General features: G+C 39.8%; 80 protein-coding genes and 3 tRNA genes. 45 read left to right on the forward strand and 38 right to left on the reverse strand.

All coding sequences use genetic code 11. The annotated features are described in order from the left end of the window. Positions 1-345 precede the first annotated feature (345 nt). Positions 346-1,239, reverse strand: coding sequence for a 4-hydroxy-tetrahydrodipicolinate synthase (dapA, locus tag DXB58_RS20500; RefSeq protein ID WP_004303039.1), 894 nt, complete (start codon positions 1,237-1,239; stop codon positions 346-348). Between the two features lie 59 nt (positions 1,240-1,298). Next, the gene (gene ligA / locus DXB58_RS20505) at positions 1,299-3,299 is read right to left on the reverse strand and encodes an NAD-dependent DNA ligase LigA (protein ID WP_004310411.1); all 2,001 of its coding nucleotides are present in this window, start codon (positions 3,297-3,299) and stop codon (positions 1,299-1,301) included. 75 nt (positions 3,300-3,374) lie between these two features. Here ligA and trmD point away from each other — a divergent pair, with 75 nt between their 5' ends. Next, entirely contained in the window at positions 3,375-4,052 is a 678-nt protein-coding gene (gene trmD / locus DXB58_RS20510; protein WP_004295953.1) for a tRNA (guanosine(37)-N1)-methyltransferase TrmD, read from the forward strand. A 216-nt stretch (positions 4,053-4,268) separates the two neighbouring features. On the opposite strand, the gene DXB58_RS20515 is transcribed toward trmD, so the two are convergent. The 5 genes from DXB58_RS20515 to DXB58_RS20535 all read right to left on the reverse strand — a co-directional run bounded on the left by DXB58_RS20515 (position 4,269) and on the right by DXB58_RS20535 (position 9,520). Next, positions 4,269-5,180: a dihydroorotate dehydrogenase gene (locus DXB58_RS20515; RefSeq protein WP_004318239.1), complete on the reverse strand. Its 912-nt coding sequence runs from the start codon at positions 5,178-5,180 to the stop codon at positions 4,269-4,271. Further along, a complete protein-coding gene (locus DXB58_RS20520; protein ID WP_004295951.1) occupies positions 5,168-5,944 on the reverse strand; it encodes a dihydroorotate dehydrogenase electron transfer subunit in 777 nt (258 codons plus the stop codon). Before DXB58_RS20520 ends, DXB58_RS20515 begins: the two co-directional genes overlap by 13 nt. 76 nt (positions 5,945-6,020) lie before the next feature. Continuing rightward, positions 6,021-6,491 carry a helix-turn-helix domain-containing protein gene (locus DXB58_RS20525; RefSeq protein WP_004295950.1) on the reverse strand — a complete coding sequence of 157 codons (471 nt, stop codon included), beginning with the start codon at positions 6,489-6,491 and terminating at the stop codon, positions 6,021-6,023. Between the two features lie 1,209 nt (positions 6,492-7,700). After that, positions 7,701-8,720 carry a DNA polymerase III subunit delta gene (holA, locus tag DXB58_RS20530; RefSeq protein ID WP_122138106.1) on the reverse strand — a complete coding sequence of 340 codons (1,020 nt, stop codon included), beginning with the start codon at positions 8,718-8,720 and terminating at the stop codon, positions 7,701-7,703. Positions 8,721-8,743: 23 nt separating this feature from the next. Beyond that, positions 8,744-9,520: an AMP nucleosidase gene (locus DXB58_RS20535; protein WP_004318231.1), complete on the reverse strand. Its 777-nt coding sequence runs from the start codon at positions 9,518-9,520 to the stop codon at positions 8,744-8,746. Between the two features lie 63 nt (positions 9,521-9,583). Between DXB58_RS20535 and DXB58_RS20540 the strand changes: the two genes are divergently transcribed. Then, positions 9,584-10,033: a type I restriction enzyme HsdR N-terminal domain-containing protein gene (locus DXB58_RS20540; RefSeq protein WP_008647554.1), complete on the forward strand. Its 450-nt coding sequence runs from the start codon at positions 9,584-9,586 to the stop codon at positions 10,031-10,033. Between the two features lie 172 nt (positions 10,034-10,205). Here the strand turns inward: DXB58_RS20540 and DXB58_RS20545 are convergent, their stop codons facing one another. From DXB58_RS20545 to DXB58_RS20565, 5 genes are all read right to left on the reverse strand, one after another. After that, complete coding sequence (locus DXB58_RS20545) at positions 10,206-13,355, reverse strand: efflux RND transporter permease subunit (protein WP_122138107.1); 3,150 nt, start codon at positions 13,353-13,355, stop codon at positions 10,206-10,208. Between the two features lie 54 nt (positions 13,356-13,409). Further along, positions 13,410-14,543 (reverse strand): efflux RND transporter periplasmic adaptor subunit, encoded by a 1,134-nt coding sequence (locus DXB58_RS20550; RefSeq protein WP_074558530.1) that lies wholly within the window; start codon positions 14,541-14,543, stop codon positions 13,410-13,412. A gap of 36 nt (positions 14,544-14,579) precedes the next feature. Further along, positions 14,580-15,977 (reverse strand): efflux transporter outer membrane subunit, encoded by a 1,398-nt coding sequence (locus tag DXB58_RS20555; protein WP_004295943.1) that lies wholly within the window; start codon positions 15,975-15,977, stop codon positions 14,580-14,582. 161 nt (positions 15,978-16,138) lie between these two features. Then, positions 16,139-16,969: a zinc ribbon domain-containing protein gene (locus DXB58_RS20560; protein ID WP_004295942.1), complete on the reverse strand. Its 831-nt coding sequence runs from the start codon at positions 16,967-16,969 to the stop codon at positions 16,139-16,141. 5 nt (positions 16,970-16,974) lie between these two features. Beyond that, complete coding sequence (locus tag DXB58_RS20565; protein WP_074558531.1) at positions 16,975-18,069, reverse strand: Nif3-like dinuclear metal center hexameric protein; 1,095 nt, start codon at positions 18,067-18,069, stop codon at positions 16,975-16,977. 278 nt (positions 18,070-18,347) lie between these two features. On the opposite strand from DXB58_RS20565, the gene DXB58_RS20570 reads away from it, so the two are divergent. Beyond that, a complete protein-coding gene (locus DXB58_RS20570) occupies positions 18,348-18,851 on the forward strand; it encodes an RNA polymerase sigma factor (RefSeq protein WP_004303051.1) in 504 nt (167 codons plus the stop codon). Positions 18,852-19,083: 232 nt separating this feature from the next. Continuing rightward, positions 19,084-19,497 carry a DUF4891 domain-containing protein gene (locus tag DXB58_RS20575; RefSeq protein ID WP_122138108.1) on the forward strand — a complete coding sequence of 138 codons (414 nt, stop codon included), beginning with the start codon at positions 19,084-19,086 and terminating at the stop codon, positions 19,495-19,497. 19 nt (positions 19,498-19,516) lie between these two features. Here the strand turns inward: DXB58_RS20575 and DXB58_RS20580 are convergent, their stop codons facing one another. The 13 genes from DXB58_RS20580 to DXB58_RS20640 form a co-directional block, all read right to left on the reverse strand. Continuing rightward, positions 19,517-19,813 (reverse strand): hypothetical protein, encoded by a 297-nt coding sequence (locus DXB58_RS20580; RefSeq protein ID WP_004325917.1) that lies wholly within the window; start codon positions 19,811-19,813, stop codon positions 19,517-19,519. Then, complete coding sequence (locus tag DXB58_RS20585) at positions 19,810-20,604, reverse strand: ABC transporter permease (RefSeq protein ID WP_004308919.1); 795 nt, start codon at positions 20,602-20,604, stop codon at positions 19,810-19,812. The genes DXB58_RS20580 and DXB58_RS20585 overlap by 4 nt, the downstream gene beginning before the upstream one ends. A 47-nt stretch (positions 20,605-20,651) precedes the next feature. Then, positions 20,652-21,272 carry an ATP-binding cassette domain-containing protein gene (locus tag DXB58_RS20590; RefSeq protein ID WP_004308918.1) on the reverse strand — a complete coding sequence of 207 codons (621 nt, stop codon included), beginning with the start codon at positions 21,270-21,272 and terminating at the stop codon, positions 20,652-20,654. 36 nt (positions 21,273-21,308) lie between these two features. Continuing rightward, a complete protein-coding gene (locus DXB58_RS20595; protein WP_122138109.1) occupies positions 21,309-22,865 on the reverse strand; it encodes an ATP-binding protein in 1,557 nt (518 codons plus the stop codon). Between the two features lie 144 nt (positions 22,866-23,009). Beyond that, positions 23,010-24,524 carry an exodeoxyribonuclease VII large subunit gene (locus tag DXB58_RS20600; protein WP_122138110.1) on the reverse strand — a complete coding sequence of 505 codons (1,515 nt, stop codon included), beginning with the start codon at positions 24,522-24,524 and terminating at the stop codon, positions 23,010-23,012. Between the two features lie 43 nt (positions 24,525-24,567). After that, on the reverse strand, positions 24,568-25,350 hold the full coding sequence (locus DXB58_RS20605; RefSeq protein WP_122138111.1) for a hypothetical protein: 783 nt from the start codon (positions 25,348-25,350) through the stop codon (positions 24,568-24,570). 10 nt (positions 25,351-25,360) lie between these two features. Further along, positions 25,361-26,044 (reverse strand): hypothetical protein, encoded by a 684-nt coding sequence (locus DXB58_RS20610; protein ID WP_122138112.1) that lies wholly within the window; start codon positions 26,042-26,044, stop codon positions 25,361-25,363. Positions 26,045-26,073: 29 nt separating this feature from the next. Next, positions 26,074-26,490 carry a hypothetical protein gene (locus DXB58_RS20615; RefSeq protein ID WP_122138113.1) on the reverse strand — a complete coding sequence of 139 codons (417 nt, stop codon included), beginning with the start codon at positions 26,488-26,490 and terminating at the stop codon, positions 26,074-26,076. A 5-nt stretch (positions 26,491-26,495) separates the two neighbouring features. Then, positions 26,496-27,107, reverse strand: a complete 612-nt coding sequence (locus DXB58_RS20620) for a hypothetical protein (protein WP_147338743.1) — start codon at positions 27,105-27,107, stop codon at positions 26,496-26,498. 14 nt (positions 27,108-27,121) lie between these two features. After that, positions 27,122-27,880 (reverse strand): hypothetical protein, encoded by a 759-nt coding sequence (locus DXB58_RS20625; RefSeq protein WP_122138115.1) that lies wholly within the window; start codon positions 27,878-27,880, stop codon positions 27,122-27,124. A 32-nt stretch (positions 27,881-27,912) separates the two neighbouring features. After that, positions 27,913-28,449 carry a hypothetical protein gene (locus tag DXB58_RS20630; RefSeq protein WP_122138116.1) on the reverse strand — a complete coding sequence of 179 codons (537 nt, stop codon included), beginning with the start codon at positions 28,447-28,449 and terminating at the stop codon, positions 27,913-27,915. A gap of 662 nt (positions 28,450-29,111) precedes the next feature. Further along, positions 29,112-29,600 carry an HU family DNA-binding protein gene (locus DXB58_RS20635; protein WP_122138117.1) on the reverse strand — a complete coding sequence of 163 codons (489 nt, stop codon included), beginning with the start codon at positions 29,598-29,600 and terminating at the stop codon, positions 29,112-29,114. Between the two features lie 251 nt (positions 29,601-29,851). Continuing rightward, complete coding sequence (locus DXB58_RS20640; RefSeq protein ID WP_008998627.1) at positions 29,852-30,037, reverse strand: hypothetical protein; 186 nt, start codon at positions 30,035-30,037, stop codon at positions 29,852-29,854. Between the two features lie 34 nt (positions 30,038-30,071). On the opposite strand from DXB58_RS20640, the gene DXB58_RS20645 reads away from it, so the two are divergent. From DXB58_RS20645 to DXB58_RS20655, 3 genes are all read left to right on the forward strand, one after another. Beyond that, complete coding sequence (locus DXB58_RS20645; protein WP_004303057.1) at positions 30,072-30,614, forward strand: ferredoxin domain-containing protein; 543 nt, start codon at positions 30,072-30,074, stop codon at positions 30,612-30,614. Between the two features lie 83 nt (positions 30,615-30,697). Beyond that, positions 30,698-31,819 carry an agmatine deiminase family protein gene (locus tag DXB58_RS20650; RefSeq protein ID WP_008998629.1) on the forward strand — a complete coding sequence of 374 codons (1,122 nt, stop codon included), beginning with the start codon at positions 30,698-30,700 and terminating at the stop codon, positions 31,817-31,819. Positions 31,820-31,886: 67 nt separating this feature from the next. Then, positions 31,887-32,771: a carbon-nitrogen hydrolase gene (locus tag DXB58_RS20655; protein ID WP_008647565.1), complete on the forward strand. Its 885-nt coding sequence runs from the start codon at positions 31,887-31,889 to the stop codon at positions 32,769-32,771. A 121-nt stretch (positions 32,772-32,892) separates the two neighbouring features. Here the strand turns inward: DXB58_RS20655 and DXB58_RS20660 are convergent, their stop codons facing one another. From DXB58_RS20660 to DXB58_RS20670, 3 genes are all read right to left on the reverse strand, one after another. Further along, positions 32,893-33,282 carry a GtrA family protein gene (locus DXB58_RS20660; RefSeq protein WP_122138118.1) on the reverse strand — a complete coding sequence of 130 codons (390 nt, stop codon included), beginning with the start codon at positions 33,280-33,282 and terminating at the stop codon, positions 32,893-32,895. Further along, positions 33,279-35,042, reverse strand: a complete 1,764-nt coding sequence (aspS, locus tag DXB58_RS20665; RefSeq protein WP_122138119.1) for an aspartate--tRNA ligase — start codon at positions 35,040-35,042, stop codon at positions 33,279-33,281. Before aspS ends, DXB58_RS20660 begins: the two co-directional genes overlap by 4 nt. A gap of 108 nt (positions 35,043-35,150) precedes the next feature. After that, positions 35,151-36,176 carry a diacylglycerol kinase family protein gene (locus tag DXB58_RS20670; RefSeq protein ID WP_004303062.1) on the reverse strand — a complete coding sequence of 342 codons (1,026 nt, stop codon included), beginning with the start codon at positions 36,174-36,176 and terminating at the stop codon, positions 35,151-35,153. A 220-nt stretch (positions 36,177-36,396) separates the two neighbouring features. Between DXB58_RS20670 and DXB58_RS20675 the strand changes: the two genes are divergently transcribed. Together DXB58_RS20675 and DXB58_RS20680 are read left to right on the forward strand one after the other, a co-directional pair. Further along, on the forward strand, positions 36,397-37,581 hold the full coding sequence (locus DXB58_RS20675) for an aminotransferase class I/II-fold pyridoxal phosphate-dependent enzyme (protein WP_122138120.1): 1,185 nt from the start codon (positions 36,397-36,399) through the stop codon (positions 37,579-37,581). Positions 37,582-37,670: 89 nt separating this feature from the next. Then, the gene (locus DXB58_RS20680; protein WP_122138138.1) at positions 37,671-38,246 is read left to right on the forward strand and encodes a DNA-3-methyladenine glycosylase I; all 576 of its coding nucleotides are present in this window, start codon (positions 37,671-37,673) and stop codon (positions 38,244-38,246) included. Between the two features lie 299 nt (positions 38,247-38,545). On the opposite strand, the gene DXB58_RS20690 is transcribed toward DXB58_RS20680, so the two are convergent. From DXB58_RS20690 to DXB58_RS20720, 7 genes are all read right to left on the reverse strand, one after another. Beyond that, on the reverse strand, positions 38,546-40,867 hold the full coding sequence (locus DXB58_RS20690) for an ABC transporter permease (RefSeq protein ID WP_122138121.1): 2,322 nt from the start codon (positions 40,865-40,867) through the stop codon (positions 38,546-38,548). Between the two features lie 29 nt (positions 40,868-40,896). Beyond that, positions 40,897-41,571, reverse strand: a complete 675-nt coding sequence (locus tag DXB58_RS20695; RefSeq protein WP_122138122.1) for an ABC transporter ATP-binding protein — start codon at positions 41,569-41,571, stop codon at positions 40,897-40,899. A gap of 27 nt (positions 41,572-41,598) precedes the next feature. After that, entirely contained in the window at positions 41,599-43,995 is a 2,397-nt protein-coding gene (locus DXB58_RS20700) for an ABC transporter permease (protein ID WP_122138123.1), read from the reverse strand. Between the two features lie 16 nt (positions 43,996-44,011). Further along, entirely contained in the window at positions 44,012-44,137 is a 126-nt protein-coding gene (locus tag DXB58_RS28380; protein ID WP_255421184.1) for a hypothetical protein, read from the reverse strand. Between the two features lie 20 nt (positions 44,138-44,157). Further along, positions 44,158-46,452, reverse strand: coding sequence for an ABC transporter permease (locus DXB58_RS20710; RefSeq protein ID WP_122138124.1), 2,295 nt, complete (start codon positions 46,450-46,452; stop codon positions 44,158-44,160). Between the two features lie 12 nt (positions 46,453-46,464). After that, a complete protein-coding gene (locus tag DXB58_RS20715) occupies positions 46,465-47,715 on the reverse strand; it encodes an efflux RND transporter periplasmic adaptor subunit (RefSeq protein ID WP_122138125.1) in 1,251 nt (416 codons plus the stop codon). Between the two features lie 116 nt (positions 47,716-47,831). Then, a complete protein-coding gene (locus tag DXB58_RS20720) occupies positions 47,832-49,304 on the reverse strand; it encodes a TolC family protein (protein WP_122138126.1) in 1,473 nt (490 codons plus the stop codon). A gap of 191 nt (positions 49,305-49,495) precedes the next feature. Here DXB58_RS20720 and DXB58_RS20725 point away from each other — a divergent pair, with 191 nt between their 5' ends. Both DXB58_RS20725 and DXB58_RS20730 read left to right on the forward strand, forming a co-directional pair. Further along, a complete protein-coding gene (locus tag DXB58_RS20725) occupies positions 49,496-50,872 on the forward strand; it encodes a sigma-54 dependent transcriptional regulator (RefSeq protein WP_122138127.1) in 1,377 nt (458 codons plus the stop codon). Beyond that, positions 50,869-52,140, forward strand: coding sequence for a PAS domain-containing sensor histidine kinase (locus DXB58_RS20730; protein WP_122138128.1), 1,272 nt, complete (start codon positions 50,869-50,871; stop codon positions 52,138-52,140). The genes DXB58_RS20725 and DXB58_RS20730 overlap by 4 nt, the downstream gene beginning before the upstream one ends. A gap of 63 nt (positions 52,141-52,203) precedes the next feature. Here DXB58_RS20730 and DXB58_RS20735 read toward each other — a convergent pair whose 3' ends face one another. After that, the gene (locus DXB58_RS20735; RefSeq protein WP_074638884.1) at positions 52,204-52,398 is read right to left on the reverse strand and encodes a hypothetical protein; all 195 of its coding nucleotides are present in this window, start codon (positions 52,396-52,398) and stop codon (positions 52,204-52,206) included. 150 nt (positions 52,399-52,548) lie between these two features. Here DXB58_RS20735 and DXB58_RS20740 point away from each other — a divergent pair, with 150 nt between their 5' ends. From DXB58_RS20740 to DXB58_RS20840, 20 genes are all read left to right on the forward strand, one after another. After that, positions 52,549-53,298: a bifunctional 2-polyprenyl-6-hydroxyphenol methylase/3-demethylubiquinol 3-O-methyltransferase UbiG gene (locus DXB58_RS20740; protein WP_122138129.1), complete on the forward strand. Its 750-nt coding sequence runs from the start codon at positions 52,549-52,551 to the stop codon at positions 53,296-53,298. A 113-nt stretch (positions 53,299-53,411) separates the two neighbouring features. Then, a tRNA-Pro gene (locus tag DXB58_RS20745) sits at positions 53,412-53,486 on the forward strand. A 35-nt stretch (positions 53,487-53,521) separates the two neighbouring features. Further along, positions 53,522-53,596, forward strand: a tRNA-Pro gene (locus DXB58_RS20750). Between the two features lie 252 nt (positions 53,597-53,848). Next, a complete protein-coding gene (locus tag DXB58_RS20755; RefSeq protein ID WP_049702804.1) occupies positions 53,849-55,105 on the forward strand; it encodes a phage integrase SAM-like domain-containing protein in 1,257 nt (418 codons plus the stop codon). Positions 55,106-55,269: 164 nt separating this feature from the next. Then, positions 55,270-56,385 carry a DNA polymerase III subunit beta gene (gene dnaN, locus DXB58_RS20760; RefSeq protein WP_122138130.1) on the forward strand — a complete coding sequence of 372 codons (1,116 nt, stop codon included), beginning with the start codon at positions 55,270-55,272 and terminating at the stop codon, positions 56,383-56,385. Positions 56,386-56,389: 4 nt separating this feature from the next. After that, entirely contained in the window at positions 56,390-56,791 is a 402-nt protein-coding gene (locus tag DXB58_RS20765) for a PcfK-like family protein (RefSeq protein WP_122138131.1), read from the forward strand. Continuing rightward, entirely contained in the window at positions 56,788-58,071 is a 1,284-nt protein-coding gene (locus DXB58_RS20770; protein ID WP_122138132.1) for a PcfJ domain-containing protein, read from the forward strand. Before DXB58_RS20765 ends, DXB58_RS20770 begins: the two co-directional genes overlap by 4 nt. A gap of 13 nt (positions 58,072-58,084) precedes the next feature. Then, a complete protein-coding gene (locus DXB58_RS20775) occupies positions 58,085-58,978 on the forward strand; it encodes a DUF4373 domain-containing protein (RefSeq protein ID WP_118029616.1) in 894 nt (297 codons plus the stop codon). Between the two features lie 76 nt (positions 58,979-59,054). Then, positions 59,055-59,675, forward strand: a complete 621-nt coding sequence (locus DXB58_RS20780) for a DUF6633 family protein (RefSeq protein WP_233527334.1) — start codon at positions 59,055-59,057, stop codon at positions 59,673-59,675. After that, complete coding sequence (locus DXB58_RS20785; RefSeq protein WP_117979995.1) at positions 59,665-60,066, forward strand: ASCH domain-containing protein; 402 nt, start codon at positions 59,665-59,667, stop codon at positions 60,064-60,066. The genes DXB58_RS20780 and DXB58_RS20785 overlap by 11 nt, the downstream gene beginning before the upstream one ends. Before the next feature lie 252 nt (positions 60,067-60,318). Next, the gene (locus DXB58_RS20790) at positions 60,319-60,882 is read left to right on the forward strand and encodes a hypothetical protein (protein WP_008998646.1); all 564 of its coding nucleotides are present in this window, start codon (positions 60,319-60,321) and stop codon (positions 60,880-60,882) included. Between the two features lie 16 nt (positions 60,883-60,898). After that, the gene (locus DXB58_RS20795; protein WP_008998647.1) at positions 60,899-61,411 is read left to right on the forward strand and encodes a hypothetical protein; all 513 of its coding nucleotides are present in this window, start codon (positions 60,899-60,901) and stop codon (positions 61,409-61,411) included. Positions 61,412-61,680: 269 nt separating this feature from the next. After that, positions 61,681-62,619, forward strand: a complete 939-nt coding sequence (locus DXB58_RS20805; protein WP_147338744.1) for a hypothetical protein — start codon at positions 61,681-61,683, stop codon at positions 62,617-62,619. Positions 62,620-62,623: 4 nt separating this feature from the next. After that, complete coding sequence (locus tag DXB58_RS20810; protein WP_122138135.1) at positions 62,624-62,956, forward strand: 6-carboxytetrahydropterin synthase; 333 nt, start codon at positions 62,624-62,626, stop codon at positions 62,954-62,956. Next, complete coding sequence (locus DXB58_RS20815; RefSeq protein ID WP_122138136.1) at positions 62,943-63,488, forward strand: 7-carboxy-7-deazaguanine synthase QueE; 546 nt, start codon at positions 62,943-62,945, stop codon at positions 63,486-63,488. The genes DXB58_RS20810 and DXB58_RS20815 overlap by 14 nt, the downstream gene beginning before the upstream one ends. After that, positions 63,443-64,036, forward strand: a complete 594-nt coding sequence (folE, locus tag DXB58_RS20820) for a GTP cyclohydrolase I (RefSeq protein WP_117980001.1) — start codon at positions 63,443-63,445, stop codon at positions 64,034-64,036. The genes DXB58_RS20815 and folE overlap by 46 nt, the downstream gene beginning before the upstream one ends. Positions 64,037-64,039: 3 nt before the next feature. Next, entirely contained in the window at positions 64,040-64,534 is a 495-nt protein-coding gene (locus tag DXB58_RS20825; protein WP_117980002.1) for a helix-turn-helix domain-containing protein, read from the forward strand. Beyond that, positions 64,515-65,960: a phage terminase large subunit gene (gene terL / locus DXB58_RS20830; protein WP_181982077.1), complete on the forward strand. Its 1,446-nt coding sequence runs from the start codon at positions 64,515-64,517 to the stop codon at positions 65,958-65,960. Before DXB58_RS20825 ends, terL begins: the two co-directional genes overlap by 20 nt. Before the next feature lie 34 nt (positions 65,961-65,994). Then, a complete protein-coding gene (locus DXB58_RS20835) occupies positions 65,995-67,443 on the forward strand; it encodes a phage portal protein (protein ID WP_122138137.1) in 1,449 nt (482 codons plus the stop codon). Positions 67,444-67,446: 3 nt separating this feature from the next. Further along, on the forward strand, positions 67,447-69,201 hold the full coding sequence (locus DXB58_RS20840; protein WP_117980005.1) for a toxin glutamine deamidase domain-containing protein: 1,755 nt from the start codon (positions 67,447-67,449) through the stop codon (positions 69,199-69,201). Here the strand turns inward: DXB58_RS20840 and DXB58_RS20845 are convergent. After that, the gene (locus tag DXB58_RS20845) at positions 69,196-69,459 is read right to left on the reverse strand and encodes a hypothetical protein (RefSeq protein WP_008998658.1); all 264 of its coding nucleotides are present in this window, start codon (positions 69,457-69,459) and stop codon (positions 69,196-69,198) included. The genes DXB58_RS20840 and DXB58_RS20845 overlap by 6 nt on opposite strands. A gap of 83 nt (positions 69,460-69,542) precedes the next feature. Between DXB58_RS20845 and DXB58_RS20850 the strand changes: the two genes are divergently transcribed. From DXB58_RS20850 to DXB58_RS20900, 11 genes are all read left to right on the forward strand, one after another. Continuing rightward, positions 69,543-70,247, forward strand: a complete 705-nt coding sequence (locus DXB58_RS20850) for a hypothetical protein (protein WP_117980006.1) — start codon at positions 69,543-69,545, stop codon at positions 70,245-70,247. Positions 70,248-70,266: 19 nt separating this feature from the next. Beyond that, a complete protein-coding gene (locus DXB58_RS20855; protein ID WP_117980007.1) occupies positions 70,267-70,851 on the forward strand; it encodes a hypothetical protein in 585 nt (194 codons plus the stop codon). Between the two features lie 21 nt (positions 70,852-70,872). Further along, a complete protein-coding gene (locus DXB58_RS20860; RefSeq protein WP_008998661.1) occupies positions 70,873-71,994 on the forward strand; it encodes a major capsid protein in 1,122 nt (373 codons plus the stop codon). A 5-nt stretch (positions 71,995-71,999) separates the two neighbouring features. Then, complete coding sequence (locus DXB58_RS20865) at positions 72,000-72,332, forward strand: hypothetical protein (protein WP_117980008.1); 333 nt, start codon at positions 72,000-72,002, stop codon at positions 72,330-72,332. Beyond that, positions 72,326-72,637 (forward strand): hypothetical protein, encoded by a 312-nt coding sequence (locus tag DXB58_RS20870; protein WP_117980009.1) that lies wholly within the window; start codon positions 72,326-72,328, stop codon positions 72,635-72,637. The genes DXB58_RS20865 and DXB58_RS20870 overlap by 7 nt, the downstream gene beginning before the upstream one ends. Then, positions 72,634-73,089: an HK97 gp10 family phage protein gene (locus DXB58_RS20875; RefSeq protein ID WP_117980010.1), complete on the forward strand. Its 456-nt coding sequence runs from the start codon at positions 72,634-72,636 to the stop codon at positions 73,087-73,089. Before DXB58_RS20870 ends, DXB58_RS20875 begins: the two co-directional genes overlap by 4 nt. A 2-nt stretch (positions 73,090-73,091) precedes the next feature. After that, complete coding sequence (locus DXB58_RS20880; RefSeq protein WP_117980011.1) at positions 73,092-73,472, forward strand: hypothetical protein; 381 nt, start codon at positions 73,092-73,094, stop codon at positions 73,470-73,472. Between the two features lie 2 nt (positions 73,473-73,474). Continuing rightward, a complete protein-coding gene (locus DXB58_RS20885) occupies positions 73,475-74,074 on the forward strand; it encodes a hypothetical protein (protein ID WP_117980012.1) in 600 nt (199 codons plus the stop codon). A 9-nt stretch (positions 74,075-74,083) separates the two neighbouring features. Further along, positions 74,084-74,152 (forward strand) — tRNA-OTHER (locus tag DXB58_RS20890). Between the two features lie 101 nt (positions 74,153-74,253). Further along, entirely contained in the window at positions 74,254-74,781 is a 528-nt protein-coding gene (locus DXB58_RS20895) for a hypothetical protein (RefSeq protein ID WP_008998667.1), read from the forward strand. Positions 74,782-74,804: 23 nt separating this feature from the next. Further along, positions 74,805-75,023, forward strand: a complete 219-nt coding sequence (locus DXB58_RS20900) for a hypothetical protein (protein ID WP_229030923.1) — start codon at positions 74,805-74,807, stop codon at positions 75,021-75,023. 99 nt (positions 75,024-75,122) lie between these two features. On the opposite strand, the gene DXB58_RS20905 is transcribed toward DXB58_RS20900, so the two are convergent. Further along, a complete protein-coding gene (locus DXB58_RS20905) occupies positions 75,123-75,317 on the reverse strand; it encodes a hypothetical protein (RefSeq protein ID WP_008998668.1) in 195 nt (64 codons plus the stop codon). Between the two features lie 262 nt (positions 75,318-75,579). Here DXB58_RS20905 and DXB58_RS20910 point away from each other — a divergent pair, with 262 nt between their 5' ends. The 3 genes from DXB58_RS20910 to DXB58_RS20920 form a co-directional block, all read left to right on the forward strand. After that, a complete protein-coding gene (locus DXB58_RS20910) occupies positions 75,580-80,214 on the forward strand; it encodes a phage tail tape measure protein (protein WP_117980013.1) in 4,635 nt (1,544 codons plus the stop codon). Further along, positions 80,211-81,176 (forward strand): hypothetical protein, encoded by a 966-nt coding sequence (locus tag DXB58_RS20915; RefSeq protein ID WP_117980014.1) that lies wholly within the window; start codon positions 80,211-80,213, stop codon positions 81,174-81,176. Before DXB58_RS20910 ends, DXB58_RS20915 begins: the two co-directional genes overlap by 4 nt. Further along, positions 81,166-83,375, forward strand: a 2,210-nt coding sequence (locus DXB58_RS20920; RefSeq protein WP_233527335.1) for a hypothetical protein, incomplete at its 3' end; no start/stop codon positions are given. The genes DXB58_RS20915 and DXB58_RS20920, both read left to right, overlap by 11 nt.

Raw genomic sequence — 83,375 nt, forward strand, 5'->3', positions numbered from 1 at the left:
TAAGAATGAAAAAAGGGCGACAAGATAGAATCGCGGAGACGCTTACTTGGAAATGAAATATGTCAATAGCTAATAGAATTTCTTATCAAGCCCTCAAATAGCTATGCTTTAGATAGGCTAAAGCGTAGCTTTCCGTTTCCTAAAGCTATGCTTTAGAAAAGTGAAAAACCTGTATCGAAAAACGTAATTAATAAGAAATATACCCCTTTCATAATAGACAGCGGCCGTTTAAAAATAAATCATAGGCTGATTTAAAATAAATATCCCAATGATTGAATTCAATCATTGGGATATTTATTTTAAACACTTAGATGTTTTATTATGAATTCCTCGCTGAAGAAGGCATCAACATTTAATATTCAACTCATTCAAAACCTTGCGTATTGCCTCAAATGTGGTAATGCGAGTAGGAACTAGTGGCAACCGAAGTTTATTCTCGATCATACCCATGGCATTCAACATTGATTTTACTCCTGCCGGATTTCCATCAACAAACAATAAATTGAATAATTCCGTGAATCGATGATGGATGGTTAATGCATTGGCAAAGTCTCCTTGAAGCGCCAGGCGCGTCATACGGCTAAATTCACGAGGAAAAGCATTACCGATTACTGAAATCACACCAACGGCTCCCAATGTAATAAGCGGAAAGGTTATACCATCATCTCCGGAGATTACATTGAAATTTTCCGGTTTATTTTTAATAATATCATCCATTTGCGTAATATTGCCGGATGCTTCTTTGATAGCAACTACATTCTTAAAATCACGGGCAATCCGCAAAGTAGTTTCAGCAGTCATATTTACCCCCGTACGTCCCGGAACATTATACAATACGATGGGGAGCTCCGTAGCTTCCGCAATCGCTTTATAATGCTGATAAATACCTTCTTGAGAAGGTTTATTATAATACGGCACAACAGACAATATGGCATCAACTCCTGTGAAATCATCATTTTTCAATGTTTCTACAATAGCACGAGTATTATTACCACCTACACCCAACAGAATAGGAATTCTTCCGTTAACGCGGTCAATTACCATCTTTTTTATAGTTTTCTTTTCTTCCTCGGTCAGAGTCGGTGTTTCAGCTGTAGTCCCCAGCACACACAAGAAATCCGCATTATTCTGTAATAGATAGTCCACCATACGCATCAACGCGTCATAGTCAACGCTCTCATCCTCTTTGAAAGGAGTAATCAGTGCTACCCCCATTCCTTTCAATTTAGTCTGTATCATGAGTTTTAATTATAATCTCTAATTTATTTAGCCGCAAAAGTACGAATATTTTTCTTATCTTACGATATAAGTTTCAGAAATTCGTCTTCGCTTAATATGGTTATTCCAAGTTTTTTTGCTTTTTCAAGCTTTGCAGGTCCCATATTGTCTCCAGCCAGTATAAAACTTGTTTTCGCAGAAATGCTTCCTACATTTTTCCCTCCGTTTTTCTCGATAAGCTCTTTATATTCGTCACGTGAATGATGAACAAACACACCGCTGATAACGATAGACTGTCCCGCTAACTTATCCGTATATCCGCTTAAATCTTCTTCGGTGCGATAAAGCTGCAGTCCGGCCTCTTTTAGCTTGGCAACTAACTCACGATTAGACTCATTCGCAAAATATGCAAGTATACTCTGGGCTATTTTTTCTCCGATTTCATCGATACTTACCAATTTTTCAAGATCTGCCTGTTGCAGATCATCTATATTCTCAAACGATTTTGCTATCTTTTTGGCCACAGTCTCACCAACAAAGCGAATTCCCAAAGCAAAAATAACACGTTCGAAAGGAACGGTTTTGCTTTGTGCAATCCCCGTTATAATGTTCTCTGCCGATTTTTCTCCCATACGATCCAAACCTTTGATATCATCAGCTGTGAGTTTATATAAGTCGGCCGTATTTTTAATTAATCCCAAACGATAGAACATATCCACGGTTTCCGGTCCCAATCCATCAATATTCATAGCCTTTCGACTAATAAAATGCTCGATTTTGCCTTTGATTTGAGGAGGACACGCTGTTTCATTGGGGCAATAATGAGCGGCTTCCCCTTCATACCTGACTAATTTACTACCACATTCGGGACAATTGACGATGAATCGAACCTTCTCCCCAAGCATAAAACTACGTGCATCTTTATCTACCCCCGTAATCTTAGGAATAATTTCACCACCTTTTTCCACATAAACCATGTCTCCGATATGCAAATCAAGTCCTTCGATGATATCCGCATTATGTAAGGATGCACGTTTTACGACAGTTCCCGAAAGCTGTACAGGGTCCAGATTAGCTACTGGAGTGACTGCTCCGGTTCTTCCTACCTGATAGGTCACCTTATTCAATCGGGTCAATGCACGTTCTGCCTGGAATTTATAGGCAATAGCCCATCGAGGAGACTTAGCCGTAAAACCCAAATTTTTCTGTTGTCTCAAACTGTTCACCTTTAAAACAATCCCGTCTGTGGCAACCGGTAGATTTTTACGTTCTACATCCCAATAGTTGATAAATTCAAAGACCTCCTCCAATGTCTGGCACTTACGCGTCAAATCAGAGATTTTAAAGCCCCATTTTGCCGCTTCCTGAAGATTTTCATAATGTCCGTCACAAGGCAGATTATCTCCCAATAAATAATATAAATAAGCATCCAGCTTGCGAGAAGCTACAATAGAAGAATTTTGCAACTTCAATGTACCGGACGCCGCATTTCTCGGATTGGCAAAAAGCGGTTCTTCACGTGCCTCTTTTTCCCGGTTCAACTCTTCAAACACTTCCCATGGCATAAGAATTTCCCCACGTATCTCAAAAGAAGCGGGATAATTATCACCATGTAATACAAGCGGGATAGAACGGATTGTTTTCACATTATCCGTCACATCATCGCCTTTTTCTCCATCTCCACGGGTGACGGCACGAACCAACTTCCCATTTTCATAGGTCAACGAAATAGAAGTACCGTCATATTTCATTTCACAACAAATCTCGAAATCCTCATTTAGCGCTTTACGGACACGATCGTAGAAGTCCGTCACTTCCGCTTCCGAATATGTATTTGCCAATGACAGCATAGGATATTTATGGGCCACTTGCGTAAAATTCTTGTTCAAGTCGCTCCCCACGCGCATAGTGGGTGAATTTTCATCTTTATATTCCGGATGTGCTTGTTCCAGATCCTGAAGTTCACGCATCTTATCGTCAAACTCTTTATCCGAGATTTCAGGAGCATTCAACACATAATAATTATAATTATGCCGATGAAGTTCGGCACGCAATTCCTCTATTTTTTCTTTTATATCCATATTTCTTCGATTGTTTAAGGCAAAAATACATGTTTATCTTTGAATATTTGTACTTTTGCGAAAAATTAAAAGATTATGCGCATTGATATTATAACAGTTTTACCCGAAATGATTGAAGGTTTCTTCAATTGTTCTATCATGAAACGAGCTCAAGATAAAGGACTTGCAGAAATACACATTCACAATTTACGTGATTACACCGAAGATAAATATCGTCGTGTCGATGATTATCCTTTTGGAGGATTTGCCGGAATGGTGATGAAAATAGAACCTATCGAACGCTGCATCAATGCTCTAAAGGCAGAACGTGACTACGATGAAGTTATCTTCACGACCCCTGACGGAGAACAATTCAATCAACCGATGGCCAACACTCTCTCTCTGGCACAGAATCTCATTATTCTTTGCGGACACTTTAAAGGCATCGATTACCGTATTCGCGAACATCTGATTACTAAAGAAATCAGTATCGGCGATTATGTATTAACAGGAGGAGAACTAGCGGCAGCAGTGATGGCAGATGCTATCGTACGTATCATTCCCGGAGTCATCTCCGATGAACAATCCGCACTTTCCGATTCTTTCCAGGATAATTTGCTGGCAGCACCTGTATATACACGACCTGCTGATTATAAAGGCTGGAAAGTTCCCGATATTCTATTATCCGGGCATGAAGCAAAGATCAAAGAATGGGAACTGCAACAGTCCCTGGAACGCACCAGAAAACTTCGTCCCGACCTATTAGGGGAGTAAAATAAAGTGTAAATAAAAACGACGATGAAGATTACGTAAATCCTCATCGTCGTTTTTATTTTATCTTCAATCTAAAGATTCTGTCCGTAGACAATTCCTCTAAACACGAACTTCTTTTTCATCTGCCACTACCTGCCTGTTTATCCTTTCTTTATTTAAAAGAGAAATAGCATTTTTCTTGCAGACTTAATGCGAAGGGTTATTGTATGTTTTCAATTATACCTCAAGCGCACCAATTATTTCCTTTACAGACTTACATCCGTGTCTTTCCAGGTAATTATTTATACCATCTTCCACTTTAATAGTCACAGCAGGATCTATGAAATTTGCCGTACCAATTTGGATGGCCGTCGCACCTGCCAGCATGAATTCAACAGCATCTTTCCAGTCCATAATACCTCCCAATCCAATGACAGGAATATTTACCACCTTGGCAACTTGCCATACCATACGTAATGCGATAGGTTTTACGGCTGCTCCCGACATTCCGCCTGTTATAGTTGACAAAATAGGGCGTTTACGTTCCGCATCAATCGCCATACCCAGCAATGTATTGATTAATGACACACTATCCGCACCACTTTCTTCTGCTGCACGAGCTATTTCAGTGATGTCCGTAACGTTCGGGGAGAGTTTTACGATAAGTGTCTTTTTGTAAGCTGAACGCACTGCTTTTACTACTTCTGACGCCCCTTTTGCTGACACACCAAAAGCCATACCACCTTGCTTTACATTAGGGCAAGAGATGTTTAGCTCTATAGCAGGAATTTTGTCAAGTTCATTAATGATTTCAGCTGTTTTTACATAATCTTCGATGGCAGATCCCGAAACGTTTACAATCATATTCGTTTGGATGTCTTTTATACGGGGATATATATGCTCCACAAAGTAATCAACACCCTTATTTTGCAGTCCTACAGCGTTTAACATCCCAGAAGGAGTCTCTGCCATACGCGGATAAGGGTTTCCTTCACGTTTGTGAAGAGTAGTTCCTTTTACAATAATACCACCTATTCGCGCTATATCAATGAAGTCGGAGAACTCTTCACCATATCCAAATGTACCAGATGCTGTCATCACCGGGTTTTTCATTTGTAATTCACCAATGTTTACACTTAAATCTGCCATAGTAGTTTATTTATATTAAAAACAGGACCTTCTTTACATACACACAAATGACCTTCTGTCGTATTTTCCACACAACATAAGCATGCTCCGATACCACAAGCCATTGTATTTTCCAAAGATACTTCACATTCTATCTGATTACTTTTGGCATATTTTGCCACAGCCACCATCATCGGTTTGGGACCACAAGTGTAAATCTGCTCAAATCGTACCTTATTTAATATAGAATGTTGGGTAACATATCCTTTTTCTCCATGGCTACCATCTTCCGTAGTGGTATATACCTCTCCATATTTGGCAAACTCTTCCAGCTGCAACAGATCTTTGTCGCTACGGGCACCTAACAGGAACGTAGGTTTATGGCCTTTTTTAGCCAACTGCTCACCCAAATAAAGCATAGGGGCTGTTCCGACACCTCCACCAACTAATAAGAGCTTATCAGAAGCCTCCAGAGGCATTGTATATGCATTTCCCAGTGGAAGCACTACATTTATTGTCTCACCGGGATTAACCTCTGCCAAACGTCTTGTTCCATCACCAACCAGCTGGATCAGAAACCAGACCTCATTTCGCTGTTTATCTACAAAATTAATAGAAATGGGACGCCGTAAGAATGTAGTAGGCGAACCGTCCACCCGGAGTTCGGCAAACTGCCCAGGTAACATTTCGGGCAGTAATGACTGAGAGGTCAATTTTAGCAATACATAGTTTGCATTCAATCTGATATTCTCGGTCACTGTCAGATCTAAAATAAATTTCTTCATGTATGGATATAAAAGTATAAATTCGTATTCCGGGTGCAAAGATACAGGAAATTGCTCAAACCACCGATTTTACTCTTCATTTTTCAGGTCGAAACGTCTCATAGGTATTATCATCGAAAAATATTCTTATTTCCGTGATTTTCCTGGCAGGCTTTTCTATATACCTAATCTCTTGTTTTACAATCTCTTTGGGGGCATTTTCGGCGTTTCTTAACGGCGTTTCCTTGCGATTTTCCGGAAGAGTCGGTTCTTTGGACGGATTTACGGGATTCTCGTCGAATAAAGAAGGCAGATAATCGTGATTAGAAGAAGAAAAGGAAGTTCCTTCTTCAGACACCATCATTTCGCCCTTACCATAAAGCAACCATTCAAGATTTACATAGTCATACTTTTGATGAACCTTCATAACGACCTCTAAGCTGGGTTTATTCCGATCGTTTAAAATATGAGAGAGAGTAGATTGTTGCACTCCAATTGTTTCAGCAAAAACTCTAGGAGGAACTTTTTCTCTTTCCATTATCATTCTGATTCTGTCTTTTATTTCCATACTACCTTCTTTTTATTACAATTGTATGTGTTATGTACCTATTTCACAAAAATACGCACTATCTCATTGATTATACAAAGGTAAATATTTAGATTCACAAAAGCAAATTACAAATATAAAAATATCAATATTACAAAAGTATATCGCGTTATACAAATCGAATATTACGCTTGTATATAGAATAAAACGAGTTATTATAAGCATATAGCTTTAGTTTAATCATATAACATAAAACACATATATATAACTACATATATGACACAAATGAAACTCAAATAGAGACATTCACAAATATACATACCACATAGAGAAGGCTTTTATAGTACAAATTGATATAATAAACTATATAACGTTGATTTCTAATAAGATAATAGATATAAAAGTATTTGTTAATGCCTGAATAGCTACATTTGTATATAAGGTATTATTTTTGTAAATGCATAAATATATTATTGTAAACACCATCTTTTGATTACATTTGGAATTCGTTCACATAAGTATACGACACATTTATAACCATATAAATACACAAAAGTAAATATTGATAGTTGCAAAAGCAATAAAAGGAAGGGATCAACTCATACTTTACCAATGTATATTGCTATTTTTTTCTAATCATCCTTTACAATCTTCTCTAAAAAGAAAATCCTTGCAATATTTCCGTACCGATCTCCACTTATTTATTTTTTTTCGATTCTAGGAAGCTCATTTATTACATAAACAAATGAAATACAAAGACTTACCCCTATAATTCTGATTCTATTTTTCTATTAAACTAGAAAAAATAGGCTTATAGTAATCAAATATACTCTGGATTATCAAAATGACACTAATGGATGATTTTAGAGAAAAGAAAAAATCTCCATTCTCACTATAAAACGATCCCTCTAAAATCCAAAATGCTTTTTTGATAAACTCAAGAATAAGTAAACTTTTCTCGTTTAAAAATTAAAGCTCCTATTTAAAAGAAAAAATTTCCTTGAAGGCAGATCAATACAAAATTCTAAAAATATACTTTGTGTAGTTCGTTAAATGGGTAACTCTATAAAACTACAAAAGGAGTAAATCTATTTGTAAAATAATCACTGGCATTGTGAAAGTCTTTTTTATAATGGAAGTAATTGCGAGAATACAAAAAAGACATATACTTCCCGTTTCTATCTACGGTAAAAGTATATGTCTGATTATATAGGTAATTCTTAATCCTACTTAATGCAAAATTTTGAACACTAATTCACGAAGAATATCTCCATCTGTCATAGAACTATTTTGGACTCCTTTGGATTTTGCATCAGCATATCGTATTTCTCCAACAATTTGCATGGTCTTTACTCCGCTATATTTTCGCATTGCTGCCATATAATCCCGAGCCTGCCAGGGAGTTCTTAACCCTAGCATATTTGCAATCCCTTGCTCTGATTTATCCGGTGCATAATAAGTCAACATTAGGTTGGAGTAAAAGCTGAATAATAAAGACAGCGTCATTTGGATCGGATTAGTTTTCGGATTTTCCTCAAAATATTTTATTATCTTATTTGCTTTCAATATATCCTTTTCCACTAAAGCACTACGCAATTCAAAGTTATTATAATCTTTGCTTATGCCTATGTTTTTTTCTATCTGTTCAGGAGTTACACGTTTTTGCCCGGCAGGTAAAGTGATAATCAACTTTTCAAGTTCTCCGGTCAAACGACTCAAATCTGAACCTACAAAATCAGCAAGCATAGCAGTTGCTTTAGGTTCCATATCAACTCCTTTCCGTTTCATATAGGAGGCTATAAAACCGGGGAGTTGTGCATCCTTTATTTTTTTAGATTCAAACAGCACACCAACTTTGTCCACCTCGGCAGCCAGCTTCTTTCTACGATCCAACGTTCCATGCTTATGGCATATCACTAAAATGGTGGAAAGCAAAGGCTTTTGAAGATAATACGACAACTCTTCCATATTACGTACCGCCTGCGCTTCCTTAACTACTACTACTTGGTGTTCCGACATCATGGGATAACGCTTTGCGGCATTTATAATCGTTGCCACATCCACATCGGCCCCATACACAACAGTCAGGTTGAATTCTTTTTCCGTCTCACTCAACACATTATCCGTTATGTAATCTGCAATCAAATCGATATAATACGACTCTTCTCCCATCAGGTAATAGATAGGGTGATACTGCTTTGCTCTCAATTCCTTGAGGATGTCATCACAGGTCAGTTCTTGTTTTGCCATATATAATTTTCAGAAAGACTGGATTACCAGTCGAATTTCAAGTGTTTAACAGTTTTCTTTTCATCAATAATCATACGCAAAGAAGCAATACCAATTTCAACATGCTCTTCTACATAATTTCTGGTAACCAAACTATCACTTCTATCTGTTTTTACTCCGTCGGGAGTCATTGGCTGATCGGACACTAATAATAATGCGCCGGTAGGAATATGATTGGCAAAGCCACAACTGAACAAAGTTGCAGTTTCCATATCAACTGCCATAGCCCGGGTCTTTTTCAGATATTCTTTGAATGCATCATCATGTTCCCAGATACGGCGGTTGGTGGTATATACGGTACCGGTCCAATAGTCACGACCTTTGTCACGGATGGATGAAGAAACGGCACGCTGCAACATAAATGCAGGTAATGCAGGAACTTCGGGAGGAAAATAATCGTTAGAAGTTCCCTCTCCACGGATAGCTGCAATGGGGAGAATCAAGTCGCCAAGCTGGTTTTTCTTGTCGATACCACCACATTTTCCCAGAAACAAACAAGCTTTGGGTTGAATAGCTCCCAGCAAGTCCATGATGATGGCAGCGTTGGGACTTCCCATGCCAAAGTTAATCATAGTGATACCTTCGGCAGAAGCAGAAATCATATTTGCATCCCTTCCTAAGATGGGAACATTAAACTGATTTGCGAAAATCTCGACGTACTTGTTGAAGTTAGTCAACAGAATATACTCTCCAAAATCCTCCAGGTTACGTTTTGTGTAACGGGGCAGCCAATTAGCTACGATTTCTTCTTTTGTTTTCATAATTATCTATTAAATTTGTGCTCCCAATAATGGGAACCATTATTTAACTTACAAAAATAATAAATGTTATCGTTAAACCTACCAGTATTCGACACTAAAATAAACGTACGAAACGGAAAAAATGTAATTTTCGACGTAATTCGTAAACGATATGTCGCCCTTACCCCTGAAGAATGGGTACGGCAACACTTTGTTCACTTTCTTATTGCACACAAAGGATATCCGACTGCCCTTCTGGCCAATGAAGTAATGGTAAAGTTGAACGGTACTACCAAACGATGCGACACCGTACTTTATCGGAGGGATTTATCAGCCCGGATGATTGTGGAATATAAAGCACCACATATCGAAATCACACAGGCTGTTTTCGATCAGATCACCCGGTATAATATGGTATTGAAAGTAGATTATCTGATTGTCAGCAACGGAATGCAACATTATTGTTGCCAGATGGATTATGAGAATCAGAGTTATACGTTCCTTCAGGATATTCCAGATTACAAATCTTTATAAAAATGATCCGCTTCATTCGCCTTAAAAAACAGACTTACCTGCAAGAATAAAATAGCGTCACTATCCGTTCAAGATAGTGACGCTATTTGCTTACTATGGTGACACCATCCCAAACAGATGGCGTCACTATACCAACTCCCCTTTCAGGTAGTCTTCAAACAGCCTTTTACTTCTATACGGCAACATCTTTCCCACTATCCTCATTTCCTTTCTTTTTGCTGAATCGCTCTTGCAATTTCTGCATGAATTCGTAGAAATTAGGAATATAAATGGTAGCCAATAAAGTGTTCATGGCCATACCAAATACCACAGCGGCACCCAATGCTATACGACTTTGTGCACCTGCACCGGTGGCGAATAACAAGGGCATCACTCCTAATACAAAAGCAAAAGAAGTCATCAGGATCGGACGCAAGCGGACATGCCCCGCTTCAAAGGCAGCTTCCCTAATTGAATTACCCTCGGCACGGAAATCACGGGCAAATTCCACAATCAAAATTCCGTTCTTTGCAGAAAGTGCAACCAACAGGATTATACCGATTTGCGTATAAATACTGACTGGAGTTCCCATAATCAGACAGCCAATCATGGCACCTAATAAGGCTACCGGCAATCCGATGACGGCTGCTACCGGGCTGGTCCAACTTTCATACTGTGCAGCAAGTACCAGGAAAGCAACAATTAACGCCATAATCAGAACAATGGTAGTCGTATTCCCAGCCTGGGTTTCCTGATAGGCAACGGAAGTCCATTCATACCCAAACTCATCTCCCAGCTGTTCCTTAAACAATGCTTCCACTTCTTGAATAGCCTGCCCGGTACTACTTCCCGGAGCAACATTGCAAGTCAGAGAAGCAGTCGAGTACATATTATAGCGGTTAATCTGGTCTTGGCCTAACTGTTCCTCCACTTTGGTGAAAGAAGAAAAAGGCACCATCTCTCCTGCCGAATTCGGCACGCTTAGCTTCAAGACATCATCAATTACCCGCTGTGCTTGATCGCGCGCCTCGATTTTCACCTGGTAAATACGGCCGAATTCAACAAAATCATTCACATAAGCCGCTCCCATATAATAGCCCAATGTAGAGAAAACATCGTTCAAGGCAATTCCCATAAACTGGACTTTGTCACGGTCGATATTCAAGAAATATTGCGGAACATTTGCCTGATACTGGCTGGATACAGATGCTAAAGCCGGTTTTGAATGATAAGTAGCAAGCAAGGCATTGATGGCCTGCTGCATTTCCGTCGGTCCCAGATTACGCCGGTCTTCCAACTGAAGCTGTAAACCACCGGATGCACCCAACCCCGGAATAGCCGGAGGAACCATGGCAAATACTTCCGCAGCCTGAATAGTCATATACGCTTCACCATTAAAACGGTTGACTATGGCAGCAGCCGTATGCTCCTTCCCTTTCCTCTCACTCCAGTTTTTCAGCACCACAAAATAAGTTGCAGAGTTACTCTGTTCGCCACCACCCATGATAGAAAAGCCGGAAATACCAATATAATTCTTTACTTCCGGATAAGAATCCAGAATACCGTTTATCTTTTCTCCCACTGCTTGCGTACGCTCAAGGCTGGCGGCAGGCGGAAGTTGAACAACAGCAATAAAATATCCGTCATCCTCGTCCGGGATAAAAGTCGACGGCCAATGCATAAAAAGCAATAGAGCAATAACAGTCAAAGCGCCATAAGAAGCGAGAGCCATTCCCGGACGTTGAAGCAACCATTTGACAATTTTGTCATATACCCCTTGTGTCTTGTCATAAGCCTTATTGAAACCTTTGTATATAAGGAAGTTAGAAGGTTTACTCTTTTCAAGAAACAGTGCGCAAAGTGCAGGAGTCAATGTCAACGAATTGAAACCGCTCAATACGGTAGAAGCGGCAATAGTCAGTGCAAACTGCTTATACAGTTGACCTGAAATTCCACTAATCATCATTGTTGGAATAAACACGGCGAGCAATACGAGAACCACCCCGACAATCGGACCCGTGATCTCTCCCATCGCTTTTGTCACCGCTTCACGAGGTGAGTACTGCCCGGTTTCCAACAACCTCGAAGCGTTCTCCACCACCACTATCGCATCATCCACCACAATAGCAACTGCCAAAATCAGTCCGAACAATGTTAATGTGTTGATAGAGAAACCAAATGCCGCCATTACGGCAAATGTACCGATCAACGATACCGGGATAGTGATACAAGGAATAATCACTGCCCGCCAATTCTGCAGGAACAAGAAAATAACGAGTATCACCAGCAAAGTTGTTTCAAAAAAGGTGACCATCACTTCATCAATGGAAGCATGGATGACATCAGTCGTATCCAAAGTGACATTATAGGCCACTCCTGACGGGAAACTTTCTGCCAGTTCTTCCATCTTAGCTTTCACTCCTTTTGAAACATCCAGCGAATTGGAACCCGGTTGCTGGTAAATAGCAATAGCAGCCGTAGGTTTTCCATTCAATCGCGACACTACACTGTATGAAGCAGACCCCAAATCAATGCGTGCAATATCTTTCAGACGAAGCATCGCTCCATCCTGCTCACGGCGAATAATAATATCTCCGAACTGTTCAGGAGAATTCAATCGTCCCTGAACATTCAAAGTATATTGAAAAGCATTATTATTATCCTGTCCGATAGGCTGACCGATATATCCGGCAGATACTTCCACATTCTGCGACTGGATCGATTGATAGACTTGCTGCGGTGAAATATTCCGTATACGCATAGCCTCCGGATCGAGCCAGATGCGCATCGAATAGTCCCCTGCTCCCATCACATTCACAGCACCCACTCCAGGCACACGTGTCAGCTGGTCCACTAAATTCAATTTGGCATAATTAGTCAGATACAGGCTGTTGTACACAGAGTCCTGCGAAGTCATTGTCAAAAACATCACAATGTTTGAAGATTGTTTCTGCACAGTGACCCCTTGCACCACCACCGGTTCCGGCAGCGATGATTGTGCGATACTTACCCTGTTTTGTACCTGCACAGTTGCCATATCGATGTCCGTACCAACAGCGAATGTAATAGTCAGAGAATATGCTCCCGAAGATGAAGAATTGGAAGACATATAAAGCATGCCGTCCACACCATTCACCTGCTGTTCGATAGGAATACCCACTGTTTGAGCAACAGTTTCAGCATTTGCCCCGGGATAAACGGCAGAGACCTGCACCGTTGGCGGTGTGATCTCCGGAAATTGCGCCACAGGCAATATATTGAGTGTGACCAGACCGGCTACTACAATAAGCAGGGCAAGGACAGTAGCAAATATCGGTCGGTTGATAAAAAACTTAGAAAACATAATGTATAGGTTTAAAAGATTTCATTTGTTAATCAATCAGTTATCCAAAAGACCTTATTTCCCTCTTTTAGGGAGGGAATCAGGAAGTGGCTTTACTTTCATTCCGTCTCTGACTTTCATCAAAGCCTCCGTGACATACTGTTCCTGCGGGGAAAGTCCACCCAATACCTGCCGTAAAGTGCCGTCGACCAACTGCCCTATTTCAATATGCCGGTAATGAACTATATTCGAATCATTTACAACATATAAGTACTTGCCTAACTGGTCGGTTCCGATAGAGCCCTCTTTCACCAGCATGGCATTTTTAGCTTCTCCATAAGGTAAAGTTATGCTTACATATAATCCGCTCTTCAATATCCCTTTCGGGTTATCAAAATTGGCACGAACCATCAGTGTTCCTGTATTCACATCTACATTTGGTGAAAGATAATCGAGCGTAGCCGGATAACTTTCAGTTCCCCCCTTTCCCAGTTGAACCATTATTTTTTTAGGAAGATCAGTCGGTAACTGCTGGGTATCCATCGTCATTGCCAACCATTGATTATCAGCAACATTAAAGTAAGCATACATCTGATTATCTTTATAAATAGTAGCCAATGTGACTGGTTGCAACGAACCGCCTACATAACTTCCTATATCTACAGTCGCCTTACTGATGGTGCCGTCAAACGGTGCACGGACATAACAATATCCCAGATTTGTACGGGCGGTGCTCAAAGCTGCTTCCGCGTTGCTGACAGCTGCAACACCTTCTTTCACAGAAGATTCAGCCTGAAGTACCTGTATCTGGCTGACCGCATCACTCTTTACAGCCTCTTTCATACGGCTATAATTATTACGAGCATATTCCAATTGCGCTTGGGCAGTTTTCAGTTCTGCTTCTGCTTGCTCCACCTGATCTTTATATAAGGTTGGTTCGATGACAAACAACAGTTGCCCCTGTTTCACCCGTCCACCTGCGACATAAGAGGTAGACTGCAAGGTTCCGTTCACCCTGGCTACAAGATTCACCGTCTTTTCTGTTGTCAGATAACCCGGATAATCTTTCGTCAAAGTAATATCCTCCACTATGGGTTTGGTCACGCTAATTTCCGGAGTTGGCATACCTCCCATCGCTCCTGTACTTTTCTTCTCCTTGCAACCCGTCAATATAGGCAGTGCAAGAAAGATATACATCAGTTTTTTCATATCTGTTAGGTTATATAATATTTTATAGATTGATTTTTATTCTCTCCAACCACCCCCTAAAGCCTTGTAGAGGGCTATCAGTTGCAAAAGCGAACTACCTTGTGCCTGTACCAGCTGATTCTCATAAGATAACAGAGAACGTTGCGCATCAAGTACGTTTTGGAAAGGCGAAAGTCCCTGTTTATAAAGTTCCAGTGAAAGTTTCAATGTCTCAATTCCTTGATTGCGTACTTCCCGCAGGGCTACAATCTGTTTGATTGAATTCCGGTAGGAATTCATAGCATTGTCCGTTTCCTGTACGGCAGTTAAAACCGTCTGATTAAACTGGTTGATCGCTTCATCCAGTTGCGCTTTTGCCAGCCGGGTTGCATTCACCAGCTGTCCTCCATTGAAAATAGTCCAGTTCAATGACGGAGCAATTTCATAAGTCATACTTTTACTTTTGGTGAGATCCTTCAGGTCACGGGCGGCATATCCAAATGAACCTTTCAAGAAAACTTTCGGCAACCAATCCGCTTTCGAAGCTCCGAGCAATGCTGCCTGCGCATTTACGCTCAATTCCGCACTTCGTACATCAGGCCGTCGCAGTAATAAATCGACAGGCATTCCCACTCCTATAGGTTCCATATAATCGGGCAATGTGCCACTGGATTCAAGAACAGGACGAATGTCCTGGGGATACATTCCCAATAAGACAGCCAATGTTGTGATATACTGATTGATACCCGCTTCCAACTGGGGAATGGAGGCTTTTGTGCTATATAATACAGACTTGGCCTGTGCCACATCGAGTTTGGCAACCAGCCCGGTGTTATAGCGTACTTCCGTGATTTTCAGGACTTCTTCCTGCGAAGCACTGTTTTTCTTCACCACTTCAAGCTCTTGTTGCAACTCCCTTAGATTGATATAAGCCGAGGCTACTTCTGCAGCTAATGAGACCATGACTCCTGTGTATTCTTCCTTGCTGGCGGCGAAATTCTCTTTCTGCGCTTTTACCCGTTTACGGATACTGCCGAAAATATCAAGCTCCCAGCTCATGCTTAGCGAAGCATCATAATAATGATCGGTTGTTTGGGGCAGTGAACTTGTATTTCCACTGGTTTCCTGACGGGTCCATCCTGCATTCAATCCGATGGAAGGAAAGAAGTTACTGCGTTCTATCCAAAGATTGGCACGAGCGGCAGCTATACGGTTGATTGCCATGGCAACGGAGTAATTACGATCTACTGCCAGAGCTATCAAAGAGTCCAGTTTGGTGTCTTGGAATGACTTCCACCAATGGTCATCCACTGGAAGTATCTGTTGAAACACTTCCCCGCTCTCTTCCCAATCTTGAGGAAGCGGAGCTTTCAAATAACGGTTTGCGGTCTGTCCAACCGCGGTCACAGTTGAAAGAAACATAAGGAGCGATGTGCCCCACACTCGTATATTCATATCAGTTCAGGTTTTTATGAAATGAAAAGATAACAACTAAAGGGTAAGTTTGTTTATCGATTCTTTTTTATACGAGCACTTGCTAAAACAAAAAAAGCCCCGCATTGCTGCAGGGCTTATTATATATCAAAAAAGTAACTTTACTTACTTCACTACTCTTCTTATTCAGCAGTTTTTCTTCTGATAGCTCTTTTGGTAGTAGCTACCGGAGCTTCTTCCACCTTGTGTTCGATTTGTACGCCAGCCAATTCCGGGTCAATCATAATACGTCCGCAATATTCGCAAACGATTACTTTCTTACGAGAACGGATATCCAGTTGTCTCTGGGGCGGAATCTTGTTAAAGCAACCACCACAAGCGTCACGCTGTACGTATACAATACCCAATCCGTTGCGAGAGTTCTTACGGATACGTTTGAACGACTGCAACAGACGCGGTTCAATCTTAGTTTCCAAATCTTTAGCTTTGTCTCTCAATTTCTCTTCTTCCTGTTTGGTTTCAGAGATAATTTCGTCCAGTTCGCTCTTCTTCTGCTCAAGGTCTTTCAGTCTTTCGTTAAGAATCTGATCGTTCTTCGTTACTTCAGCCTCTTTTTCTTCTTTATCAGCAGAATATTCCTTAATTCTCTTTTCGCAAAGTTCGATTTCCAATGTCTGGAATTCGATTTCTTTCGTCAAGAAGTCATATTCACGGTTATTGCGAACATTGTCTTGTTGTGACTTATATTTTTCTACTGAAGCCTTTGCTGTTTCGATTTCTACTCTCTTGCCGGCAATAGCAGATTTCAGTTCATCCACTTCAGCTTTGATCTTGTCGATACGGGTACTCAAACCAGCAATTTCATCTTCAAGGTCTTGCACTTCCAACGGAAGTTCACCTCTCAATGTCTTGATTTCATCAATCTTAGACAACATCGTTTGCAGTTGGAACAGTGTCTTCAGTTTCTGTTCTACCGTCAACTCATTCGGATCTTTTTTTGCTTCTCTAGCCATTTTACTTATAAATATTTTATGGGATTCGTATTTATTTTACTCAATTGGAGTGCAAAATTAGGAAATAAATCCCGGATTATGGAATAAAAAATTTCTTTTGTATATTGTTCGCTTTCGTAATGACCAATCTCTGCCATCAGAATATCACCCTCATGGCCGAAATAATCATGATATTTGATTTCTCCCGTAATAAAGACATCCGCCCCCGTCCGAATTGCCTGTGGAAGCAGGAAAGCTCCGGCACCACCACATAAGGCAACCTTCTGTATTTCTCTCCCCGTCAGTTTGTTATGACGTACACAACCCACTTCAAAGATTTTCTTGATGCGTTTCAGAAACTCGAGTTCCGTTTCCGATTCATCCAATTCACCTACAATTCCCGAACCTGCCTGCAACCAGTCATTCTGCAACGGATACAAGTCGAATGCCGGTTCCTCATAAGGATGTACAGACAATAAAGCCTTTATAACTTCCGCTTTCTTATATATAGGAAGAATGGTTTCAATCCTTACTTCATTTTCATGATGCAGTTCACCGATTGTTCCACAGAAAGGATGCGTTCCCTCTTTTGCCCGGAAAGTTCCCTCTCCTTTCAGATTGTAACTGCATGAATCATAGTTACCTATATTTCCGCATCCGGCTGCAAACAATGCTTCACGCACACTATCGGCTTGTGCATCCGGCACGAAAGTCACCAGCTTAATCAGACTGTTCTCTTTCGGTTCGAGCACTTTCAGATTCTTCAACCCTATTTTCTCTGCTATCTTATAATTGACTCCACCTTGTGCATTATCAAGATTAGTATGTGCTGAATAGATCACAATATCATTCTTTATTGCTTTCAGTATGCAGCGTTCCACGTAATCTTTGCCCGTGATAGATTTATAGCCCTTGAAAATGAGCGGATGGTGCGATATAACGAGATTGTACCCCAGCGCGATAGCTTCATCCAACACAGCTTCGGTAACGTCAAGACACAACAAAGCCCCTGTTGCTTCCGCTTCTGTCAATCCGATTTGCAGGCCGGCATTATCAAATCCGTCTTGCAATGGCAGAGGCGCGAATCGTTCAAGGGCGCTTACTATTTCCTTAATTTTCATTATTGGTAGAAAATTTGGTTGCAAAGATAATAAATAAAATAGGAATTAACATACTAAGTGATCGTTTTTTAGAGAATTTATCGTTATCCATTTTTTGAGATCCCCGTAAAAGATATAAAATACCACCCAGAAACTATCAAAAAGGACCTAAAAACTATCTGTTGATAGAAATTCCCCTAAATTACGTCTGATTCTCCCCTACCAAGGTTGACAAAATATCTTAAACTTGCATCATCAAAATTTTTACAACGAATACTCACATTTTAAAAACAACACATATGAAAAGTTTAAGCTTCAGAAAAGATTTGGTAGGAGTTCAGGAAGAATTACTACGTTTCGCATACAAACTGACAACAGACCGCGAAGAAGCAAACGATTTGCTGCAGGAAACCTCATTGAAAGCATTAGATAATGAAGATAAATATACACCCGATACAAATTTCAAAGGATGGATGTACACCATCATGCGCAATATCTTTATCAATAATTATCGTAAGGTAGTTCGCGACCAGACATTTGTCGACAAGACCGATAACCTTTATCATCTTAATTTGCCGCAAGATGCAGGGTTTGAAAGTACTGAAAGAACATACGACCTGAAAGAGATGCACCGTGTAGTCAATGCTCTTCCGAAAGAATACAGGGTTCCGTTCGCCATGCACGTTTCCGGATTCAAATACCGTGAAATTGCAGAAAAACTGAATCTTCCGTTAGGTACCGTAAAAAGTCGGATCTTCTTTACCCGTCAGAAATTACAGGAAGAACTGAAAGACTTCCGCTAAACCATGACTATACCCATATAAATTTTAGATTAAACAGTTAATTTCATTTTTCAGTTTTATCAATAGGCAAAAGGCAAAAAGAGTTTATATTCTTTTTGCCTTTTGCCTGTTTTCATCGGATAAATTCGGATAAAAACCGGTTCCGGAATAAAAACTAATTATAAATTTTCGCCTAAAGCTTCCGTTATTTATTGAAATTCTGTACTTTTACTTCATCTAAATAATGAATACGATGAAAACAAATTTGACTTTACTGTTCCTGTTAGTTATGATGATTTCTTGCCAGCCCAAGAAAAGTGATAGTATCGAAATGTCCGTAGCCGAGGCTGCAAAGATTGACAATATCGAAGATTGTGCGGCAGATACGGTCAAAGCTACCGCTATCTTCTGGATTGATAAAGTAGAAACCAAACACTGCAAAGAGTACGGTTTTCGCACAATCAAAGCTAAGGTGCTCATTCGCGAAGACGGGAAGGTTGATTTGCTGTCATTCGTCAAGAAACAATCGCCTGATGTAGAGAAGTATATACGCCATCACCTCTCTAAATTTCAAGTAACGGAAAAGATGTTTGAAGGCGGTTATGTGCAACCCGGAGAACAATTCGTGCAGCTTCGCTGCTTATGGGGAATGTTGAAAGGCAAATAATAAACACGCTAATAACCGGTTAGCTTTTGCTTTTCATTTGCACCTTATTTATCATTTGTACCTTGTTTTTCAGTGCATACCGTTCGTCTACGACTCTGTCCGTAGGGAAGAAAGTGAAAATAAGCCGCCACTCTCCTTCCTTATAGATAAATTTACGTCCACTGGCTCCACGAAGAATTACTTCGTATTTTTCCTGCAGGAAAGCCTCGATATGTTCCGGCATTTCTGTGCCGGATGCTGAAAACTCCACTGTTATAAAGAAGTGTGGAATAGCTATTTCAGCTACTTTATGGAATATCTGGTCAATAACAGTCATTTCCTGGGTTCTTTTGTTACCTCCAGCAGTTTTCCGTATGCATCAAAAGATCGACGCGAAGCCAATGAAATAGTAATCATTAGCGATAGCATAGATGCTGTGAAAGTAATCACCATAATCATCATCTGATACTTGATAGCGACATTCGGGCTGCTTCCTCCCAGAATTTGTCCGATCATCGTGCCCGGAAGAGCCACCAATCCCATCACGGCAATGTTTGCAATCAGGGGACTAAACGATTTAATGATGGCCTGCCGGATAAATGGAGCCTGTGCTTCCTGCCTTGTTGCCCCATTTCCCAATAAATACCGATATAGTTGCTGTTCACGTTTCAATCCACTATAATAAGTATTCAAAGCTATTACATTGCTCGACAGCATATTACCCATCAGAATTCCGAATATTGGAATAAAGTATTGGGCGCTAAATATATTATCCAGTTGGAGAACAATACCGATAAAATAGATGCCTACCAATACAACACTACAAAGAAATCCTACCGTAATAGGGATTAATAAAACACTACGTTTCAACTGGGTACGTACCAATGCGGTCTGCCCGGCCACGAATACCATAATTATCACCCAAAGAAAATTAATCCAGGGATTGTTCCATAAAAAGAGATATTTCAGATACATGCCGATAAAGAACAGCTGGATAATCATCCGTAATGTACCAATCACGGCAGGTTTCAGCAATCCCGTTTTAAATTTCCAAAGGTAAAAAAACGGAATGGCAAGCAATAGCAGCCCTATAAAGAGATTATAATATGATATATCAATCGTTCCCACAATATATTCTTAACAATTCTATCCGATTTGCGTTACAGTTCAATTAATTACAGTTCTATTAAATAATGACAGCCCGAAGCAAAGTCCTTATCATGTGATACGGCTAACACAGCCGTTCCCCTTTCCGCCTGTCGCCGGAAAAAAGACAGGACTTTACCGGTCGATCCGGCATCCAAAGCAGAAGTCGGTTCATCTATGATAATGAGAGGTTTGTTGAGCATTGCAGCCACAGCCAGCATAATACGTTGGCGTTGACCACCCGATACTTCATTCACCCTCTTTGTATATAATTCGTGTTCCAGCCCCAATTCATCGAAACAAGTGAAAAGTCTTTCTTCCGAAAAAGGAACAGAACGATTCACTTTCAATCCGAACGGGAGAGCCACCATCTCTTTGACCCATTCAAAAGGTAGCGCCAATTCTTGAGGAATCCATGCAATCTGTCTGCGGACACTATCAATAGTCGATATATCAAGCAATGTTTCCCCTACCTGTATAGATCCTTCTTTCAAAGGCACAAACCCCATTACCGCATTCAGCAACGAAGTCTTTCCACAACCGGATTGACCGACAATGCAAGCCGTTTCTCCCCTTTCCAACTTCATACTGAAACCGGAGAAAAGCACTTCCGTACCAAAAGCAATACAGGCATTATTAATATGTAACATCTATTTGTTCTCTTGAAAATCCTGCCAAAATTATATTTATTGAAGTTCCGCCACCCACTTCTCAATGTTTCGTGTTTCAGCACTAAAATTCACTCCAATCTTAAAAAGTGTTCGCCCATCACTTTCGAAAGGTTTAGCATAATGCTTTTCATTGATCTGCTGCAAGGCTTCTTCAGCCGTACCCTCCAGCTTGAATTCCATGACATAGATAAATTTATCAGTCTGCAAAACAAGATCGATACGGCCCTGGCTCGTGTGATATTCCGCTTTTACATAAAAACCGACTAATTTGAACACGATAAAGAGGACATTCTGATAATGCAATTCCAAATCGCGAACCAATTCATAAGGAGTATCTGCAAAGAAACTCTGAAGACGACGGAAAAAAGAATCATAATCTCCCGAACGGACTTCGCGGACAAACTTCTGAATCTCAAAAGATGATTCTACGGCATTTATATTGGCATAAAAAGGCATGAGATATTTCACAAAACCTTCCTCCACTTCACGATTGGGAAATCCCAGGCGATAAGTTTCAAATTCACGATCGTAGCCTTTTATGGTAAGATAACCGCTCTGATAAATCACAGGGATAGGATTGTCGGAAGTTGAATCAATACTATTCAGTACGTCGGCACTAGTTTCTTCATGAGCCATCCGGTGAAGATCGTAATGATGTTTTTTTAGTAATTCGACCAGATAAGTAGGTGTGCCCGTTTCAAACCAGTAGTTGCCAAACACATTGTATTTAAGAGTATTAAGTACACTGAACGGATTATACATACCTATAGAATCATGAGTGAAATGATAACCATCATATCTTTCACGCATTTCTGTGCAAATTTCATCATACGTCAAACCTTGCGCATCGGCAAATTCATGCAATTCAGTTTCAAAGTTCTCATGCAACTCACGATCACTGATTCCGCAGATTTCTATATACTGCTGACGCATAGAAATATCCTCCAGATTATTCAGATCGCTGAATACACTTACCTTTCCGAATTTTGTAACTCCCGTAAGCATACCAAATTTAATGCAGCCATCCTTGCTTTTTAAAGCTCCATAGAAAGCCTTCAATGTATCACGAAAACTCTTCTGGAGTTCATCATTACCAATCGCCTGTAACATAGGCTTATCGTATTCATCCACAAGAATAACGACACTCTGGCCCTCTTTCTCACAAGCACGCTGAATAATACCTTGAAAGCGGGAAGCGAATGTTTTCTCATAATCCTGTGCACCATAGAGAGCTTCCCACCCCCGTAAAGCACTCTCTAAAACCTGGTCGAGTGCTTCAGGAGTCGTATATTTCTCTGCATTCAGATCTAAATGCAGAATGGGATATTTGATCCAATCTTTTTCCAGTTTCTCTATTGCCAATCCTTCGAAAAGTTCTTTCTTCCCCTGAAAATAGGCTTCCAATGTAGATAGTAACAAACTTTTCCCAAAACGACGTGGACGACTAAGAAAATAATAACTGCCAGTTTTCACCATTTGATATATCCAAGCAGTCTTATCTATATAGCAATAACCTCCTTTGCGGATTTTCTCGAAGTTCTGTATGCCGATAGGATAAATTTTATTACTCATATACTCATAACTTTATAAGTTGACAGATACAAAGATAGCTTTTCCGCCCAATAACACAAAGTCCGATACGAAAGTTTTTTCATATCAGACTTAAACGTTAGCAGACAAATCAACTGTTTTTTAGAGAATGTAATTTAAACTGTATTAGCAAATAAAATAGTATAAATACATAATTCCACAAAAAAGTCCAATAATAACAACTATAGCGATTAATAATCCAAAATATCCAGGCTTCTTTTTACTGCTTGCTAGCTGCTGTTCTAAGTACTTTGCATACACTTTGGCTTCTGTTAAATCTTTTGCTGCTTGAGTATTTTCTGCATTTAGCTTATCCAACGATTTTTGTAATTCATAATTCGTCAACTGCATTTTAGATATATTCTCATTAAAATCTTTTGTTTGATTTTCATTGCTATCTCTTAAATCTTTTAATTCCTTTTGCATCAAAATAAGCTGCTTCTGCAAAATATCAGTCTGATTTTTGTGACTATTTTGGCTATTTTCTGCATTCTTAGTTAGGATGGACAATTGATCTTGTAAACTTTTATTTTGTTTCTCTGCAATTTTAATTTGTTCAGCATACATTTTTTGAGTAGTTTCATTATTCTTCGTCAGTACTGTAATTTTTTCTTGTAAATCTTTATTCTGTTTTTCTGTATTTCTAATTTGTTCAGCATGCATTTTCTGACTAACTTCATTGTTCTTTGTCAATACTGTGATTTTCTCCTGTAGATCTTTATTTTGTTTATTTGCAGTCTCTATTTGCTCCTTAAACTGTGTTTTTACCTGTTCCACAAGAATAGCTCTAGACCTGTTTTTCTTCTGAATGACATTCTCAACCATCTCACTAAAATAACTTCCCAATCCATTAGGAGTTGATGCAACTTTATCAGCGATATTCTTAATAAATAACTTCTCATCTACATGACCAACAGCGCAAATAAGAGATGTTTGCAGATTCACAATTGTCTCAAGGACCAATAAATCGTCAAGGCTTTCAATACCACCTCCACCACCACGAATAAGCGCAATTGCATCATAATGTTCCAAGTCCAATTTTTGCAAATAGGTGGATAATTCGATTGCATTACCGAAAGACACTCTATGTTCTGTAAAGTCTATATGCGAAGAGGCTGCATTTTTCCCAGCATTAAAATCAGACATTGTAATAGAAGTTGAAGCAAACAGTAAAGCTATCATTGGTTTCTCACCCGAAAATAATCTGTTTTCAAGCAAAGAATCCACATTTTTAAATCCCTTCAGACTTTTTAAATTTCGAAGCTCCATCATTTTTAACTCTGTATCTGTCATTACTTGATCTTTAACAACTTCAACACGAGTGACACCGAGAACTAACTGAATAAAACCATTTTGCTTTATTTGCCTGCCAATGATACCACCAATCACTACAAGATTACCATCTTTCAAATTTTCTCGTTGCTTAGGTGTTATCTTGACAGTTATTTCTTCTTGTGTATCTTCATCTCTGACAACATCATAACAAAATGCCCATTGAGTACTGTTTTTCGCACTTTTAAGATACACTCCTTTCAAAAAGATGACCTTTGCACTTGTATTTTGCTTAGCCAAATAACTTTGGAACATACCAAGTATTTCGGATGGTTTGTAGACATCGATATGTTCCAACAATTCGGTCATCTCTATTCTAAAGTATTCTAATTATTATCTTTAAATTCTTCTATTATTTTTTATGGTATGAAACCATATCTCCTTTATCATTACGATACATATCTATTTCTAAAAGATTCTCAGAGACAATTTTTTCTTTGTATTTAAAAATAAAAGTACGCTTACCATCATTGGACTGACACTTAATTGAAGTGTCTGTTTTAGAAATGATTATTCCATGTACTAAAGGATTAAAGGGAGGAATCATTAATTCAAATTTATCTGCATTCATCTTATAATAAATATCTCTTTGAGTTGGACTATCAATCGATTTGACACCATCCTCCCATAAACAATTTCTAGGAGAAGAAAACAAAAGATAATCTTCTCCCGAATTTATCTTATGAACATGAATAAAATACTTTTTAATATAGGAGCTATAATTAGAAGCCAATTGAATATTCATTTTATAACCTTGCATTCCATACTCTTTCTCACTTATTCCATAAAAGGATGGATAATGTCGATTCATATAAAAAAAGACTTTATCTGCTACTTGATAGTTTTTACTGGGTATACTATCTAATAAGCCTTCAGAAAAATAGTCAATATCAAAATCAATCTCATGATCATTTTTCATATACAGAAATGCAGCTAAATAAATAGCTTCCGCTTCTAATACTTTTGTCTCTATTAAGCCTCCTTTCTTCTTTAAATCAGAAACACTTTCTAAAACATACTGTTCTACAGGGTCTGAATATTCTAGCAGCTTTTCAGACTGTCCACTTTGAAGTTGAGTTTTATCGATTTTGTCCTCACTTTCTTTATTTCCAAATAAATAATCAAATATATTCATGATTTTATTATTAATGTTGAGATGAATAATCCTTAAGCACAGTATCTTCTATTTCATCGAATAATTGTTGAGAAAAAGTAACTCCTATACTTTGTTTTTCAATAGGTAACATTTTATATTCTGATATTACTTTTTCTAAAACTTCATCCATTACTATTCCTTTTTCTTTAAATTGTAATTGTTGACTATTAGGATTATAGAACAGAGTTATAAAATATGATTTCATAAATGCAATGAATTGTATTGTATTATCAATAATCGATTTGTCATTATACGGATTCATAAAGCCAAAACCAGGTTTAAAATTACGAACACCATGGCTCGAATAATTCTCAATATATACCTCTATCATTTTATCTTGTAAAGTTTCGGGAGAATATTGTAGAATTGTCCAAATATAATAAGCAGAAACAGCTTTGATTTCTCCCTCATTCTCTTTGCAAGTCTCATAGAGGAAAAAGAAAGCATTTTCGGCTGCTACACTTAACAAATCTTTATCTTGCACGTTAGCCATAATTGCAAATAAAGCAAAAGCTTTGCCAACTTTAAATTTATCTTCCACTTGAATCAATGCCATGCTACCAGCACGCGCTGTTACATTATACAAATTCCCCAATACTCCCATGCAGTGATATAAATCACGATTCTCATAATATCTAACAGCTTCTATAGCTATTTCTGAAATTTTATCCATAAATCATTTAAATATATAACATAAATTTACTAATCAATATTCCAATACGCATTTGTATCACCATCAAATATAGTATCAATCTCATCGTCACTATAACCCAATTCATCTTGAGCATAAGATCCACCATATCGATCATAAGTACTGGATTCCTTTAAAGATTCATTATCATATCCCATTTCATTTTCATCAGTATCAGAACTATAATCAAACAACATACGCTGCTCTCTTGTATCCTCGATACATTTAATTACTGGAAAATAGGTATAAATAGCTTTCAATTCTTTCATAGCTTCATCAGATATAATAAACTCACAATATTGATTATTACAAATATTCAGCATACACCAAATAATATATTCAGAATTGATATCCATTACGTCACTCAATGACAGACCTTTATATTTTCCAAAGTCAAATTCATCGTCTATGTGTTTAAAATATGCCATATTTTTTATTTAGATAAGGGAAACAAATCTTCAGGGGGATATATAGTATACGAGATTCCTCCGGTCACTGAATTTATGAAACGGCATACAACTAAAAAACTGGGAGCTACTGCAGATACACAGTCTATTGAATAGGACATTTTTTTATACATTAAAATTTCATTAGGACTTGTTATATAATAAACCTGATTCATATCTTTGTCTACTGATACTTGAGAACAAGATGCTTTTAATTGACTTAGAACAGGATTTCTATCATTCCTTAATCTTTTATAATTGTCATTGTTAAGTAAAGAATAAACATATGTTTTCTTTAATAATAATTTATGTACATCAGAACTATATCTAATTTTTCTATAAATAGGGACTATTATATGCTTTTCAGCAGATTCAAATTGGTTTTTCACAATAGGGAAAGCTATACGATCTGCAGCAATTATAGCAGAAATCATACTCAATGGGAAATAAGAATTTGAATCTATATCGGCATTATCGATATCGTTGTAAGGAATAAAACCATAAATTTCAAATTTTCCTATCAATGTTGATCCAACTAACGTACCAGACTTAAGCTCTTTATTCTCGTGAAATATTTCTAATAAATTTCTAGGCATCATAATATTATAGTTAATCATATACTAGCATAAGGAAACACATTATATAAATCTATATTTTCCATATACAATGTACCATTTTGATATTCTTGTAATAATCTATTTGATAGTTTCTTATGCAAAGCTAATCCTCTTTCTATAGCTTCCATAGCCATTAATGGTGATAATGATATTAAATACTTACCATCTTGAAGTAACTGATTTGCTTCTTGCATATCTCCTGCCTTTTTATAAGCTTGCTGAGCTAATGCTTTATCAGCAACTCTCATACATAAGCAATCTAAATCAGAGAATCCATGAAGAAAAGAATTATTCATATTATACCTTAATTCCTGAGCTTTATTTATTAAAATGGATCGAGTGCGGAATGAATCTGGCGAGTCTAATTTACCACTCAATATTATTGATTTAGATAATAAAGTATAAGCTATTGCACTAAGCTTATTTGCAGAGATATTCATTATTGGGGAACAATAACAAAAAGGTTTACCTAAACATTGAGCTACAGCTTCAACATAAATATTTTCAAAATATTTAGATGTGGTTATTGAATACTCTGACTGACAACCTTTTTCTACAAATTCAATAATGTCCTCGTTGTGCCCTGTATTAATACAACAATCAATCATTGCCATATTTACAAGGGGATGAAGAGTCAAACAAGTAGTCGGTATATGCATTTTCACTAATGACGGGATAAACTTACCATTACTAGCGACATGGTAAATAGATTGTACTAACCCTAACAGTTCATAATCATTGATAGCTTCTTCCATATTTCTTTATTTATCAGAAAGTGACCTGTTTATTATTTATCTACTCCAAAGCAAGAAACAATCAACATCTTTTCGTCAACCGTATTAGGATTATTTATGGTTATACCATATTCCCCTTCTTCTATATTACTAATCGTAAGTAAGTATGAACTTATTCCATACTTTTTGCCAGAGAAAGGAACATATTTAAAATGATTTTCGGATACATTTCCCGTTATTTCATTCTGTTTTGCCACAGTAGCTTTTCTTGTCTTTTCAACAGAAAACTTAAATACTCGAACAATAGACATCGGATCAGTATTATTATCTACAGCACGAACTATTAATTGAATTTTTCCTTTAGCTAATCTTATTGGCGATTTTTTTCCTTGAACATAAATTTTCTTCTCAAACCCCATTAGCTGGTCCTTCACTTTAACTTGAGCGCTTACTTTCTCCAATGTAACTCCCTCTCCATCTGCAGAAATAGCCATGACCTCACCTATAAAATCTGGTTCTGATAAAGACGTTTGTGCGTTACTGTTTAAATAAAAACAAAAACTGATTAGCAATAAAAAACTCAATTTCATAATTATAAGTTTTTTGCCCGCAGATTCCCGAATCGAACGATTCATTTTTAGAAAAGTATTTATTATAAAAAGAAAAAGCGCGGGAATCTGTACCTGTTACTCGTCCCGCTTATCAAGGCCTTCGAACTGCCCGCAGTAGTCTGAACGAGCAACGCAGAAGCCCACGCCGATATGTATAAACTAACATACCTTTTATACAAAAGGTACATTAAATAGATATAAACATATCCCGTAGACACCTACTGTTGCTTTGTTTTTGACTGCTGCTCAAAGTGTTCGAAGTTTTGATAAGCCAAAGACAAAACGTCAAGTAAACGTCTTTCTTTAATATAATAATTCCCCCACCCCATCCACCTTATGAAAAGGCATCGGCGTGGAAAACGATGCAAATATAATGAAAAAAGTATAAACCAATCTAGTTATTAATTATATTTTTGCCACATCTAAAAAACAATGATGGTTTATAAAATATTTATGTAGGCAATTATCTTCAACACCCATTGATTATAAAATAATTTCCCATTAGGCAACGGCGAAATCGTCATTGCCTAATGGAAAATTGTTCGTCAGCCAACGGCAATTTTGCATATTCTATGCAAAATTGCAAAAAAAACAGGGAAAGTTTATTGACTTTCCCTGTTTCATAAAGATTAGAATAAAAACTACGCTGCCGGATCGGGTGCTTCGCCACCAGAACCTCCACCTCCATCTGGTTTTTCGCCTCCGGTTTCATCTTCGTCACCAGCACTTGCACTTACTTCTCTATCTGAGAACAATTCAATGCTTGCATTACCAAGCATTGTTTTGAATTTAGTTCCAGGAGTAAATACAATCTTTCTTCGAATAATAGTAGCAGCATTTACATCCTCCTCTTTATCCTTGCTCGCAGCATTAATAGCAGGGCGAAATGAACCGAACTCACCAAACCTCACAGAGAAACCTTCTTCCAAGAAAGTAATCATGGTATCTTCTGCACCTTTTAGTATGACATCTACCATGGCACGATGTATACCAGTTCTCTGGTTTACTTCATTACATAGTTTTTCATAACTAATACTACCAATAAGAACATTAGCAGCAACGTACTTCTCTTGCTTGTTCTCCTTATCAAAGTTCAGCACGATTTTTTTCTTTCTATAGCGTATAGCCATAATAATAAATATTTAAATTAATAGTTATATCAAAAAGCCACTCAATTGACTTCTTGACAAAAATAGCACTATATATGTCAATTCAAAATGATAGTGCAATATTTATTTTAACACGCTATATACCAGTACATTACAACTTATTTTAAGCATAAACAATTACAAAAATAAGAAAATACGGCAGAATTCTAAATTCTATCAACAACACCACTATTAACTCCATCATTATTATCAACATCAGTACTTACATCTATCTATACAACAAGTCCTTTAATTCGTATTATAGCAGAAACAGATTCACGACTAACAACAGTCCCAAATTCACCACTAATAATAACTGTACCAAGTTCATCAATAACAACACCACTAAGTCCATCACTAATAACATCGCCAATACTCCTATTTATTTCATCATCTAGTGTAATTTTGCCAATTTTCATTTATCTTTGCCTTACTAATTAATTCAAGAAAGTTATGATACTGAACGAAAGAGACGCTCGTCACGAGCATATATTGCAGGTAGCACGTCAGATGATGACGGCTGCACGCACTGCTCCGAAAGGAAAAGGAATCGATATTATTGAAGTGGCCCTAATCACTGATGAAGAGATTAAACAATTATCGGACACTATGATAGCTATGGTAGAAGAACACGGAATGAAATTCTTCCTTCGTGATGCCGACAACATCCTAAGTGCCGAATGTGTTGTACTGATAGGAACACGCGAGCAGACACAGGGCTTGAACTGCGGCCATTGCGGATTTGCCACCTGTGCCGGACGTACTGATGGAGTTCCCTGCGCATTGAACAGCATAGATGTAGGTATCGCAATAGGTTCCGCGTGCGCCACGGCAGCCGATTTACGCGTAGACACACGCGTCATGTTCTCCGCCGGATTGGCAGCGCAACGCCTGAACTGGCTGAAAGACTGCAAGATGGTAATGGCAATCCCCGTAAGCGCATCCTCCAAGAATCCGTTCTTTGACCGGAAACCGAAGCAGGAAAACAATGCATAACAGTCACATCGATGCAGAAAACAAACTGACTTTAGATGCAGACAATAAACTGATTTTATAAATAACTAAATATATATAGTCTAATGGGAATCATGGTTGGACTCCCCAGCCCAAGCGGCTCGGAGAAAGATTTGCAGTTGAACTTCGGCAAAAACATGACCGTACAGGTAGAAATGAGAGCACCTCATTTGCCTGCCGAATGGCACATGCAGAGCGGTATACAGTTAACATGGCCACATGCCGGTACAGATTGGGCCTACATGCTGGCGGAAGTGCAAGAGTGTTTTATCAATATTGCCAGAGAAATAGCGAAGCGTGAATTATTATTGATCGTCACTCCCGAACCGGAAGAAGTGAAAAAGCAGATAGCTGCTACTGTCAATATGAATAACGTCCGCTTTCTGGAATGTGCCACCAATGACACATGGGCCCGCGACCACGGAGCCATAACAATGATAGATACCGGCACCCCTTCCCTGCTCGACTTCACCTTCAACGGCTGGGGACTGAAATTTGCTTCCGAACTGGATAATCAAATTACTAAACATGCCGTAGAAGCCGGAGCCTTGAAAGGCCAGTATATAGACCACCTCGACTTCGTACTCGAAGGAGGTTCTATCGAAAGCGACGGAATGGGTACATTACTCACCACTTCCGAATGTCTGCTTTCTCCCCAACGAAACGGACGACTGAACCAGGTAGAGATAGAAGAATACCTGAAATCAACCTTCCACCTGCAAAAGGTGCTTTGGTTAGATCACGGCTATCTGGCCGGTGATGATACCGACAGCCATATCGACACTTTGGCACGCTTCTGTTCTACCGACACCATCGCTTACGTGAAATGCGAAAACAAAGAAGACGAACATTACGAAGCACTGCTCGCAATGGAAGAACAGCTGAAAACATTCCGCACCTTAGCAGGAGAACCCTATCGCCTATTGGCCTTACCCATGGCAGACAAGATAGAAGAAGACGGCGAACGCCTGCCTGCAACTTACGCCAATTTCCTGATTATGAACGACGTTATTCTCTACCCGACATACAATCAGCCAGCGAATGACAAAAAAGCAGGAGAAGTATTGCAGCAAGCCTTTCCAAGCCATCAAATAATTGGAATAGACTGCCGTGCCCTGATTAAACAGCACGGTTCCCTACACTGTGTCACCATGCAATATCCGCTAGGTGTTATAAAGGAGTCATAAAAGAATTACAAAGGAGCTATAAAGGAATTATAAAATAATGAATGAATCAACCCACTAATTATTCATCATGAGAAAGATAAAAGTCGGAATCATCCAACAATCCAATACCGCAGATATAAAAGCCAATCTGATGAACCTCGCAAAGAGTATCGAGGCTTGTGCCGCTCACGGCGCACAACTGATTGTGCTCCAGGAGTTGCACAATTCACTTTATTTCTGCCAGACAGAAAACACTAACCTGTTTGATCTTGCCGAACCAATTCCCGGGCCTTCCACAGGCTTTTATTCCGAGTTGGCAGCAGCTAATAAAGTAGTCCTTGTCACCTCTCTTTTTGAGAAACGTGCTCCCGGACTTTATCATAACACCGCTGTCGTATTCGACCGCGACGGAAGCATTGCAGGAAAATACCGGAAAATGCATATTCCCGATGATCCGGCTTACTACGAAAAGTTCTATTTCACTCCGGGAGACATTGGTTTTGAACCGATTCAAACATCTTTAGGAAAACTGGGCGTATTAGTATGCTGGGATCAATGGTATCCGGAAGCTGCCCGCCTGATGGCACTAAAAGGTGCGGAACTTTTGATTTATCCTACCGCCATTGGCTGGGAAAGCAGCGACACGGACGATGAAAAAGCCCGTCAACTCAATGCCTGGATTATTTCACAGCGCGCTCATGCCGTTGCCAATGGACTTCCTGTTATCTCCGTCAACCGTGTAGGACACGAACCCGATCCTTCCGGACAGACAAATGGTATCTTATTCTGGGGAAACAGTTTTGTAGCAGGACCACAAGGGGAATTTCTGGCACAAGCCGGAAACGATCACCCGGAGAACATAGTAGTGGAAATAGATATGGAACGTTCGGAAAACGTTCGCCGTTGGTGGCCTTTCCTTCGTGATCGTCGGATTGACGAATATGATGGACTTACCAAACGCTTTCTGGATTAAAGGCTTACCCACATACCTTCATTGCTGGAGGTTTATCTAATAAAGAAAAAAGAAGGGCACAGAGTTCAAACCTAAATTTAGAACTCTGTGCCCTTTCAATATATCATCATAAATAACTATCTCATTGAAACGTTATTTTTTTGTTGGCTAGGAAATTAGCCCCTCCATAAATAAACAATCCCAGGAATTGAGCCAGATATTCATTCACGTCCAATCCTTCTACCAATAAGACAAGAAATAAGAACTGTGCAGTGTAAGCCACGGCAAAAGCAGAACAAAAGAGCAGTATCTGTTTCCAGATACTATTCTTTTTATTTTCTACGGGGAATATCCAGTATTTGCACCAGATAAAGTTATGGATTTGAGCTATCAGATACGCTGTTATATTAGCCACTATATAGTCACCGTCGAATGACATTTCTTTCATCATTAACCATACAACCAACGCCATAATTAAGGCGTTCATTGTACCGATGACTATAAAACGGAATATGCGTACAGATTCTTTCACTCGCCCTCTTTCAGATCAACGATCAAATTCAGTTCATCAAGTTGAGTCTGGTCGATTGCAGACGGTGCATCCAGCATCACATCACGTCCGGAATTGTTTTTCGGGAACGCAATACAGTCGCGGATAGAATCCAAACCAGCGAACAAAGATACCCAACGGTCAAGTCCGTATGCCAAACCACCGTGAGGAGGTGCACCATACTTAAAGGCATTCATCAGGAAGCCAAACTGCGCCTGTGCCTTTTCCGGAGTGAATCCAAGAATCTCGAACATCTTTGCCTGTAATTTCGCATCGTGGATACGGATAGATCCGCCACCAACTTCCACACCGTTCACTACCATATCATAAGCATCTGCACGTACAACTGCCGGAGCAGTATCCAACATTGGAATATCTTCCTCCTTCGGATGAGTAAACGGATGATGCATAGCCATCAGACGACCTTCCTCCTCGCTCCATTCGAACATCGGGAAGTCGATCACCCAAAGGCAAACAAACTTATTCTTATCACGCAATCCCAGTTGAGCGCCCATTTCCAGACGAAGCTCACAAAGTTGTTTACGTGTTTTCATCACATCGTCGCCGGACAAGATCAGAATCAAGTCACCCGGTTTAGCACCGAATGCCTCTTTCATTTGCTGCAGCACTTCCTGCGTATAGAATTTATCCACGCTCGATTTTACAGTTCCGTCCGCTTCTACACGGGCATACACCATACCTTTTGCACCAATCTGCGGTTTCTTTACGAAGTCCGTCAGTGCATCCAGTTGTTTACGAGTATAAGTTGCAGCACCTTCGGCACAGATACCACCCACATAAGCAGCATTATCGAACACAGAGAATCCATGACCTTTCATGATATCCATCAGTTCCACGAATTTCATGCCGAAACGCAAGTCCGGTTTGTCACTACCATAATATTTCATGGCATCCGCCCAAGACATACGCTGGAACGGTTCAGCCAGTTCCACGCCACGCAGTGTTTTGAACAAATGTTTAGCCATTCCTTCGAAAGTAGTGATAATATCTTCCTGCTCAACGAAGCTCATTTCGCAGTCAATCTGCGTAAATTCCGGCTGACGATCGGCACGCAAGTCCTCATCGCGGAAACATTTTGCAATCTGGAAGTAACGGTCGAAACCGGAAACCATCAACAACTGCTTCAATGTCTGCGGAGATTGCGGAAGTGCGTAGAACTGTCCCGGATTCATACGTGACGGCACTACGAAGTCGCGTGCACCTTCAGGAGTAGAACCGATCAAAACGGGCGTTTCCACTTCGATGAAGCCCAAGCTATCCAGATATTTGCGAACTTCAATCGTCATTCTGTGACGCAGTTCCAGATTAGAGCGGACAGCGTTACGACGCAAATCCAGGTAACGATATTTCATGCGGATATCATCACCACCATCCGTATTATCCTCAATGGTGAACGGAGGAGTCATAGCCGTATTTAGTACGTTCAGTTCGGAAACGATGATTTCAATGTCTCCGGTAGGAATGTTTGCATTCTTGCTGAAACGTTCATTAACCGTTCCTGTCACTTGAATGACGAACTCACGTCCCAGTTTATTAGCACGTTCACAGAGTTCAGCATTAATTTCTTCGTTAAAGACCAACTGGGTAATTCCGTAACGGTCGCGGAGGTCGATAAAAGTCATTCCTCCCATTTTACGGCTGCGCTGTACCCATCCAGACAGCGTAACTTGCTTGTTTACATCAGAGATTCTTAGTTCTCCACATGTGTGCGTTCTGAACATATATTTTTTATTTAAACGATTATCACTCGCGTTTCTATTTTGATTGAACCAAAACTGCGCAAAAGTACGCAATAATTTGTAATTCGTTGTCAGTAATCCGTTATTTTATCAGACTTTCTTTGTCAGCTTTTTCAATATTTTCTTGTTTCTGTCTGTTATATTGTCGACGATGGCTTCATTCATCAATTTGATGCCATTCATATATTCCTGCGCTCTTTGGAGCACATTGGCAGCATCCTTTTCCGACGCTTGCGGCACCACTACGCGCAATCCCCTTTGAATCAACTCAATGTTCACATTGGCGTCCGTTTCCATGGGGTCGCCGTCAAAGTGCACTACTCCCGGAGTAGTGCGACGGATGCACAACTGCTTGCAACGGAAAGTCTTGATACGGCTATTCTGATCGATTGTCTTATTGAATAACTGGAAAGCCAATGAAGGGACATCCAATACGGTGAACGGTTCGAGAATGGTTACATCCAGCAAGCCATCCGTCAGCGTAGCTTGCGGGGCGATATAAGCATTGTTTCCATATTGCGACGCGTTTCCGCAGGCAATCAGGAAAGCCTTATACTTGGAAACTCCGTTTTCCGTTTCCAGTTCATACGTTTCCGGTTCATATTTAAGACTCTCTTGCAGGGTTTTTTCCAGATAAGTCAACACCCCGCGTTTACCGGCATGCGCAAACTTCAGACTAACAAAAGCATCGAATCCCACTCCGCAAGTGCAGAAAAAATCCGTCCCGTTAATCTTACCATAATCTATTACGTCCATGCAGCCTTCGTTCAGCACTTCCAGCGCTCTCTTCGGTTCCATCGGTATATGCAGATGCCTCGCCAGTCCATTACCCGATCCGCAGGGAATAATTCCCAGTGCGGTATCAGTATGCACCAACGAACGAGCTATTTCATTGATTGTCCCGTCCCCACCGATAGCCACTACTATATCAGTCTTCTCTTCGGCAGCTTTAGCAGCTATTTCTACTGCATGACCGGCTCTCTCCGTATTCACTACTTCCCAAGAGTATCTCGCCTTGTCTATTTTTTCGTCCAGCAAGTTAAGAATCAATTCTTTACTTTGTGTTCCCGAAATAGGATTGACGACGAATTTTATTTTTTTCATTCTTTCGTTCATGCTATTCTTGTCGATTGTAGACGACAAAAGTAATATAAATATCTTAAATTTTAATCTATTAGAGGTTTCTAATCACATGAGGGCAACTTTTTTCTCTTAAAAAGAACAGATAAAAGCAAATTTTGTTATCTTTGCCCCCTGTTTTTAAACACTTGTTAAGATAAAAGGATGTAAGATCGTCAGCGAACGATCTGAGTATGAGTATAATAAATTATAATTCATGGGATTATTACAAGAGAAGTTAGCTAAGTACGACCTGCCACAAAAGTTTATGGCACAGGGCGTTTACCCATATTTCCGTGAGATAGAAGGAAAGCAGGGTACAGAGGTAGAAATGGGCGGACACGAAGTGTTGATGTTCGGTTCCAATGCATACACTGGCCTTACGGGAGATGAAAGAGTGATTGAAGCAGGTATTAAAGCCATGCATAAATATGGTTCCGGATGCGCAGGCTCGCGCTTCTTGAATGGTACACTTGACCTGCACGTTCAGTTGGAAAAAGAACTGGCTGCCTTTGTAGGCAAAGATGAAGCACTCTGCTTCTCAACCGGTTTTACGGTGAATTCGGGAGTTATTCCTGCTTTGACAGATCGCAATGATTATATCATCTGCGACGACCGCGACCACGCATCTATCGTAGATGGCCGTCGCCTCTCCTTCTCTCAACAACTGAAATATAAGCATAACGATATGGCGGATCTGGAAAAGCAACTTCAAAAGTGCAACCCGGATTCAGTGAAGCTCATCATAGTAGACGGTGTGTTCTCTATGGAAGGCGACCTGGCAAACTTGCCCGAAATCGTACGCTTGAAACATAAATACAACGCTACTATCATGGTAGACGAAGCTCATGGCTTGGGTGTATTTGGAAAACAAGGACGTGGTGTTTGCGACCATTTCGGCCTGACTCACGAAGTTGACTTGATTATGGGTACTTTCAGCAAATCACTGGCTTCTATCGGTGGATTCATTGCTGCTGATTCTTCTATCATCAACTGGTTACGCCACAACGCACGTACTTATATATTTAGTGCGTCCAACACTCCGGCTGCTACTGCATCTGCTCTTGAAGCTCTCCACATCATCCAGGATGAACCGGAAAGACTTGAAGCGCTGTGGGAAGCTACCAACTATGCATTGAAGCGTTTCCGTGAAGCTGGTTTTGAAATCGGTGCAACAGAATCACCTATCATCCCTCTTTATGTACGTGACACGGAAAAAACATTCATGGTCACTAAATTGGCTTTCGATGAGGGTGTATTTATCAATCCGGTTATTCCTCCGGCATGTGCACCGCAAGACACTTTGGTACGTGTGGCATTGATGGCTACTCATACAAAAGATCAAATTGACCGCGCTGTAGAAAAGCTGGTTAAGGCATTTAAAACATTGGATATTTTATAATCCGATTATATAAATCATCTAAAAAGTCTGGTACAGTAATGTATCAGACTTTTTTTATTATCTTTACCCCTATAACAATATGTGTGATTATGCAAGATATAGTAAACGGACGCTGCGGTTGGTGCGGAACTGACGAACTGTATGTGAAATACCACGATCAGGAGTGGGGAAAGTTAGTGACCAACGACAAGATGCTGTTCGAGTTTCTTGTGTTGGAAAGTGCTCAAGCAGGATTGAGTTGGATAACCATCCTTAAAAAGCGTGAGGGATATCGCAAAGCCTTTTGCGATTTCAACCCTGAACGGGTGGCACAAATGAACGATGAAGATATTGAACGATTGATGCAATTTGATGGCATTGTGAAAAACCGTCTGAAAATCAAAGCAACAATAACAAATGCAAGACAGTTCCTCGCCATACAAAAGGAGTTCGGTAGTTTTTACGACTATACGCTGTCGTTCTTTCCCGATAGTAAACCGATCATCAATGCCTTTCAGTCATTGAGTGAGATTCCTGTATCATCTCCCGAATCTGATGCCATGAGCAAGGATATGAAGAAACGAGGATTTAAATTCTTTGGAGCTACGATTTGTTATGCTCACTTACAGGCTGCAGGGTTTATTAACGACCATCTGGCAGACTGTATTTGCCGAAAAAACAAATAATAATATAACTTCATGCTATAAAAAGCCCACCGGGACTTTTCGGGTTCCGGTGGGCATTCCTATCGGCATTGTCCATGATTGTAATACCGCCATCACTTCACTGAACGGTGAGTAAATACAGGCGATCTAAATCTTTGCAGAAATGGTCGACCGTTAATTCCTGATGGATATAGCGCACTATTATTATCGTTGCCGCTACGCTCACTGCAAGCCTTACGATATTGATTATCGTGTAAGTCTTGAAGCGGAACAACGTTCTGATAATAGATAATTGAGTTTTCATATTTCACACATTTATTTTATTCGCTCTTGATAACTTCCGCTGGATTCTGTCGGGCAGCTTTCCATACGCGCCAGATGATGCTTAGGAAAATGACAAGTCCCATTCCTATGAATATGACTGCATAGAGCCATCCTTCTATCGGAGTCTGTTTCACATACTCTTCAAGCCAGCGTCTCATCAGAAGATACCCCAGCGGAAAGGCCAGAATGGAGGCGACAGCAAGCAGAATCAAGTACTCTTTAAAGAACAGGTTCAGGATCACTCTCACATTCGCACCGTTCACCTTGCGGATGGCAATTTCTTTCCGGCGCTGTTCGCACGACAGTGTCACCAATGAGAATATGCCGAACACGGCAATCGCTATACATATAAAGGAGACTATGCTCAATAATTGGCACAATGTTCTCTCTGATTTCATATAAGTGTCATAAACCTCTTCCATATTAGATAACATCAACTCTGCATTTGAATTAACTTTATTTACTTCCGCTTTTATCTTTTCAGAAACAAAGTTCCAAGTTCCCTCTTTCACCTTGAAAATAAGGCCTCCTCTGCTTATACTATCCGGCAAAAAAAACATAGCAGGGGCTACCGGGTGTATTGGGGCATTATATGAAATATTCTTAATAACCCCTTTCACTATATAGTGCCGTCCTAATTTATCAATTTTCTTTCCAACAGGTTGTGCCCACCCGAAAGCTTTCACAGCAGCCTCATTTATAATAACCATATTTTTTCCATCCTTTTCATCCAGCATGCTTCCATCCAGCACCTCAACTCCAAAGAAATCGGCATATTCTTGATTGATCGTCTCATCTTCCATATCTATATATTGCTCACTACCAGTAGTCTTTCCCTCCCACTCCTTTATCCTGAATGTTGAAAAATACATTTTGGGAATAGGTGTATGAAATCCACTCAAGCACTTTGTAACATCGGGCATCTGTTTCAAGATTTCTTTAAAAGGGACATTTTCAGAGCAATAAACAACTGCCCCCACATTATGTCGTTCTATTCCAAGTTCTTTGGTATTCAATAAGAAGTTAAGCTGCTTCATCATCACCAGAGTACAAAAAACAAAGGTTATACTGATAAACAGCTGGAATAAAATGCTACTCTTATAAAACCAGCTGGAAAGATGAAGATTAGATTTTTTGCTGATATTATTCAGCAAGGTTCGTTTACTAATATATCGTATAAGCAGAGATGCAAAACCAACTGTTATCACAATCAATGATAATATATAAACCAATACTTCGATATAGAAAAAGGAAATACTCTCATCAATTTGGGATAAATGTTTGAAAGTGGGCAAGATGAGTTCCATTATCATTAAACCTACCCCTAGAGATATAATCAGTAATAATATAAGCTCTGTAAGAAGTAAGGACAATAATCCTTTATTTGATGCTCCATTGACTTTCCGCAACGCCAACTCACGTCTACGCATTCGAATACGAGTCACAAGCATTGTTAAATAATTGCATATCCCACAAATGATAACTAAAGCACTGATATACGCAAAAAGACGAACATGGTTCAACTTCACATTCACATCTTCTCGGGGATGAGTACTTCGCAATGTTGGCAGCAGAGCAATAGGTGTAGAATTTGCGTATTTGTAGCCATCCTGTTGCACGTCATATTTTGACAATTTTTGTTCCAACGCTTTTATATCGCAATTGGGATAAACACGAAAAATAGTCTGACATCGTTGCGATCCCCAATGAGGAGCGGGGTCACTAAAAGGCAATAATATATCAAAAGCAAACAAAGAATGCCCCTCCCATGACTTTACAATCGCAGCAACTGTCTTTTCTTCATTACTTCCTTCTAAAATCAAGCGTTTACCCATTGGAGATTCTCTACCAAAAATTCGCTTTGCCGCATCTTCAGTTATAGCTATTTCATCCTTCTTTAATTGTAAATGGTTATCCCCATCCAATACTTCGATATGAAACATTGAAGCGAAACTAGAATCAACTTCCATCTGCCGCATTGAAAATTTGATATTTTCATATTTTATTGCTTGTTCATTCCAATCATAAAAGATGCGACACACTTTCTCAATCTCCGGACAGTTTTTTGTTAAATAATCAGCTAAAAAGCTAGACGAGTTGTAGGTAAATCCGTCTCCATAAAGGCGAAAACTGCTACCCGCCAGATAAATGCGCTCGGCACCTTCATGGAAGTTGTCATACGTCATTTCATAACGTATCCATAATACAGATAGCGCGAAACAGGTAAAGCCAACCGCCAGTCCGATGATGCTGACAAGGCTTTGTATCTTGTATTTCATCAGATTACGAAAGGCTACTTTCAGATAGTGTTTTATCATGATATATTCTCTTTATTGATGGCTCATGTTTACATACTGACTTCGGTCACCACCTGTCCGTCAAACAGGTTGATAACACGGTCGGCATAACCGGCATCGTGTTGCGAGTGGGTCACCATGACAATGGTGGTTCCTTCTTTATTCAGTTCGCTCAATAGTCCCATCACTTCTTTACCGTTCTTAGAGTCCAGGTTACCGGTAGGCTCATCGGCCAGAATCAGTTTGGGGTTGGCCACGACGGCACGGGCAATGGCAACGCGTTGCTGCTGACCACCGGAGAGTTGTTGCGGAAAGTGTTTGCTACGGTGGGTAATGGACATTCGTTCCATGGCTGTCTCTACCCTCTTTTTCCGTTCGGAAGCGGAGATTCCCATATAGAGTAAAGGCAGTTCGATGTTTTCGTATACGTTCAACTCGTCTATCAGGTTAAAGCTCTGAAACACGAAGCCGATCACGCCTTTACGAAGGCTGGTGCGTTGTGATTCGGTATAGCGGGAGACTTCCGTTCCATTCAGGTAGTACTCCCCTCCTGTCGGGTTATCGAGCAGACCCAGAATGTTGAGCAGCGTTGACTTGCCACAGCCGGAGGGGCCCATAATGGCTACAAATTCGCCTTGTTTCACTTCGATGTTGACGTTGTTCAACGCCCAGGTTTCCACTTCTTCCGTTTTGAAAATCTTCTGTAAGTTAATGGTCTTAATCATAACTGTATGGTTTTAGATTTATTATTTTTATTCGTTTTTGATTACTTCTGCGGGATTGAGACGTGCTATCTTTAGAATTTTAAAGATAATGGTGATAGCTGTCAATAGGGTGATTCCACCAAATATGCTTCCCCAATATAATAGTCCATCATGAAAGAATACGGTGTACATTTGTTTCCACAGTTGCAGCACCATGTGAATGAGTGGAAAAGTGATGGCGGCGGTCGCCACCAACAAGGTCAGGTACAAACGGGCAAACAACCAGATGATGGAACGTATTCCAGCTCCGTTCACTTTGCGAATGGCAACCTCTTTCTGGCGGCGTTCTGTATCAAGCGTAATGCTGGAATACACTCCCAACAGGGTAATGAGGATGCTTACGATTGCAAAAAATGAGATGATGTCTTTCAGAATATATTCCATTGCCTGCACTTCGTACAAATCATCTTGGAAGGTACGTACCTGGGAAGGAATATTCTCCGGCAGCACTTCACGACGGATGGTTTCAATCCATTTCACGACTTCTTTTTGTTGTTCGGGATAGCATTTCACGTAGCAGTGTCCTACGTATTGGGAAGAATCATAGAGTGTGAAAGCAAATCCGCCACTATGATTATGTACATCTGTCTGAAAGGGAGCGCATACTCCACAAACGGTGAAATCAGTGACTTGGTCGTAAAAATTCATTCCGATGATATCTTTCTTTTGTTTCTTCTGCCAGACTTCATCCATTACGAGATCACTTTTCGTCCGGATCGTTCTGCCCTCTGTTATCGGAATGTTCATAAAGGTGAAGAAATTCAATGGTACACACATTACATTGATATCAATCCATAAGTTATCATTTCCTTTCTCTGTCATGAGTAAGTTGCCGGATACTCCGTGAGTATAAGATATGTCGGACAGCAAAATGTCTTTTACACCGGCATGTTGTTTGAAGCGTTCCACCATTTCCCGTTTTTCTTTGTTTTCCAGAAATGAATAATCCAGCGGGATACTTAGAATTGCTTCTTTATCTTTCTGGTTTAGTGTATGGAACAAGGTTTCAATCATCTTTTCCGATTGCAGGAACAAGCTGACGGTCAGTGCTACGAATACCCAGCAAATAAAGAACTGGACACCGAGCATAAAGTTACGTCCCCATTGTTTACCACGACGCTTTTGGCCTCCATAGATACCTGTTTGTATAGAAAATCTGCGAATACGGACGGATACCAGCAGGCAGACTGCCACGCAAAGCAATACAAGAAGAACAATGTATTGCAGAATATGCTTTAGAAGTGTTTCAGGAGAGAAAGTCATTGTGATGCCTGATAGGGAGAAGTCCATTCTATTGCCAATTAGTTCCATGCTCCATATCACCAGAAATGAGGATGCAAATACGATAATCAGTGATTGTGTTAATAACAGGCAGAACAGCCGCTTCCAGTCAGAACCAAGCATTTTCATTATGGCGTATTCCTTAGTGCGATTCAGGAAAGAGCCGATGAGAAAATGGAAGAAGTTTATCAATCCGACCAGTAATATCAATGTGCCAACAATTCCGGTGACCCATCCCAGAATATAAGCGCCTTTCTCCTGCGATCGATCTCCTATATAGCGGGCAACAACGGTATAAGCCTGGTTATAGAGGGTATAAGTATAGTCGCGCTTGGAGAATTGTTTTTCCAAGCCGGTAATACCGATCTGCGGAGATAACAAAACGTATGTCCGGGCTCCCGTCATATCACGACGTTTCGGACTCTGAAAAAGTCCCTCACTGTCGTTGATAACCAATGCATCGGTATGACACATAAAGTTGAAATCATTGTTCAGCGGAAGATCTTCCATCACTGCTTGCACTGTATACACAATGCCTCCTGTCTTCGGGGTACTGTCCGGAGAAGTGTGAAGTCGTCTTGTCAAAGTCAGGTGTTTGCCAATGGCAGTTTCCACCTGACCGAATATTTTTATGGCAGTGGACTGGCTTATAATAATAGTATTAGGCATCCGGCTGGCTGGCTGCCAGCTGCCGACTACCATTTGCGGAGTAAAGACTTTATTGTATAGGGTGTCTACTTCAATGATTTCAAGATCGTATGGCAATGATTTATCCGGAGACAGTTCAACCTGAAAGGAGCGTTCACGGGGATAGGCCATGCAGGAAATAGCTTTCACTTCACCCATAGCCCAAGTACGGAGTTCTTCGGATAGGGCTACTTGTGTGCCGGAAAAATAGTCGCCGGTCTGTTCATTATAAAGATTTAGTTCGGCTATGCGGGAATAATGGTCGAAACAATGATTGGTGGATTCTACAAAACGGCTGCAATACATACACACACTGAAACACAGTAGTCCTACTGCTAACCCGATGATGGAGATTAGATTCTGCACCTTGTACTTCCACAAGTTTCTAAATGCTATTTTGAAATAGTGTTTTATCATGATGCCTTTAAATAACTTATACTTGCTCACTTACTTCAATCACCACATGTCTGTCAAACAAGTTCATAATACGGCTGGCGTAACTGGCATTATCTTGTGAGTGAATCACCATGACGATCGGAAAGTTAATAGTCTTAATCATAACTGTATGGTTTTATATTTTTATTCGTTTTTGATTACTTCTGCAGGATTCAACTTTATTATTTCATAAAGTTTATTACCAACTGTGACTAGCACCAATGTTACTATTATTCCAAATAACTGAAAGCCTATTCCTACAATATTGCTTTCTATTGAAAGCTCACCTACAACGAGCGACAATGTCAAATAAACCAGAGGCATCGCAATTGTAAAGCTCACAATCAACAAAATGATATACAATTTACCAAACAGTATCGCAATTATCTTGGGAGTTGCCCCATTTATTTTCCGAATAGCGACTTCTTTCTGTCTCCCTTGTGTATCCAGAGAGATTGCAGCGTATATGCTTAATATTGTAATTAAAAGACTAATAACTGATAGCAAAAGAATTAAATTACGTACCATATCCCATATTCCAAAAGGTTCTCTTTGAGTTTTATACATGGTATCAACTGATATTTCCAACAATTCAGGCATGTGTCGGCTACAAATTGCATTTATTTCCTGCATTACCTTTGAAGATGTCCCGGGAGTCACTTCTATACAATACCTATTAAAAATTCTATTGGGGAAATAAACGGAAAAGAAAGTTCCCCTCTCTCCTGCAATGGTTTCACCGGGTAGTGCTTTATAAACGCCCGCAATCCGATAAATCTTATCACTTAGCGTAACCATACCTTGTACAGAATCTTTTTGCAGGATTTTCTCTAAACCTTCACTGATATATACTAGATTTTCCTCATCCAACTTTACTTTTTCTCCTCTCATTGGAATATGATAAAAAGACAAATAACAGGAATCGGCATTAACACACATTCCTCTAAGTTTTACACCGTCTTTCTTTTGATATTTGATATACCCTATCGAAGTCATGCACGTGGTCGAAACAACTTCCGGCAATTGTTCTATATCCGACCGTATTGCAGCCCAATGTTGATAAATATAGGGAGAACTGCTGGCATCTACTTCAATACGATTTTTATATTCATCCATTGAAAGAGGACAATAAACCATACTTTCTACCATATCCAATAAGCTGAATATGCCTAATGACACACCTACAAAATATATACAAATAACCAACTGCACACCTAACATTAGATTGCGAAACACATGTTTCTTTCGGCCCATATCTCCCACAATATTTTGCCGGATATGAGTATATCGAATACGCAACACGACACATCCGGCTATGATACAGCAAATGATAAAAACCAAAATTGTTATCGCTAATTGCATAAAAATCAATTCATGCATCTCTATTATAAAATTAGAAAGATATTCTTGAGATATTGAAGAATAAATATAAGGAACAACCCACTCTGTAATGGCGACTGAAAATATGAATGCGACTAGAAGCATTATGGCAATTTCATAAAACAACAACTGGTATAATCCCCAATGTGAAGATCCTAAACATTTCCGAAGCCCCAGTTCACGCATTCTGTTATAAAACAATTGAATGGTAAACTTAAGAAAATTGATAACTCCGGCTATTAAAACCAACGCGCCTATCAATAATATAAAAGTGTATGCGATAACTGCTCCGGGGTGTATTTTCCGCTCTACATATCTATCTACAGAAAAATGTAAAGGTGCTCTTTCTTTGGTATATATGGGGACGGAATTTAGCAATTCCTCCACTTCTTTTACCGTTTTCCCCTTGGCCAACAATATATAGCATCCCATAGAGGAAGCACTCTCTTCTTCGTAAACAAACAGTTGTATAGGTTTTCCTATCTTTACATGAGAATCATAAATTACATCTCGAATCGTATAATACTCTTTTCCAAACAAAGGCAACATCAGTTTACAGCCAATAGGATTCTTATCTCCATACACTTTTCGAGCAAATGATTCGGTAAGGATTACTTCTTTTTCTGCCAAAAATGAGGGAATATGTGATGTATAAATCGAACGTAATCCTTTATACTGCATAATGTGATTATCTACTTTACCACCATATCCCTTAATAATTTTTTTATTATATTGTTGGTCTAGGAAAGTAATCTCCGTTTCGAATAATCCATGAAAGAAAGCCATTAAATCCATCCCCGATAATACACGGCTTTTAATTTGCCTTGCTTCCTCTTCTGTTATTTCACAACGACCCCCATTTTCATCCTGTAATATCAATTCTGCCATCTGCTCGTAATGCGGCAAGTGTTTATCCGGATCATCAGACTGTTGATTTATAAAATAACTAACCATACTGAAACATACAATACCTACTGCCAGACAAAGAACTGATATAAAATTCTGTAATCTATACTTCAGGAGGTTCCGTAATGCTATTTTTAAATAGTGTAAAGTCATAATTATATGTGCTTATTTTAAGATTAATTCTTCCGCATCGCCAAAGGTATCATATCCGGTGATAATTACCCAATCTCCCGGCTGTAAACCTTCTACTATTTCGTATTGCTGCGGATTCTGGCGACCAATGTTCAATGGCACGCGGACGGCTTTTGTCTTTGATGCATTTACTTTGTAAATCCATTGTCCGCCTGTGGACTGGTAGAAGTTGCCTCGCGGAATAATGAGTGCCTGCTCCGGCTGTCCCAATTCAATCTGTATGCGGAAGCTCTTGCCAACTCTTACATTATCGGGCATATCTCCTGTAAAGACAAGATCGACATCGAACATACGGTCTTTCACTTCGGGAACTACTTTCGTTATTTTCAACGGATATTTGTTTCCCTGATAGTTCACAGTAGCGGGCAGTCCGGTGGTAATCCGGTCGATGTAGTATTCGCTAAGTGAAGTATGGATTTTGTATTGGTCGAGCACTTTTATTTCGGCAATGCTTTCGCCGGAAGAAACCTGCTGTCCCGGAGTGACCTTGACGAAACTAAGCTGGCCTTTCAGGGGAGCTGTGACTACGAGACTATTCAGTCGTTCGCGAGTACGTTCGTACTTTTTCCGTTCCCGCTCGCAGTCGTTACGGATCAGCTCTTTACGTATCATCGTGACGGCGGAATCATGTCGGAGGCTCTCTTGTTGCAGAGCTGCGTTTTTCTGTTTGTAGCTATATTCATCTTCTGCTACTTGCAGTTGGGCTTTACTCTTCACACCCATTTGAAATTCTTCGCGGTCGAGGGCGATGCTTTTTTTCAGGCGTTCGAGTTCGTAGTTATTGGTCAGGGCTTGCTGTTTCAGGTTCAGACTTTTTTGTTCCATTTCAATCTCCTGCTCCTGATAGGTAATCATTTGCTTTTCCCATTCATCGCGCTGGTCTTCAATATTGCGGAGCAAATCGGGATTGGAAAGTACAAGAATGGTGTCTCCCTGTTGAAGCAAACTTCCCTCTTCACCGACTATTCTTTCCACGCTTCCTGCTTCGCGGGTATTGATCTTGATGGTCAGTATAGGCTGAATGAGCCCTTCTACGTCTACATATTCCATGAAATTGGATTCTTTCACTTCTGCGATCTGTATATTTTCGGCATCTATCCGTAGTTTTCTGGGGCCTAAGGACAAAGTGATTACATAAATCAGAAAGGCGGCAAACAAAAGCCCTCCTATCAGATAGTATCTGTAACGAATGTACCACGGTTTCTTTTCTATTTTTATATCCATGAGGTTATCTGGTGTTTTACAAGTTTCTACTGGTGACGGTTTAATCACTGTTCTTTATTATCCACTCACTTTTCATTATTCCCTATTCCTATTCACTACTCTCTATTCTCCATTCTCTATTCGATAAGAAGATGGTAATCTTCTGTCAGCATTGCATTCCGCTCAAAATCGAATAGTGTCATGCTACGGAGTGTATAATACAGGCTCCAATAATTGTATAAAGCCGAAATATAGTTACGACGGGCACTGTCTTTCTCTGAAATGGAGGCATTCAGGTCAAGAATGGTAGATTTGCCTAATAGATAGAGTTTGCGGGCTACTTCACTTCTTCGTTGGGCCGTTTCATCCGTGCGGGCAGCGATGCGGACACGTTGCGTTTGCAGATTGAATTGTTTGACGAGTTTGCGGACGTTCAGCTCAAAGTCTGTCCGGCTCTGTTCGACTTGTGTGTACACCAGATCACGATTGGAACGGGCTACTCGCACCTGTCCTTTTCCACGTCCCCAATCCAGGATAGGAAGAGAAATGCCGATGCTTACATATTGCTGGTCCAATAAATTCCGGTAAGCGTCGGGCAGTTTGTCGGCAGTCTGCGTCAATCCGAAACGAAGATAGATATCTGCTTTCAGGCCGGCATTGGCGCGGGCTTTCGCTACTGCGCTCTCACTTTCCAATTTCCGCCTTTCCATCGTCTGTATGTCCGGGCTGTTTTCGTAAGCCAGAGCCAATGCTTCATTCAGGTTCACACTGAAATCCGGGACTTGGGGACTGACAAGGACACGCAGTTCCCGGTCTTCGTGAATGCCGAGATAAGAACGGAGCTCCTGCATACAATTATCCATTTCGATACGGGCATTCATGCGGTTTGTCTCTTCTGTCAGGCGGTTGAGTTCCAGTTGGAGCATTTCATTTTCCGTGATGGTACCTATGTTATAGCGGCCTTGCGCATAGCGGTAAAGGGTATCGGCATTGGCGTAATTAAAAGAAGCAATATCGTAATCGCTCTGGGCGGTGGCCAAGGCAAAGAACTTATTAATCGCATTGGCTGATACGAGTTCGAGTGTCTCTACGTAGCTTTTCTTTGCTTCCTGATAGCGCACGGGTTCTATCCGTCTATCCCATTTCAGACTGTTGTAACCAAAAAGAGACTGGCGATAGCCTATCATAATGGGAGAAGTCTGCCACGAGTATTGATGTTCGCTGAACAGATCCATGCGTTGAGCGGAAGTTTCGAGAAAGAATGAGCCACCGGTCCAGGATAAGTTTTGTGAAAGATTCAGGGTTAAATCCGTATTCAATAAGTTTTGCTCGACAAACTTTACCGAACCGTCTCCCATCGTTATCTTATTAATGGCACGGTTCAGGTTCGGATCGGAGGTCAGGCTTAAAGATGGCAGATAGTTGGCACGATAATATTTATAATTCCAATAGGCAGAACGGAAACTGTGGCGTGCTGTCTGCGCGTCGGGAGATTCCATACGGGCAATCTCTATGACTTGCTTCAATGATAGCTCTGTGGTTTGATCTTGAGCTATCAACAGTTCTGTCGACAAGAGTCCGAGATATATGAAGATTAATTTCAGGTTCATTCGTTGGTTTTATTTGTTATTTATCATTCAAAAGATGTGCCATTTAGATAAACAGCTATTATTCAATAATATACAAATATTTCTTTTACTAATTCAGTGTGCATATACGCACAAAAATAGTGCGCAATCGCACACACAACACATGAGATTTATCTATATCTTTGCTCCCGGAATCTAATAGATTATAAGATATGGAAGAAGTCAACAAATTAGGAAAGATACTCATTGTAGATGATAACGAGGACGTGCTCTTTGCCCTCAATCTGCTACTGGAACCGTATACGGAGAAGATAAAAGTAGCCACTACCCCCGACCGGATCGAGCATTTCATGACTACCTTTCATCCTGATCTTATCTTATTGGATATGAATTTCAGCCGGGATGCCATCAGTGGACAGGAAGGATTTGAAAGTCTGAAACAGATATTGCAGATGGATCCACAGGCTATTGTTATTTTCATGACTGCTTATGCAGATACGGACAAGGCCGTGCGGGCCATCAAAGCCGGTGCTACTGATTTTATTCCCAAGCCGTGGGAAAAGGATAAATTGCTGGCTACGCTTACTTCGGGGATGCGACTGCGGCAATCACAGCAGGAAGTCAGTATTCTGAAAGAGCAGGTGGAAGTTCTTAGCGGTCAAAATGCTTCAGAGAATGATATTATTGGTGAGTCATCGGCCATGCAGGAAGTGTTTGCCACGATCAATAAATTAAGTAATACGGATGCCAATATACTAATTCTCGGAGAAAACGGTACGGGAAAGGATGTGATTGCCCGCCTGTTATATCGTTGTTCTCCCCGATACGGCAAACCTTTTGTCACGATTGATCTGGGAAGTATCCCCGAACAATTATTTGAAAGTGAGCTGTTTGGTTTCGAAAAAGGCGCTTTCACCGATGCCAAGAAGTCAAAAGCGGGACGAATGGAGGTGGCGACCAACGGGACTTTATTTCTCGATGAAATCGGTAATCTTTCACTTCCTATGCAGTCTAAATTACTGACTGCCATCGAAAAAAGGCAAATCAGTCGTTTGGGAAGTACGCAGACTGTTCCCATCGACGTCCGTTTAATCTGTGCCACCAATGCCGATATCCGGCAGATGGTGGAAGACGGGAATTTCCGTCAGGACTTATTATATCGTATCAACACGATTGAAATACATATACCTCCACTCCGGGAACGGGGCAATGACATCATCTTGCTTGCCGAACACTTTTTAGATCGTTATGCCCGCAAATATAAAAAGGAAATGCACGGACTGACACGGGAAGCCAAAAACAAACTGCTGAAATATGCATGGCCCGGAAATGTGAGGGAACTTCAACATACGATAGAACGTGCCGTAATCTTGGGAGACGGCTCCATGCTAAAACCTGAAAACTTCCTTTTTCATGCGACACCTAAACAGAAAAAGGACGAAGAAATGGTACTGAATCTCGAACAACTGGAACGGCAGGCCATTGAGAAAGCGCTCCGGATCAGCGACGGAAACATCTCCCGTGCCGCCGAATATTTAGGGATTACCCGTTTTGCATTGTATCGCAAACTTGAAAAATTAGGCTTATGAAACGATTTGAGTTTAAAGTAGCGTTGCACATCTTAGTTATTTTTCTGCTTTCTATCGGCAGTTGTCTGCTGTATCAAAGGCAGTTATGGTTCAGCACTACCGTCTGCATTCTCTTTTTGATAGGTACCGGTATACATCTCTACCGAATACAGTTCAAGCAAATCGCCTTGTTACGACGATTGACGGATGGACTTCGCTACAACGATATGACGCAGAATCTTCATCCGCCTTTCAAAAATAAGATGATGGATGAGTGGGCGCAGGAGCTTTCTAATGCGTTAAAGGACTTTCGGGGAAAGTTATTGGCAGAGGAAGTCAAGCATCAGTATTACGAGAATTTATTAAATAAGGTGGATACTGCCGTACTCGTAACCGATGCTTCCGGGCACATCGAATGGATGAATCAGGCTGCAGTGGCCCATCTGGGGCAAATATCACAACTGCCGGACGTTCTTCAGGAGGCTTCTATCAGCAATGATATGTCCATGATCCGCATCGAGCAGAATGGTATCGTTCTGGAAATGGCTATTTCCTGCACCACATTTGCCACACAGGGGAAGAAGCAGCGGTTAATCAGTCTGAAGAATATTCATTCTGTACTGGAACGTAATGAAATGGAGGCCTGGCAAAAGCTGATTCGTGTATTGACGCACGAAATCATGAACTCCATCACTCCTATTATTTCTCTTTCGGAAACGTTAAGTGAAAGGGGAATCCCCGAATCACTCGGAGAAAAGGAGTATTCTGTTATGTTGCAAGCTATGCAGACTATTCACAGAAGAAGTAAGGGATTACTGGGATTTGTGGAGAATTACCGGCGACTGACACGAATTCCGATGCCTGTCCGCACTAAAGTATCTGTTGCAGAATTGTTTATGGACTTAAAGAAATTATTCCCGGAAGAGTATATTCATTTCGAAATGCCCGCATCCGATTTATATTTATACGCAGACCGGGCACAGATAGAGCAAGTGCTTATCAACTTGTTAAAAAACGCCCGCGAAACGTGCGAGCGGAGAACAGATAAAAACATTGAGATAAAGTTCTTTTCTAAAGGCAACCCAACATTCACAATATCTGATAATGGTGAGGGAATTTTGCCAGATGTTCTGGATAAGATTTTCGTCCCTTTCTTTACTACCAAAACATCCGGTTCGGGCATCGGATTGAGCCTGTGCAAACAGATCATGACTTTGCATGACGGAAGTATCAACGTAAAATCGGAATCAGGGAAAGGAAGTTGTTTTATTCTTACTTTCCCTAAATGAGAATCACTGAAAGCCTCCTGAACCTTTGGGAGTGATGTAATAATCTGGGTAGCAGAAGAGGAATTATCCTCTGCTACCCAGACTATTCGTATCGGGATTCAGTTCCTTGACAGCCTCTTTGACTGCTTTGTTACTCGGCTTGCGATATGCTTCCGCCTGTTGTACGGGGACAATCTCATTCACCATTCTTTCATATCCTTTTTGCTCTAACAAGTGCACTTCTTTTTCACTTGCTTCGTTTTGTTTTTTTGTTTTCATAAGGCTTTTCATTTTTAATTTCTTATTTAGAGAACAGAAAACAGCGAAAGATGGTTCATACCCACAGATTATTTATGTATATCTTTTCCATCATATACAAACTAAATCCTATATTTGTGCTTTCATTCCACTTTATCCTCTTTATAGATTATGAAAGAAAACAAATACGATAACAATCGCTTCTTTAGCCAATACTCGCAAATGTCCCGTTCGGTGGATGGTTTGAAAGGTGCTGGAGAATGGCACGTATTACAGAAAATGCTCCCCGATTTTGCAGGGAAAAGGGTGTTGGACTTAGGTTGCGGATTCGGATGGCATTGCATTTATGCAATAGAACATGGAGCAACACGTGTTACCGGAATTGATATTTCCGAAAAAATGCTTGAAGAAGCCCGGAAAAGAAACTCTTCTCCACTCATTGAATATCAATGTATGGCTATCGAGGACTTTGATTTTCAGCCGGATTCTTATGATATGGTTATCAGCTCATTAACTTTCCATTACCTCGAATCTTTTATAGATATATGCCGGAAAATTAATCATTGCTTAACTCCGGGAGGTGCTTTTGTCTTTTCCGTAGAGCATCCGATATTTACAGCTTACGGCGACCAGGATTGGTATTACGACCAAGAGGGGAATCCTATCCATTGGCCGGTAGATCGTTATTTTACAGAAGGTAAACGCACGGCAGTCTTTCTGGGCGAAGAAGTGGTCAAATACCACAAAACATTGACTACCTATATAAATGGCCTCCTTCAAACCGGATTTGAGATATGCGAACTGATAGAGCCACAACCCGACGAAAAGTTGTTGGATACTATTCCGGGAATGAAAGATGAACTACGGCGTCCCATGATGCTTCTGATCTCTGCCAAGAAAAAAAGTGAGGCCGCAAAGTAATGAGATTCAAGGTATTGAAAAATAATAAATAAAAAACATTCGCTTAGCTATTGTTAATTAAAAAATACTCCCTATCTTTGCACCGCTTTTGGAAATAATAACCCCAAAGTTTTCGGGGTGTAGCGCAGTCCGGTTAGCGCACCTGCTTTGGGAGCAGGGGGTCGTGGGTTCGAATCCCGCTACCCCGACTACAAAAAAGAGGGTTATTAAGTTCAAAGTTTTTCGGGGTGTAGCGCAGTCCGGTTAGCGCACCTGCTTTGGGAGCAGGGGGTCGTGGGTTCGAATCCCGCTACCCCGACGAAAAATTCAAGTCAAGAAAAATTGAATGGTGTTGAGCTGATACAGTTTGTATCGGCTTTTTTTGTTTGTGCAAAATAGACCCAATTATACCCTATTTTGGGGCAAATAAAAGGGATAATTCTTTGAACTATCTTTGAACAAGTTTTTCTATTTGCACCTATTTAGTGGAAAATAAAGCAATTTCCCGCCAATTTACCCCGATTCAAGCTGTTTAATGCAATTTTAAACATTTAAAAAACATTAAAACAGTATGGCAACATTTAAAGCAATCGTTTTCCAAACAGGAAGACATATAAAACAAGATGGAACATCAAATATAAAAATCAGAATCTATCATAATAGAGAATCCCAGTATATAGCAACCAGCTACTATATCCGCCCAGAAAACATGGACGACTCCGGCCGGATCCTACCCAACGTACCTAACAGTGAAATGATAGAGTACGAAATAAATGCGTATATCCAAAAGATCAGGAGAGAGTATTTGAAGCTAGGACAAGAAAGAACCCAATTTATGTCATGTAAGGACTTAAAAGAAGAAATAGAAAAATCATTAGTTCCTGATGCCGAGTTTATAGATTTTGTAGAGTTTACTCAAAATATAGTAATTCAAACGGAAAAGAGAAAAACTGCCGAATGGTACAGATCTTCTATCGATACCCTATGTTGGTACATGAAAAGAAAAAAGATAGATATAAAACTTATCACTTCATTCATGCTGAATAAGATGATCAAAGACTTATATCACTCCGGACCTGCCGGCACACCTTTAGAACCAGGCACGGTAAGCCATTATCTTAGGGGAATAAGAGCATTGTATAACAAGGCAAAACTCTATTATAATAACGAAGACTTTGATATTATAAGGATTCCTGGCGACCCATTCAAGAAAGTTGAAATCCCGGAGTATCGGAGAAAACGAAAGAATATAGATACCAACACCTTATTAAAAATCCGAGATTTTCAGTCTGATAAGAAATGTACTAATATGGCTCGTGATGTTTTTATGATGATGTTCTATATGATGGGAATCAATATCAATGATTTATATAGCATGTCATGTGAACGTCGCGGAAGGCTGGAATACACACGTTCCAAAACAAAAACGCGGAACAATCATGAGCAAATACCGCTTTCGATAAAAATAGAACCGGAACTCCGCATCCTCCTTGATAAATACACAGAGGGTTATTTCCTCTCCTACTTTCATACCAACTATTGTAACTTGAATAATTTTATGCGGGCAGTCAATAATGGGCTGAAAGACATTTGCATGAACTTAGAACTCGATTTCAAGATCACCACGAACTGGGCGCGCCACAGCTGGGCCAGTTTGGCGCGCAACAAGGCTGGAGTTCCTAAAGCTGATATTGATTTCTGCCTTGGTCATGTGAATAACGATTATAAAATGGCCGATATCTACATTGATATAGATTATAGTATTTGTGATAAAGCAAATCGTGCTGTTTTGGACTTATTGCAAAAAAAAGAAGAAAAAAAGACCTGAAACGTTTGCAAAAACAAAAACTCTATATATATTTGCAACCGAAATGGTGTTGAGCTGGATAAAACAATGATTTTATCCGGCTTTTATTGCATATATATGCTTCAATAGTTCATATTACTGAAACTCATCTCATTTTTACGCTATGCGCCACAAAACAATGACGCATGGAAATTACAGTTTCAAAAACAGCTTTATTAGATAAGCTTAAATCAATCGGGCGAATCATACAGCCCAAAAATTCAATACCGGCCTATGACAACTTTTTGTTTGTCGTCGATGAATTTGGTATCATCCTAGTTACAGCAGGAGAAGAAGGCGGGCGTATCTCTACCAATATTGACGGTAAAACAGACTTTACTGATCGTTCTTTTATGGCTAATGCCAAAACATTACTTGATGGATTAAAAGAAATCCCGGAGCAGCCATTAACTATTCATCTCTACGAAAAAGAATTGGTAGTCAAATATGCTAATGGAAAGTTTTCTATACCTGTTGAAAAAGGAGATCAATACCCGACAATGAGTACAGATAATACTGCTACCCCATTACTTGTATCAGGAAATGACTTATTATATGGAATAAGGCAAGTATTGTTTTGCAGTGCCAATGACGAATTACGTCCAGTACTGAATGGAGTCTATTTTGATATAGATTTAGATACTATCTCATTTGTTGCAACAGACGGTACCCGACTTGCGATGATTGAGAATCCTTCTGCTTATACGCGCAAGGAACGGGCAGCCTTCATTCTTCCAAGTAAATTTGCCAAAGTCCTTTCTAATATTGTTCCGGAAGATTGCATGGAAGTAGAAATATCAGTAAATCAGACTAATATTTTATTTGAGTTTGATTCATACCGTTTAATCTGCCGCATGATTGAAGGCCGGTTCCCTAATTATCGTGCTGTTATCCCTCAAAAGCAACCCAACCGTGCAGTATTGAAAAGAACCGATATTGTATCAGCCTTAAAACGCGTATCTGTTTTCTGTGATGAAAACTCTTCTCTGGTGATACTCAAGTTTTGTCCTGATTCCCTTAAAATTACAGCCCATAATTTAGACTTCTGTAAATCAGCTGAAGAAACTGTTGCTCTACGAACGGGTTGTAATATTGAAATTGGCTTTAAGAGCAGCTTTTTAATCGAAATGATAAACAATATTCCCTCCGAGGATATTGCTATTACTATGAGTGACCCGTCAAAAGCCTCAATTCTTACTCGCTGCGATGAAGAAGTTCGTAGCTTGACTTATTTATTAATGCCTTTATCTATTAACTATTGATACTATGGGAAAAGAATACCAATCAGCTAAACAGGTTATTCAATCGTATTTGGAAGAGAGAGCAAAGAGTGATCCCCTCTTTGCCACTTCCTACGCAAAGCCAAACAAGAATATAGATGAATGTTACGACTATATCATAGGAGAAGCCAAAAAACGTGGTGGTAGTGTTGTATGTATGTCTGACGATGAAGTATTCGGATTGGCAGTTCATTACTATGATGAAGATGATATCAAAGTTAGTAAGCAGCCTGCAACAAAAGCAGTTGTTTCTAATCGACCAGAAAAGAAAAAGGAACTTATACCATCTATTGAGAAGACCAAACCGGAGCAGATTGCTAATAATAAACGTAAAGGAAAGAAAAAGGAAATACCTTCCGGACAATTTTTATTATTTGAAGACTTATGAGACCAAGAACAAAGTTACAGCTTAGAGTTGTTAATTTAAGTAGCCAGCTACCTAATATTGAGAGTTTGATGATTGACTGGGCTAAGAATGAGTGTTTGAAACATATAGGATATGCAACCAAGTCACGTATTATCTGTATGGAGTGCGGCCAACGCTTCGCTCCGGAACTTGTAAAACGTAAACGTGCTGTTTGTCCTCATTGTGATACGTCTTTGAAAATAGAACAGTCGAGGAAGCGTATCAATAAACAGACAATGTTTATTGGCAAGGCAGAAATTTGTGAGGAATTCCAAGTTATCCGAAGTTTTGAATTGATTGCTTATTACCGAGCAGAAACAAAGCCTCGTTATTATATTCGTGAGATACTACAACATTGGATAAAAGACGACGGTAACCGGGAAGTAATAGCTCGTGCCAATAATACGGGATTCAGTGGTTGGTACGGAGATCTGGAGATACGGAATAAAGTTGTTGGATCATATTATTACAACTATAGCAATGATATTTATTGCGAACGCTATCATCCGGCCTCTGTCTTTAGACCTAAGTATATTCGAATGGGTATAGATTGTAAATTACGCGGTATGTCATTTCTTACTGCCACCAATACAATTCCCCATTCTCCCAAGGCTGAAACACTTCTAAAGGCAAGACGTTATGAATTAATAGATTATTACGAGGGACACCGTTACAAGATTGATATGTATTGGCCGTCTATAAAAATTTGTCTTCGTAATAAATATCGGATTAAAGATGTTTCGATGTGGTTTGATTATCTGAAACTACTAGATCATTATCATAAAGATCTGCATAACGCTCATTACGTTTGTCCTAAGAATCTAAAAAAAGCTCATGACTTGTATGTGGCGAGAAAGAAACGTGATGATGAAAAAGAACGCAAGGCTAAAGAAATGCAACAATTGCTTAAACTCAAGAAGGATGCAGAGAATTATATCAAAGAAAAATCGAAGTTCTTTGACCTAAAAATGTCTGATGGTAAAATAGTCGTAGTACCGCTCAAAAGTATTGAAGAGTTTCAACAAGAAGGTGAAATCATGCACCATTGCGTCTTTACAAATAAATATTATAAAGAAAAGGATTCACTCATTCTTTCTGCCCGAATAGGCAAGAAACATGTTGAAACAGTCGAGGTCAATTTGAAGACGTTAAGTATTGTTCAATCTCGTGGTGTCTGTAACCAAAACACCGAGTATCATGAACGCATTATCGGGCTCGTAACAAAGAATATGAACTTAATACGTCAAAAGCTGACGGCATAAAAAAGATCTAAATATGGCAAGACCATTAAAACAGGGACTGGATTATTTTCCTTTAGATACAGATTTCTTATCTGATAGGAAAGTACGCAAGATAATAAATGCTTGTGGCCCAAATTCCGTCACTATACTAATTTGCCTGCTATGTAATATCTACAAGGATAAAGGGTATTACATCGTGTGGGACAAAGAAATGCCTTTTGATATTGCTGATATAGTCGGGGTATCCGAGGGCGCCGTAAGTGAAGTCGTGAAGAAGGCCCTACAAGTGGAATTATTCGATAACACCCTGTATAGAAAGTTCCATATTTTATCTTCCCGTGGTATTCAAAATAGGTTTAAAAGCTGCACTTCAAAAAGGAAAGATGTTGAAATTATCCCTGATTTTTGGATTAATGACGTCAATAACTCGATTAATGACGTCAATAACTCAATAAATGTAGGTGATAATGAACAAAGTAAAGTAAATAAAAGAAAATCTTCTCCCCCACATATACGCGTGGGAGAACTTTTTCCGGCGGATAGCTTCTTCGATAAGTCCTTAGATGATTGCTATGCTGAACTTAAATCAAATCAATCATGGGCGGAAACAGTAACGATGAATACTCGTTCTTCCGGCTACAATGACTTTACACTAGAAGCTTTTTACGAGTATTTGAAGCAGTTTTTCATGGAGCAACAGAATAAAGGCGAAACAGCGAAGTCTCCCAAAGATGCTATGTCCCATTTTGCTAGTTGGTTGAAAATTGAGCTTAAAAACAAGAAAGATGAACGGAGAACTAATAAAAACAGAACTGCAGGTAGTGCTAAGTCCGTCACAGATTGTCCAGAAGACAGCAATCAGAAAGGAACTAACGCCGATACAGCAGGCCTTACAAGCTGGATCGACAGCCTCTCAATTGGTCGCTGAATGGAGCGGTACAATCGCACAACTAAACTGTAATGTCTCATTGTCAGATGTGGCTAATGCAGAGAATATACCCACTTTGGCAGACGTAAACAGGAGCTTTAGCAACTCAACATCGGTAGAGATCATTACCGAGCATTTGAAATCTGTGCTGAGATATGCCGGTGTTGAGTTGACTAATGCCCAGCTGGCAGAAACAGCCCTGTCGATACTATCTAGCTACTGGTACCTGAATTTAGCCGAGTTATGTATCTTCTTCTCCCAACTAAAGAACGGCAGCCGCGGACAATTCGTCTGGGGATCGAAGATCAATAATCAAGCGATTATGGTAGCACTTGTCGAATTTTGCAAAGACAGGCGACGCGAAATTGAGCATAGAGAAAATGAACTTGTACGAAAAAAGGCTGAAACTGGCTATTCCCGCAATGAGAACTTGATTAAAGATATCGTAACGGGAGTTCAAAATACCAGAAGAGAACGAGAAAAAGCAAAACAGGACTTCAAAACCTTCTGTGAGCTATTTCCATATCTGCCTGATAAGTATGAGCCCATGGTACTTTGGAAAGCATGGGGAGGCAATAAAGAGGCTCTACGTAAGATTTACGGTGAAAGTATTCCTCCTCCAGATGTAGCCGAAATGGATATCGGGATGTATTTGTGTAATTATAACATTGCTAAAACTAAAGAAAATGAGAGTTAAAGTATTGACAGTAAAACAGCCGTGGGCCTCATTGATCGTTCACGGTATCAAAGATATTGAGAACCGGAGTTGGCAAACAAATTTTCGTGGACGTGTACTTATACATTCAAGTGCAAAGGGAGATATTGCTAAGTTTGGTTGCTTACAGCCAAGCCAAAGATTAAAGGTGCTCAATACACCTATGAGCCGTATAGGTTTCAACGATCTTCCTTTTGGCTCCATCATCGGTAGTGTAGAGATTGTAGACTGTGTGCAAAATCATCCCTCAATATGGGCGGATAAAGGTGTTTCTCACTGGGTACTCACTAATCCCGTTCTCTTTGAAAAGCCAATTGAAAATGTAAGAGGAAAATTAGGATTATGGAACTATGACTGGGAGGAAACAATATGAAATACAAAGTTACAAGAGTTGAGTTAATAGATAGCATTTTAAACAAGTCCGTAGTTAACAGAGTACAAGATTTAACGGATGATATCGAAGTATATCGAAAGGAATTAAAAGAGGCACATAGATGTAAACGTGTGCTTTTGGTGTACGAAGAAATGCAAAAATAAAAGCGGCCAGCGTACCACCGCCGACCACTCTCATAAGCACAAAGCTTATAGCTATTAGGAACAGCAAATATATAAAATCTTTGTGCTTATGGCAAGTAAAGCAGTAAATAATTACATAACAAAACGTTACGAACGCTGGCTTGATTACTCTTTGTATCATTGTGGGCTTGCCGGCATTCCTGATGAAGCGACAGATGTCTTGAATGAGGTTATTTGTTCGCTCCTTCAAAAGAAAAACAGGTTGCTGGACAAACTACTTGAAACAAAAAAAAATGGCTATACAGAGCTTGATTTCTTTGTTTTGAAGATGATAAAGCTAAACGCATCCTCTCCTACTTCACAGTATAGGAGTAGATACAAGCCCCTGCCTGTGGACGATAATGTAGATTATTCAAGGCTGGATATTGAAGATATCCCGGATGAATCAGAAGATAGAAATACTGAAATACTAAATAAACTGCATTTAGTAAGAGATACGTTTGAAAGCCTTGATTTAGGTCCAGTAGCAGCTCGTGTTTTTGAGTTTCATTTCTTCCAGGACGGTAATTTTTCCGACTGGGAAGGTCCGGAGACATTGAAACAACTATATGAAATTTATAACGGAGTGCAGGAACTTATTAGAAAGAAAATAGCCGGGGAAACTATATTTTAGTGAAAATTCCTTGGTCATGGAAGAAAAAGTAGAAATTAAGATTGATCCCCGGAACTATCGTATCCATGGGGACGAAAACAAGCGGCTTATTCATAAAAGCCTCGTTGAATGTGGAGCCGGTCGGTCCGTATTGGCCGACCGTGACAATGTGTTAATCGCTGGAAACGGCGTGTATGAGGAAGCTCAAAAGTTAGGTCTCAAAGTGCGTATTGTAGAGTCTGACGGAACGGAGCTCATTGTTATTAAACGCAAAGATTTATCTACGGAAGATGAAAAGAGAAAACTGCTAGCCTTGGCAGATAATCATACTTCCGATACTTCTCGTTTTAACTTCTCTGCTATCGTTGATGATTTTAATCTTGATATGTTAGGTGAATGGAATTTGAATATTCCTAACTTCAACATTGATGAAGATAAATTGGACGATTTCTTTAGTGGGAGTACTCAACCAGCTTCAAAAAAAGAAAAAGTGTTGATCTGCCCTTTCTGTGGAAGAAATGTATATGAAAAGGAGGATGACGATGAATAAACGAGTTATTACCTATAATCAAGTAATTGGTTTTCATTCCTATCCGGATGCACCTCCTTCATGCATTTATTTATCAGCACGGCATCGGCACGTATTTGTAATACGATGCAAGTTCGAGGTTTCACACAATAACAGAGAAATTGAAATTTATACGATGCAGAAAAAGCTAGAAAGCACTTTGCAGAATGAATTTGGATCACCATGTGAATTTGGTTCATATTCATGTGAAGATATTGCGCAATGGCTTCTAAATCGTTTTTCTAGTATGAATGAAGTTGAAGTATTGGAGGATGATTTCGGTGGAGCCGCTATTCAAAGATAATCTTAAAGTTCATTTTGCAGGATGCGAAAATCTGGATAAACTAACGGCACTTCATACTGTAGGAGTAAAGTATTTCCTTTTTACATGCTATCCATTCGTCAAACAAATGATTAATGGCAAGCTTTCAAATAAAAATAGAAATAATATCATTCCTTCATTAGTATCTTCTCTTGGTGAGCATGCAATAATGGATTCCGGACTGTTTACTTTAATGTTTGGAGCAAACAAAGGAAAACATGATGAAGAATTCTTATACACTTGGATGTTGAAGTTAGTCGAATTTGTGAAAGAAACAGGATTCACTGGAACATGTGTTGAAGTTGATTGCCAAAAAATTCTTTCCCCAGAAATTGCCTGGAAATTCAGAAAAGAGATGAAACGTCTTCTTCCTGATAACAGGATAATCAACGTTTTTCATCTAGAAGACGGAAAGAAGGGACTTGATCGCTTGATAGACTTCTCGGATTATATTGCAATAAGTGTTCCAGAGTTGAGAATACATAAGAATCGAACCTACAAAACAGATGTTGCCTATCTGACTAGATATATCAAGAAGAAAAAGCCTCAAATTGATATACATCTGTTGGGATGCACCGAATCCAAAATGTTGAAAGAGAATAGCTTTTGCACGAGTGCTGATAGTACAACTTGGAGTGCTATTGTAAGATGGCCGAAACTTCCATTTGTCATTAATGGGAAGAAACTAACAAAACACATTAAAAATTTAGATGAATCAAAGTTATTAGAATTTTATGCAGAAAGTATCGATCAATTAGTAAAAAAGTATCGATTCAATCCTCGCTCTAAACCCACTTTGGCAAAAATTTGTTTGGCCGGTGAGTTATGTTTGCATGAATATGATTATTTATTAGGTAACCAAAGATGAAATTATGTACATAGTAAAAAAGCGTATTGAAATTTCAGCTTCACACAGTTTGAAGCTATCTTACGAGAGTAAATGCCAGAGCCTGCACGGACATAACTGGATTATTATTGTCTGGTGTCGTGCAAAGACATTAAATCAAGACGGTATGGTAGTCGATTTTATACATATCAAACAGAAGATCCAGGACAAACTAGATCACAAAAATCTGAATGAGATTCTTCCCTTCAATACAACTGCGGAGAATATGGCAAAATGGATTTGTGATCAGATCCCGGGATGTTTTAAAGTAATGGTACAAGAATCAGAAAATAATATTGCGTGGTATGAAAAAGATTAATGAAATTTTTTACAGTATTCAGGGAGAAGGTTATCGTACTGGTACTCCTGCTGTTTTCGTTCGTTTCTCCGGATGCAATTTGAAATGTCCCTTCTGTGATACACAACATTCTTCCGGAAGAGAAATGTCGGATGAGGAAATTATCAAAGAGGTTTGCTTCTACCCTACCCGCTTCGTAGTTTTAACGGGTGGCGAGCCGGGGCTGCAGATAGACCGAGAGTTTATCGATAAGCTCCATCAGGCAGGAAAGTTTATTCAGATAGAAACAAACGGGACAGTTCCCCTTCCTATCGGTATTGATTGGATTACTTGCTCACCGAAAGAAGGAAGCAAAGTTATTGTTGTCAATCCTCACGAAATAAAAGTCGTCTATACAGGGCAAGATCTGTCAACCTATGAAGCCATGACAGCTGCAGTATATTATCTGCAACCATGTTCCTGTCAAAACACAGAAGAAGTTATTAACTACGTAAAAGAACACCCAAAATGGAAACTAAGTCTACAGACACAAAAGATATTGAATGTGCAGTAAGGACAATCTTATCGTATATTGGTGACAATCCAGAACGCGAAGGATTAAAAGGAACACCGGAACGCATTGTCAGAATGTGGAAAGAACTATTTCGCGGGTATGATCCTGAACAGGCACCGAAAATAACAACTTTCCCCAATGGTAAAGATGGATTATCCTTTAATAGCATAGTTGCAGACTCTGGTAACTACTACTCAATGTGCGAGCACCACATGATGCCTTTCTTCGGAAAGTATTGGTTTGCCTATATTCCTAATTCGGAAGGAAGCATATTAGGCATCTCAAAGATTGGCCGCGTTATCGATTATTGTGCAGCCCGCTTACAGGTACAGGAGAGACTAGCTCAAGATGTCGTTACGATGATAGTGGATGCACTCGGAAAAGAACACCCACCGTTAGCAGTTGGTATTATTATGGAAGGAGAACACTTGTGTAAAACCATGCGTGGAGTAAAAAAACAGGGAAAAATGCGTTCTTCTTTCTATTTTGATAATGGAAGGTTGCCTGAATTGAGGGCTGAATTATCACAATTTGCTAGTTTTGGTTAGTTTATGACAGAGAAGAAGAATCCGGCCGAGAAGAAAAAAAGAGGGCGTAAATCAGAGTACAGAATAGAGTATGCCGATCAAGCTCTAAAGCTTTGTTTGTTGGGTGCAACAGATAAAGAGCTCGCCGAATTCTTCTCTGTTTCAGAGCAAACCTTAAATAAATGGAAAAAAGACTATCCCGAATTTCTTGAGTCCCTAAAAAAAGGAAAGAATATTGCGGATGCGAACGTTGCATCTCGGTTATATAATCGTGCTATCGGTTATTCCTGTAAGGCAACAAAATTTGCAACATCCGAAGGAAGAATAACAGACTCAAAAGAATATATTGAGCATTACCCACCTGATACGACAGCCGCTATATTCTGGCTGAAGAACCGGCAGCCGGAGAAATGGAGAGACAAAAAAGAAGTTGATGCAAATGTGAACCTTGGTGATGAATTGGAAGGATTGAGTGACGAACAACTACAGGCTATAATTGATGGCAAAGAAGAAGAGTAAAAGACAAATATTGATTCGTAAAGCAAAGGCTGCTACCATACTCCGCAAACGAATAGCAAAGAAAGACTTTTGGGCGTTTTGTTTGTACTATGATCCGAAGTTTTTCTCTAAACGTCTGTTCCTAAAAAAGGTCGCAGAAGCGTTCATGCGTGTGTATGAATCATATTCTGCCAGTATAATCTACCGTCTTGCTGTCAGTATGCCGCCACGTGCCGGAAAGTCTTATATATCTTCTCTATTCATTGCCTGGATGTACGGACACTTTCCGGAAGAGTCAGTTATGCGTAACTGTTGTTCGGATACTCTCTATAATAAACTATCATACGACACTCGAGATGTTGTGAAATCTAGGCGTTTTAAAGAAATATTTCCCGATATCCATTTAAAGGGTGATAAGCAGAATGTCAAGAGCTGGAGTGTGGAAGGCGCACGACAAGTATCCTACTTCGGTGGTGGTGTTGGTGGTACCGTTATTGGATTTGGTGCGTCAATGCTCGCCATGACGGATGACTTGTACAAGAGTTTGGAAGATGCATTATCGGATAATAACAATGAAAAGGTATGGTCTTGGAAGCAGGGTACGCATGACTCCCGTATTGAAGGAAGCTGCTGTATGATTGATATTGGTACTCGCTGGTCCTCTAATGATGTCCTTGGACGCATGGAAGAAGCCGGCAAGTACAATGAAATCATTCGTATTGCTGCGCTGGATGAGAATGATGAAACTTTCTGCGCCGATGTTCATACTACAGAATATTACAAGGAATTACGTTCTGAAACAGACGAAAGTATTTGGATGGCCGAGTATATGCAGGAACCGTTCGAGGCCAAAGGGTTACTATTCCCCAAATCGTCTCTCATGCGCTTCAAACTTGCCGATATTGCAGGGAAAAAACCTGATGGAACACTCGGAGCCTGTGATACTGCTGATAAAGGAGATGATGATTTCTGCGCACCATTCGCAAAGGTGTTTGGTCCAAAATACTTCATTACCGATATTCTTTTCACTAAAGATCCTGTCGAAGTCACAGAACCGCGCCTGGCGCAAATGGTTATTGATACAGAGTGCGATCAACTACGTATTGAATCAAACAATGGCGGGCGTATATTTGCTATCAATGTACGCAAACTTGTTACAGCTAAAAAGAAATCGTGTATGATTCAAGCCCGGGCAACAACACAGCACAAGGAAACACGTATCATCATGAAAGCTGGCTGGATAAAGAAGCATTGTGCTTTTCTTGATGAAACAGAATATTCTAAAGGATCAGACTACGGTCGTTTCATGAAAGCGTTTACCAGTTACAAGCGCGAGGGTGATAACGCTCATGACGATGCTCCGGATGGCATGACAATCCTTGCAGAGTTTGCAGAGTCACTTGGCTTGAAATTTAAGAAGCAAACTCGTAAGGTAGGACGCGGATAAGTTCCTTTCTGTGTATATTTTAAGAGAAAAGTATATGCCAGACATTAAGGATATTCTGAAAAATGAAGATTTCGGTAGCATAGTAGGTGATTTATGCGTTGATACCCGTGAGAATCGTAATCCTCGTGAGTATATGGAGGAATACAATGGTGACAGAACCCGACGTAAAGAATCTGTCGGATATCGGGAGCCTAAAAAGATTGCTGTATATTCAGACACAGAAGTAGAAGTTGACCCCGATACAGGAACCGAAAAGCCAATAAGACTAGAGGATAAAACTGTCGATGTAGCAAAAGTTGTAACAAATCTACCTAAAAAGATCGTCCGCACATCTGTTGCTTTTCTGTTTGGCGGTGAAATGACTATCACAGCAGAAGATTCGAACGACGGATTTGATGAGTTTAAGAAAGTCTATAGGCGAAAGCTCAAAATGCAATCGGTATTGAAAGAGTTTGCTCGCAAGGTATTGTCTGAAACCAAAGCAGCTATTGTATTCTATCCGGTCACTAAAGATGATGGAAAAAGCCAGTTGAAGGTTAAGATTCTATCTACTCCCAAGGATAGTAATGTCGAATGTGAGTTTTATCCACACTTTGATGAAGACGACGATATGGACGGCTTTATCTATAAGTACAATGCAGAAGTCAATGGCCGTACTTGCGAATGCGTGAAAGTCTATACGAAAGATGTTATCTACTCCGGTATTATGGACGGTGTTTGGCAAGTGAAAAAGATAAAGAATCGTTTTGGCAAGATTCCGGTAGTATATGCCGAAGTCGATTGTCCGGATTGGGAAGATGTCGCTAATTTGATAGACAAGAAAGAAATGAGACTTTCCCGCCTATCAGATACTAATGACTACTTTTCCGAACCGATACTGAAAACTTATGGTTTGGCTAATCTTCCGAGCAAAGAAACTGTAGGCAAAGAGTTAAACTTTACTATGGAAGTAGATGCGGATACCGGTAATACATATCATGGTGATGCAGATTACTTAGCATGGCAACAGTCCTGTGAATCCGTAACACTTGAACTTAACCAGTTAGATGATGCAATACATTCCGGATCTTCAAGTCCTGATTTATCTATGAGTAAACTAATGGGGCTTGGCAACCTTAGTGGTACCTCACGTCGTTTTATGTTGATTGATGCAGAGATTAAGGCATCTGAACAAATGGAGATATTCGGCCCGGCAGTTCAACGTACAGTGGCAATAGTTCAGGCTGGAATGGCTAATATTACGCACACTAAATATGCATCGCAATTAAATGATAACTACATTGAGGTTGAGTTTGGTAGCATTCTCCCACAAGATCTAGCTGAAGAACTCAAGAACCTTGAAACTGCTTCTCAATTCAATAGCAAGGAAACGATTATAAAGAATTCACCATACACTGACGATGTGGAAACAGAATTGAATCGTAAGAAGCAAGACGAAAAAGAGACTGCACAGAATAATTCATTTATTGGAGCAACTTTATAATCTATGCCCGGACTTTCTTTCTACGATAAACAACATATACAGAAAATTGCTGCACAGCAGGCCGTAATAGCTAATATCTTTAATCAATTTATTCTTTCTGTTTCCCCGTATCTCCATAAATGGTCTGATGCGGGGAAAAATAACGTATGGATACGTAATCAGAGAATAGAGAGTGCAGTTGACCGGGAACTGCTGAATCTTGAATCAATGCTATATGCTAATATCTCTGCATTCCAAAAGGACGGCTGGGATCGAGCAGAAAGAAAGAATGATGATTTTATTTCCCAGTTCATCAAGGGAATGTCTATTTCCAGTGCAACAAAAGATGGTATGTTCGCTCATAGTTTATCTGCATTTGAAACTCTAAAGAACGATATAGATGCTAACGGATTCAAGTTATCTGATAGAGTTTGGAATATTACGCAACAAACGAAATCGCAACTCGAATTCTATCTTGATAGTGGCGTAGTTGCCGGACGTAATGCAAACGGAATCAGTAGCGATATACGGCAAATTTTGCAAAATCCCCAAAAACGCTTTCGCAGGATCCGGAATGAGAAAGGTGAATTGGTATTATCACAACCAATGAAGAATTATCATCCAGGACAAGGTGTTTATCGTTCAGCATATAAGAACGCTCTCCGGACATCTGCTACAACTACGAACATTGCTTATCGTAGTGCGGACTATGAACGTTGGAGCAAACAGGACTTCATATTAGGTATTGAGGTACATCGCTCGGCCAATAATCGAGGACCGTGCAAGATATGTGATGCAATGGTAGGTAAATATCCGAAAACGTTCAAGTTTACAGGCTTTCATCCTTTTTGTATCTGTTTTGCTACTCCTATCACCATGGAACCGGAAGACTTTGCTGATTTCTTGCTGAATGACACAGTTCCGCAAGGCCAAACTATTACGGATATTCCCCAGGCGGCAAAGGATTTCGTCAGCGAAAATAAAGATGGATTACAATCTGCTTTCTGGTACAAGGATAACTTTACCAATGATGGAGGACTACAAAGAGAAATAGTTTCCCAACCTATTACGAATGAAGTTATAAAGGTTTCTAAACCTAAACGTATCAAGACTGATGCAGAGAAAAATGATATTCAAAAAAGATGGGAAGACCGATTTGTAAGAAACTTCAACCAAGCCAAAATAGAACAGAAGATTGGTGTAAAAAAAGGCAAAGAAATGACCTTCGAAGAAGCTAATGAGTTACGGGGAAACATTAATTATGGAAAAGCAAGCGAATATAGTGTAAATTGCCAGTCTTGCGTAGTTGCTAATGAATTGAGGAGACGTGGATATAATGTTACAGCTCTACCAAATCTTCAAAAGACAGGGAACATTCCATATGAGTTATCAATGCGGACCAATTGGGCATGGATCGACCCCAAGACTATGGTTATGCCTAAAAAACAGACTGCAGGAGGCATATATGATATAACAAGATCGGGAGCTTTAAAAAGCAAAAGTATAAAAGAGTTAACCAAAGAATTAGTTGAACTAGTAAAAGAACCGGGAAGATATCATATTGATTTTGCTTGGAAAGGCAAGAATTCTGGGCATATTATTACTCTGGAAAAATTACATAATGGAAAAATAATAATATATGACCCACAAACTGGAAAGATGAAAAATTGGAGAGAACTATCAAAGGAAATAAGTTTGAGATATGGAGTTAATGTATTACGTGTAGACAATTTGTTGGTAAATACTGATATTATTGACGGAATAGTGAAAAAATTATAGTAATGTATCTACATGGTCTTTAGGCATGGAAGTCATTCCCATTATATCTTCTGATTGAGTATATGGTGCTAACGTAGCAACACTATCTTTAACAAGGATAAAGCGAGGATAACCAATACAACATCCTGCATCTTCTTTCCGGGATACTGTATATGCTAAATAGCCGTTCCATTCTCCATAATAGGAAACTTGATCGAATCCATTTTGAAGAGCGAGTTCTTTAGCTTTCTTTCTATATTCTTTCTTCTTATTATCCATGTTGCAAATATAGTCATTGATTCCGGAATAAAATATATAAGCAGGAAAAATTTACTCCCCTTATATTTTAATAGAAAATCGTTATGACAATCATTGATGCAATTAAAAAGGGCTTGAAAGCCGCAGGTGTAAATGAAAAGTACGCTGTAAAGGTTCAGAAACTCTTCAAAATCGAAAAGGAGGATGATATTGATACTTATATTGCCTTGTTCAAAGACAATATTCTTCCTGATCTTGAAAACACATCCGCAATAGAAAAAGCGAAAAAGGATGCTATTGCCGAGTATGAAAAGAACAATGGTTTAAAGGATGGTAAACCTATCAAATCGGCTAAAAAGACTAAGAAAACAGTAAAATCCGAAGACGATGATGAAGAAGACGATGATGAAGACTTCGAAGATTTGCCCGCATCTGTAGTTAGGCTATTGAAAGCCCAACAGAAGCAAATCTCCGAGTTGACCGCATCGGTATCTTCTGTCGTATCAACAGTCACAACTTCCACGAAACAGGCATCAGCCAGAACACTATTTGCAGATGCAAAACTCCCTGAAAAGTGGTTTAACCGTATTGATGTCAATTCTGAAACTTCTGTTGAAGATCAGATTAAAGAGTTGCAAGAAGAATACGCTGAAATCAGACAGTCGGTAATAGATGATGAGGTCGCCGGTGGCGGTTACAAGCCTAATTCCTACAAGCCCAAAGAACGTTCTGAAAAAGAATGGCTAGAACTTATGGAAGACGAAGAAAACTCAAATAATGGAACTGCCAGTCTTGGCCTCGATGAATAATATCTAATAATTAAAAGCTATGTTCAGAAAAAAACAAAAAGAATTTCAGTATGCTCCCGGAATCGAAAAGATTATTGAGGACATTCAGGGCGGTGGTACTATTGCCCGTGCGGAACTGAAGGGAATCATTGATGAACTTCCTCCGCTTGTTATGGTAGGTAAGGATGCTAACGGTCTTTATCATACAGTTAAGACCGGAAGAATTACGGCTGTTGCGGATGCTGATGCAGTAACTATTCAGATAGCAAAGAATCATGTGTTTAAAGTTGGAGAGGCTGTTACTGTTGGTGGTGCCTTAACTGGAGCTGCTGATGTAATCTCTGCAATCGACAAGACCAACCCAGGCTACGATACGATAACCCTTGCTGGACCAATTGGAGCTGCAGAGATAGGTAATGTATTAGTTCTTGTTACTGCCAAAGCTGATGCCAAAGCCGCCAAGTTCAAATATGTACCAGAAGTTATTACAATGAACAAGGTTGATGTAACGGTTGCTAACCAGCAATCAGGACTTCTGGTACGTGGTACTGTAAATGAGGCAGTAATGCCCTACCCTATTGACGAAGCAATGAAGGCATTGCTTCATTTTATCCGTTTTATGTAATCCATTAATTCATAATTATGTATGGAAAGAAGTTTAATTAAACAAGTGAACCGTAAGAATATGGGTGCCCGTCTTAACTCGCGTAAAGTTAAGCCGGTATTCTTCCCTAATTTCTTTGGTGTAAAGCAGAAGAACTCTCTGAAATGGGAAACTCTTACTGGCGAAAAAGGTGCACCGGTTATCGCTGATGTTATTTCATTCGATTCTTCTGCACCGCAAAAGAAACGTGAAGTTATCGGCAAGATGTCAGGTGATATCCCTAAGACTGCCGTAAAACGCGGTATGAACGAAAGCGACTGGAACGAATACCAGCAACTTAGCCGGGATTGTGAAGGTGATGCAGACTTGAAATCAATTCTAGACCTTGCTTTTAAAGATCAAGACTTCGTATATAACGCTGTTCGTGGCCGTTTCGAATGGTGGTGTATGCAATTGATGTCTAAAGGTGGCTTCATTCTCAATTCAAGCAATAACAATGGCATTGTTACCGAAGAATTTGTAGGCTGTGGTATGCCTAATGAAAACAAGAAAGTTGCTGCTGTGGATTGGTCTAAGTCTACAACGGCCGACGGCTTACAGGATATTGAGGACACTGTGGTTGCCGCTTCTGCCGAAGGTGTTACTATCAAATACGTAGTAATGCGCAAAGACAGATTTGCTCTATTGAAGAAGCAAAAGGCTGTTATTGAAAAGGTAAAAGGCTGGATCAATCAGAAAGAAAAACTGACTATCTCCAAAAAGGTTATCAATGAATACCTTGCTGCCCAAGAGAATACGGAAGGTGTCCAGATTGTTCTTGTAAGTCCGTCTGTTCGTATTGAGAATGCTGCTCATCAACGTACTACTGTAAATCCATGGGAATCCGCTAATATTTGTTTCCTGGAAGATTTACAGTGTGGCGACATTCAGCATGGTCCTATCGCAGCAGAACATTCTGTTGAATACAAGAAGAAAGCTACAACGCTGAAAAAAGACTTTGTTTTCATCAGCAAGTGGTCTGAACTGGAACCGTTCAAGGAGTGGACTAAAGCGGAAGCCAACGCAATTCCTGTAATTAATGATCCTGATGCAATGTACATCATGAAAACTGATGGCCAAGCATGGGAAGAAGGTGAAGATACTGAAAAAACAGATGAAGAGTAAACTATATGGCAACAATCAGAGAAACAATACTGGAATATCCTTCTATTGAGGATATGGAAAGCTTCTTAGATAAGGTAGTCTTCGTTAAGCGGGGCATCAACCCCGAAGCGGAATGTACTACTGAAAACATGAAGCAAGTTGGTCTTTGTGTCGCTGATACGTACGCCATGTTAGTAAACTCACAGGATTTCAGTGAGAATAAGCTTTCTATCACTCATCCCCGTTCTTTCTATATCCAGACTGCAAAACAACTGTATATAGAAAACGGGGAACCGGAGAAAGCCGGTAAACTCGGGAAACGAATAATTGTCAAAGGAAAGGCAGGTAATAGATGGTAAAACGATATCCACATACAGCGATAGTCACTATCGACGTTAACGGAAAGACAGTAAACGGTGAATGGGTTCCGGGGAAACCGATTGAAATATCCGTTCCCGGACGTTATGATCCTGTAAGTGATGGTACTGTTGTCTATAAACGTAATTCTGCTGGTGATGAAGCGCAAGTACATGGCTATTTTTACACCAAAATCCAACCGCCGGCAGACAGTAAGTTTTTGCGTTTGAAAGTTGCATCAAAGGGTATTGATGTACCGATTATCTGTTGGGAACCTTATCAATCACATTCAATTATCAACGCATGAAAAACGGCATGACTCCCCTATTCGACCAACATTCACTAGAACGTTGGTTCGATCACTTTCAAAGCAAAGCAGAAAACAAGATACTTGTATTGTTGCAGGCAGGAGGTGAAAAGTTTATCGATATAGCTCGCCGGAACGGCTCATATAAGGACCAGACTGGCAATCTTCGTTCATCTATCGGATATATAATTGCGAAAAACGGAGAAGTGGTTGCAGAGAACTTTACCGAAAGTGAGAAAGGAATTGATAAGACAACCGGTAAATATAAAGGGCGTAGGCTTGCAGAAGAAGTCTCACTGTCTTATACTGGTGGTTATGTATTGGTAGGTGTTGCAGGAATGGAATATGCGGCTGCCGTGGAAGCTAAAGGATATGAAGTCGTTTCAGGGGCTAATACGCAATGTGAGAAGTATCTAAGGGATACGTTGAAATCAGTTTTTAGCAAGATTTGATTATGGATGAATTTGACGCTGTAGATATAGTTTATAATGCTGTGGCCGCTGCGGGCACCGATGTTATGATTTACAAAGACAAATCGGAAGCAGGCTTGACCAATGAACATATCGTTATCAATCATCTACAATTGAATGAACTCGACTTCATTAATAAAGTGCCTATTAACGTCAACATCTTTGTCCCTTTGAATGAAAATGGTATGCACCAACGTCAACGCATGAAGGAAATTAAGCGTAAGGTGCGGAAGTCGCTTGATTCAATCAATAGTAATGACGGTGTATGTAAAGAAGTGACAGTTCTCTGGAGTGTTCCAATGCCGGACTTGAAAGAGAAATTCGCTTGTACAAATATTAGATTAGAAATTTTAATAGATCAATAATTATGACAGGAGAAGTAAGACCTATCGCTATGGGCGTAGGTAAAATTAAATTTGGAACAGTCGGAGACGGTGTTCCAGGAGCGGACCTCAAAGATTTTCCTCTTCCGACAAAAGGAAGTGTAGTATTCAACTTTGCGGATCCTAAAGAAGTAAAAGTCGAAACGGAAGGAAGCGATGAACCTTTGTATGTTGAATTTGTAAAAGATACAACAGATTACATCGAGCTCTCTATTCCTACTCCTTCTAACGAAGTACTTAAAGAGTTAGCAGGTGGTGAGATTGATACAGCTGACGGAAGAAACATCTGGAAGAAACCAATCAACGTTCCTTCTATCTCAAAGACATTCCAGTGTGAAACATTACCCAAAAACGGTAAAAAGGTAGTTTATACCGTAGTTAATGGTAAGATTACTTCTAAGATCTCACAAGCTCCCGGTTCCGAGCAAGCGGAGTTGTTACTTGTACGTGTATATATGCAGGCAGCTATTACAGCTTCCGGAGAAAAAAAGGCTGCTTTTATGCGTGAAGTTATAAGCGTGTCTGAAGGCGGAGAAGCCCCGGAAAATCCAGCAAATCCCGAAGGCGAAGAAGTAGTAGAGTAAAAAATGGTTTCCTGTGTAGCTTAGTTGGTTAAAGCACTACATTAGTAGAAACCGGTGGTTCGAATCCACTCACAGGAACAAACTATTTGAAGGATGGAGCCGAAAGTATTAAAGGTTAGTCGCGAATAACTGGACATATTGTCAGGAAGTACAACTGACTAGGCTCCTTGATGAAATTTATGAGTATAAAAAACTTATTCCAACAAGAATCTGATTCTGTTACAGAACAACCTGTAAGAATCCCATTTGATTTCTCTAACCGAGATTCTATTCCTAATGGAAAGGACCCAGGTAATAGTATTGTAATAAAACCAATTACCGTCCGGACATGGTTTAGAATTCGTCCGCTTCTTCTTGAAATTGAAAAAGAAGATATTGATAGGATGATTGTAAAAAAGGGAGAGCTGCCAGAAGATTTTCCCAAAATTATGGATAAGTACGGAGAACTGCTTCTTGATATCGTATGCTTAGGTATTCATAATAAGCCAAGTGATCCGCCAAAATGGTTTAAACAAGCTCTTGCAGACAATTCCACATGGGAAGATATACGCATATTATTCAATGCAATTATATATCGAATAGGATATCACCCTTTTTGTACCTCTATCACGATGCTTCGGAACGTGAGCCCATTGCGAGAGACGGAGATAATAGCCGCTCGGAAAAATCTACAAAGCTGGAAGGATACAACCAAAGTAGATTCTTAGTTATTGTAAAAGAAGCTCTAGGATTGACTTTTAATGAGACGCTGGATAGTAGCTATGGATTAATAGAGATATTGCTTCAGGAGTACTCCTTTGTAATGAGGGAGCGAAATAAAACGACTGATGAAGACGGAGAAGTCGAAGGACGAGACTATGAATGGATAGAGCTACCAAGTTTTGATAATCCAAACGAGAAGATCCGGATGAAAAGATATTATGATATTAACGGGAAAGTCAAAAGATAAAGTAATTTGCCATTGTGTTTATATATTAGGTTAACTGTTTTTTTATTAAATTGATTTAGAGTTGTTTTTGGTCCCTTGTGTCTGTGAAGATACAGGGGATTATTTTTTCATTTCTTGAAGCATCTGATTGAGAGAAGCATTATCCTGCTGTAGATTTTTAATCAATCTTTTCTGATAAGAGAGCATCCCTTCAATTCTTCCTTCACTCTTCCCTTTCTCGTAGGCAGCTTTAATCTCTTCTTCCGTATAGCTACTTTTATTCGCTATGGATACGTTTTCATTTTCCTTGGTCATGGCGCTAATGAATAGTGATTTATATATTATAGAAAAAGGCTATCTCTCCCCTTTTATTCCGACCAAGGAACATAATCTTTCATTTACACTAGGGACTATGCAGCAAAGGGAATTGATAGCCTATATTGTGATATTGTAGGCTTGTCAACTCCCTAGAGTAAATTAAAAACTGTTCCTTGGTCTTAGAACACTGCAAAGATGCTCATTCTTCCTGAAATAGCCAAATTTTGGCTCCTCTTTATATTTTAAGAATAAATGCTATATGGGTATTCAAAACAAAGATGGAGCGTTGTATTTCGCAACAGGCATAGATAATTCAGGACTATATTCCGGGCGTCAGGAAGCGATGGGAATCATTAAGGCAATGGCCAGTGAAATTACCGCTTTCGATGTATTCGGTGGGATCGGCATTAGTGCAGGTATCGCATTTGCCAGAGCTGCCAAAGGTGCATACGACTTTGAAAAACAGTTTCAACAAAGCATGAAAGAAGTTGCTACTCTTTCAAATGGAATTAAAGGCAGCTTAACGGATTACATGAATCAAGTTATGGAGATAACTCGTACTATCCCCGTTGAAGCAAACGAAGCAGCCAAAGCTCTCTATCAGATCGTATCTGCCGGACATGACGGAGCCAACGGAATGAAAGTGTTGGAAGCATCCGCAAAAGCTGCTGTTGGTGGAGTAACCGATACTGCTACTGCAGCTGATGCTATTACTACAGTTCTAAATGCTTATAAATTGGATGCTTCTAAAGCCCAGGAAGTTTCGGACCAGTTATTTACCACCGTTCGATTAGGTAAGACTGATTTCGGTCAACTAGGCAAAAGTATAGCCCAAGCAGCACCTATTGCTGCATCATTTGGCATTGATATAAAAGAAGTCCTGGGCGCAGTAGCATCAATCACCAAACAAGGTGTTCCCACTTCGGAAGCAATGACGAAAATACGTGCTGCTATCTTAGGTACAGCCAACCAGTTGGGAGACGCTGCATTCAAAGGACGTACTTTCCAAGAAGCATTACAACTTATTTATGACAAAGCAGGCGGTTCATCAACCAAAATGAAAGAATTGTTGGGTACCGATGAAGCACTCCAAGCTGCTTTAATGCTTACTGGTGAAAAGGCCAAGGAAGCAGCTTCCGATCTAGACGAAGTTAATAATTCTGCCGGTGCAGCAGAAGCAGCCTTTAAAGAAATGGCTTCATCTGCCGAAAATCAAATGAAACTACTTGGCAATAATATAACAGCTACCCTTCGTCCCCTTGGAAAAGAGATTTTAAAACAAATATCAAGTGCCGCACAATCAATAAACAAGGCATTTGATAATGGAAATGCACAGGAATCATTAAAAACTATTGGTGCCCTAATAGTTACCGTTACTACGGCTCTCGCTGGATATAAAGGAAGTATTTTGGCTGTAAGTACCGCTAAACAAGTACATGCAACAGTTACAGCTATTGTTAACAAGCAGCGGACTATTGAAGCGGCTAACTTGGTATTGACTAAAGGCATGTATGCCGTTGAAGCTGCAATGATTGCCAAAAACACATCTGCACGTGTTTTATTGACAAAAGCTCTCAAAGCCCAAACGATTGCACAATTAAAAAATGCAGCAGCGATGTTAACCAACCCTTATGTGCTGGCTGCCGCTGCATTTGCAACGCTTGGTTACGCAATATACCATGTGGTAACGGTTGAGACAGAAGCTGAAAAAGTACAGAGAAAATATAATGAAGCATGCAAAGCATATACCGAACAAGCTGATAATTTGAAAAAAAGTGCTACAGATTTACTTTCAACGATACGCGATGAGACTTCTGCAAATTATGAGAAAGTTATAGCATATAATAAGCTTCAAAGCATTATGCCAAATATTTTTAAGAATATGGATATTGAAAAACTTAAATTGATGGATATCCTTTCTTTAAATAAGATGATCGCAGAAGAAGTTCAGAGACGTGCACGAATTGGAGCACAAACCAAATTGATTATGGCTCAACGTAATTATGACTCAATTCAGGCTTTAATTGCTGAAGATTCAAAACGTGGAACTTATTCCGGACAATATGACATACAACTTGGCAGGGCTAAAATAGAAGTTGATGCAGCTCAAAAGGTTGTAGATAATATTGCAAAGATTCAAAAACAAGCGAAAGAAGAAGATGAAAAAGAAAAGGAAAAGTCGGAGATTCAAAATAAAGCCTTTTGGACCAAGCAAAAAGATGATGCAACGAAAGCACTAGATTCAATAGCTTCGGCTCAAAAGAAATTGATGGATGCTGGAAATTTCAAAGGGATTGATGCTACTGTCGTTACTGCCTACAAAGAAAACATCAAAAAGCTAAAAGAAGCAGAGAAAGAGTTAAAAGTTTATGATTCATTTTCCAAGCAAGATGATAAGGCACAAAAATTACGTGAAGAACAAGAAAAATATAAACTCCTGTTAGAGAAACAGAAGTTTGACCAGGAACGAATGAAAGAAGATTCAGCAAATGAACTTGAACAGATTGAAATCAATAAACTTAAAGAAAGCAGTGAAAAGGTTCTAAGGCAAAGAGCACTCAATCATCGGCTAGAATTACAGGCTATTAAGCGCGAAACCGAGGATAAGAAACGGAAAGTAATAGAAGATGCACGAGCTGCTTTTGAAATCAATCCTCAAAATAAAAAGAAGGTTTTTAATGCAGATGTTTTCATCAATTCAGAATCTACGAAAAAACTGTTTGCTTCATTCGATAATATAGCAAAAGAAGCTACAATCGCTACCAATACAAAGTTTGATCGCGGAGATGATTTATCTGACCTGTTGAATCAGTATCAGGATTATACAGACCAGCGTCTTGCGATTGAACGAAAATTTAATGAGGATATTGCAACGTTACAGGAACAGCGTAAACAAGCTACGAAGAATGGAGATACAAATCAGGTAGAACAGATAGACCGTTCCATTGCTCAAGCAACGAAAAATAAGGGAATGGAGTTAATGAAACTGGACTACGATAAGTTGAAAGAATCCCCAGAATATGTTCGCGCCTTCGAAAACTTGAAAGAAACTTCTTCCGAAACTCTTAATTCCCTTTTAACGCAATTAGAGAATGCAAAGAGTACAGCGGCACAAGTTCTATCTCCTGATCAACTTCGCGAATATACGAGTACAATTCAATCCATCATGGACGAATTGGATTCCCGTAATCCGTTTCAGTCATTATCTGATAAGAAGAAAGAACTAGCGGAAGCTGAAGAAGAGCTAGCCAATGCGCAAATCGAGTTAGAAAATGCTCGGATAAAAGCCGAGGCTGTGAAAGGAGGTGCTAAATTTGAGAATGGGATCAAATCCTCTAAATACAATCCGGAAACAGGTAAAATAGAATCGACTAAAGCCTATTTATCCGAAGCGCAGGCCTTGGAGCAAGTTAAAAAGAAAACTGAAAACTACAACGCAGCAAAAGATAAGGTTGTCAAGAAAGACAACCAAGTTAAAAAGGCAGAGAAAGAAGTCAGAGCACAGATATCAGAACTAGCGGACACAATAGATGAACTTGGAAAAACGATCGGTGGACCTGCTGGAGAAATTATCTCTTTGATTGGTAATATCGGAGCATTTACAATGACTGCTATGTCTGGCGTTGAATCAGCAGCAAATACATCAGCGAACGCTATTAGTACAGTTGAAAAAGCGTCTGTTATTCTTGCGATCATTGGCGCAGCAATGCAGGTAGCAATGAAAATCTTTGATTTGTTCGGAAAAGACGATACAACGGAGAAATACGAGAAAGCGAAAGAAACGTATGAGTCTTATATCAGTATTCTTGATAGAGTAATCGAAAAGCAACTGGAATTAGCTGAAACTCTTACAGGAGATAATGCCAATGCAGCCTATGAAAAAGCGCTTAAAATGGTAAAATTGCAAAGTGAAAATGCTAGGGTTTTAGGACAACAGTATCTAAATTCTGGTGCTTCTGGAAAATCACACTCGAAGGGATATAGTGAAGTTGAAGATATGTCCTGGGAAGGTTGGAAACAAGCAGCGGACACACTAGGAATGTCTATTGATGATTTCAAAAAGAAAATGGGCGGACGTATGACCGGTCTATTTGATTTGACAGATGATCAACTTGCAAAGCTTCAGGAGAATGCAGGCATATTTTGGTCACAACTAGATTCCGATACACAAAAATTTGCCGATCAAATAGCAAATGGTGTCGCAAAGGTTGCGGAAGTATTAGAACAACAAATTGCTGATACGACTCTTATTGATTACAGTTCTCTCCGCTCTGACTTCCAAGACTTGCTTACTGATATGGACGCCGATAGTGCTGATTTTGCAGACAACTTCGAAGAATATATGAGAAATGCCATTCTTAATTCCATGCTTAAGGAGGATTATATGGACCGGTTGATTGAATGGAGGGAAAAGCTATATAATGCAATGGATGATGGTATGACCGAGGATGAATATAATGCATTGAAAGCCGAAGGCCAACAGATTGCCAATGAAATGAAAGCTAAACGCGATGCATTATCAGAAATATATGGTTTTGGCAAAGATGATGATGAAGAACGTGAGGCATCAAAGAAAGGATTTGCTTCTATGTCGCAAGACTCTGCAGATAAGCTAGACGGTAGTTTTGCTGTTATGATCTCTCATACATATTCAATTAATGAAGGTGTAAAGCATCTCCAGTCTAATTCGGATAAAATAGCGGAAAAACTCGCATATCTTTCAAATTTGGATAAATATATGGGAGAAATAATGAAATACAATGATATTGTTATCACTTATCTATCTGATATAAGCAGCCATACAGCACGGCTTGAAGCGATTGAAAAAGCCATAGAGTCTATAAAGCTGGGTATTGATACATTAAACACAAAAGGCATAATACTGAAGCGATGAAAGGACAATTACTAATAGATGAATTAGATATGTATACCAAACACGGTATTTCAATTATAAAGGGGAGCTACAATAATCTTGTTGCCTTCCCTACTTTGAAAGATCCGGAGAAAAACGACTGGCCGGAGGAAGACGGACAAGAATTTGATCTTTCTGTGGTTGCCCTCGACACAAGCGAAATTAGTATAGAATTTGGCTTTAGAGATGACTTGGGATTTGGTGGATTAATAGCGCTCCTTTCCGATATGGGATACCATAATTTCCGTTTTCCGATTCTTGGTAAAACATATCGTTTACGTTTGTTATCACAGAATAGCTATACAATTTATCCTAGACTTGAAATAGCGAAGATAGTTTTTGCAAACGATTTTCCTCATGAAGCAAATTATGAATATCAGGACCCTGTTAATTCTATCGCTATGCCAAAGGGTTATGAAATAGACAATAAAGATTTGTCCGATTATGGCGTAATAGTTCTTCCAGGTAGTAATGCCGAGATATTGAAAACTCCGGCAGTAAAAAAGAACCTATTGCAGAATTTCAAACGTCAAGATGGAGCAATCTATGACGGTGAAGTTGTGAAATTCCAAACCAAAGAAGTATCTCTCAAATGCCTGATGCGGGCCGGGACGATTGAAGCGTTCTGGCGTAATCGCAATGCCCTACTCTATGATCTCACAAAACTGTCTGCTAAGGTCGATGATGAAGGATATGAGTATTCTGATGCTGAACGTATATTTTATTGTGATGAGTGGAGTGAAAGCTATCCTTGCTATTATAAGAGTTGCCAGACAAACAATTTTCTTCTTAATAATGGGGTATGGTGGGAATTTACCTTGAAACTTGTATTTACTAGTTTCCGGATTGGAGAAACAGACTTCCTGCTTGCATCCGAAGCAGGAGAATTTATCATAACAGAAGATGGAATATTTTATATTGACTTAAAAAATTATGCCAATTAAAAAGAAAAAAATCAGCGAATTAACGCTTGCTGATAGCATGGTAGGATTGTACACTATTGGCGTTAAAATGGTGAATGGCGTACAAACAAGTGTAAAAGTTAGTCTTGAATTCATAAAGAAAGCCTATGATGACGTAGTTGCAGCAACAAAGAAGGCCAATGACGCAGCAAAGGCGGCTGATGATTCCCGAACCCAAATAGAAGCGAATGAAGATACTCGACAACGCAATGAAGCTACTCGTATCGATGCTGAAAGAAATCGTTCAAATGAAGAACAAGCCCGGTCAGCTGCAGAATCAGTACGTATCATAAATGAGAATACCCGTAAAGCAGAGGAAGCAGCTCGTGCGACCGCTGAAGGGCAACGTGTATCTGCAGAACTTAGCCGCGTTGAAACAGAAAATAAACGAGTGTCAGATGAACAAGCACGTAAAAGTAATGAAGATGCACGTAAGACCGCTGAAACAGGACGTTCTTCTGCAGAATCGGAACGTGTGAAGGAAGAAGACAAACGAAAAGCGGCTGAAACAACACGTTCTACAGCTGAAACAGATCGCGTAACAGCCGAAGATGAACGAAAAGAAGCCGAATCCACGAGAGAAACGAATGAAACTGCACGTGTGATAGCCGAAGATAATCGCGTTACTGTCGAATCTGAACGCGTATCTGCTGAAACAGACCGTAAATCAGCAGAGACAGCCCGAGTATCAGAAGAAAACAAAAGAAAGTCCGCTGAAACAGAACGTAAATCAGCGGAGACAGCCCGGGTATCCGAAGAAAATAAAAGAAAGCAAAATGAAGATACCCGCAAAGCTGCAGAAGATACTCGTTCCTCAAATGAGACTAGGCGTATCTCTGCTGAAACAGAACGTGTAGAAGCCGAATCCCAACGTAAGTCAGAGTATAGCGGTATTATACAAGAAATGACATCTGCTACAGGAGATGCTACCGCACAACTAGAACTTGTAAAAAAAGCTACGAATGATGCAAATGTTGCCAAAAACGCATCAGTTGAACAGACTGCTCTTGCAAAGAAAGCTACTAATGACGCTAACGCAGCAATTATAAGTATTAATGCTGCCAAAGAAGAAACCCAACAAGCAACAGAAGAGGCTAACGCTGCCAAAGTTGCATCGGAAGCCCAAACAGCTTTAGCGAAAAAAGCTACTGATGATGCTAATACAGCCAAAAACGCATCAGTAGCGCAAACAGCTCTTGCTAAAGCTGCCACAGATAGCGCAAATGCGGCAGCACAGGCCGCCAATAACGCAGTTTCTGGAGTTGATGCTAAAGTAAAAGCTGCAGTGGATGCACTTGTAGCTGGAGCACCGGAGGCCCTCGACACGCTTATTGAATTGGCTAATGCTCTTAATAATGATCCGAACTTCGCCGCTACCATGGCAACAGAGTTAGGGAAGAAAATCAACGTTTCCGATATTGTCAATAACCTAACAAGTGGTGGTACTGGCAAGGTCCTTTCTGCCGAACAAGGGAAGGTTTTGAAAGCAGCTTTGGATACACATAACCATGCAGGAATATACGAACCTGTATTCTCAAAAAATACAGCTTTCAATAAGAACTTTGGCACAACTTCCGGAACTGTTTGCCAAGGAAATGATAGTCGACTAAGTGACGCACGTACACCTAAAGCGCATACTCATAATAAGTTTGAAATAAGTGATTTTCCAACTTCTATGCCAGCAAGCGATGTGCCTGCATGGGCGAAAGCTGCAAGTAAACCATCTTATACAGCTTCCGAGGTTGGTGCGTCCCCGTCGAATCATACTCATACAGGGGTCTATCAGCCAGCAGGAAGTTATGCAGCGAGTTCGCATAAACACGAAGCAACGGATATTACTCCGGATAGTACTCACCGCTTTGTTACTGATGCAGAAAAAAGCACTTGGAATGGTAAAGCTGCAGGTAATCATAACCACGATTCAGCATATCAACCTAAAGGTAATTATGCACTGTCTTCACATAAGCATACAGCAACAGATGTGACCGAGGATGCTACACACCGATTTGTAACAGATTCTGATAAAACAAATTGGAATGGAAAAGCGGCAGGAAACCATAACCATTCAGGAGTATATCAACCGGTTGGTAATTATGCACCTGCTTCGCATAAGCATGCAGCGTCAGAAATAAATGAAGATGCCACACACAGGTTTATGACGGACGAGGAACGGGAAAAACT

It is taken from the genome of Bacteroides sp. OM05-10AA, from assembly GCF_003439055.1.
GTDB classification, from domain to species: domain Bacteria; phylum Bacteroidota; class Bacteroidia; order Bacteroidales; family Bacteroidaceae; genus Bacteroides; species Bacteroides intestinigallinarum.

What these genes read in the sequence shown, in the direction of transcription:
- dapA (WP_004303039.1), bottom strand. Translation starts at nt 1,239, where the DNA reads ATGATACAGACTAAATTGAAAGGAATGGGGGTAGCACTGATTACTCCT.
- ligA (WP_004310411.1), bottom strand. Translation starts at nt 3,299, where the DNA reads ATGGATATAAAAGAAAAAATAGAGGAATTGCGTGCCGAACTTCATCGG.
- trmD (WP_004295953.1), top strand. Translation starts at nt 3,375, where the DNA reads ATGCGCATTGATATTATAACAGTTTTACCCGAAATGATTGAAGGTTTC.
- DXB58_RS20515 (WP_004318239.1), bottom strand. Translation starts at nt 5,180, where the DNA reads ATGGCAGATTTAAGTGTAAACATTGGTGAATTACAAATGAAAAACCCG.
- DXB58_RS20520 (WP_004295951.1), bottom strand. Translation starts at nt 5,944, where the DNA reads ATGAAGAAATTTATTTTAGATCTGACAGTGACCGAGAATATCAGATTG.
- DXB58_RS20525 (WP_004295950.1), bottom strand. Translation starts at nt 6,491, where the DNA reads ATGGAAATAAAAGACAGAATCAGAATGATAATGGAAAGAGAAAAAGTT.
- holA (WP_122138106.1), bottom strand. Translation starts at nt 8,720, where the DNA reads ATGGCAAAACAAGAACTGACCTGTGATGACATCCTCAAGGAATTGAGA.
- DXB58_RS20535 (WP_004318231.1), bottom strand. Translation starts at nt 9,520, where the DNA reads ATGAAAACAAAAGAAGAAATCGTAGCTAATTGGCTGCCCCGTTACACA.
- DXB58_RS20540 (WP_008647554.1), top strand. Translation starts at nt 9,584, where the DNA reads ATGTTATCGTTAAACCTACCAGTATTCGACACTAAAATAAACGTACGA.
- DXB58_RS20545 (WP_122138107.1), bottom strand. Translation starts at nt 13,355, where the DNA reads ATGTTTTCTAAGTTTTTTATCAACCGACCGATATTTGCTACTGTCCTT.
- DXB58_RS20550 (WP_074558530.1), bottom strand. Translation starts at nt 14,543, where the DNA reads ATGAAAAAACTGATGTATATCTTTCTTGCACTGCCTATATTGACGGGT.
- DXB58_RS20555 (WP_004295943.1), bottom strand. Translation starts at nt 15,977, where the DNA reads ATGAATATACGAGTGTGGGGCACATCGCTCCTTATGTTTCTTTCAACT.
- DXB58_RS20560 (WP_004295942.1), bottom strand. Translation starts at nt 16,969, where the DNA reads ATGGCTAGAGAAGCAAAAAAAGATCCGAATGAGTTGACGGTAGAACAG.
- DXB58_RS20565 (WP_074558531.1), bottom strand. Translation starts at nt 18,069, where the DNA reads ATGAAAATTAAGGAAATAGTAAGCGCCCTTGAACGATTCGCGCCTCTG.
- DXB58_RS20570 (WP_004303051.1), top strand. Translation starts at nt 18,348, where the DNA reads ATGAAAAGTTTAAGCTTCAGAAAAGATTTGGTAGGAGTTCAGGAAGAA.
- DXB58_RS20575 (WP_122138108.1), top strand. Translation starts at nt 19,084, where the DNA reads ATGAAAACAAATTTGACTTTACTGTTCCTGTTAGTTATGATGATTTCT.
- DXB58_RS20580 (WP_004325917.1), bottom strand. Translation starts at nt 19,813, where the DNA reads ATGACTGTTATTGACCAGATATTCCATAAAGTAGCTGAAATAGCTATT.
- DXB58_RS20590 (WP_004308918.1), bottom strand. Translation starts at nt 21,272, where the DNA reads ATGTTACATATTAATAATGCCTGTATTGCTTTTGGTACGGAAGTGCTT.
- DXB58_RS20595 (WP_122138109.1), bottom strand. Translation starts at nt 22,865, where the DNA reads ATGAGTAATAAAATTTATCCTATCGGCATACAGAACTTCGAGAAAATC.
- DXB58_RS20600 (WP_122138110.1), bottom strand. Translation starts at nt 24,524, where the DNA reads ATGACCGAATTGTTGGAACATATCGATGTCTACAAACCATCCGAAATA.
- DXB58_RS20605 (WP_122138111.1), bottom strand. Translation starts at nt 25,350, where the DNA reads ATGAATATATTTGATTATTTATTTGGAAATAAAGAAAGTGAGGACAAA.
- DXB58_RS20610 (WP_122138112.1), bottom strand. Translation starts at nt 26,044, where the DNA reads ATGGATAAAATTTCAGAAATAGCTATAGAAGCTGTTAGATATTATGAG.
- DXB58_RS20615 (WP_122138113.1), bottom strand. Translation starts at nt 26,490, where the DNA reads ATGGCATATTTTAAACACATAGACGATGAATTTGACTTTGGAAAATAT.
- DXB58_RS20620 (WP_147338743.1), bottom strand. Translation starts at nt 27,107, where the DNA reads ATGATGCCTAGAAATTTATTAGAAATATTTCACGAGAATAAAGAGCTT.
- DXB58_RS20625 (WP_122138115.1), bottom strand. Translation starts at nt 27,880, where the DNA reads ATGGAAGAAGCTATCAATGATTATGAACTGTTAGGGTTAGTACAATCT.
- DXB58_RS20630 (WP_122138116.1), bottom strand. Translation starts at nt 28,449, where the DNA reads ATGAAATTGAGTTTTTTATTGCTAATCAGTTTTTGTTTTTATTTAAAC.
- DXB58_RS20635 (WP_122138117.1), bottom strand. Translation starts at nt 29,600, where the DNA reads ATGGCTATACGCTATAGAAAGAAAAAAATCGTGCTGAACTTTGATAAG.
- DXB58_RS20640 (WP_008998627.1), bottom strand. Translation starts at nt 30,037, where the DNA reads ATGAAAATTGGCAAAATTACACTAGATGATGAAATAAATAGGAGTATT.
- DXB58_RS20645 (WP_004303057.1), top strand. Translation starts at nt 30,072, where the DNA reads ATGATACTGAACGAAAGAGACGCTCGTCACGAGCATATATTGCAGGTA.
- DXB58_RS20650 (WP_008998629.1), top strand. Translation starts at nt 30,698, where the DNA reads ATGGGAATCATGGTTGGACTCCCCAGCCCAAGCGGCTCGGAGAAAGAT.
- DXB58_RS20655 (WP_008647565.1), top strand. Translation starts at nt 31,887, where the DNA reads ATGAGAAAGATAAAAGTCGGAATCATCCAACAATCCAATACCGCAGAT.
- aspS (WP_122138119.1), bottom strand. Translation starts at nt 35,042, where the DNA reads ATGTTCAGAACGCACACATGTGGAGAACTAAGAATCTCTGATGTAAAC.
- DXB58_RS20670 (WP_004303062.1), bottom strand. Translation starts at nt 36,176, where the DNA reads ATGAACGAAAGAATGAAAAAAATAAAATTCGTCGTCAATCCTATTTCG.
- DXB58_RS20675 (WP_122138120.1), top strand. Translation starts at nt 36,397, where the DNA reads ATGGGATTATTACAAGAGAAGTTAGCTAAGTACGACCTGCCACAAAAG.
- DXB58_RS20680 (WP_122138138.1), top strand. Translation starts at nt 37,671, where the DNA reads ATGCAAGATATAGTAAACGGACGCTGCGGTTGGTGCGGAACTGACGAA.
- DXB58_RS20690 (WP_122138121.1), bottom strand. Translation starts at nt 40,867, where the DNA reads ATGATAAAACACTATCTGAAAGTAGCCTTTCGTAATCTGATGAAATAC.
- DXB58_RS20695 (WP_122138122.1), bottom strand. Translation starts at nt 41,571, where the DNA reads ATGATTAAGACCATTAACTTACAGAAGATTTTCAAAACGGAAGAAGTG.
- DXB58_RS20700 (WP_122138123.1), bottom strand. Translation starts at nt 43,995, where the DNA reads ATGATAAAACACTATTTCAAAATAGCATTTAGAAACTTGTGGAAGTAC.
- DXB58_RS28380 (WP_255421184.1), bottom strand. Translation starts at nt 44,137, where the DNA reads ATGATTAAGACTATTAACTTTCCGATCGTCATGGTGATTCACTCACAA.
- DXB58_RS20710 (WP_122138124.1), bottom strand. Translation starts at nt 46,452, where the DNA reads ATGACTTTACACTATTTAAAAATAGCATTACGGAACCTCCTGAAGTAT.
- DXB58_RS20715 (WP_122138125.1), bottom strand. Translation starts at nt 47,715, where the DNA reads ATGGATATAAAAATAGAAAAGAAACCGTGGTACATTCGTTACAGATAC.
- DXB58_RS20720 (WP_122138126.1), bottom strand. Translation starts at nt 49,304, where the DNA reads ATGAACCTGAAATTAATCTTCATATATCTCGGACTCTTGTCGACAGAA.
- DXB58_RS20725 (WP_122138127.1), top strand. Translation starts at nt 49,496, where the DNA reads ATGGAAGAAGTCAACAAATTAGGAAAGATACTCATTGTAGATGATAAC.
- DXB58_RS20730 (WP_122138128.1), top strand. Translation starts at nt 50,869, where the DNA reads ATGAAACGATTTGAGTTTAAAGTAGCGTTGCACATCTTAGTTATTTTT.
- DXB58_RS20735 (WP_074638884.1), bottom strand. Translation starts at nt 52,398, where the DNA reads ATGAAAACAAAAAAACAAAACGAAGCAAGTGAAAAAGAAGTGCACTTG.
- DXB58_RS20740 (WP_122138129.1), top strand. Translation starts at nt 52,549, where the DNA reads ATGAAAGAAAACAAATACGATAACAATCGCTTCTTTAGCCAATACTCG.
- DXB58_RS20755 (WP_049702804.1), top strand. Translation starts at nt 53,849, where the DNA reads ATGGCAACATTTAAAGCAATCGTTTTCCAAACAGGAAGACATATAAAA.
- dnaN (WP_122138130.1), top strand. Translation starts at nt 55,270, where the DNA reads ATGGAAATTACAGTTTCAAAAACAGCTTTATTAGATAAGCTTAAATCA.
- DXB58_RS20765 (WP_122138131.1), top strand. Translation starts at nt 56,390, where the DNA reads ATGGGAAAAGAATACCAATCAGCTAAACAGGTTATTCAATCGTATTTG.
- DXB58_RS20770 (WP_122138132.1), top strand. Translation starts at nt 56,788, where the DNA reads ATGAGACCAAGAACAAAGTTACAGCTTAGAGTTGTTAATTTAAGTAGC.
- DXB58_RS20775 (WP_118029616.1), top strand. Translation starts at nt 58,085, where the DNA reads ATGGCAAGACCATTAAAACAGGGACTGGATTATTTTCCTTTAGATACA.
- DXB58_RS20785 (WP_117979995.1), top strand. Translation starts at nt 59,665, where the DNA reads ATGAGAGTTAAAGTATTGACAGTAAAACAGCCGTGGGCCTCATTGATC.
- DXB58_RS20790 (WP_008998646.1), top strand. Translation starts at nt 60,319, where the DNA reads ATGGCAAGTAAAGCAGTAAATAATTACATAACAAAACGTTACGAACGC.
- DXB58_RS20795 (WP_008998647.1), top strand. Translation starts at nt 60,899, where the DNA reads ATGGAAGAAAAAGTAGAAATTAAGATTGATCCCCGGAACTATCGTATC.
- DXB58_RS20805 (WP_147338744.1), top strand. Translation starts at nt 61,681, where the DNA reads ATGAAGTTGAAGTATTGGAGGATGATTTCGGTGGAGCCGCTATTCAAA.
- DXB58_RS20810 (WP_122138135.1), top strand. Translation starts at nt 62,624, where the DNA reads ATGTACATAGTAAAAAAGCGTATTGAAATTTCAGCTTCACACAGTTTG.
- DXB58_RS20815 (WP_122138136.1), top strand. Translation starts at nt 62,943, where the DNA reads ATGAAAAAGATTAATGAAATTTTTTACAGTATTCAGGGAGAAGGTTAT.
- folE (WP_117980001.1), top strand. Translation starts at nt 63,443, where the DNA reads ATGGAAACTAAGTCTACAGACACAAAAGATATTGAATGTGCAGTAAGG.
- DXB58_RS20825 (WP_117980002.1), top strand. Translation starts at nt 64,040, where the DNA reads ATGACAGAGAAGAAGAATCCGGCCGAGAAGAAAAAAAGAGGGCGTAAA.
- terL (WP_181982077.1), top strand. Translation starts at nt 64,515, where the DNA reads ATGGCAAAGAAGAAGAGTAAAAGACAAATATTGATTCGTAAAGCAAAG.
- DXB58_RS20835 (WP_122138137.1), top strand. Translation starts at nt 65,995, where the DNA reads ATGCCAGACATTAAGGATATTCTGAAAAATGAAGATTTCGGTAGCATA.
- DXB58_RS20840 (WP_117980005.1), top strand. Translation starts at nt 67,447, where the DNA reads ATGCCCGGACTTTCTTTCTACGATAAACAACATATACAGAAAATTGCT.
- DXB58_RS20845 (WP_008998658.1), bottom strand. Translation starts at nt 69,459, where the DNA reads ATGGATAATAAGAAGAAAGAATATAGAAAGAAAGCTAAAGAACTCGCT.
- DXB58_RS20850 (WP_117980006.1), top strand. Translation starts at nt 69,543, where the DNA reads ATGACAATCATTGATGCAATTAAAAAGGGCTTGAAAGCCGCAGGTGTA.
- DXB58_RS20855 (WP_117980007.1), top strand. Translation starts at nt 70,267, where the DNA reads ATGTTCAGAAAAAAACAAAAAGAATTTCAGTATGCTCCCGGAATCGAA.
- DXB58_RS20860 (WP_008998661.1), top strand. Translation starts at nt 70,873, where the DNA reads ATGGAAAGAAGTTTAATTAAACAAGTGAACCGTAAGAATATGGGTGCC.
- DXB58_RS20865 (WP_117980008.1), top strand. Translation starts at nt 72,000, where the DNA reads ATGGCAACAATCAGAGAAACAATACTGGAATATCCTTCTATTGAGGAT.
- DXB58_RS20870 (WP_117980009.1), top strand. Translation starts at nt 72,326, where the DNA reads ATGGTAAAACGATATCCACATACAGCGATAGTCACTATCGACGTTAAC.
- DXB58_RS20875 (WP_117980010.1), top strand. Translation starts at nt 72,634, where the DNA reads ATGAAAAACGGCATGACTCCCCTATTCGACCAACATTCACTAGAACGT.
- DXB58_RS20880 (WP_117980011.1), top strand. Translation starts at nt 73,092, where the DNA reads ATGGATGAATTTGACGCTGTAGATATAGTTTATAATGCTGTGGCCGCT.
- DXB58_RS20885 (WP_117980012.1), top strand. Translation starts at nt 73,475, where the DNA reads ATGACAGGAGAAGTAAGACCTATCGCTATGGGCGTAGGTAAAATTAAA.
- DXB58_RS20895 (WP_008998667.1), top strand. Translation starts at nt 74,254, where the DNA reads ATGAGTATAAAAAACTTATTCCAACAAGAATCTGATTCTGTTACAGAA.
- DXB58_RS20905 (WP_008998668.1), bottom strand. Translation starts at nt 75,317, where the DNA reads ATGACCAAGGAAAATGAAAACGTATCCATAGCGAATAAAAGTAGCTAT.
- DXB58_RS20910 (WP_117980013.1), top strand. Translation starts at nt 75,580, where the DNA reads ATGGGTATTCAAAACAAAGATGGAGCGTTGTATTTCGCAACAGGCATA.
- DXB58_RS20915 (WP_117980014.1), top strand. Translation starts at nt 80,211, where the DNA reads ATGAAAGGACAATTACTAATAGATGAATTAGATATGTATACCAAACAC.